The organism is Cellulomonas sp. P5_C5 (assembly GCF_054049655.1).
The window spans coordinates 1-85357 of the sequence record NZ_JBFULY010000016.1 but is presented as its reverse complement, the minus strand read 5'-3'; the positions used below and the strand labels follow the sequence as shown (position 1 = coordinate 85357).

At 69.5% G+C, this 85357-nt stretch carries 76 protein-coding genes and 1 pseudogene; 43 read left to right on the top strand and 34 right to left on the bottom strand.

The features are described 5' to 3' along the window. Positions 1-640: 640 nt before the first annotated feature. A complete protein-coding gene (locus ACXJKF_RS14195; protein WP_456788354.1) occupies positions 641-1051 on the bottom strand; it encodes a hypothetical protein in 411 nt (136 codons plus the stop codon). Then, positions 1048-1737 (bottom strand): hypothetical protein, encoded by a 690-nt coding sequence (locus ACXJKF_RS14190; RefSeq protein ID WP_456788353.1) that lies wholly within the window; start codon positions 1735-1737, stop codon positions 1048-1050. Before ACXJKF_RS14190 ends, ACXJKF_RS14195 begins: the two co-directional genes overlap by 4 nt. Before the next feature lie 380 nt (positions 1738-2117). On the opposite strand from ACXJKF_RS14190, the gene ACXJKF_RS14185 reads away from it, so the two are divergent. Further along, on the top strand, positions 2118-2660 hold the full coding sequence (locus ACXJKF_RS14185; protein WP_456788352.1) for a hypothetical protein: 543 nt from the start codon (positions 2118-2120) through the stop codon (positions 2658-2660). 270 nt (positions 2661-2930) lie between these two features. On the opposite strand, the gene ACXJKF_RS14180 is transcribed toward ACXJKF_RS14185, so the two are convergent. Genes ACXJKF_RS14180 through ACXJKF_RS14165 form a run of 4 tightly spaced genes read right to left on the bottom strand, consistent with a single transcriptional unit; the run spans position 2931 to position 7594 of the window. Continuing rightward, positions 2931-3308: a hypothetical protein gene (locus ACXJKF_RS14180; RefSeq protein WP_456788351.1), complete on the bottom strand. Its 378-nt coding sequence runs from the start codon at positions 3306-3308 to the stop codon at positions 2931-2933. Continuing rightward, a complete protein-coding gene (locus ACXJKF_RS14175; protein WP_456788350.1) occupies positions 3308-5281 on the bottom strand; it encodes an AAA family ATPase in 1974 nt (657 codons plus the stop codon). The genes ACXJKF_RS14180 and ACXJKF_RS14175 overlap by 1 nt, the downstream gene beginning before the upstream one ends. After that, entirely contained in the window at positions 5278-5535 is a 258-nt protein-coding gene (locus ACXJKF_RS14170) for a hypothetical protein (protein ID WP_456788349.1), read from the bottom strand. The genes ACXJKF_RS14175 and ACXJKF_RS14170 overlap by 4 nt, the downstream gene beginning before the upstream one ends. A 4-nt stretch (positions 5536-5539) precedes the next feature. After that, positions 5540-7594, bottom strand: coding sequence for a DEAD/DEAH box helicase family protein (locus ACXJKF_RS14165; RefSeq protein WP_456788348.1), 2055 nt, complete (start codon positions 7592-7594; stop codon positions 5540-5542). A gap of 442 nt (positions 7595-8036) precedes the next feature. On the opposite strand from ACXJKF_RS14165, the gene ACXJKF_RS14160 reads away from it, so the two are divergent. The 7 genes from ACXJKF_RS14160 (at position 8037) to ACXJKF_RS14130 (ending at position 17022) form a co-directional block, all read left to right on the top strand. After that, positions 8037-8840, top strand: a complete 804-nt coding sequence (locus tag ACXJKF_RS14160; protein ID WP_456788347.1) for a ParB/RepB/Spo0J family partition protein — start codon at positions 8037-8039, stop codon at positions 8838-8840. Then, the gene (locus ACXJKF_RS14155) at positions 8837-9703 is read left to right on the top strand and encodes a hypothetical protein (RefSeq protein WP_456788346.1); all 867 of its coding nucleotides are present in this window, start codon (positions 8837-8839) and stop codon (positions 9701-9703) included. Before ACXJKF_RS14160 ends, ACXJKF_RS14155 begins: the two co-directional genes overlap by 4 nt. A 5-nt stretch (positions 9704-9708) precedes the next feature. Continuing rightward, positions 9709-11073, top strand: coding sequence for a DNA methyltransferase (locus ACXJKF_RS14150; RefSeq protein WP_456788345.1), 1365 nt, complete (start codon positions 9709-9711; stop codon positions 11071-11073). Further along, positions 11024-11614, top strand: a complete 591-nt coding sequence (locus ACXJKF_RS14145; protein ID WP_456788344.1) for a hypothetical protein — start codon at positions 11024-11026, stop codon at positions 11612-11614. Before ACXJKF_RS14150 ends, ACXJKF_RS14145 begins: the two co-directional genes overlap by 50 nt. Positions 11615-12063: 449 nt before the next feature. After that, positions 12064-12642 carry a sigma-70 family RNA polymerase sigma factor gene (locus ACXJKF_RS14140; RefSeq protein WP_456788343.1) on the top strand — a complete coding sequence of 193 codons (579 nt, stop codon included), beginning with the start codon at positions 12064-12066 and terminating at the stop codon, positions 12640-12642. Further along, positions 12639-14474 carry an ATP-binding protein gene (locus ACXJKF_RS14135; protein WP_456788342.1) on the top strand — a complete coding sequence of 612 codons (1836 nt, stop codon included), beginning with the start codon at positions 12639-12641 and terminating at the stop codon, positions 14472-14474. The genes ACXJKF_RS14140 and ACXJKF_RS14135 overlap by 4 nt, the downstream gene beginning before the upstream one ends. A 238-nt stretch (positions 14475-14712) precedes the next feature. Beyond that, positions 14713-17022, top strand: coding sequence for a COG1470 family protein (locus tag ACXJKF_RS14130; RefSeq protein ID WP_456788341.1), 2310 nt, complete (start codon positions 14713-14715; stop codon positions 17020-17022). A 207-nt stretch (positions 17023-17229) separates the two neighbouring features. On the opposite strand, the gene ACXJKF_RS14125 is transcribed toward ACXJKF_RS14130, so the two are convergent. The 6 genes from ACXJKF_RS14125 to ACXJKF_RS14100 form a co-directional block, all read right to left on the bottom strand. Beyond that, positions 17230-17871, bottom strand: coding sequence for a DUF4279 domain-containing protein (locus tag ACXJKF_RS14125; RefSeq protein ID WP_456788340.1), 642 nt, complete (start codon positions 17869-17871; stop codon positions 17230-17232). A gap of 430 nt (positions 17872-18301) precedes the next feature. After that, a complete protein-coding gene (locus ACXJKF_RS14120; protein WP_456788339.1) occupies positions 18302-18799 on the bottom strand; it encodes a hypothetical protein in 498 nt (165 codons plus the stop codon). 1309 nt (positions 18800-20108) lie between these two features. Then, on the bottom strand, positions 20109-20774 hold the full coding sequence (locus ACXJKF_RS14115) for a hypothetical protein (protein WP_456788338.1): 666 nt from the start codon (positions 20772-20774) through the stop codon (positions 20109-20111). Positions 20775-20903: 129 nt separating this feature from the next. Next, positions 20904-21794, bottom strand: coding sequence for a hypothetical protein (locus ACXJKF_RS14110; RefSeq protein ID WP_456788337.1), 891 nt, complete (start codon positions 21792-21794; stop codon positions 20904-20906). 226 nt (positions 21795-22020) lie between these two features. Continuing rightward, the gene (locus tag ACXJKF_RS14105; protein WP_456788336.1) at positions 22021-22341 is read right to left on the bottom strand and encodes a hypothetical protein; all 321 of its coding nucleotides are present in this window, start codon (positions 22339-22341) and stop codon (positions 22021-22023) included. A 147-nt stretch (positions 22342-22488) separates the two neighbouring features. Further along, a complete protein-coding gene (locus tag ACXJKF_RS14100; protein WP_456788335.1) occupies positions 22489-22767 on the bottom strand; it encodes a hypothetical protein in 279 nt (92 codons plus the stop codon). A gap of 139 nt (positions 22768-22906) precedes the next feature. Between ACXJKF_RS14100 and ACXJKF_RS14095 the strand changes: the two genes are divergently transcribed. The 3 genes from ACXJKF_RS14095 (at position 22907) to ACXJKF_RS14085 (ending at position 24916) form a co-directional block, all read left to right on the top strand. Beyond that, positions 22907-23482, top strand: a complete 576-nt coding sequence (locus tag ACXJKF_RS14095; protein WP_456788334.1) for a hypothetical protein — start codon at positions 22907-22909, stop codon at positions 23480-23482. Between the two features lie 11 nt (positions 23483-23493). Continuing rightward, positions 23494-24015: a uracil-DNA glycosylase family protein gene (locus ACXJKF_RS14090; RefSeq protein WP_456788333.1), complete on the top strand. Its 522-nt coding sequence runs from the start codon at positions 23494-23496 to the stop codon at positions 24013-24015. 178 nt (positions 24016-24193) lie between these two features. After that, complete coding sequence (locus ACXJKF_RS14085; RefSeq protein ID WP_456788332.1) at positions 24194-24916, top strand: hypothetical protein; 723 nt, start codon at positions 24194-24196, stop codon at positions 24914-24916. 21 nt (positions 24917-24937) lie between these two features. Here ACXJKF_RS14085 and ACXJKF_RS14080 read toward each other — a convergent pair whose 3' ends face one another. Then, positions 24938-26056 carry a GTPase gene (locus tag ACXJKF_RS14080; protein ID WP_456788331.1) on the bottom strand — a complete coding sequence of 373 codons (1119 nt, stop codon included), beginning with the start codon at positions 26054-26056 and terminating at the stop codon, positions 24938-24940. Positions 26057-26622: 566 nt separating this feature from the next. On the opposite strand from ACXJKF_RS14080, the gene ACXJKF_RS14075 reads away from it, so the two are divergent. The 4 genes from ACXJKF_RS14075 (at position 26623) to ACXJKF_RS14060 (ending at position 31978) form a co-directional block, all read left to right on the top strand. Then, on the top strand, positions 26623-26757 hold the full coding sequence (locus ACXJKF_RS14075; protein ID WP_456788330.1) for a hypothetical protein: 135 nt from the start codon (positions 26623-26625) through the stop codon (positions 26755-26757). Beyond that, positions 26750-27241 carry a hypothetical protein gene (locus ACXJKF_RS14070; protein ID WP_456788329.1) on the top strand — a complete coding sequence of 164 codons (492 nt, stop codon included), beginning with the start codon at positions 26750-26752 and terminating at the stop codon, positions 27239-27241. Before ACXJKF_RS14075 ends, ACXJKF_RS14070 begins: the two co-directional genes overlap by 8 nt. 209 nt (positions 27242-27450) lie before the next feature. Further along, entirely contained in the window at positions 27451-30597 is a 3147-nt protein-coding gene (locus tag ACXJKF_RS14065; protein WP_456788328.1) for a CHAT domain-containing protein, read from the top strand. A gap of 217 nt (positions 30598-30814) precedes the next feature. Beyond that, positions 30815-31978: a class I SAM-dependent methyltransferase gene (locus ACXJKF_RS14060; protein ID WP_456788327.1), complete on the top strand. Its 1164-nt coding sequence runs from the start codon at positions 30815-30817 to the stop codon at positions 31976-31978. Here the strand turns inward: ACXJKF_RS14060 and ACXJKF_RS14055 are convergent. Further along, a complete protein-coding gene (locus tag ACXJKF_RS14055; protein WP_456788326.1) occupies positions 31960-32406 on the bottom strand; it encodes a hypothetical protein in 447 nt (148 codons plus the stop codon). The two genes, ACXJKF_RS14060 and ACXJKF_RS14055, sit on opposite strands and share 19 nt — an antisense overlap. Positions 32407-32518: 112 nt before the next feature. Here ACXJKF_RS14055 and ACXJKF_RS14050 point away from each other — a divergent pair, with 112 nt between their 5' ends. Genes ACXJKF_RS14050 through ACXJKF_RS14040 form a run of 3 tightly spaced genes read left to right on the top strand, consistent with a single transcriptional unit; the run spans position 32519 to position 36807 of the window. Continuing rightward, positions 32519-33904, top strand: coding sequence for a magnesium chelatase (locus tag ACXJKF_RS14050; protein WP_456788325.1), 1386 nt, complete (start codon positions 32519-32521; stop codon positions 33902-33904). Then, positions 33897-35870, top strand: coding sequence for a vWA domain-containing protein (locus ACXJKF_RS14045; protein ID WP_456788324.1), 1974 nt, complete (start codon positions 33897-33899; stop codon positions 35868-35870). The genes ACXJKF_RS14050 and ACXJKF_RS14045 overlap by 8 nt, the downstream gene beginning before the upstream one ends. A gap of 40 nt (positions 35871-35910) precedes the next feature. Continuing rightward, entirely contained in the window at positions 35911-36807 is an 897-nt protein-coding gene (locus ACXJKF_RS14040; protein WP_456788323.1) for an SDR family oxidoreductase, read from the top strand. A gap of 9 nt (positions 36808-36816) precedes the next feature. Here the strand turns inward: ACXJKF_RS14040 and ACXJKF_RS14035 are convergent, their stop codons facing one another. The 4 genes from ACXJKF_RS14035 to ACXJKF_RS14020 form a co-directional block, all read right to left on the bottom strand. Then, complete coding sequence (locus ACXJKF_RS14035) at positions 36817-37578, bottom strand: SCO1664 family protein (protein ID WP_456788322.1); 762 nt, start codon at positions 37576-37578, stop codon at positions 36817-36819. Continuing rightward, the gene (locus ACXJKF_RS14030; protein WP_456788321.1) at positions 37575-38114 is read right to left on the bottom strand and encodes a DUF3090 domain-containing protein; all 540 of its coding nucleotides are present in this window, start codon (positions 38112-38114) and stop codon (positions 37575-37577) included. Before ACXJKF_RS14030 ends, ACXJKF_RS14035 begins: the two co-directional genes overlap by 4 nt. A 10-nt stretch (positions 38115-38124) precedes the next feature. Then, complete coding sequence (locus ACXJKF_RS14025) at positions 38125-38808, bottom strand: histidine phosphatase family protein (RefSeq protein WP_456788320.1); 684 nt, start codon at positions 38806-38808, stop codon at positions 38125-38127. 124 nt (positions 38809-38932) lie between these two features. Then, on the bottom strand, positions 38933-39397 hold the full coding sequence (locus ACXJKF_RS14020; protein ID WP_456788319.1) for a phage tail protein: 465 nt from the start codon (positions 39395-39397) through the stop codon (positions 38933-38935). 71 nt (positions 39398-39468) lie between these two features. Between ACXJKF_RS14020 and ACXJKF_RS14015 the strand changes: the two genes are divergently transcribed. Then, the gene (locus tag ACXJKF_RS14015; RefSeq protein WP_456788318.1) at positions 39469-40119 is read left to right on the top strand and encodes a DNA alkylation repair protein; all 651 of its coding nucleotides are present in this window, start codon (positions 39469-39471) and stop codon (positions 40117-40119) included. A gap of 3 nt (positions 40120-40122) precedes the next feature. Here the strand turns inward: ACXJKF_RS14015 and ACXJKF_RS14010 are convergent, their stop codons facing one another. The 5 genes from ACXJKF_RS14010 to ACXJKF_RS13990 form a co-directional block, all read right to left on the bottom strand. Beyond that, complete coding sequence (locus ACXJKF_RS14010) at positions 40123-41766, bottom strand: phospholipase D family protein (RefSeq protein ID WP_456788317.1); 1644 nt, start codon at positions 41764-41766, stop codon at positions 40123-40125. Positions 41767-41797: 31 nt separating this feature from the next. Then, positions 41798-42697 (bottom strand): carbohydrate ABC transporter permease, encoded by a 900-nt coding sequence (locus ACXJKF_RS14005; protein ID WP_456788316.1) that lies wholly within the window; start codon positions 42695-42697, stop codon positions 41798-41800. Then, complete coding sequence (locus ACXJKF_RS14000; protein ID WP_456788315.1) at positions 42697-43623, bottom strand: carbohydrate ABC transporter permease; 927 nt, start codon at positions 43621-43623, stop codon at positions 42697-42699. The genes ACXJKF_RS14005 and ACXJKF_RS14000 overlap by 1 nt, the downstream gene beginning before the upstream one ends. A gap of 29 nt (positions 43624-43652) precedes the next feature. Further along, on the bottom strand, positions 43653-44918 hold the full coding sequence (locus tag ACXJKF_RS13995) for an ABC transporter substrate-binding protein (RefSeq protein WP_456788314.1): 1266 nt from the start codon (positions 44916-44918) through the stop codon (positions 43653-43655). An 84-nt stretch (positions 44919-45002) separates the two neighbouring features. After that, a complete protein-coding gene (locus ACXJKF_RS13990; protein ID WP_456788313.1) occupies positions 45003-46649 on the bottom strand; it encodes a glycoside hydrolase family 13 protein in 1647 nt (548 codons plus the stop codon). Positions 46650-46724: 75 nt separating this feature from the next. Between ACXJKF_RS13990 and ACXJKF_RS13985 the strand changes: the two genes are divergently transcribed. Both ACXJKF_RS13985 and ACXJKF_RS13980 read left to right on the top strand, forming a co-directional pair. Continuing rightward, the gene (locus ACXJKF_RS13985; RefSeq protein ID WP_456788312.1) at positions 46725-47939 is read left to right on the top strand and encodes an ROK family transcriptional regulator; all 1215 of its coding nucleotides are present in this window, start codon (positions 46725-46727) and stop codon (positions 47937-47939) included. A gap of 109 nt (positions 47940-48048) precedes the next feature. Further along, the gene (locus ACXJKF_RS13980) at positions 48049-49086 is read left to right on the top strand and encodes a hypothetical protein (RefSeq protein ID WP_456788311.1); all 1038 of its coding nucleotides are present in this window, start codon (positions 48049-48051) and stop codon (positions 49084-49086) included. A gap of 6 nt (positions 49087-49092) precedes the next feature. Here ACXJKF_RS13980 and recD read toward each other — a convergent pair whose 3' ends face one another. The 3 genes from recD to recC are packed head-to-tail and all read right to left on the bottom strand — an operon-like array spanning position 49093 to position 57367. Then, positions 49093-50766 carry an exodeoxyribonuclease V subunit alpha gene (gene recD, locus ACXJKF_RS13975; protein ID WP_456788310.1) on the bottom strand — a complete coding sequence of 558 codons (1674 nt, stop codon included), beginning with the start codon at positions 50764-50766 and terminating at the stop codon, positions 49093-49095. Continuing rightward, the gene (locus ACXJKF_RS13970) at positions 50763-54044 is read right to left on the bottom strand and encodes a UvrD-helicase domain-containing protein (RefSeq protein WP_456788309.1); all 3282 of its coding nucleotides are present in this window, start codon (positions 54042-54044) and stop codon (positions 50763-50765) included. The genes recD and ACXJKF_RS13970 overlap by 4 nt, the downstream gene beginning before the upstream one ends. Further along, entirely contained in the window at positions 54041-57367 is a 3327-nt protein-coding gene (gene recC, locus ACXJKF_RS13965; protein WP_456788308.1) for an exodeoxyribonuclease V subunit gamma, read from the bottom strand. Before recC ends, ACXJKF_RS13970 begins: the two co-directional genes overlap by 4 nt. Positions 57368-57537: 170 nt before the next feature. Between recC and ACXJKF_RS13960 the strand changes: the two genes are divergently transcribed. From ACXJKF_RS13960 to ACXJKF_RS13940, 5 genes are all read left to right on the top strand, one after another. Then, the gene (locus tag ACXJKF_RS13960) at positions 57538-58170 is read left to right on the top strand and encodes a histidine phosphatase family protein (protein WP_456788307.1); all 633 of its coding nucleotides are present in this window, start codon (positions 57538-57540) and stop codon (positions 58168-58170) included. Positions 58171-58245: 75 nt separating this feature from the next. After that, on the top strand, positions 58246-58863 hold the full coding sequence (locus ACXJKF_RS13955; protein ID WP_456788306.1) for a DUF6318 family protein: 618 nt from the start codon (positions 58246-58248) through the stop codon (positions 58861-58863). Positions 58864-59300: 437 nt separating this feature from the next. Beyond that, entirely contained in the window at positions 59301-59744 is a 444-nt protein-coding gene (locus ACXJKF_RS13950; protein ID WP_456788305.1) for a hypothetical protein, read from the top strand. A gap of 171 nt (positions 59745-59915) precedes the next feature. After that, positions 59916-60164: a ribbon-helix-helix protein, CopG family gene (locus ACXJKF_RS13945; protein ID WP_456788304.1), complete on the top strand. Its 249-nt coding sequence runs from the start codon at positions 59916-59918 to the stop codon at positions 60162-60164. Continuing rightward, positions 60161-60502 carry a type II toxin-antitoxin system PemK/MazF family toxin gene (locus ACXJKF_RS13940; RefSeq protein WP_456788303.1) on the top strand — a complete coding sequence of 114 codons (342 nt, stop codon included), beginning with the start codon at positions 60161-60163 and terminating at the stop codon, positions 60500-60502. Before ACXJKF_RS13945 ends, ACXJKF_RS13940 begins: the two co-directional genes overlap by 4 nt. Positions 60503-60581: 79 nt before the next feature. Here the strand turns inward: ACXJKF_RS13940 and ACXJKF_RS13935 are convergent, their stop codons facing one another. The 5 genes from ACXJKF_RS13935 to ACXJKF_RS13915 form a co-directional block, all read right to left on the bottom strand. Beyond that, the gene (locus tag ACXJKF_RS13935) at positions 60582-61127 is read right to left on the bottom strand and encodes a hypothetical protein (protein WP_456788302.1); all 546 of its coding nucleotides are present in this window, start codon (positions 61125-61127) and stop codon (positions 60582-60584) included. Between the two features lie 93 nt (positions 61128-61220). Beyond that, the gene (locus tag ACXJKF_RS13930; RefSeq protein ID WP_456788301.1) at positions 61221-61748 is read right to left on the bottom strand and encodes an AAA family ATPase; all 528 of its coding nucleotides are present in this window, start codon (positions 61746-61748) and stop codon (positions 61221-61223) included. A gap of 109 nt (positions 61749-61857) precedes the next feature. Further along, the gene (locus ACXJKF_RS13925) at positions 61858-63039 is read right to left on the bottom strand and encodes an acetyl-CoA C-acetyltransferase (RefSeq protein WP_456788300.1); all 1182 of its coding nucleotides are present in this window, start codon (positions 63037-63039) and stop codon (positions 61858-61860) included. Then, a complete protein-coding gene (locus ACXJKF_RS13920) occupies positions 63036-63698 on the bottom strand; it encodes a 3-oxoacid CoA-transferase subunit B (protein WP_456788299.1) in 663 nt (220 codons plus the stop codon). The genes ACXJKF_RS13925 and ACXJKF_RS13920 overlap by 4 nt, the downstream gene beginning before the upstream one ends. Continuing rightward, positions 63695-64459, bottom strand: a complete 765-nt coding sequence (locus ACXJKF_RS13915) for a CoA transferase subunit A (RefSeq protein ID WP_456788298.1) — start codon at positions 64457-64459, stop codon at positions 63695-63697. The genes ACXJKF_RS13920 and ACXJKF_RS13915 overlap by 4 nt, the downstream gene beginning before the upstream one ends. A 145-nt stretch (positions 64460-64604) precedes the next feature. Between ACXJKF_RS13915 and pdhA the strand changes: the two genes are divergently transcribed. From pdhA to ACXJKF_RS13890, 5 genes are all read left to right on the top strand, one after another. Further along, the gene (gene pdhA, locus ACXJKF_RS13910) at positions 64605-65726 is read left to right on the top strand and encodes a pyruvate dehydrogenase (acetyl-transferring) E1 component subunit alpha (protein WP_456788297.1); all 1122 of its coding nucleotides are present in this window, start codon (positions 64605-64607) and stop codon (positions 65724-65726) included. Further along, complete coding sequence (locus tag ACXJKF_RS13905) at positions 65726-66733, top strand: alpha-ketoacid dehydrogenase subunit beta (RefSeq protein WP_456788296.1); 1008 nt, start codon at positions 65726-65728, stop codon at positions 66731-66733. Before pdhA ends, ACXJKF_RS13905 begins: the two co-directional genes overlap by 1 nt. Continuing rightward, the gene (locus tag ACXJKF_RS13900; protein ID WP_456788295.1) at positions 66730-68190 is read left to right on the top strand and encodes a dihydrolipoamide acetyltransferase family protein; all 1461 of its coding nucleotides are present in this window, start codon (positions 66730-66732) and stop codon (positions 68188-68190) included. The genes ACXJKF_RS13905 and ACXJKF_RS13900 overlap by 4 nt, the downstream gene beginning before the upstream one ends. A gap of 180 nt (positions 68191-68370) precedes the next feature. Further along, positions 68371-69861 (top strand): RICIN domain-containing protein, encoded by a 1491-nt coding sequence (locus ACXJKF_RS13895; protein ID WP_456788294.1) that lies wholly within the window; start codon positions 68371-68373, stop codon positions 69859-69861. Further along, positions 69858-71282: an RICIN domain-containing protein gene (locus tag ACXJKF_RS13890; protein ID WP_456788293.1), complete on the top strand. Its 1425-nt coding sequence runs from the start codon at positions 69858-69860 to the stop codon at positions 71280-71282. Before ACXJKF_RS13895 ends, ACXJKF_RS13890 begins: the two co-directional genes overlap by 4 nt. A 20-nt stretch (positions 71283-71302) precedes the next feature. On the opposite strand, the gene ACXJKF_RS13885 is transcribed toward ACXJKF_RS13890, so the two are convergent. Further along, positions 71303-71683: a DoxX family protein gene (locus ACXJKF_RS13885; RefSeq protein WP_456788292.1), complete on the bottom strand. Its 381-nt coding sequence runs from the start codon at positions 71681-71683 to the stop codon at positions 71303-71305. Positions 71684-71773: 90 nt separating this feature from the next. Between ACXJKF_RS13885 and ACXJKF_RS13880 the strand changes: the two genes are divergently transcribed. Next, on the top strand, positions 71774-72160 hold the full coding sequence (locus ACXJKF_RS13880) for a winged helix-turn-helix transcriptional regulator (protein WP_456788291.1): 387 nt from the start codon (positions 71774-71776) through the stop codon (positions 72158-72160). A 117-nt stretch (positions 72161-72277) separates the two neighbouring features. On the opposite strand, the gene ACXJKF_RS13875 is transcribed toward ACXJKF_RS13880, so the two are convergent. Next, entirely contained in the window at positions 72278-72892 is a 615-nt protein-coding gene (locus tag ACXJKF_RS13875; protein ID WP_456788290.1) for an SACE_7040 family transcriptional regulator, read from the bottom strand. A 125-nt stretch (positions 72893-73017) separates the two neighbouring features. Between ACXJKF_RS13875 and ACXJKF_RS13870 the strand changes: the two genes are divergently transcribed. From ACXJKF_RS13870 to ACXJKF_RS13835, 8 genes and pseudogenes are all read left to right on the top strand, one after another. After that, positions 73018-74616, top strand: a complete 1599-nt coding sequence (locus tag ACXJKF_RS13870) for a carboxyl transferase domain-containing protein (protein WP_456788289.1) — start codon at positions 73018-73020, stop codon at positions 74614-74616. Positions 74617-74621: 5 nt separating this feature from the next. Beyond that, positions 74622-76571 carry an ATP-binding protein gene (locus ACXJKF_RS13865; RefSeq protein ID WP_456788288.1) on the top strand — a complete coding sequence of 650 codons (1950 nt, stop codon included), beginning with the start codon at positions 74622-74624 and terminating at the stop codon, positions 76569-76571. Next, complete coding sequence (locus tag ACXJKF_RS13860) at positions 76568-77743, top strand: acyl-CoA dehydrogenase family protein (RefSeq protein ID WP_456788287.1); 1176 nt, start codon at positions 76568-76570, stop codon at positions 77741-77743. The genes ACXJKF_RS13865 and ACXJKF_RS13860 overlap by 4 nt, the downstream gene beginning before the upstream one ends. Beyond that, positions 77740-78216, top strand: a complete 477-nt coding sequence (locus ACXJKF_RS13855) for a MaoC family dehydratase (RefSeq protein ID WP_456788286.1) — start codon at positions 77740-77742, stop codon at positions 78214-78216. The genes ACXJKF_RS13860 and ACXJKF_RS13855 overlap by 4 nt, the downstream gene beginning before the upstream one ends. An 11-nt stretch (positions 78217-78227) precedes the next feature. Continuing rightward, positions 78228-79025, top strand: a complete 798-nt coding sequence (locus ACXJKF_RS13850) for an HpcH/HpaI aldolase/citrate lyase family protein (RefSeq protein WP_456788355.1) — start codon at positions 78228-78230, stop codon at positions 79023-79025. A 58-nt stretch (positions 79026-79083) separates the two neighbouring features. Further along, the gene (locus ACXJKF_RS13845; RefSeq protein WP_456788284.1) at positions 79084-79584 is read left to right on the top strand and encodes a winged helix-turn-helix domain-containing protein; all 501 of its coding nucleotides are present in this window, start codon (positions 79084-79086) and stop codon (positions 79582-79584) included. Beyond that, positions 79581-80261 (top strand): annotated as a pseudogene (locus tag ACXJKF_RS13840) (M23 family metallopeptidase); the annotation flags it as partial. The gene ACXJKF_RS13845 and the pseudogene ACXJKF_RS13840, both read left to right, overlap by 4 nt. A 169-nt stretch (positions 80262-80430) precedes the next feature. Then, positions 80431-80970 (top strand): putative glycolipid-binding domain-containing protein, encoded by a 540-nt coding sequence (locus ACXJKF_RS13835; protein ID WP_456788283.1) that lies wholly within the window; start codon positions 80431-80433, stop codon positions 80968-80970. Here the strand turns inward: ACXJKF_RS13835 and ACXJKF_RS13830 are convergent. Then, positions 80967-81782 carry a DeoR/GlpR family DNA-binding transcription regulator gene (locus tag ACXJKF_RS13830; RefSeq protein WP_456788282.1) on the bottom strand — a complete coding sequence of 272 codons (816 nt, stop codon included), beginning with the start codon at positions 81780-81782 and terminating at the stop codon, positions 80967-80969. The two genes, ACXJKF_RS13835 and ACXJKF_RS13830, sit on opposite strands and share 4 nt — an antisense overlap. 295 nt (positions 81783-82077) lie before the next feature. On the opposite strand from ACXJKF_RS13830, the gene ACXJKF_RS13825 reads away from it, so the two are divergent. The 3 genes from ACXJKF_RS13825 to ACXJKF_RS13815 all read left to right on the top strand — a co-directional run bounded on the left by ACXJKF_RS13825 (position 82078) and on the right by ACXJKF_RS13815 (position 85301). Then, entirely contained in the window at positions 82078-83376 is a 1299-nt protein-coding gene (locus ACXJKF_RS13825; protein ID WP_456788281.1) for an ABC transporter substrate-binding protein, read from the top strand. Positions 83377-83452: 76 nt separating this feature from the next. Continuing rightward, positions 83453-84415 carry a carbohydrate ABC transporter permease gene (locus ACXJKF_RS13820; protein ID WP_456788280.1) on the top strand — a complete coding sequence of 321 codons (963 nt, stop codon included), beginning with the start codon at positions 83453-83455 and terminating at the stop codon, positions 84413-84415. A gap of 1 nt (position 84416) precedes the next feature. Next, a complete protein-coding gene (locus ACXJKF_RS13815; protein WP_456788279.1) occupies positions 84417-85301 on the top strand; it encodes a carbohydrate ABC transporter permease in 885 nt (294 codons plus the stop codon). Positions 85302-85357: the final 56 nt, after the last annotated feature.

The following is an 85357-nucleotide window of genomic DNA, read 5'->3' as shown; positions in this document are numbered from 1 at the left end:
CAGGTCGGCCGGCCGCCGCCAACGGGCGCGAACGAGGGGGTCGCCGACGCGGTAGCCCAGCGGGAGCTCAACCCAGAGGATCCCACCGTCGAGGGGCCGGTCGACGGACGAGGCAGGCCACGTGCCGTATGCGCTGCGGAGCTCGACGGTGCCGGTCAGAGTTCCAGAGTGCCCGAGGTCGAACGTCTGCGACGGTGCGAGAAGTTGGCGGACCTCGTTGCGGTCATGTGTTTCGGTGCGGGCCCAGACGGCGGGTGCGGTCCACCCCTGAATGCGCTGGTCAGCGGCCTCTTGTCCCATGGGCCGAGTGTGACAGGACGCGGCCGCGGAGCGGCCGAAAACCGAGCTCCCAGTCCGCTCGGCTCGTCGATCAGCGAGTGCCCCCGAGTGTCGATTGGCATGGGTCAAACATCCGATGCAGGACCCGGTGTTGTCCGAGGCGGCGGCGGGGGCTTTGGCCCCGCGGCCAGCGACCCGAGAGTCTAGGGGTAGTCGCGGCGGACCTTCCGGAACGTCAAACGCCTTGAAACCGGAATCACCCCGAAACGTCGGCTCAGGAATCGATCCGCAGACGATCGATGGTGTTTGGAGGCCCAAGTGAGCCGACTCGCCAGGTCCGGTACCGGGGTCGTAACCGAGGCTAGGGCCGGTACGGCGTTACATCGGGCCGGTGCTCTGCCGGCCTGCAGCCGGTGCGGGCCGCCCAGAGCTGCAGACGGGCGCGCGCGTTGCCCAGGATCTGGTGCCACTCGGCTGGGCCCATCGGACTGCCGCCCGGGTCGAACGACGCCTGGTGAGCGGTGTGAAGCGCAGAGAGTTCTTCGATCAGCGCGCCGTGTTGAGCCCAACATGGAGGGACGTCGCGATGATCGAGGCCGTAGCGGAGCACGAGCCACCCCACCCACTCCGTGAGGGCGGCATGGGCCGCCGCAAAGTCCTCGTGGTCGAGACGAGACCAATCGAGAGGGCGCGGCCGCCTCCCCAGAACGAGCTCGACGAGTTCGTCCCCGTCGAGTTCGTCGCCACCGGCAAGGAAGCCGTCACCGGTCACGCGATCCACGTCCGGGACCCGGCGCGGTGGACCTGGGCATAATCACTCGTGAGTACTGGCCACCCGGGACTTCGGGGCCGCAGCGCGATCTGGCGGCGCTCCAGGGCTGCCCGCAATGCGGTCGTCGCGTCCGTTGCGACCGGGCCAGCCGCCCGGTCAGGTTGGGTGATGGCGGCGACGCTTGAGAGACCACTGCGAATCTCGATCGTCGCCTGCTCCAGCAGCTCAAGGAACGGCATCACGTCCGACCGACTGGCGAACCGCCACGGGTAGGGCTGGTCCTCGGACGGATCGCGGATCGCGACGGCGCGGGATCGGACGGCTGCATCCGCCGCCTGGGTGAGTGCTGCCGTGGCGACCGCCGTGGCACGCGTGTAACCGCATAGAGATGGTGCGGCCTCTCGGGCCTCGACCGGGTGCCGGGCGAGTGGGAGGAGGACGGATCGCACGGCCGTGCCGATCTCGCGGGCTTGGCCGACCACGGCGTCATTGCCAGCGGTAAGCGACCCGAGCACCGTCCGATGCCTAATCACGGCAGACGCCAAGGTGTCGCCGTGCTGCTCCAGCACGACCGCGATCAGCATGGCTGGCACGGTCAGTTCGCCACGGTGGACTCGGTCCGCCGCGCGCAACGCGGTGGCGGTGGCGCGGCTCGTCTGCGCGAGCACGCGGGTGACGGCGAGCAAGTTGCCAATGGCGCCGTGGCTGGACGACCTGGTGCCGCCCCCTTCGGAAGCTCCGCGCCGCGACGCCTGGGTCGAGAGAGCTAAGACTGCGGCGGCCTACCGCGAGCGATACGGGATCACGGACGAGCGATCCGCGCTCGGCCCCGAGATGCCGTCCGACCTCCAGCGGACTGCGGCCCGGTTGCTCGCCGAGGGCGCGTTGCTCGAGGTGCGGGCGGCCGTCCACAGGCCGGTTGCTCGAGTTCGTCGTCCACAGGTTTCAGGGGCTCTGGTGAACGAGTGTCGGATCCCGGCGAGACGGTGACGTCGTGGCCAAAAGGATGGGTAGCGAGCTCGGCCGCTGGGTTCGCGCGTTGGTCGGACCAGGAGCCGCTCTCGCGATGCTCGCAGGGCTGTCTGTGAGAGGTGGCGCGTCGCTGGCAGTCGCGCCGGACCTGCACGCTGCGGCCGTCCGGGTGTGGCAGGCGGTCGCTGTGCTGATCGGGTTGTGGCTCGCGTCGTGCGTGTGGAGGACTGGCCGACGGCCCGTGCTCGACCGGCACGCAGCTCGCCACCTGCAGGATCTCCGCGACCGTGCCGATGCCGCTGGATGGAGCCTGGTGTGCGTCGTGGAGTTGCGTGAGAGCTCGCCGGCCGGCCAGCGCGTCATCGCCATCGATGTGCGCACTGGCGTCGCTGACGATATCTGGCTCTCCGAGGTTTGCCTCCTCGTTGGCAGCTACGCGCTCGTCCACCGGCACGGCGCCGGCCTGGACCTGGTCGACAACCTCGATCCCAGCGAGCTGCTGGCAGCCCGACGCGACGAGGCCGTGCGCGCTCGTCGGCTCGACCGGGTGTGGGGCGTCTCAATGCGTCGCCGGCAGCGCCGTCAGAGCCGCGCCGCCCGCGCGCTCGTGCGAGCGACCGAAGATCTACTTCGGTGACTCATACCCCGGCCTGCGGCACGACGGTCGAGCGCCCAACGTGCGACGCCACTCGCACCTGAGTGCGCAGCAGGCGGAGATCACGCATGAGCAGCCAGGATCTCGCCCGACATGCCAAACGGGGCTGCGCTCCTGGGATCGCAGCCCGGGCTGGGTGAGCCCCAGGCGGCCGAAGCTGACTTGGTGGCGCCATCCTCGGTCTCGCCAATTCGTGCCGAATCAGTGTCTGGCGATCGGACCTCAGAGGTGAAGGTGCGTGACGTCAGCTGCCTACTCGCCCTCGCCTTCGTCGCTAAGCAGGTCGGCGAGTGTCTCGTTGCCGTCGAGGCGCCGAGCCATGTCCCGCACACCAACGTCCGCCAGCTTCTCGGCCGTCGCGAACGGTCGGTCGGAATCCCCGATCCCCAAGATCTGGAACAGGTCCCGCAGGCTCGTCCCACTCTCGACCGCCTCGGCGTGGTACTTCGTCGTGTAGCCCCCTGCGGGGGCGTCATCCGGATCGAGTCCGGCGCCGATCGCGTAGGCGATGGCGAATCGGTAGGCGTCCTGCTGGCTGCCGCCGAAGTGGTCGGCAGCGATCGTGACGATGGAGTCATTCGCTTCCGGCGTGAGACCAATCTGCTTCTTGTCGTCCTTGTCGTTGGCCATCATTGCGTCCTCTCGATGGTGGCTTCCTCAGGATCGTTGTTCGGCCGGCGGATGCGGTAGGCCTGGCCGATACGGCTGCCCATGATCGTTCGAGCATGGTCCTCGGTGAGCTCTCCGGACTGCACAAGAAGGATTGCCTGGCTGCCGAGCTCTGGCACCCACGAGTTGAGTACGTTCTCGCGGTGCTGGAGGTCAAGGCGTGCAAGCGGACTATCGAGCACGACCGGGCCTCCTCGCACGGCCGCACGCTTGAGAGCGCCGATGAGAGAAAGCGCGATGAGCTGTCGGCCACCTTCGCTTGTCTTCATCGACGGCCCGCGCTTGCCCACAAGGTCGACGCGGTAGTCGCGACCGATAGTGATGCCCTCGTAACCCTCGGGGTTGTGAATTAGCTTCATGAACATGGCCGTGGCGGTCGACTCCACCTCGGCACGCGTTCGCTCCTGGTACCGGTCAATTGTCCGGGTGACGAGGTCCGACGCGTATTCGAAGAAGTACGCCTCGGCCGCAAGCGCTGGCTGCCCGCCTCCTAGTCTCGCAAGGACACCTGCCAACTTGTTCTGTTCGGCTTTGATCTTGTTCTCTTCGTCGATTTGCCTTAGCAGCCGCTTGCCGTACGACTCGACCGCCCGCTCGAGCCGATCATGCTCGTTGCCCAGCTGCCGGATCGCCGCCGCATCGTTGTCCTTGAGGCGGTCCTTGATGGTACTCAGGCGTCGACTGCGGTCGTACTGCGTGGCGACCACCCTGTTTAGCTGTGACTGCTTGTCGCGGTAAGAGTCGATCGTCTGCGTGTCGATCAGGCTTTGGATCCGTCGCTCAAGGTTCAAGTCCGGGCCGTCGCCGGCGGCGTTCCGGAGATCGTTCAATTCGGTTTCGGCGAYGGTCAGGTCCTGCCGAGTGGACGCATCCGCCGGCGGGAGTTCCTGGTGACAGCGCGGGCAGTTGCCGCCCTTGATCTGCTTCTGGAGCAGGTCGACTCGGTCGCGCGCGGCCTGGATGTCGGCCTGCTTCAACTGCGCGGCGTCGTTTTTTGCTTGGACGGCACGCAATGCGCCGGTGAGCCTAGAGCTCGCGGGAGCCAGCCAGCCACGTACTAGCAGGCCCCGCATCTCCTCCCGTAGCGCCGTCTCCTCGGCCTCGCCGCCCTTGATCTGGGCTTCAAGCCCCTCCATCTCACGGGCGTCTGCCTTGAGGTCATCGACTGCGGCAATCCGCTCCCGGACGTCCTCAAGAGAGACTTGCGCCTTGCGAAGGGAAGTCGCGATCTCTGATCGATCCTTCTCCAGGCTTTCTTGGCGGGACTTGAGCTCCCGGAGTTGCCGCTTAGCTGTCTCGGCCTCCTGTCGGTTCTTCATGGCCTTGGTTTGGCGTGTCATAACGTCATTGCGCATGACCTCGACATCCCGCGACGCCAGTTGCAGAGCCGGGATGCCAAGCACGCTGTCGATGCTGTTCCGCAGCAGGTCACGCTCGCGGTCGGAGTTGAGGCGGTCATAGAAGTCGCGCAGGAGCTCGCCGTCGAAGAGGAAGAACTCGGAGATCTGGGGGTGCAGTAGCCGGCCGACTTCAGCTTCGATCGACGCCTGTTGCACGACGTCAGCGCCGATCCGTAGATCCGCCGTTACCCGAGGGGCGACGCCGCCGTCGAAGGTGGCCGTCCGCGTCAGGTGGTAGTGCTKACCGTTAGCGCTGAAATCCATCCCGACTTGCATGATGGTCTCGCGCTCAGCGCGCGCCGGGCGGTTCATGTAGTCGGCCAGGCCGCGAGCCGACTCTGCCGCGGACCGGCCTGCTTCGGGGGCACCGTAGAGACACCACCGCAGGGCACGGAACAGGCTGGTCTTGCCGAGAGTGTTCTCGCCGTGGATCACCACCACCGGGGAATCCGGCTCGGTGGTCAGGCTCAGGTCGTTGACCTCCCGATAGGGCCCGAAGTTTTTTAGGCTGAGACTTTCGAAGCGCAGCGTCATTCCYTCAACTCCAGCCGGGCAAGGATCTGCTCGCTGACGTGGACCTGTAGCTCACGCAGGTCCCGCTTGAACTTCGAGCGGTCGTCATCGAACTGATAGCGCCATGCGAGGCGCACGATTTCGTCGTAGTCCTCCGGCTCAAACGAGTCGATCGCCAGCGCGAACCGCTTCCGATCTGCGCTGGCCGCCACCTCTCGGAGCGCCGCGAGTGCACCTTGTCGACCGTGGCCGGTGTTGTCGGGTCCGACATCCATGCGGTCAGTCTCCTCCTTCTTCTTCGTCGTCAAGTAGATCTGGCAGTTCGACCGGATCTTGACTTAGCGAGACGATCACCTTCAGGCGCTCACGCGCAGCGGGGTTCCGCGCCAGGCGGACGAACTCCAACGCCCGCAGAGCCTCGCTCTTCGTCAAGGCACCGCCTGTCGTGTCGACCAGCATCAGGTCGTGCACCTCGGCACTCACTTTGCCGGTGGTTGCAGCGCGTCGGAGCACCCGCCCACGTCGTTGGATGTACTCACGCTCAACCGTCGAGCTGGCGAGGATCAGGGCGTGGTCGGTGACCGGAATATCGATGCCTTCGTCTAGGCAGCGGATTGCCACGACGATTCCGCCGTGGTCGGCAAGGCTGCGGATCACCGTGTCGCGGTCGCTGGGCATGCCGGAGTAGAAGGCGAGTGTAGGAAGACCAGCGTCCAGGCAGCCGTGGATGACGTCATGGAGCTGGGTTTTGTCGTCGCAATAGACGAGCCACCGGTCGCCTGCCTGATACTCGGTCTTCAGAATTTCGACCGCCGTTGGAACCTTGATTCGCGCCTGCTTGAGGACGTGTGCGCGCTTGATTAGCAGCATCCGAAGCTGGCCGTCCGGATCGCCTAGCGCCTCGCCTTGGCCCATCAATTGGCCGATCCGCTTAGTGAGTCGGTCGTACTCTGCCAGCTCATCGTCGTCCAGCGTGACTTCATGGAGCCGGTAGTCGTAGGGCACCAATAGGCCGAGCATCAGGGCTTCGGCAAGGCCGATGACGGGTGAAAGCACGTCGCCGAAGAATTCGATCAGCCGGTCCRTGCCCTCGCCGTCGAACTGGCGGCGGAAGGTCGCGCTCAGACCTAAGGTCGCGCCGCGGGCCGTCCGCTCCAGAGCGGGCAGGACCTTTCTACTGCCAGCGCGGTGCATCTCGTCCGCGACAACCAACAGATGGCTACCGGACTTCAAGCGACGTTGAAAGTCGTCAGAGGCGAACGTCGCGTAAGTCGCCACGACAACGCGACGCAGCTCGGCCGAGTTGCCGGGAGCCGAGTAAATTGGCAGGAGCTGCATCCAGTCGCTCTTGTTGCTGCCAGCGCCAGCAGGAAGGATCTGCACGTTGCCCAGTTCGGCCTCTATCTCACGAATCCACTGAGCGTGCAGATCACGTCCAGGCACCAGGATGACCGCGGCGCCGCCGTCGTTTGTCCAAAGCTTGACTCCCTCGATGGCCGTGAGGGTTTTTCCCGCGCCTGTCGCAAAGTTGACGATGCCGTGGTGGTCGTGAGCCTTCCAGTCGTCGAGGACGAGGCGCTGGTGCTCCATGAGTGGCCGGCCGACGACCTGGTTGAGCTTGCGCCCTTGGTGAAGGCGGACCTCGTCGATCGCGTGATCGAGATCGTCATCGGCAATGGCCAGGAGCTGTTCGCGGGTGACCTCGTCGAGCCGCGCAATGAGTACGCCAGGTTCCCTACCACGCCATATCTCCTGGAAGCTGTCGGTGTGCTCCCGCGTGCGCAATAGCTCTTGCTCGTTGCGCCAGCTGCATGAGACATCGAACGACTCGTGGTTGTAGCCCCACGCACGCCAGGTCTCGTTGGCGCTGCCTCTGAAAGAGACGCGCCTGCCCTCTACGTCCTCGAAGATACCTAGCTTGTCGTGAAAAAGACCGCTGGGTTTGTCGGCGAACGCTATGCGTACGTCGATAATGTCATTGGCGATGAGGGTGGCCAACAGCTTGGTCGCTGGCACGGCTGCCGGGTTGCTGAGTAGGCGCTCAAGGTCCTCGCGGACGGTCTGTTGGGCACGGCGGCCGAGATCGTCCGCCTCCTTCATGGTGTCGAAGTCGTCGGGAGTTAGCGCCGGCGAACAGACCAGTCGCATTCGCCCTCCGCGGCGGGCGAAGTCGGTGAACGCGAGGCCGACGACGTGGTACAGGGTGCTTGAGAAGTAGCCGACCGCACGGTCGTAGCGGATCGCCTCCTGGAGGCAGGGCACATAGAAGTCATCGATCAGGGCGTCGCGCCCGGACCGATAGCTGGTCTGCAGACCCAAGTCCTGCAATACCACTTCAACTGCCTCCCTCGTGCCGTTGGCGAGCCTAGAGGCGGCGTCGCGCCGAGTCGTGGAGCGCCGTCGGGTCAGCGTGTTGATCGGCCGTGGGCGGCGGGCTGGCCCGTGTCAGGCGCTCATGCGAGCTTGGGATGGAGTCCGTGGTGATGGAGCTAGTCTGCTCCACGCACCTTGTGGACTTCGAGCGGCACGGCTTCGTGAGGCGCATAGGGTGCCTAGACGGCCGGCGCCAGCGCCTCCGCTGGCACTGTCAGACCCTGCGTCTACCGTCAGCTGAGTTGCGATGAGGGTCCTCTCCAAGCGTCGTGGCGACCCGCCGGAAGCGTGCGTTGGCTGGTCCCGAAACTCTGAGAGAATCACGCGTGTGTAAGTCGAAGGGTGGGCGTCCGTGGTAGCGGCGAGCAAGGCGGCGACGCCTGCAGAGACGACGACTAGGCCGGTGCAGGACCACCACGCGTTCCCGGTTCGGTACGTGCCCGTCGACCGGATCCGCCCCGAGGACGGCCTCGGCCGCAAACGCGATCGCGAAGGCCACCGCGAACTCCAGCGGTCCATCCAGCAGTTCGGGGTGTTGACGCCGATCACCGTCCGGCCCGCTCCCGACAGCACCGGCGACTACCTGCTCATCAAGGGGCAGGGCCGGACGCTCGCTTGCCGCCTGCTTGGCGTCACCACGATCCCGGCGATCGTCGTGGACGACACCTACGCGGACACCGAGAAGGTGCAGCAGTTCTTGGTCGAGAACGTAGCCCGGCTGAAGATGCGCCCGGTCGACCGCGCGCTCCTCATCCAGCGAGCTCGGCAGGAGGGTGAGGAGACCTCGGCCATTGCTCGCCGATTTGGTCTGTCCCCATCTACCGTGCGCCGACTGCTGGCGCAGCTCGACGGCGCGACAACACACGAGGTCGAGGCGTTGCGGGCGGGAGAAGTCAGTCTCGCCATGCATGCGGTTATCGCACGGCACGTCGGCTCGCCGGAGCGTCCGGCCGTGTTGGAGATCATCTCCGGTCTGTCCATCAGAACCAAGGAGCTCGAGGCGCTCTTCGTCGCGCTCAACTGGCAAGAGCTGGAGGCGCTCGGCGCCAAGAGGCTCGGCGAACGCGTCGCGTTGCTCAACTGGGCCTGCAAAGCGCTGGTCGCACTACCCAACGGCACGTTGAAGGACCGGCTTCGCCAGCTTGCGCTCAGCTTCCCTACCGCGCTGACGAAGAGCGGAACGACGTACGCGGTGGTCGCGCAGTGAAGCTCATCGAAGTCGCCCCTAGAGACTTGAAGCTCAGTCCTGAGCTGGTGCGCTCCGGCAGCGCAAAGTCCTTTGAAGACCGCCTACGTTCGTCCGTCGACGAGATCGGACTGGCGGAGCCACTGAAGGTGGCAGCCGATCCCGACGGCGGTTATCTGGTGATCGACGGCGCCCTTCGCCTCCGCGCTGTTCAGGCGATCCGCGAGAAGGACTCGACCCGCTTCGAGACGATTGCGGCGTACCTGCTCGACTACGACCTCCGCTATGAGATCCGCTTCCAGTCGGACATCTACCAAGACCTGCTTCCCAGTCAGCTAGCGACCCTGGTGGAGCACCTGCACAAGTCCGAGAACGTGCTGAAGGTCGACATCGCCCGCTACATCGGCGTCTCACCCGCCACGCTCCGGAACTACACCGGACTCTGGCGTCTCATGGAGCGCGGCGGACTATCTGCACGCATCGTCGAGCTGATGGACGTCGGCGTGTTCCCGTCCTCGAACCCGTACGCCTGGCTTCGACTCACTGACGAGGGCCTGGAGCGGGCGCTCCGGGAGAAGTTCGCTAAGGGGGAGAGCCCCGACCTCTGGATAGCCGGTGTGGCGGATGCTGCTCGTCTCGGCGGCGTCGAGCGCTACCCGCTCAAGTTCATTGAGATGGTGACCGAGGCTCTCCCTGCTGAATGCTTCAACGCCGGTGAGKATGTTCGCGCGATCAAGCGTGATTTGGGGCTCCGGCGTGCCGCGGGTCAGGTGACGCAGGAGAAGTACAAGGAGGCGCGCAATCACCTGTCGCGCGTGTCGAAGGAGTCGAACGAGCCGGTGCTCGTCGCTGCCGCGAAGTCGTTCGAGGCGTACCTATCGTGACCGCGATGACTGACTGGTCTGATGACGCATACTTCGACTCTCCACAGCGCGAGTCGATCGACGGTGGAACGACGTCGGCTGGAACTCTTTGGCACGGTATTGGCTCGCGTTGGGGTCACTCGATGCACACCATGTGCTCGTACCACGGGATGTTTCCCGCGAAGGTCGCTCACCAGTTCATCCAGCAGTACTCCGAGCCTGGCGATGTCGTCCTCGACCCTTTCAGCGGACGTGGGACCACGCCCTTACAGGCGCGCGTCGAGGGGCGCAAGGCCATCGCCAACGATCTGAGTCCGCTGGCCTACGTGCTGTCGCGTGCCAAGACCGAGCCGCCGACATGGGACGAGGCAAATGGCTTCGTTGACGAGATGGAGCGGGCGTTCAAGGCGACGAGGCCCCCAACCGAACTCGACGTGTCGCCGGACATCCGAATGCTGTATCACGACAAAACGCTTGCCCAGCTCTGCTTCATTCGGGAGCAGCTGCTCGCCAAGGAGATAACGACCTGGAGCCGGACTGAGTTCATGGTCGCCGGGTCGCTCGCCGGCATCATGCACGGCGGCTGGCGACGAGATGGCACGAGCCAGTACCTGAGTATCAGCATGCCGAACACGTTCAGCATGTCGCCGACGTACGTCGAGAAATTCATCCGAGAGAATGGCCTGCAGAAGCTCGACCAGGATGTCTTCGAACGACTTCGGGAAAAGCTCGCGAGGCTATATCTCGACGACGACTACGGATCGGCGGGCGTCGCGCACCACTCGGATGCTGCCGCACTGCTGTCCGGCTCCAAGCTTGCCGAGGGGTCGGTCGACCTCGTTGTGACGTCGCCGCCGTATCTACAGGTGGTGAACTACGCCCAGTCCAACTGGATCCGTCTGTGGCTCCTCGGGATCGACGAGGTGGGTCGCGAGCAGGGTGAGGGCCGCAAGAAGCTCAACGCTGTGCTTGATCACGGGCACACCTACGCCTCGTACTGCGATTTCATGCGCCGCACAGCTCTGGGCGTGCAGCGGGTCCTGAAAAAGGACGGCGTTGCCGTCCTGGTTATCGGCGACGTAAAGGACCCTGGTAAGGAAGACGCGCTGCCCCTTGYGCGGCAAATGTGGGACGAAATCAGGGATCAGACKGGTCTCCGTTTGATTGACATCGTCGAGGACGACCTTCCCGCGAATAGCAAGGTCAGCCGTATCTGGGGCGAGACCAAGGGGCAAGCAACGAACCGTGACTGCGCCCTGGTACTTGCGCATGCCGACGGCGATCCGAACCTCGATCGAGCCGAGGTGGATTGGGACGAACCGTGGAAGGACGGCGGTCCGGATGCTGCACACGAGCGTCTACGTTCCGCCCGCCCTCCTTCGGAGTGGTGAGCCGACGGGCGAGGATCGGGAGCGCACGCTCGTCGCGGTTCTCTTGAACCCACCCGCGACGACCGCTGGCACCCGAAGCCGCAACGCGGTCGCACGAGCCGCGAACGTGCTCGGCTACGACTGCGCGGTGATGGCGAACCTCTGCACTGTCGCAACTCCGTCCGTTGTGGAGCTCAACAGACAGGGACGTCACGGGTGGGATCTGGCCCGTGATCAGATGGAGGCCACGTTGGACGGCGCCGATGCGATGCTCGCGGGCTGGGGCGTCGCTGGTTTGAGTGGGGATGCCGGGCGGTGGATGCGCGCGCAGGTGGCGTGGTTGTCCGATCGTGCTCTTGAGAGAGGGATCTCCAAAATCTGGATGGTCGGCGGCGAGCCGCGGCACCCTTCCCGCTGGCATYAGTACGTGTCCGACAAGTACGGGCGAACGGCTGGTGGAACCTTCGAGGAGCGCATCGCGCAGGTACTTGTCGCAGTACCCGTCGTCGTCTCGACGATGGAGTTGAGCGGCAACTCTCCGTTCGTTCGTCCTCTGCATTGAGATGAAGTCGCGCCCGTCGTCCCACGGAAGGAGACGGCAGGTGGGCAAGGCAATGCAACGCTTGGTAGCAGTCGTGATCGAGGCGATTCCGGGGCGCCTTAGCTGACCCGCGCGGAGGAGCCGCCGGCGTGAGTTGGCGAGGAGCTTCTCATGGAGAGGGTTGCCCAGGGTAAGCGCGAGTTCGGTGACCCCAAGCGCCACGCATCGACGGTCTGGCATCGTCGCAGGCCGGTTGCTCCCGTCACCCGATCGGCTGACGTCGAACACTGTCGGCTGACGTCGAACACTGTCAGCTGACATCTCAGGCCTTCCGTGGCACTCTCTAGTCGGAGACCAGGAGGTCCTCTCACAACGTGGTCGCGACAGACTGCGAAGAGTGACGGACTCAGATGGCCCGTACCCCCATGGCGGGGTTCGACCTCCCTCCGCGCACCCCCGGGTGCACGAACATGGAGGTCGAGTTGGCCATTGTGAATTTGTCCGTCACCAATGTTGGTGTGACCGCCGAGAACGAGAGGCTCGTCCGCCGCGCCACCTTCGCTGCGAAACCGGAGCGCCAGGACGTCGCCGACGTCGAGCAGGCCGTCCGCGAGGAACTCCTCCGGCGGCTGCCTACCTATCGGCCCGGGACAGGCATCCCGCTGGACGGCTTCCTCTGGCCGTACCTGTTGGGTGCGGCCCAGCACGTCGTCCGTGACCACCCGAACGTCCGCAGCAAGCACGGCCAGCGGTACGCCATGGCAATGGGCACCTCGCCTGACGACCTCGACCCCAACGGTCGCCTGACCGTCGCCGCCCACGACCTCGAATTCGATCCCCGTGCAGGAGCGGCAGTCCGCAAGTTCGTAGCCACCCTGCCGTCGACGACACGCCGGGTCATTTGGCTGCACTACTACGAGGGCCACACCTTCGCTGAGGTTGCGGCTGTGCTCGGCATCAGCCGCCAGTCCGTCCATGTCCACCACCGGCGTGCCCTCGCGGCCGGTCTGTCCGGACTCGCCTGCCTTCACAAGGAGGTGGCTGCATGACCGACGCCCCTCTCACGCCGTCCCAATTCGACCTCTACTTCAAGGAGCCCACCGTGACCGCGACCACTCCCGCCGTGCCGGACCCCGACCTCGTCGCTCAGCGCAGCTTCGTCGAGAATCTCCTGCAGAACGGGCACGACTTCGGCATCGCCMACACCTCCGCGTTCGTCCGGGGGATGCGCGATCTCGGGTACAAGAGCACGGCGACCGCTCTCGACGAGCAGATCGACAACGCCGACCAGGCGGGTGCCCGCAACATCCACGTGTTCTGGGACACGAGCGGCAAGAAGCCAGAGTGGCTCGCTGTCGCCGACGACGGCCATGGGATGGAGCCCGACATGATCCGTCTCTCCATGGCGTGGGGAGGGACGCACCGGGAGGACGACCGCAACGGGTTCGGCCGGTACGGCTACGGCCTCCCGAGCTCAGCGGTCAGCCTCGGCCGGAGCTTCTCGGTGTACTCCAAGCCGGCGGGCACGACGGAGTTCCACGGCGTGACGTTGGACCTCGATGAGATGAGCGAGGGCAAGTACAACGACGGCCACCGCATCGTCATCCCGGGTGCGCGGCCGGCGAAGCTGCCCGCCTCGCTCACTGCTCGGCTCAAGGAACTCGCGTTCGAGCCCAACACCATCGTCTTCATGGAGAAGCTTGACCGGCTGAGCTGGACGACGGCTCTCGGTCTTCAGCAGAACCTCACGCCGCATTTCGGGGTTACCTATCGCGACTACCTCCGGACGCTCAACATCCACGTCGACGGCCGGCAGATCAAGCCGATCGACCCGTTGTTCCTAACCCCTGGTGCGATGTACTACGACGACGACGACCAGCGTGCCGAGGCACTTCCGGAGGCGCGCTTCACGGTGCAGAATTCCAAGGGTGAGGATTGCGCGGTCGTCATTCGGTATTCGTATATGCCCCCGAGGTTCGGTCAGCTGGACAAGAGCAAGGAGCGCGGAAAGAATAACGCGCGGTTCCGTGTGCGCGCCGACAATAACGGCATCATCGTAAAGCGGAACCACAGGCAGATCGATGTCGTGAACTACAAGCACAGCTTCATCTACTTCAACAACGACGATCGGTATGTCGGCGTCGAGCTCGACTTCCCGCCGACGCTGGACGAGGAATTCTCGATCACCACCTCCAAGCAGCAGGTCGTCCTCAGTGACCGGATGTGGCAGATCCTCAAGGACCAGGGGCTCATCGAGGCTGTGAAGCAGATGCGCAGTCGATACGACACCGACAAGCGGACCCTGAAGGGCCCTGAGGACGAGGGCGGCGGGCAGAAGCCCGCCGAGAAGGCCATGGCGGAGTCGGAGAAGTTCTCCAAGACGCCCGTCGCCGACCGGGAGCGCCTTGTGCAGCTCGGTGAGAGGAACTTGGAGGAGCAGGCCGAGAAGGTCGCCGAGGAGACTGGGCGCCCCGCCATCGAGGTGGTCAAGGAGCTTAKGGCTCAGACGGAAGGGCGCCCCTACGCGGTGCGGGAGGAGCACCTCCCCGGCGCGCCCTTCTATCGCGCCGACCAGCTGGGTGGTTCGCGGGTCATCTACCTGAACACTGCTCACAAGTTCTACACGCGGCTCTACAAGGGTCAGGACGCGACCCCGCGACTGCGCGCGGCGATCGAAGTCCTGCTGTTCGTTGTCGGAATGTGCGAGATCGAAAGCACTGACGATCGGGCGCGGTTCTACGTCTCGGAGCGCGCCGAGTGGTCGACGCGGTTGGAGACCGCGCTCGACATCCTTGACACCTACCTGTCCGAGGCCGATGCCGGCGACTCGACGTTCCGCCCGGAGGAGCAGTCCGACGACGGTGAGTCCAGCGCCGCGTGAGCTCGCAACGGCAGGGGCGCCACTGACGTGCGGAGCCCCTGCCCGCCTGCACGAGAGCGGCTTCCGATGTCGCTGCATTCTGAAGTTTGGTCGAGGCACGTCGGCGGTCAGCGTGGCGCCCGGACATTTGCATGTCGCAAGCCAAGGCAGCGACGCCGATGCTCGCGGGATCACAAGATCACTCACATCCAAACGATGGTGACGGCCATCCGTTGCACGATCGGAAAGGAACCCTCCAGTGGTCAGTGACCTGGACATGCTCAAGGCGGCCCTCGAGGCCAAGACCAGCGGCGACTTTGTCGCGTTGGAAGACATGCTGGCCGGCCGGGGTGCCTACAGGTGGCGCCCGGTTGGCGATATGGAGGACAACTTCGGCGCGATCAACGCTGCGTCCGACAGTCGGCTCTCGCTCAACGAGCGAATCACCAACATGATCGACGCAGTGCTGGAGAAGGAGGCGCGTCTGAGGTACGGCACCGACATCTCGGCGATGGCGGGTGCCATGAGCAGTCCGGCGGAGGCGGCGACCGCGCTTCTCGGCGTGCCTGCCGGTGGGGTGGGCGAGTTGTCTATCCCCGACCGGCAGAAGCTGGCCGAGGACATCGCCATCGACTTCGTGGAGTCGGGCGTGCCGGAGCGTCCGACCGCGAGAATGCGCGACCGAGGTATCGGCCAGACGCCGTCGCGACTTCCCGAGACGATCCTCTCCATCCACCGGGGCAACAAGCGCGACAAGCCTTTCCTCATGGGCATGTACGGCTGGGGCGGGTCGAACGCGCTGGGCTTCGCCGAGGGCGGCACTGTGATCGTGTCTCGGCGCCACCCTGAGTTGCTCGATGGTGAGGCGGACGGCGTCGCGGTCACGATCGTCAAGAAGGTCTACACGGCGGACATGCGAACCCCGGCGTACTTCTTCGCTGTGGATGCCGACAACAACGTGCTGTCTCTCGACGTGGCTGCTGCAGACAATGTCGAGCTCTCCTTCGGAACGCAGATCACACACATCGAGTACGACCTGGGGATTAAGGGCCCTCTGCTCAACCAATACAAGTACTACAACGCGGCTCTCTACGAGCCAGTAGTGCCGTATTACCTCGGGTCGAACCGCGACATCGACAAGACGCCGGGTCGGCGCACCATGGTTGGCGTCGGTGGTGCCCTGAAGTCGCGCACCGCCGGGGACGACAGCGCCCAGGGATCGAAGGTCGCATACCAGAACCGCGCMACCATCGACCTCGGCGATGACGGCGAGATCAAGGTGCACATCTGGGTCATCGACAAGGAGGGCGTTAAGCCGAGCGCCAACACAGCCTCCGCGTTCGTGGACGCTGACAGCGCAATCGTCGTGACGCTCAACGGTCAGCGACAGGACTCCGGCAAGGCTGAGTGGATCAAGCGGATGTGCAAGTACCCGCACCTGTACTCCCGCGTGATTATCGAGGTCGAGGCGGACTTCCTGAGCCAGGACGCCAAGATTCGAGCCTTCGCCTCCACCCGGGAGCGGCTGCGCGGAGCCATGCATGAGCGCATCTTCAAGGAGCTCGCTGATCTGCTCATCAAGGACGAGAACCTCCAGGCCCTCCAGGACAAGCTCCGCGAGGACTCTCTGAAGGACACCGCCAGCAAGGCCAGCGAGAAGGATCTGAAGAAGCTGGCCAAGATCATCGGCAAGCTCGGTGGGCGCACTGCGGAGGTCGACGTCGAAATCGAGGTCGAGGCTGACGGAGAGAAGAGCAAGGCGGGCGGTGAGGGCAAGTTCCGCGACACCGACGACAGTTCGTTCCCCGAGGTTCCGACCAAGCTGGAGTTCGCCCCGCACACCCTGGTAGTGACGCAGGGCGGCACCAAGAAGCGGCTCATGGTCAACATCGACGCCAAGAACGGCTACCTGCCCGACCACGACGCGGACCTCACAATCACAGTCGAGGGCCCTGCGGGCGAGACGAAGGACGTCTACCCGTCGACCCGTGCGCAGCTCATGGGAGGCTCCGCGCAGTGGCTCGTTGCTGCTAGCGAGGACGCCGAGCTGGGCGACTACAAGCTGACGGTGCGGCTGAAGGTTCCCGGCGACGAGTTGGTCGACATGGTCGAGCTCTCGGTGATCGCTCCGCGCGAGCCTGAGGGCGGCTCTGGGCGCGCCGGGCACAAGACGACCAAAAAGACGATCAAGCAGGTGGTCCCGGTCGGTCCCGAGGTGTCATGGGTGGGCAAGGACCAATGGGACTCGCACGAATTCGATGCCMGCTCTGTAGGTCGAGTGGACGAGACGGGAAAGGGCGTCGACATATTCCTTAACCTGGACTTCGACAAGCTCCAAGACGTGCTGAGCAACCGGACTTACACGGCGGCCGTCCAGGAGACTCGCAAGTCTGCATACATGATCCCCGTGGCGCTCGGTCTGTTCCGCATTCACCAGATCGAGGAGAAGTCTGAGCTCGACGAGGACCTGGTCAAGCAGCTAAGCATGATCGTGGCTGATTCGGTCTTGGTCGCAACCGACACCGAGGGCATCCTCGGCGAGGGGTTGGAGGACGACGAAGAGGAATGACCGCCATGAACCTCGATGGCTCCTGGGCGACGTCCGACACTCAGGAGCTCGTTCGAGTTTCACGGGGCGCTCGGGCTGCGGCGCCATCGCCCCCCGGATTATTCCGCGTCGGACCAAGCGCGGACGGTCCGCTCACCTGCGAACACGATTGAGACGTCGCACCCGTGGAGCGCCTCTTCGCGCAAGACAGGTCCCATTGACTGTTAGTTAGGATTTGCTGCGCCGCAGCTCCGCCGCCTTGTTCCTGAGCTGGGGTGGATTCTCGAGCCAACGCTCCTCGTCGAAATAGAAGAGGTTGGCCCGGCACTGCCTGTTGCCGGGACCGCCATCCGGTCGGGCATGCAACAGACGGATACCGGCGTACACCGTCTGGTACCCACAATGGCGACACGGGCCAGCCGGAGTCACGAGCGTGGCGGCAGAAATAGGGCTGGTGCCATCGTCATCTGGCTCGGATGGGTACAGATCTATCCACAGGTCGCCAGGGAGCGCGAGCAGACGGGTCATCGTTAGGCGATCGAGCTGCGCGGCGTGCTCGGTCGCGTGCGATCCGAGGTAGCAGAACCAGTTGGCCCAGTAGCCGGCGTCCACAAGGTCCCACAGGCGGGAAGCGACCGGGTCGWGCTGGTCAAACAGGATACCCAACTGCACCGAGAGCTCGACGTCGTCCTGCGGCTCGACGGCGCTGCTCAGAAACCACAGGGACTCGTCATAGGTCGCCTCGGACTGCGTGCTGATTGGAGAGCCAGCCTCTCTTGAGAGTGTCGGGACTAGCCCGAGTAGGTCGGTAACGTGCGCCGAGGTCCTGCCGTCCGTCCCGGCGATCCGGAATGTCGCCTGCGTCCTCATGCTCTGAGTGTGCCAGCGGGCACGTTCTGGATGACAGGCGCGACAGGAGCGGCGCTACGCCGCAGGGGCGCGCGATGAGCCCCTCGCAACGTGGACGCTCAGGTCACGCGATCGACCGCTTCGTCACGTGGGCTCTTCGGTCGACGACGGGCATTCCGGGATCGCGTGCCTTTCGGTTGACCACGTCAGCGAATCGGCTCAACACATGCCGGACGCGTCGAATGCGCGGCGACGAACCTGCAGATCGGGCATTCGCCGTCGTCCGCCGAGGTTCCTCCAATCCGCCTCTGAGTCAGGGTTCCTCGAACTGAGGACTGACTGCGACGACGAGCGACGGTGKAGTGGTCCTTCGGATACATTTACTCCGATTGATAGCGGGCCCGGATAGGCGACGGTCATGACGGCCGGCCCGTTGAGCGATATCAGTTTGCTAAATGCTGAGGGCGGCATACACCGCATCCGCCTGCTTTCCCTCGTACGAAGCCATTGCCTGGAAATGATTGCTGGGCTTGAGCCCAAGCGCCTCGTTCACAAGCGCGTACGGAATGTGGACGAGCGCGTAGTCGTCGACCGAGTATGCGTACTCGTAGATCCCCTTCTCGGGGTGGCTGTGCCAGAGCGCAGCGGCAAATCGAGCGTTCTTGAACTGGAAGCCGATCGTTCCGGTCGCCCAGATTCCGCCTCCACCTGTGAACAGAACCAGATCGCCCTCAGTGACACGCTGATACTTCTTTAGGTTATGGCGATAGGTACCCCAGAATCGAGCTTGATCGCCGTGTCGGCGCTCAATCTGGATCCGTTCGTCGGGCGCGAGCGCGTCATAGAGATCTTGCCGGCTCTGCCAGAGGACAGGCTTGAGCAGCGATAGCCCAGCGTTCAACTGGCCGTCACCCTTGCCCTGGGACGGATGTACAAGGACTGCAGCCACGGCCGCCTGCTTCCTGATCTGTCTACCTGTCCGCATCGTCGCATGTCGAGTGCTCCGTCGACACGTGGACGCACGCGAAACTGTGAAGACTGCATATCGGACTGTCCTCCGCCCGAGCGGTCGCGGTCAGGCGTTTGCATGCGCCACGCGGGTCGCGCGCGTGCGGACCAAGCGCCTGAGTGTCGAACGTCGCGACCGACGACGATGCATCCGGCTTGAGCGCCCAGAGCGCCCGTGGCTTCAAGTCGAGGCGCAGGAGAGCGGCGTTTCGGCGGTTTCGCGTTAGCCAAGCGGTCCGCTTTGGCAGTCCTTGCAGGCGCTGGTCGAGACTAATCGTGAAGGCGGGTCGGCATGGATCGCGTTGCCATTGCAGACGGACTGCCATGCGTCTGCCGTGCTCACGACACCCCAGTCAGAGAAGTCGTCGTCATCCTTGTGAGCGCAACCGCCGTCGAGGTGGGCCTTGCGGCTCGGAGCTATGAGGACTTGAACTGACACCGTACGCCGACCCGGGCTCCTCGGTGCACACAGGCCGCATGTCTCCATCGCCATCTCGTGAATGCAGAGCTCTGTCGACGTCATGCTCAAGTATTGCTCCCGCGCGAGCGGAAATCTGGTCCTCCTGCCGAGGTGCGATCACGAGGGTGGCTTTCAGCAGGAGTTCCGACTCCTGTGCCGAGGGCGCTGCGGACACGGTCCGCTCCCTTCGCCCGGCGAGCAGTCCATGCTTTTTGCGTCGAACCTAAATGGACGTTCTGCGATCTCCGGGGTCGAGTGGTGCGAGAAGACGTGTGAGCGAGCCACCGAAATCGCCGTGCACCTCCTCGGTGGCAGAGTCTGGGCGTCGCGCGCTACGCTCCGCCGCATGCCATACGCGCCGCCTGACGCCTGGCTGGAGGTCGGTCCCAGCGGTCTGCGGCGCGGACACCTGAGGCCGGATTGTGAGCGGATCCGATTGGATTCCACGGTGACCGGACCGATGCTGCCGGGGTTGGTAAACACAGGCCGGGTCACGACGTGGTGCCGGTGCGCCAAGGGCAGCGGGCGGCACTCCGACAACGCCTCTCGTCCGCGCGGCGAGGTTTCGGGCGGGCTTCCGACGCTTGGGCGCCGCTAGGCGGACCGCCGTCGTGACCGGTGGCCTCGTCGGTGTGCAGATGCGCGTTCCCGCGGCGGCAGCGGCCCCGTTGACCATGGCAACGGATCGTCCCGAATCGCGTCTGGACCAACGGATCGACGCATGCAGGCCTGCAGATCAGCCGGTCGCCCATGTCCGCCGCCACCGTGTTGGAAGCTCGAGGGGTGGGGCTCAAAGGCCAGAATCACTGCTTAGGTAGATCGGATGGGATACGGGATACCGTGCTCGCGTCGTCCGGGATTCGAACGCGTCGGCCGGCATTACCCGAACTGTTCGCCGAGGGCCGCCGAGGTGGGCGGCGTGTTCAGCGACCAGCTGATCCATCAGGCGCTTTCGGATCGGATCGATGACCTCGTCGAGTTCGCGCTCGAGTGCGCCGACGAGGCCGAGGAAGGCGTGCACGTGCTCCGGCGGCATCGGGCTATGGATACTGGGCCCGATGACATCGAGGACCTCTTGTGTCTCGGCGTCGAGGACGGCGACCGCGTACGTAACCGACAAGTCGGATTGCGAGTGCGCGATGGTGCGGTTGCGAAACATCGCCACAAGCTCATGCGTCGCGACGAACGCGCGAGGGATTTCGACGAGTGCGGTCACCGGCCGGCGGACCTTTGAGGGAAAGAACGTGCGGCAATATGCCATCGTCGCGTTAGCCACCAATGCGCGCTCGGCATCCCGAAGCGGCGAGTCCGGATCCCGCATGCTCCGCAGCGCCAGCTCGAGCGAGTCGCGGGCCTCCACCAGGTCGGCCGCGTGGCTGGACAACTCCACGAACAGGCGGGCGTCATCCGAGTCGTTCAACATCATGAGCTCAAATCGCCGCTCGTCAGAGTTCACCGCTCGAGTATGGCGGGCGCCGGCGAGCTCACGTTGCGCGCGCCAGGGGCTGAGTAGGTCGAACCCCAGGCCGCCGAGCGGAGCAGCCGCGCGCGGGCAACGACGGCGTGGTCCGACGCCCAGCTGCGTTCAGGGACGCAGGTCGAACCTGACCGCGTCGAGCAGGGCAGCAAGCTCGGGTTCGCCCGCGGCCGGAATCGGCTGGAGCGCCCTTGATGCGCCGGTCTGCACGATCAAACGCGAGGTCAGGCATTCGTTGAAGACCTCAACCGATTCGGCGCGCTGCCACCGCACGCCCTCAAGGGCCGTCCGGTCGCAATGGCCCGCCAGAATCGCCTCGGCGCGGACGGTGCCGTAGACATCTGGTGGGGTCGCGCGTACGGCGACGATCTGGGCAGACGTGAGGGCGGGGGCGACAGCGAACGCCTCCCTGAGTGTGACGATCAGGTGTCCGCACACAAGGGTCGTGTAGAGATGGGCTCGCTCGGCCTTGGTCAACTTCTTCAGGCTGAGGTTGCCCGCCTGGGTGGTCGTCGGCATCCGGTCGGGCACGTCGGCTTCCCGCGGCACGATCACCACCAGCGACACCTGAGTGCCCGTGATGCCGACGGCGGCGGCGGCGGCATCGTTGTCGCTGAAGGCCGCTGCGAGAACGTCGAGGGTGACGTCGGGGTCGCAGGCCTCGAGTAGTTGCCACACTGCGTCTGCCGCACGCTGCGCTTGCACCCGGTGCGTCGTCTGTGTGGCGGTGGCGGCGAGGAACTCCTTCTCGGCGTCTAGTTGGGCCTCGGCAAGTGCGTCCTTGCGCTTCTGCCCGAACGGGCGAGTCGCGCCCTTGGCGAGTTGCTCGTGCCGCTCGAAGATCGGTCCTGCGTCAATCGGCGGAGGCATAGGAATGAAGGGGCGCGTTGCGAGCGGGAAGCCTTCGCGGTGGATGTTCGAGATCGCGATGATCTGCTGATGGAGCGCGTGTGCGGTCGCCTCCTTGTCCGAGGCGCGGGCGGCGCGGGCTGCAGCCAACTGCTGGTTGGCCGAAGCGGTTCCGGTTCGCCGACGAGCGCCRCCACCCCCGACCCGAAGGGACTTGTAATAACCGACRGGGCCAGCACCCGTGGAAACGCCGAGACCACCAGCGCCCATGTGTACGCGGGCCACGCGAGGTCCCATCGAAGTGCGAACACCGCGGCTCGAGACACCAACTCGCAGGCCAGGCATCAGCTTGACTGAGAAGCCCACCGGGATCGACCTACCGCGCGGCGTTCTGCTCTACGAGCTGCTTGAGCCAGAGGTGGGCCCCGAGGAATGTGCCGTTGGATTTGTGCTTGAACACGATCGTCCACGGGTCGAAGCCGACGCTGAGGCCGGTCGGAACAATGAGCTCGTTGCCGTCGATCGCTACGGTCAGGATTCCGCTGACAAAGCGGGTGGCCTTCTCGAAGTGGACCGCGCTGAGGCGTGACTGCTCGAACCGGACTTCGGGCTGAGGGTTGTCTCGGTGCTCGATGATCACTTCTTCACCATCGATGACCAATGCGCAGTCGTCGCGTCCCTCGTACCGCGTGGCCATGCTTTAGCTCCTCGTCTCGGCTCCTCTACAAGGTAGCGACTGCCGAGTGCGGTGCGCTAGGAAAGGGCTGCGGGAACAGACCGACGCGCGTCGTCACTCTCGTGGCAGCGGGGTGACAGAACTTGGACAAGTAGGTGTCACTGTCAACTATCCGCGCAGCAGACCCTCGTCGCCGTCCTGCTGACTGCGGAAGAGCTCGACGTCCTCGAGATCGCCGTCGCCGAATGCTTCGACTGGTTCAACCACCTGCACGGCGAGATCGTCCTGATCCCACCCGCCGAGCAAAAGGACACCTACTGCCGTTCTCAGCACCGTGGGCGGGCGATTGGCGCCGCCTCGGGCGTTTGATAGCGAACCTGCTTGCCTCGAGGCGCCCAGCAGCGCCGGGATCACTTCGGGCGGCCCCCAGCTTCGATTTCCCGCCACGTCCTGCTCTCTGCGTTCACGCGCCGGCGATCAGGACGCACCTAGGTGCGTCCTGATGGGCATCGAGGCGCTTGTCCGGCAGACGCACGGCCGGGGCATTGAGCGACCTAGCGCCTGGTGCACCTCGTACCCTGAGCCCGTGGCGTGGACCAGCGACGAAGCGGCCGGCGGCGCGACGGCTCCCCGTCGGGCGACGCCACCGGGCAGGACAGCGGAACTCCTTGCGGCTCTGGCCGAGTACCGGATCGCCAGGCGCCGCTTGCTGGAGCTGATCGGGTTGGCAACGAGCAACCGGGATCCTGTGCCGGAGCTGGCCGAGCACCTGGTGGCCGAAATCCTGGGCGGTGTGCTCGCGGACTCTCGGGTGCAGGCGGGCTGGGACGTCGTGACATCCGAAGGTGCTGTGCAGGTGCGTACCCTGTCGAACTCTGGCTCGGACCGGTGGGTCAACGAGCACGTCGTCCAGTCGATGGCCACGGTGGACCGCTACGCGCTGGTGATCGTCGAAGACTTGGCGATCTCTGCCGTGCTGGTGTTTCCGGCGGACCTGAGTCGCGTGGGAGCCCATCTCGGCAAGCGGCACGGCAACCAGACCGCCACGCTGCAGTTGACGCGACTGGACTACACACGGCTCATGGACGACCGCCCCGGCGCCGCAGCGGCCGGGGTGCAGATCTGGACGCCCGCCGACCTCGAGAGCGGCGAGCGCCGGTGATAGGTCACCAGGTGCAGGTCACCGCGGACGGGGCGCGGACGCTCACGCTGGCTGACTTGTGGCCAGAACCGTGCACGGCCGTGATTGTCGGTGTGAACCCGGCGCCGCGGAGCGTTGAGGCGGGTCACTACTACCAGGGCTCCGACGTTCGAAGGGCGCTGTCACGGCTGCGGACCGCCGGGTTGCTGCCACCCGACAGCGGTGGATTCGCCGACGACGAGGCGATGGCGGCGGGCATCGGCTTCACCGACGTCGTCAAGCGCCCCACGCGTCGGTCCACCGAGCTCAGTCCGCGGGAGCTGGCTGACGGCCGTGCGCGCCTGCGCGTCGATCTCGAGGCACGCCGGGTCCCGCTGGTGGTGTGCGTGTTCAAGCCGGCGGTCGAGGCGCTTCTGGGGCACGCTGGCCCACCGGGCTTTCAAGCCGTTGCGGTCGCCGGGTCCCGGGTCTTCCGGATGCCGGGACCCTACGCGCCGTCGGCTGATGCTCAGCTCGCGATGCAGGAGCTCGCTGCCCACCTGGCTGGCCGCTGATGATCGGCGATGGTGGTCCGTTGGCGCCGAAACCGCGGGACCTCCAGATACATGGACTCGGTCGCAGCCGCAGCTCGGGGCACGCTCGAATACTTCGGGCTCGGAGCGGATGCGCCGGCAAGTGACGTGACCGAGGTTCTCGTCAATGCTGGGCACGAACGATCGCTACGGTCGTGGCGTGGACTTCACTGCGCTGCTCATCGCACTTCTGTCGACCGCGCTCGCAATCTTCAGCCTTCGAGAGGCGAGACGGACTGCCGCGAGGCAGAGCGATTCCGACCTCGAACTTGAAAAGTTGCGGCATCAGTTTGACCGTGACGACCGTGCGCTCGCGCGCACACTCGAACTCGAGGACCGGMTCGAGGCACACCGCGAACCCTTGATCGAGGTCGTCGAGGAGTTGAGGCGCCGGATCTCGAACATCCGAGAGGGAGCATTCCTTGCGACCTATCTCGAGAGCGACGAGACCGGGCGGCACGACCTGGCGCTGTTAGGAACGGAGTACCGATTCGGCGCCTACTGGGCGACGGTCGCAGGCCTCCGGGCTGGACTCAGTGCTTGGGAGCTCGATAGGTACCAGTCGACGGCCGACGTCACCCGAGCGCTCGTCGATGTGGAACGAGCGTTCTCCGACGACGGTAATCCAGAGCTCATGGTGTGGCGCGAAGAGCAGCGTGCGATCGGCGAGCTACTGCTCGGCGCGGACGCGCGGCACCCAATCGGATTTGCTGAGTTTGCGGCGCGCTATGAGACCGATCTTGGACGTTGGTTCGCCTCGATTCGCTCAGACTTGGAGCGGGCGGACGTCGCCGATGGTGCCCGGCTACCTGAGCTCGACGGTCGACTAGCAGCTCTGCAGCTGGTCCTCGTGGGCCACAGACCGGTGGAACCCAACGTCTAGAGCGCTGGACAACGTCCGAGTTCAGGAGTCAGTGGGCGCCGCGGGTCGCTGAGTGCTTCCGCCAGCTCCGGCGCCCTTCTTGACGTTGTCGGTAAAGGTTGCCGCCAGGTCTGCCACCTGCTGGGCATCGTTCAGATCGAGTTTGCCCGTGAACACTCGCTCGGTCGTGATGCGCCAGCTCTCGCCGACAACGCCAGTGATTGTGGCTGCGACGGCCGCCGATACAACGGAGCCAACTCCGGGCACGAGCTTGATCAAACTCGCGGCTGCGAGTTTCCCGCCAGTCGCGGCCGTCGCCGTTGCTGCGCCGACGAGTTTCACTGCCTGCGCCTTCGGGACTCCGTAAACCGAAGCGATCTTGGCCATCATCGCGGCCTGCGCGGGGACGAGCACGGCCGCGTCCGCGAGCGGAATTGGCGTCGCCCCCACACCGCCCGCGAAGGCGACAGCACCAGCGATCCACGAGCGCGCGTACCTAGCCTTGATAGAAAGGTCGATCTTCTGCGCTGCCGCAAGGGCGATGCGTTGCGCCTCCGGAACGACCCGATAGGTCACCGTGAGCAGGTCCTCCAGACCGAAGCGGGCGACGCCGTTGAACGCGTCGTCCACGGCAGCGGTAACTATCGGGCGACCGCCGACGATGGGGAGGTCCATCTTCTCGATCRCATCACTCAGTGCAACCGCCGCGGGATCGACTGTGCCGTCTCGCACGTTCACCTTCGTCAAAACGAGCACGACGGGTATCCCTCTCGCCGCGACCTCCCGGATGACCTTCTGCTGGCCCTGCTCGAGGCGGTCGGTCTTGYTGTTTACGCAGTACCAAGCGACGTGGATCAGCGCACCTACGTCGCCACGCCGGTTGCGCTTGATGCGCCGCCGGAGGTCCCGCACGGGTGACTTGTCGCCGAGCTCCAGTCCGGCGCCGTCATAGATCGCGATCGTCCCTGCCTCGTTGGTGAACAACTCGGTCTCGGTGGTCACTGGTTCGCCCACACCTGTCACGGCAAAGGGCGCTCCAAAAATCGCGTTGAGCAGAGTCGACTTGCCTGCGCCGGTCGCGCCGTACAAGGCGATGTTGACCCTCTGCTCGACAGCCTCGTCCTCGATTGCTGTGGCAAGGTCGCCGTCGTCGGTTGTCATGTGCCCATCATTGCCTGGTGGTGCCTCCGCGAAGCGGAAGCCGCTCGACCCGTGGGAGCTGAAGGCGGAACTCGAGTCGAGCCCGAGGGAGGGAGACATCCACGGCCGTCGCCTAACCCATGCTCCCTCAACCTGGAGCGATCAGGTTGGTATCAGCCGTTTGCGGCCGCCAGGTGGCCGTTCGGTAGGTGCCGTGGTCGTGTTGACCATGTCAACGGATCGGCCCGAGTCGGGTCCGAATCGACGGATCCGCGATCGCGGACCCGCAGATCAGACGTTCGCCATCGTCCGCCGGGTCTCATCGAATCGCTTTCGATTCCCGCCACCTTCAATTCCCGCATCTCGTGAGGCTGCGGATTGCTGTTCACGTGTTGTCAGCCCGGTGAGTGTGGGCAGTCAGGGCATGCTCCGGGCAGGGGCTGCTTTCTGCGCGTCCGAACTGGGACATCCTGAGMGTTGCTGGCGAGCGAGCTACCCCCCGAGCTCGCACGCTGCGCCACCCCTTTCGAGAGGTACCAAACCCGACCATGATGTGAGCAGGAACGCGGCGCGGCGAAGGGGGAGCCATGGCCGGCGAGACGCACGAGGGCGACCAGGAGAAGGCGCCCGAGCCGGGGCCCGCTGACCGGCCGGCGTTCCTGCGCAGTATCAGCATCCGCGGCCCGCACAAGGCGCCGGACCCCGAGCCGGACGATGAGTGACCAGGGCGAGGTGTACGCCGCGTTCATCGCCAGGAATGTTGCGACGGAGCGGGAGCGACGGACCGCTCTGGAGAGTAGGGCGACCACCGTCACGTCGACGTCGGCCGCGCTCGTCGCGCTGGTCGCGACGGTCAGCGGGTGGCTTGCCGGGAGTGGGCGGGTCTATGCGGCTGGGACCGTCACGGCCGTTGTGGTCGCTCTGGCGTTGTTCGTCGCGTCGGCATTCCTCGCGCTGGTGTGCGGGCAGCTCCGGGCGTACCAGGTGCCAGACCCGGAGTTCTTGAAGGAGTTCCTCTCCACCCGGTGGACCGACACGGAGATCACCGCACGGAACAACGCTGCGTGGCTGGATCTCGACACCCTCACGACTCTGCGCGACGGCAATGCGATCAAGTCCATGGCACTGGACTGGTCATTGCGCACGCAGCTGCTGGCCCTCGTGGCTCTCGCTGTCGCCGTGGCCTGGGAAGTGGCTTCGTCCTGAGCGAGGTTGCGCCGGACGCCTGACGATGAGGAGTCGCGATGTCGATGCCCGAGCCGCAGAGCGATAACGAGGTCGTCCGGATCACGAGCGTGCTCGGGGACTGGCGAACCGCCCTGGGCGACCGACGTGACGCCGAACGAGCCTCGCAGGTCGAGGCCGACGCTCGCCGGCTCGAGTCACTTCTCGACGGAAGTCGGGGCGCTCGCCCGGTGGCCAGAGTCGCTGGTCCGGCGCTCTACGAGCTTGGCTGGTGGCACCATGTCCGCAGCCGCCGGGTGGACGGGAGTCGTGACGAGGAGGAGTTCGTCGCCGCTCTCGTGAAGTTCACCGACGTACGGATCTTGTCCGATGACACGATGCCGATCTCGGCGCTGCCCGACGAGGTGGCAGCCTGCGCGCGCGGCGAGCTGGCGGACGGCACCTGGCAGATGGACGCGTGGCTCGGCGTCGAGTCGGCGCGTCTGGGGCTGGCGGTGGAGCGGCACGACCGTGTCGACGAGCTCCGCGAGCTCGTCTCGGTCGAGCGTCGGAGGCTGGGGGCGTCACCGGCGGCCGGTGACGAGCGGAGCGGGCTGGTCGTGTCCCTCGCGTTGGCCCTGCGCAAGCTGGGCGTTCGGACGGCGGACGCCGCCGCTCTGGGCGAGGCCGCGGAGCTGCTCGAAGAAGCACTGCGCGAACGACACGAGCCGGTGCACGAGGGAGCGCTCCGCTCCAATCTCGCGAACGTCCTGCGGGACACGTTCGACGTGACCGGCGACCCCGCGCTTCCGGCGGAGGCGTGGCGGTCGGCGTGCCTCGGCCTGGAGCTGGCGGGCGACTCGGACAACCGGTTCGCTGCGGCGATCGCGGTGGCGCTCACGGGACTGCAGCTGTTCCACGTCTCGGAGGACCGCGAGGTTCTCGATTCGGCGATCGAGAAGGCGACCGCGGCGCTCGACGGGTCCAGTCCCGGAGCGGCGGGCGTCGGAACCCTGGCGACGACGCTCGCGCAGCTGCTCCAGTGGAAGTACCAGCAGGCAGGTCGTCCGACCGACCTCGACCGGAGGGTCGCGCTCGGTCGTTCGGCCGTCGAGTCGGCCCGCGGCGCCAAGGAGAGCGTGTACGCCCACGCCGCTCTGGCGGAGACGCTGGTCGACCGGTACTGGGCCTTTGACGATCCCGCGGATCTCGACGAGGCCGTGGTGAGCCAGGAGCGCGCCGTTGCCCTCCTGGATGCCGACGATCCCGCCCAGCACGAGGTGCGTGCGAACTTCGCCGGTCTGCTCCGCACTGTGGGTGAGGCTCGGTCGTCGAGACCCGATCTTGACCGGGCGGTCGACGAGGTCAGGGCAGCGCTCACGTTCTGCGCGCCTGACGATCCGGGCAGACCACGAACGCTCGAGATCGCCGCGACGACACTTGAGGTGCGGTACCGCCTGTTTCACGACCGCCCTGACCTTGACGAGGCGATTGCTGCTGCCCGCGACGCCGCACGGGCGACGGGCTCGGCGGACCCTGAGCTCGCGCGACGGTACGGGCACCTCCTGGTCGTCCTCGAGCACCGATTCCGTCTGGAGCCGCACCCGGACCTGGTTGCGCTCGACGAGCTCGTCGTGGTGGGCCAGTCAGCCGTCGACGCGTGCCAGGCGACCGCGACCGAGTACGTCGGCCACGCCGTGTCAGCCGCCCGGTTCTACGAGCTGCGCTTCGACCTGGTCGGGGACGGCGACGACGCTCGCCGTGCGTGGAGGCTCTACGACGAGGCGGGTGCCCATCCGCTGGGGCGGGCCGCGGTGCGCTACGACGCCGCCGTCGCGGGGGCTCGCCTCGCGGAGCGCCTTGGCGATGCCGATGCGGCGTACGCGGGCTACCGACGAGCGTCTCGGCTCCTTGCAGACCTGGCCTGGCGTGGGGTCACGCTTCCGCGGCGCGTGCAGGCACTGGAGGGGCACGGCTGGGTCGTCGCGGCAGCTGCTGAGCTGGCCCTCGAAGCAGGGCGCGTCGAGGACGCGCTCGATGTGCTCGAGGAGAACCGGGAGCAGATCTGGCAGCAGGACTCCGAGCTCGCGGCCGACCTGTCGGCACTGCGCGAGGCCGACCCAGGGCTCGCCGCCGAGGTCGAGGCCGCGCGTGACCGGCTGACCGCTGTCGAGCGCGCTCCGGAAGGGCAGGCGGGCGCGCTCGACGCGCGGGGTGCTCCCCGACGCGCAGCAGTCGCCGAGTGGGAGGGGCTGTTGTCTCGGGCGCGCGCGCTGCCGGGCCTGCAGAATCTCCTTCGGCGTCCGGAGGTTGCCGACCTCCGGCGAGCGGTCGGGAGCCGGACGGTCGTCCTCGTGGTACCTGGTCGGCGCCACGGGTTCGCGATCGTGCTTCAGGGCGAGTCGCTGCGCGCGATCCGCCTCCCGCGAGCGACGCGGGCCGCGGCGGAGGAGATCGCCACGGGTGCACGCGAGGCGCTGGCTCGGCTGGTCGACGATCCGGCGGACCTCGAGCAGGTCGGGGTGGAGGTCCGTCGAGTGCTGGAGTGGTGCTGGGTGTCCGTCGTGGCGCCCGTGCTCAGGGCGCTCGATTGGATAGACGAGCCGGGTCCCGCGGACGAGCTCGCTGCTCGACGAGTGTGGTGGTGCCCGACCGGCGCCCTCGTGTCGATGCCGCTGCACGCTGCTCAGAGCAGCGGCGAGGGGACGGCCGGGGTGGTCAGCGCGCTCGACCGCTGCGTCTCGTCGTTCACGGGCAGTCTGCGCGGGCTTGCCGACGCCGTTCGCCGTGGTGCCGACCTCGGTCCGGTCTCGCAGGTCTCGCTCGTCGGGTCGGCGGACGGTCTCGCCGACTACCCCCTCGCGCACGTCCGGGACGAGCTCGACGCCGTCGCGTCCCAGGTGCCGGCGCCTGAGCGCCACGACGACCCGTCCCCGACCGTCGCGGAGGTGCTCGACCTGATCGCGCGGTCGTCGGCCCTGCACCTCGCGTGCCACGCGCGCAACCAGGACGGCTCGGTTCCGGCCGCCCTCCTGCTGCGTGACGGTGCCGTCGAGCTGCCGATGCTCGGGGCCTACCGACCCAGGGACGCCGCGTGGGCCTTCATCTCCGCCTGCGGGACCGCGGAGACCGAGCTGGGGGTCGCCGACGAGCACCTGACGTTGGCGGCGGGCTTCCAGGCGGCCGGCTACCCGTACGTGGTCGGGACCCTCTGGAGCATCGTCGACCAGGTGGCTGCCGAGGTCGCACGCGAGGTCTACCGGCAGATCCGTCGCCCGGACGGGCTCGACCTCGCCCGATCGGCCGCAGCGATCAACACCGTCACCGGTCGCCTGCGGTCGGACTTCGCAGAGTTCGCCTTCCTCTGGGCCGCTCACGTGCACTACGGCCCGGACTAGCGCGTCGGGCGTCGGGCGCAACGACCAGCGGTCGTGAAGGCGGCCGCAGCCGTCCGCGTGTACTCGCCGAAGCTGCTTCGACTCACGCCACCCACACAAGGACATGCCTCTGACGTGAGCGCAGTCGGGTCAAGCGCGCTTCGCGATGCATTGGTGCGGAAGCCCCGGTTCCGGCTGCACACAACCCTGTGGCTCACCTGCGGTTAGCCTCGGTGGCGTGGATGCGGCGGCGGGGCATGACGACACCGACGTGCTCGCCGACCTCCGGCGCCACCCCGACCTCGAGGCGCCGAACCTGCACGCGGTCGACGCAAGCGACCGGCTGGTCCTCGACGAGGCCGCGGACGATCTGGCGGGAGCCACGGGCGGCTCCGTCGTCGTGATCGGCGACCATCACGGGGCGCTGACGCTCGGTGCGATCGCGCGGCACGGGCTGTCCGGGGTCCGGACGCACGAGGACCGGCTGCTCGGCGAGCGGGCGCTTCACGCGAACGCCGAGAGGCTCGGGCTCGACGGGTTCACGAGTCACGGGCTGACGCCGGAGCTTGTCGCGGGTGCGCGCGTGGTGCTGCTGCAGCTGCCGCGGTCACTCGACGCGCTCGATGAGATCGCGGGTCTGATCGCCGAGAACGCGGACCCGGAGGTGGTTGTCTACGCGGGTGGCCGGGTCAAGCACATGACGCCGGCGATGAACGAGGTCCTCGGGCGCTATTTCGCCACCGTGCGGGCGCACCTGGCCAGGCAGAAGTCACGCGTGCTCCTGGCGTCAGGTCCGAAGTCAGAGCGCCCATCGAAGCGCTGGCCCGAGCGCACGGAGCACCCGGACCTCGGCATCACGGTGTGCGCGCACGGTGGCGCGTTCGCCGGGGCGGGGATCGACATCGGCACGCGCGCACTGCTGCAGCACCTCGACGCGATCCCGACGGACATCACGTCGGCGGTCGATCTCGGCTGTGGCACGGGGGTCCTGGCCGTCGTGCTCGCGCGAGCGAACGAGGGGCTGACCGTCACGGCGACCGACGAGTCCGCCGCCGCGGTGGCGTCGGCMCGAAAGACCGTCGAGGCGAACGGTCTGCACGACAGGGTCGTCGTCCTGCGCGCCGACGGTGCCGAGACGGTTCCCGATGCGAGCGTCGATCTCGTGCTGCTCAATCCGCCGTTCCATGTCGGCGCAGCGGTTCACGACGGGGTGGCCAGGACGCTGTTCGCGGAGGCCGCGCGAATCCTCAGACCCGGTGGCGAGCTGTCGGCGGTGTGGAACTCGCACCTGCGCTATCGGCCGGCACTGGAGCGTGTTGTCGGGCCGACCAGGCAGGTCAGCCGTGACCCGAAGTTCACCGTCACGGTCTCCACTCGACCGGCTCAGGTGCCGCCGATCTGACCCCTCGGTTCGGCCTCGTCGATGAGCGACGTCAGGACCTCCGCGACGAGCGAGTCCGCCATCGCCGCGATGCGGGGGAGCTGCGACTTCTGCATCTTGCGCGGCTGGTGCTGGAGGATCTGGAGAGCCCGGTCGACCTGGTCGGCCCGCTGCTTCCAGCCTGTGGCCTGGACGGAGGCGACGGACTCGACCTCCTGAGACTCGGAGCTCAGGACGATCGACGCTTGCTCCCGCACCGACTCCATCGCCCGAGCGATCTTGGCCTCAGGTGTTCGCGCGCGCTGGACCTCGGCGACCTTCTTGCCCATGGCCTCGAGGCGCTTCTGGATCTCGGGGTTGTTCGCGACGATCACACTGACCTGTGTCGCGAGCTTCTTGGCCAACGGCCACGCAACCGCCAGGGCGATCCCAGTCTTCTTCTTTGCCATCACTGATCCCCTCTGCTGGACCGACCATGCCCCGGCGGCCCTCCATCGGCAACCGTTCACCCGTCGGCGAACTCGGGATGCATCCGGCGAACCCGGACGTACGCTCGGCCGAATGATGCGTCCCACTGCCGCAACCGTCGGCGAGCTCCGCGCTTCCGGCCACGTGCTGACGTCGGTCCGGGAAGAGATCCGCGCCAACCTCCTCACGGCGCTCCGAGAAGGCCGTGACCCGTGGCCGGGCCTCCACGGGTTCGAGGACACGGTCGTCCCGCAGCTCGAGCGTGCGCTGATCGCGGGGCACGACATCGTGCTTCTCGGCGAGCGGGGTCAKGGCAAGACCCGGCTTCTGCGCACGCTCCAAGGTCTGCTCGACGAGTGGTCGCCGGTGATCGACGGGTCCGAGATCGGGGAGCACCCGTTCGAGCCCATCACGGTGGCCAGCAAGCGGCGGGCAGCGGACGAAGGCGACGACCTCCCGATCACCTGGCGGCATCGCGACGAGCGGTACGTCGAGAAGCTCGCGACGCCGGACACGAGCGTCGCGGACCTCATCGGCGACGTGGACCCGATGAAGGTCGCGGCGGGGCGTGCGCTGGGTGACCCGGAGACGATCCACTTCGGGCTCGTGCCGCGGGGGCACCGGGGGATCGTCGCCATCAACGAGCTGCCCGACCTGGCCGAGCGGATCCAGGTCGCGATGCTCAACGTGATGGAGGAGCGGGACATCCAGATCCGCGGGTACGTGCTGCGGCTGCCGCTGGACGTGCTCGTGGTGGCGACGGCGAACCCGGAGGACTACACCAACCGCGGGCGGATCATCACGCCGCTGAAGGACCGGTTCGGGGCGGAGATCCGGACGCACTACCCGACGGAGCTGGCCGACGAGGTCGCGGTCATCCGGCAGGAGGCCGCGCTCCAGGCGGAGGTGCCGGACCACCTCGTCGAGATCCTGGCCCGCTTCACCAGGGCGCTGCGGGAGTCCAGCGCGGTCGACCAGCGCAGCGGGGTGAGCGCGCGGTTCGCCATCGCGGGTGCGGAGACGATCGCTGCGTCGGCCCTGCACCGTGCGGCACGGCAGGGCGAACAGCACGCCGTGGCTCGGCCCGTCGACCTGGAGACCGCTGTCGACGTGCTCGCGGGGAAGATCGAGTTCGAGTCGGGGGAGGAGGGGCGTGAGGACGAGATCCTTGACCACCTGCTGCGCACCGCCACGGCGGAGACGGTGCGCGCGCATCTCCGCGGCATCGACTTCGGCCTCCTGGTGAGTGCGATCCAGGGTGGTGCCATGGTGACCACCGGCGAGCAGGTCACGGCACGCGACGTCCTGACCGGCCTGCCGTCGCTGGGGGAGTCCGAGCTCTACGACGAGATCTGCGCCCGGCTCGGTGCCACCGACGACGGCGAGCGCGCCGCCGCGATCGAGCTCGCGCTGGAGGGTCTGTACCTGTCCCGGCAGATCGGCAAGGAGTCCGGGGGCGGCGAGACGATCTATGGCTAGGGCCAACCGGCGCCTCAAGAAGTACACGCCGTACGTCGACGGGCCGGACCCGCTCGCGCCGCCGGTCGACCTGGCGGAGGCGCTGGACGCGATCGGCGAGGACGTCATGGCCGGCTCCTCGCCCGAGCGGGCGATGCGCGAGTTTTTGCGACGCGGTGGTCGGGATCGAGCCGGGCTGGACGAGCTGGCCCGGCGGGTCGCCGAGAAGCGCAGGGAGCTGACCCAGCGGAACAACCTCGACGGCACGCTCCAGCAGGTCAAGGAGCTGCTCGACCGGGCCGTCCTGGCCGAGCGGAAGCAGCTGGCGCGCGACGTCGACATGGACGAGGGCGACCGCGCGCTCGCGCAGCTGCAGCTCGACAACCTGCCGTCGTCGCCCGCGGCGGCGGTCAACGAGCTCACCGGGTACGACTGGCGCAGCGGCGAGGCGCGTCGCGAGTTCGAGAAGATCAAGGACCTGCTGGGCCGGGAGGCCCTCGACCAGCGCTTCGCCGGCATGAAGGAGGCGCTGGAGAACGCGAGCGACGCCGACCGGGCGGCGCTGAACGCGATGCTGGCCGACCTCAACGGGCTGCTCGAGGCGCGCAAGAACCAGAGCGACACCCAGGAGCAGTTCGACGACTTCATGGCGAAGCACGGGGACTACTTCCCGGAGCAGCCCCGCACTCTCGACGAGCTGCTGAACGCCCTGGCCCAGCGGGCGGCCGCTGCACAGCGGATGCGCAACTCGATGACGCAGGAGCAGCGCGACGAGCTCGACGCGCTCGCGCAGCAGGCGTTCGGCTCGTCGGATCTCATGGACGCTCTCGGCCAGCTCGACGACAACCTCCGGTCGCTGCGGCCCGGTGAGGACTGGGGAGGCTCGGCGCGGCTGGACGGCGAGAACGGGCTCGGGCTCGGCGACGGCACCGGCGTCTTCCAGGACCTCGCCGACCTCGACGCGCTCGCGGAGCAGCTCGCGCAGTCCTACGAGGGCTCCCAGCTGGACGACGTCGACCTCGACAAGCTCGCGCGCCAGCTCGGGCAGGACGCCGTGGTCGACGCCCGCACCCTGCAGCGACTGGAGAAGGCCCTCAACGAGGGCACGATCCGCCGTGGCTCGGACGGTCGGCTCACGCTGACGCCGAAGGCCATGCGCCAGCTGGGGAAGTCCGTCCTCAAGGCCGTCGCCGACACGATGTCCGGCCGCACCGGCGGCCACGAGCTCCGCCGCTCGGGTGCGGCCGGCGAGCCGTCGGGGTCGACCCGGCAGTGGGCGTTCGGGGACACCGAGCCGTGGGACGTCAGCCGGACCATCACGAACGCGCTGGCCCGGGGCTCGCGGACGATCCAGGTGGACGACGTCGAGATCCAGGAGACCGAGGCGCGGACGCAGGCCTGCGTCGCGCTGCTCGTGGACACCTCGTTCTCCATGGCGATGGAGGGGCGCTGGGTGCCCATGAAGCGCACCGCGCTGGCCCTCCACACCCTGGTCACCACCCGGTTCCGCGGGGACGACCTGCAGCTGATCGGCTTCGGGCGCGACGCGAGGGTCATGCAGATCGAGCAGCTGGTCGGGCTCGACGAGAAGTGGGAGAAGGGCACCAACCTGCACCACGCGCTCCTGCTGGCCAACCGGCACTTCCGCAAGCACCCGAACGCCCAGCCGGTGCTCCTGATCGTCACCGACGGCGAGCCGACGTCGCATCTCGAGTCCGACGGTGAGGTCTTCTTCGACTACCCGCCGCACCCGGTCACGATCGCCCTGGCGGTGCGCGAGCTCGACGGCTCGACGCGGCTGGGCGCGCGCACGACGTTCTTCCGTCTCGGCGACGACCCCGGTCTCGCGCGCTTCGTCGACGCCATGGCCAGGCGGGCGGGCGGCACGGTCGTCACGCCCGAGTCCGACGACCTGGGCGCCGCTGTCATCGGGTCGTATCTGAACGCGCGCCGTAACGGCGGCTGGGGTCGCGACGAGGAGTGGTGAGCGACCGATATCGTTATCGAACCTTCTGGAGGAGATGACGATGTCGCCTGACCAGCTCACGTTCGACAACCCCGTCGAGCGCCACTCCCACATCAAGCCGCACGCGTCGTGGCAGCCGCTGCCGGGCCTCGACGCGGAGCTCGACCCGAAGGCAGACCACGGCGAGACCACCTACCGCGGCACCGGTCGGCTGCCCGGCCGCAAGGCGCTGATCACCGGGGGCGACTCGGGGATCGGCGCGGCGGTGGCCATCGCGTTCGCGCGGGAGGGTGCCGACGTGGCGCTGAGCTACCTGCCGGAGGAGCAGGTGGACGCGGAGGCCATCGCGGAGCACGTGCGCGCGGCCGGCCGCACGGCGGTGCTGCTGCCGGGGGACATCCGGGACCGGGAGTTCTGCCGAACTCTGGTCGCCGACGCGGTGGAAGGGCTCGGTGGGCTGGACATCCTGGTGAACAACGCGGCGCACCAGGTGTACCACCAGACGTTCGACGAGCTGGACGAGGCGGACCTGGACCGCACGATCCAGACGAACCTGTACGCGATGTTCTGGATCACGCGGGACGCGCTGCCGCACCTCGGGCCGGGGTCGACCATCATCAACAGCACGTCGGTCCAGGGGTACAACCCGTCGCCGATGATCATCAACTACGCGTCGACCAAGTTCGGGATCATCGGGTTCACCAAGGCGCTCGCCGCCGACCTGGCGCCCCGCGGGATCCGCGTGAACGCCGTCGCGCCCGGGCCGGTGTGGACGCCGTTGCAGGTCTCGGACGGGCAGCCGACGGAGAAGCTGAACGGCTTCGGGGAGTCGTCGTGGCTCGGCCGGACCAGCCAGCCGGTGGAGCAGGCGCCCGCCTACGTCTTCCTCGCGTCGCCGGAGTCGAGCTTCGTGGTGGGCGAGGTCATCAACGTCAACGGCGGGGCGAACGTGCCCTGACCGGTCGGCTCAGAAGAAGGGCCACGGGAACGCCGGCATGTCGCCCGACGGACCGGGGAAGGTGCGCCGCTGGAGCAGTCGGTCGCAGCGGGTGGTGAGCGCCGCCACCTCTGAACGGTCGAGCAGCTCGGACAGTCGTCGACCGAGGTCGGCGTCCAACGCTGAGAGCACCCGTTCCACACCGTCGATCTCCGCCACGTCCAGCGTCTCGCCCCGCCACCCCCACAGGACCGTCCGCAGCTTGTGCTCGACGTGGAAGCTGACGCCGTGGTCGACGCCGTAGCGGTGGCCGGCCTGCGTCGGGAGGACGTGGCCGCCCTTGCGGTCGGCGTTGTTCACGACGACGTCGAACACGGCCATCCGGCGCAGCGCGGGGGAGTCCTCGTGGATCAGGGTGAGGGGCTGGTCGTCCTCGTCGACACCCTGGAAGACCGCGCGCCAGCCCTTCGGCGGGACGGACCGCGCCGGGACGATGTCGACGGGGTCCTGCGAGGCGTCGGGCTGCTGCCAGAGCTGCACCATCCCCGGACCCAGCGGGCCGTCGCGCAGGCAGGTCTCCGGCACGACGTCCCACCCGAACGCCTCCGAGACGAGGTACGCCGCGACCTCCCGGTTCGCCAGCGTGCCGTCGGGGAAGTCCCACAGGGGCCGCTCCCCGGCGACGGGCTTGTAGACGACGCTGACGCCGTCGATCGTGGCGAGGAAGGTCGCGTTCGAGGCGACGGTGATGCGCCCGACGACCTCGAGCTCCCCGCTGACGAGGTCGGTCACGTCGTGGGAGCGCCGCACACGTGGCCGTCGTCAAAGGGCTCGCCGCAGGTCGGGCACAGGGGTCGGCCCGCGCGGACGACCTGTCGGGTGCGGTCGACGAACGCCCGCGCGGTCCCGACCGGCATCCGGACCAGGAGCACCTCGCTCGGCTCGACTGCCTCGTCGTCGCTCTCGTCGTCGCTCTCGTCCAGCCGGAACGCCTCGACGACCACCTGGGCGGTCGACGGGTCCCACGCGAGGCGCAGCAGCCCGGCGCGGAACTGCTCCTCGACGGGCTGGTCCAGGGGTCCGTCGTCGACGAGCTCGGCGGGCGTGGCAGCGGGAACGCTGAACCTGTTCGTCTCGTCGGCCATCAGCGCGTCCAGGATCTCGTCGATCTTGTCGGCGAGCAGGGCGGACTGCTGCTTCTCCAGGGCGACGCTCGCGCTCCGGGCGCCGTCGCGCACCTGGAGGTAGAAGGTCCGCGAACCGGGGGGACCGACGGTGCCGACGACGACACGGTCGGGCCAGTCGAACTGGTGAACAAGAGCCGTCACGTCGCCCACCTTACGATTCGTGACCGGCGCCGCCGCCCACCTGCGCGTCGCCGGCCGGACCGGCGGCGCGCAGCCAGGAGAGGTCACCGGCGTCGGTGTTGGTCGCCACGACCTCGGGCCGGGCGCTCCCGTACCGGACGATCGAGACCGATCCGGGGTTGACGCTGATGCGCTGGAAGAGGTCGAGGTGCATGCCGAGGGCGTCGGCGAGGACGGACTTGACGATGTCCCCGTGCGTCACGGCGACCCAGGCCGCGCCGGCGCCGTGCTCGGCCTCGATCGCTGCGTCGTGCCGACGGATCGCCGCGACGGACCGGTCCTGCATGGCGGCCATCGACTCGCCCCCGGGGAAGGTGACCTCGGAGGGTTGCGTCTGGACCACCGACCACAGCGGGTCCTTGGCGAGCTCGCGGAGGGGCCGACCCTGCCACTGCCCGTAGTCGCACTCGGTGATGCCGGGTTCGATCAGGGTCGTGAGTGCGTGCGGCTCCGCGATGGACCGCGCCGTCTGCCGGCAGCGCGCCAGCGGGCTCGACACCACCGCGACGAGCGGCACGACGGCGATCCGTTCCGCCGCCCGCGCGGCCTGGCTGCGCCCGACGTCGTCCAGGTCGACCCCGGCGGTCCGCCCGCTCAGGATCCCCGCGACGTTCGCCGTGCTCCGACCGTGCCGGACGAGGAGGACTGTGGCCATCCCTGGAGCCTAGGCAGCACGCGCGCGGGGCCGCGCACCGAACCGGACTCTTGACGCGGCTCGGACACCGGGTCATTGGGTGGGGGTACCCGGTGCGCTGGCGCCGGTGCTGGAATGACGCGGCTCAGTGCTCGCCCTTGATCACGAAGAACGAGCCGCGGATCGTGCCGGCGAGCTTCGACTTCTGCCGGGCGAACTTGAAGCGGTCCGCGAGCTCCTCGGGGACGTCCATGCCGTCGGACAGCTTGAACCCGACCGCACGCTTCGACCCCTCCGCCAGGCCGTACAGCACGTTGATCGACAGCCCGGACTCGTAGAACACGTAGGCCCACCGAGTCCCGTCGACGACGAACTGCGTCGCCTCGAGCGGGCGGGACGCGATCACGAGGTCGCGCTCGTCCTTCAGGATGCCGTGCACCCAGTCGACGGTCTCCGTCGCCTCGCTCGCCGGGTCGACCGTGAAGACGTGGTCGAACTTGTTCGTGAAGTAGCGCGCCTCGTTGGCCCGCAGACCGGCGAGCGCCTCGGCCACCGGCGAGGACTCCAGCCCGACGGTGGACACCTCGACGAAGTTGACGGTGTACGACACGTGAAACCCTCCCGACGGTGATCTGACACGGGGAGACTATCCGCGGACGGTCCCCGACGGACGGAGACGGCATGCAGGCATCCGACGTGATGGCGATGCTGCAGGAGCACGCGTCGGCCGATGCCCGCGCGCTGCTGGGGCCGCGGTACGGGATCCACGTCGACGCGGCCCTCGGGGTGTCGATGGCGGACATGAAGCGCGTCGCTCGTGGTCTCGGACGCGACCACGATCTGGCGGCGGACCTGTGGGCGACCGGCGTCTACGAGGCGCGGGTCGTGGCGGGGCTCGTCGACGACCCGGCGGTGGTGACGGTCGCGCAGATGGACGCCTGGTGCGCGGACTTCGACAGCTGGGCGATCTGCGACACCGTGTGCTTCACGCTCTTCGACCGCGCACCGGATGCGTGGAGCCGGCTCGGGCCCTGGGCCGCCGACGACGCGCTGTTCGTACGGCGGGCGTCGTTCGCCCTGCTGTGGAGCCTCGCGCTGCATGACGACGTCGCCGCGGACGACGACTTCCGCGCGGGACTCGGGCTCGTCGAGAAGCACGCAGGGGACGAGCGTCCGCTGGTGGGCAAGTCGATCTCGATGGCGTTGCGAGCGGTGAGCAGGCGGAACGCGGACCTGCGGGCGGCCGTGCTGGCGGCGGCGGAGCGGATGAACGCCTCCGACAGCCTGCCGGCCCGACGCGTGGGTCGGACGGCCCTGCGCGACGTCGGCTAGCAGTCAGTGCTGCCCACGCACCTTCAGCCAGGCTGGTCGCCCGTCGGGGTCGACGATCGCGTGGTACGTCGGCGCGGCGAGCAGACGCTGCCAGAGCGGCATCCGCGCCACGGTGTGGGCGCGCAGCCGGCCGGGCGGGCGCGGGCCGGAGCGTCCGCCCTCGTGCCACGCGTCGAGGGCGGCCGCGCTCGCGCGCACGGCCTCGATCGCGTCGCCCGGGTCGATCAGGCCCTCGTCGTCGTCGCGGTCGAGGTGCTCGCGCAGGAGCTCGAGCCGGAGCTCGCGTGCGAAGCGTCGCGCACCGTCGCCGAGGCCTGCGGGGTCGCGGGGCTCCCGTCCGTCCAGGTGCTGGTCGAGGATCGCGGCGGTGAGCTCGGAGTCGTGCGTCCAGGACCGCCGGTTGAGGTTGTCGCTGCCCACGGTGGCCCAGACGTCGTCGATCACGCAGACCTTGGCGTGCACGTAGACGGGGTGGCCGGCGTGGTTCTCGACGTCGAGGACCTGGACGCGGTCGCCCCCGGCGGCGCGCACGATCTGCAGGGCCTGCGCGTGCCCGAGCCGCACCGGCGGGAGGCCGAGCCGGTCGTCCTGGTCCGGGTACCTCGGGACGACGGCGACGAGGTGGAGCCCGGGCTCACGACGCAGTGCTGCGGCGAAGACCTGCGCGACGTCGGCCGACCACAGGTACTGGTCCTCGACGTAGACGAGCCGCCGGGCCCGCCGCAGCGCCTTGGCGTACCCGCGGGCGGCGCTGCGCTCGCCGGCGGGTGCGAACGGGTACCCGGGACGGCGCTGGGGGTACGTGCGCAGGAGCTGGACCGAGCAGGTGCCGGCCGTCGGCGGGTCGGGTGCCGGCGGCGGGAGCCGGCTGGGCTGGCGGTCCTCCCGACGCACCACGTCGGGCACCGTCTGCCACGGCAGCCTCGACAGTGCGGCGGGATCCTCCCAGCGCTCCCGGAACGCGTCCTCGACGTCGCGGACGGCGGGGCCGCGGATCTCGACGTGGACGTCGTGCCACGGCGGGCGCTGCCCGTACTGGTGGGCGAACGGGAGCGCCTGCGGATCGCCGTGGTGGTCGGCGTCGTCGCGCCGGCCGTGCGCCAGGTCGATCCCGCCGAGCAGGGCGACGTCGTCGGTCGGCCGCCCGGCGTGGCGGATGACCACGAACTTCTGGTGGTGGCTGCCGACCGTCCGCACCCGCTGGTCGAGCAGCACCTCGCCGCCGACGTCGTTGACCCGCTCGGCAAGAGTGCGGTTCTCCTTGTTGGAGAACCGCAGCCGGTCCAGGTGCGAGCGCCACATGAGCCCCTTGACCAGCGCGCCCCGCAGTACGGCGGCCGACAGTGCCTCCCGGACGGTCGCCCCACCGTCCGTCAGCTGCTGGTCGGGGTCTCCGCGCCAGTCGCTGAACAGCACCAGGTCGCCTGGGCCCGCGTGCTCCAGCGCCTCGGCGAGCACGGCGAAGTACGTGGAGCCGTGCACGAGCGGTCGCACCGCGTTGCCCTCGGTCCACGGCCGGATCCGCGTCGCGTCGTTGCCGCGCTGCTCCGCCGTGAGGAACCAGCCGAGCTCGGTCTGCCCGCCGGCGATGGCCGGCAGGCGAACCCCGGACCGGGGACCGCGTCGCCCGTGCGACAGGAGCTGCACGGGTCCAAACTCGCACAGGTGGCGAGGGGCGCTACTTGATCGCCCCCTGGGTCACCCMGGACATCACCCAGCGCTGGGTGAACAGGTACACGATGATCGCGGGCGTCATGGCCATGAGGTACGACGCGAACGCGACGTTGTAGTTGCTGCTGAACTGGGTCTGGAAGATGTTCTGCAGCACGGGGAGGGTCTGCAGCGTGGAGTCGGCGGTGATGAGCGACGGCATCATGAAGTCGTTCCACGAGGCGAGGAACGCGAAGATCGCGACGGTCGCGCTCATCGGGGCCATCATCGGGAAGACGATGCGCCGGAACACCACCCAGGTCGTGGCGCCGTCGAGCCGGGCGCTCTCCTCGAGCTCCTCGGGAAGGCCCCGGATGAAGGCGGTGAACAGCAGGACGCTGAACGACAGCTGGAACATCACGTGCAGGAGCGCGACGCCGACGGGGTTGGCGAGGCCGACCATCCCGGTGAGCTTGACCTGGGAGAGGGCCAGCACGGGGAACGGCAGGAACATCGCGGCGAGCAGGTAGAAGAACGACCAGCGGAAGAACTTGTGGTCCCAGTTGCGGGCGATGGCGTAGGCCGCGAAGGCCGCGAGCAGGACCGTGCCGACGACGGTGACCGCGGTGACGAACACGGAGATGGCGAACGCGCGGGGGAAGTCGGTGAGCTCCCACGCCTGGACGAACCMGTCGACGCTGATCGGGTTCGGCAGGGAGAACACCTGCCCGTCGACGGACTGCTCGGTGGTCTTGAAGGCCATCGTGACGGTCGCGTAGAGCGGCACGATGACGGCGAGCGTGCACAGGACGAGGACGACGGTGGTGCCCCAGCTCGGGCGGTCCTCGCCGCCCTTGCCGAGGAAGCGCCGGCGAGTACGGATCGGGACCTGGGCGGGGGTCGTGGTGACCAGGGTCTGGGCAGTCATCAGAACGCGCTCCTTCCGCGGTTGAGGCGTAGCTGGATCACGGCGAGGACGACGGCGATGAGGAAGAAGATCGTCGCGTTGGCCATCTGGTAGGCGTAGTCGCCGCCGGTGAACCCGGAGAAGATCGTCATGGCGACGCTGCGGGTCGCGGTGCCGGGACCGCCGTTGGTCAGGCCGACGATGATGTCGTACGCGTTGAGGAAGTTCTTGAAGCCGATGACCAGGTTGATCACGACGTAGCCCGCCACGAGCGGCAGCGTGATGGAGACCAGGCGTCGCATCGGGGACGCCCCGTCCATCGACGCCGCCTCGTAGACCTCGGCCGGGATCGACAGGATCCCCGCGATGTAGATGAGCAGGGCGCTGGGGATCGCCTGCCAGGCCGTGACGATGACGATCGTGACCCAGGCCAGGTCCGGGTTGGCCAGCAGGCTCTGCTCGAGCGCCGAGATGCCGACCGCCTGCCCGAGCTGCGGGAGCGAGTTGGAGAACAGGAAGTTGAAGACGTACGCGATGACGATGCCCGAGATGACCATGGGCAGCACGAACGCGGCGCGCAGCGCGATCTTCCCGCGGATCTTGGCGGTCAGGCCGACGGCGAGGAGGAAGGCGAGGAGGTTGACCAGCAGGACCGTGACGAGCGCGAACCCGATGGTGAACAGGTACGAGCTGCGGATCGCGGGGTCCGAGAACAGCGCCACGTAGTTGGTCAGGCCGATGAACTGGAACTCCCCGAACCCGACCGAGTCGGTGAAGCTGAACGTGATGCCCATGATCGCCGGCAGGGTGATGCAGAGCGTGAAGAGGACGAGCGTGGGCAGCAGGAACAGGTAGAACGTCCGGTTGACCCGGGGGCGCCTGGCTCTGATCGGCGTCGGTGCCGCGACGTCGCGGCTCCTCGGCCGGGTGGCAGCTGCTGTGGCCATGAGAGGTCTCCGTTCGCAGGGTGAGGTCGTCAGGAACGGAAGGCCAGGCGCCGCCAGTCGGCGTCGAGGGTCCGCAGGATGGGCTCCGGGTCGGCCCCGGAGGCGAGCGACTGCGTGTAGTTCTGCAGCGGGATCGACTGGGGGACCAGCTGTGACGCACCCAGGTAGAAGGCGGCGTCGTCGTAGTACTCCTTCAGCTCCACCAGCGTGTCGTTGGTGACCGGGGCCGCGTCCTTGGTCACGCCGAAGCCCAGCGCCTGGGCGTTGTAGGCGTCGATGACCTCGGGCTGCATGAGGAACGCGAGGAACTCGCGCGCGGCTTCCTGCTTCCGGGAGCCCTCGGGGATCCACAGGGCGAGGTCGATGTTGACCCGCACCTTGCGGTCGGCCGGGTCGTCCGTCATCGGCAGGGGGAACGCACCGACGTCGAGGTCCGGGTTCGACTTCGCGATCTCGCCGATCGCCCACGGACCCTGCAGGTACATGGCCGCCTCGCCGTTCGCGAACGCGACGTTCCCGTCCCCGTAGCCGCGGCTCGCCGCGTTCTCCTGCGAGTACGGGACGAGCTCCTGCATCTGCTGCACCGGAGCGAGGAACTGCTTCTCGAAGGACACCGGCGAGTCGGGTCCGACGTTGGTGCCCTGCCGCTTGAGCTGGTTGAAGAACTTCGTCGTGTCGACGGTGCCGCCGACCGAGTAGTCGAAGGAACCCTGCGCGATCGTCCACGGGTCCTTGAACGTGCTGTACAGCGGGGTGACGCCCGCGGCCGCGAGCGTCTCGCACACCGCGATGAGCTCGTCCCAGGTGGTCGGGACCGTCAGGCCGTGGTCCGCGAAGATCTGCCGGTTGTAGAGCACGGCCGCCGCCATGAGCGAGTACGGGATGACGCTGGTGCGGTCCGGGTAGGTGGCCGTGACGTCGATGAGCGGCTTGAGCTCGTCGAGGATCCGGTCGGCCTCGGGCATGTCCCCGAGGTCGCTCAGCGCTCCCCGTTCCACATAGCGGGAGACCTCGAAGTTGTAGTTGAGGCAGCCGATGTCGGGTGGGGACTCCCGCACGAAGGTCCCGGCCAGGTTGGACGCGGCGTCGTGGCGGACCCGGACACGGGACTGCGTCTGGTGGAACTGGTCGATGAGCTCGTCGAAGTAGCCGATCACCTCGGGCTTCGACTGGTAGAAGACGATCTCGGTGGCTCCGGAGCCGCCTGGGCTGCGGGCGCACGACGCGAGAGCGAGGCTCGCGCCCGCGACCCCGATGCCACGCAGGAAGTCGCGTCGGCCCAGCTGTGCCGACATGAGGGGGGACATTGAGGGGGTACTGGACGTCATGCCTTCGCCTCCGTTGGTCGAAGTCACCGGGCGGCAGGGTTGCCGCCTGCGTCAGTCGTGCGGGTCGACCTGCTGCAGCCAGACGGTGGTCTCCGCCGGCACCTCGCGCCCCACTACCGGAGCGCTGGACATGATCACGGAGCCGGCCGGCATCGGCGCCGGCGAGCTCCCGAAGTTGGTGACGGACGTCCAGCCGCCGGGCCGCCGGAAGGCGACGACCGTCGGATGCGTGGGCGTGAGCCACTCCAGGGTCTCCCCGGTGAGAAGACGTCGCCTCTCGGCGAGCGCCCGTCGGTAGAAGCTCAGGGTCGACGTCTCGTCGGACTCCTGCCGCGCGACGGCGAAGCGAGCGAAGTCGGCGGGGACCGGCAGGTGCGCCAGCTCGTCGCCGAAGCCGAGCGTCGGGCCGTCCGCCGACCACGGCAGCGGCACGCGGCAGCCGTCCCGGCCCTTCTGCTCGCCGCCGGAACGCAGGTACGTCGGGTCCTGCAGGGCCTCCGCAGGCAGGTCCGCCACCTCGGGCAGGCCCAGCTCCTCACCCTGGTAGAGGTAGGCGGACCCGGGGAGGGCCAGGGTGAGCAGGGTCGCGGCGCGCGCGCGACGACGACCGCGCTCGTCGTCCGCCTGCGGCTCGGCTCCGTCGTGGCGGAGCCACGCGACCAGGTCGGCGCCCTCCGGCAGCGCGTACCGGGTGGCGTGCCGCACCACGTCGTGGTTGGACAGCACCCACGTGGACGACGCGCCCGACTCGTGGGCGAGCTCGAGGTTCTTGTCGATGATCGTCGTGAACGCCGTCGCGTCCCACCCCGCCTCGAGGAGGTCGAAGTTGAACGCCTGGCCGAGCCCTTCGGGGGAGGCGTAGCGGGAGCGCCGGTGCGCGGGCACCCACGCCTCGGCGACGGCGGTGCGCGGCGGGTCGTACTGGTTGAACAGCCGGCGCCACTCGCGGTAGATGTCGTGCACCTCGTCGCGGTCCTCGAGCGGGTGAGCACCACCCCAGATGTCCGCCTCCAGGTCTGCCTGGCTGGCGAGGGGCTCGGTGAGGTCCTTGGCCAGCGCGTGCGCGACATCGATGCGGAACCCGTCGACGCCCCGGTCTGCCCAGAACTTCAGGGTCGTGAGGAACTCCTGGCGCACCTCGTCGTCGGCCCAGTTGAGGTCGGGCTGCTCGGGGGCGAACAGGTGCAGGTACCACTCGCCGTCGCCGACGGGCTCCCAGGCCGGGCCGCCGAACGTGGAGGTCCAGTCGCTCGGCGGGAGCTCGCCGCCCGCACCGCGGCCCGGCCGGAAGATGTAGCGCTCGCGGGCACGCGAKCCCGGGTCGKAGGCGAGCGCCTCCTGGAACCAGACGTGCCGGTTGGAGGTGTGGTTGGGGACGATGTCGACGATGAGCCGGATGCCCGCGCGGTGCAGGGCTGCGCGCAGCTCGTCGAACTGCTCGAGCGTCCCGATCCGGGGATCGACGTCCCTGTAGTCGTCGACGTCGTAGCCGCCGTCGGCCAGGGCCGAGGGGTAGAACGGGCTCAGCCAGACGGCGTCGACCCCGAGCTCGCGCAGGTAGGGCACCTTGCCCGTGATGCCGGGCAGATCCCCGATGCCGTCGCCGTTCGAGTCGGCGAAACTGCGGGGGTACACCTGGTAGACGACGGCCTGCCGCCACCAGGCCGCGTCGAGCGTGGTCGCCAGCTCAGCAGTCACTCGTTTCCCCGATTTGATGTAGGTCCTAAATTTAAGTCGCGGCACTAGAGTGACGGTGTCGACGGAGGAGGTCAAGTGGTGGTGCGGGTCCCGGTGTCGTCGCGGCATCTGCGTGAGGCCAGCGCGCGCCTCGTCCTCGACCATCTCTGGGACGCCGAGGAGGTCACCGGGTCAGCGCTCATCGACGCAACCGGGCTCTCGCGGGCGACCRTGCACGGCGTCTGCGACGAGCTCATCGACCAGGGCTGGGTCACCGAGCTCGAGAGCCTGCGGGCCGCGGACCAGCGCAACGGCCGGCCCGCCCGTCGCTACGCGTTCGACGCCCGCGCCGGCGTCGTCGTGGGTGTCGACGCAGGTCAGCACCGGATCAGCGCGACCGTCGCGGACCTGCGCGGGGCCACGCTCTCCCGCACGGTGCTGCCCGTCACGCCGCAGGACGGCACCACGTCGCGTCGGCTCGCGCTGATCGAGGAGGGCACCCTGGGCGCCCTGGCCGATGCGGGCGCGGACCTGCGCAGCGTGCTGGCCGTGGCGGTCGGGGTGCCCGCCCCCGTCGACCGGGACGGTCGCACCGTCTTCCAGGACAACCCGTTCTGGGAGCTGATGAACCCCGACATCGCCCTGCACCTGCGCGATCGGCACGGCTGGACCACCCTGACCGACAACGACGCGAACCTGGCCGCCGTCGCCGAGGCCTGGCAGGGACACGGCCGCGACGCTCGGTGCCACGTCACGCTGCTCGCCGGTGAACGGTTCGGTGCCGGCGTCGTCGACGACGGCCGCCTCCTGCGCGGAGCGCACGGCGGGGTGGGGGAGATGCGCTACCTGGACTTCGTCGAGGGGGTCGGCTCAGCGGACGGGATCGGGGCCCTCGTGCGTGACGACGCCCGCGCGCAGCTGGCCCGCCTCGACGGGCGGACCGGCTCGTCCCTGCAGGAGCTCGACCCCACGACGCTGGACGCCGCGAACGTCTTCGCCGCGGCCCTGGGCGAGGACCCGCTCGCCGTCAGCGTCGTCGAGCACGTGGCGGCGCGCCTGGCGCGGATCGTCGCGACGTTCGCGAGCATCTACGACCCGGAGCGCGTCATCATCGCCGGCGCCGTCGCCGAGTCCTGCGAGCCCTTGCTGGAGCTGGTGCGGCACGAGCTCGACCGCTACGTCGACCCGCCGGGCATCGAGGTCCTCGCGTCCGCGCTCGGTCGCGACATCGTGACCGCCGGCGCCGTCAAGCGGGCCCTCGACCACGTGCGCGAGCACGCCCTCGACCTCGTGCCCGCCGAGCTGCGCTGAGAGACCCGACCCGAGCCGCGTCACGATTGCGACACGGGTGTATCGACGCCCACCCCTTCGGGTCCTGACTTCATCGGCAGGTTCATCCGAGTCGCAGGGGAGCACGACGATGTTCAAGGCACAGGCTGACAACTACTTCGGCGCCGCGGCGAGCCCACCCAAGGTTCCACCCGATCCACCACCGCGGTCCGACCGGGACACCGGCGGCGGTACGAAGGCGCCGATGTTCATGGGGCTGGCGTCCTGGCAGGCGGAGCCGGAGGTGCGGCGTCGTGAGCTGCTGCTGCAGATCGAGGCGCTCCAGAGCACGATGCGGGCCGAGGTCGTCGCCATGCTCCGCAAGGACCTCCGGGACGTCGACGCGATGCTGCTCGGACGCGGCAACCCAGAGCGCCACTGGACCGCGCAGGGCCTGCGCGACTGGCTCACGGGCGCCCGGATCGGCGCGGTCTGGCAGACGTTGCACGGCGTCGAGCGAGCGCTGGTCATGTTCCGGTCTGCCAAGGACCTCAAGGGCAGCCTCGACGGGATCGTCACGGACGCCAAGAAGTACCTGCCGACGCACGACCAGTCGGTCAGCCAGGCGCTGCGATGGACACGGGTCGCGCCGAAGGACCTCGACGAGTTCCGCAGCGGGGTGCGGGACCTGCTCGAGAGGTCGCACCACGCGTCCGACGAGTTCCACGAGACCGCGCGCCGCCTGCGCAACGGGATGCTCGGGATCACGCTCCTGACCGTGGCGTCCGTCCTGGCGCTGCTCGCCGTGCAGTGGGTGATGCCGAGCATCTGGTTGATCCCGGCGCCGACAGGCTTCACCGGGTCGCCCTGGGTGCTGCTCGCGTTCGTCATGGTGGCGGGCTCCCTCGGAGCCTTCATCACCGCGGTGCCCACGACGATCCGCGCGCGATCGGGCGGGCTCCCGTACCGTCTGCCGATCCAGCAGGGTCTGCTCAAGCTGGCGATCGGCCCGCTGCTCGCGGTCGTCGGGGTGATGTTCGTCGCCGGCGGTCTCGTCGCCGCCACGAAGGCCGAGGGTGTGCCGCAGCTGCTCGCGCTCGCGGTCCTGTTCGGCTCTGCTCAGCAGGCGCTCACGGCGTTCGCCGACAAGAGCGCGGGAGACCTGCTGGCGTCGAAGAACTCGGAGTAGGCCACCTCAGCGCGGTTCGCGCAGCCCGCTGGCACGGCGGGCAGGTCGGTCGACGGCGGCGCGGACGGCCTCCTCCGTGCCGATGACGCGCACGTGCTCGCGGGCGCGGGTGACCGCCGTGTACAGCAGCTCTCGGGTGAGCAGCGGAGACGTGGCCGGAGGCAGCAGGAGCGTGACGCGGGCGAACTGGCTGCCCTGACCTCGGTGGACGGTCATCGCGTGCACGGGGTGGACGGCGGGCAGGCGGTACGCGCGGACGAGGCGCGGGGCGTCGGGTTCACCGAACGCGACGATCACACCGCCGAGCCCGTCGGAGATGACGACGCCCGTGTCGCCGTTGAACAGGCCTCCGGCGCGGTCGTTCTCGGTGACGAGGAGCGGTCGGCCCAGGGGCCACGCGCCCGGGCCTGCGCCGACCCACGCCTCCGCGGCGGCCGCCCAGTGGGCCAGGCCGAACGGGCCCTCGCGGTGGGCGACCAGCAGGCGGTGGGCGCCCAGGGCCCGCAGTGCGGCGGGCGCGTCACCGGCCCGGGCGGCCTCCGCGAGGGCGTGGCCGCTGGACTCGATGTCGGCCTTGAGCCCGGCGACGTCCTGCGCGGACACACGATCGTCTGCCGGCTCCACCAACGACCGGTGCTCGTCGCCGGAGCGCAGGAGCCCGAGCGTCGCGTCGGCGTCACCGAGCCGGATCGCCTCGGCGAGCGCGGCCAGCGACGGGCCGTACCGGTGCGCGTGGGTGAGACGGACCACGCCACGGGGGAGTGCGGCGACGAGGTCGCCGAGGACCGCACCGGCGTCGACGCTGGCCAGCTGGTCCGGGTCGCCGACGAGCACCAGCCGCGCGGTCGGGCGGAGGGCCTCGACCAGGCGCGCCATCAGGGACAGAGACACCATCGAGGACTCGTCGACGATGACGACGTCGTGCGGGAGCCGGCGCAGGCGGTCGTGGCGGAAGCGGGTGGTCGTGCCGGGACGCCAGCCGAGCAGGCGGTGGACGGTGGTGGCGTGCAGGGGACCGACGCCTTCGAGCCCGGCGACCTCCGCACCGACCGACTCCTGCAGGCGTGCGGCAGCCTTGCCGGTCGGGGCGGCGAGCGCGACGCGCAGACCGGGGCCGGCGGCGGCCTGGAGCGCGGCGACGAGGCGCGCGACCGCCGTCGTCTTGCCGGTGCCCGGGCCGCCCGTCAGCACGGTCAGGTGCGAGGTCGCGGCCGTGCGGAGCGCCTCGCGCTGGGCGTCGTCGGTGGCCGACGGGTACAGGCGGTCGATCGCCGACGACAACGCGACCGGGTCGGCGGGGGCCGGTCGGGCGAGGCGCTCGTGCATCGCCGACCGGACCGTCTGCTCGTCGCGCCAGTAGCGGTCGAGGTACACGCGGCCGTCGACCCAGCGCAACGGCCGGTCCGCGGGTCCGCCCGGGCCGTCGGCGACGATCGGACTGCGGCGGATCGCGTCGTGCCAGGCCGGGTCCGCATCGAGGACGACGCAGACGGACCCGCTCCGCAGAGCCTGGACCGCGAGCGCGGCGGCGAGCAGGACGCGTTCGTCGTCCTCGCCGCCGATCGCGCCGAGACGCCGGGCGACGTGCACATCGGCCGAGGTCAGCTCCTCGACGCCCGCGAGCAGACCGGTCACGCGCCAGGGGATGCTCGCGGCGTACGGGTCGTCGGTGGTCGTCATGAGCCCGCCAGCAGGTCGGAGAGGGCGACGACGAGCGCGGCCGGCGGGCGCCAGGAGACCACGCCGAACGGCACGCCGTCGGTCGTCGGGGTGGCCGGTCCGGCCATCCCGCGCAGGAACAGGTAGAGGCCGCCGCCGAGGTGCGAGGCCGGGTCGTAAGCCGGGAGGCGCCAGCGCAGGTAGCGGTGCAGCGCCGCGGAGTACAGGAGGAGCTGCAACGGGTAGTGGGCATCCATCATCGCGGCGAGCGTGGACGACGGTCGGTAGTGCCAGAGGGTGAGGGGCTCGTCGAACGTGCCGAGCCGGTTGGTCTTGTAGTCGACGACGAGATACCGGTGACCGCCCGGCACGTCGGCGGGCACGCGCAGGACCGCGTCGATGGAGCCCGTGAGGTAGCCGCGCAGTCGGGCGCCGGCGAGCCCGTCGAGGCGGTCGGCGTAAGGCGCGAACGGGTCGTCGGCGGGGAGGTGGGTGCGCAGCAGGCCGGCCACGTCGCGGATGGTCCTCGCGGCTCGGCGGGGGTCGGAGTCGCCACCCGCGAGCGGCAGCTCGAAGTCGAGCTCCGCCAGACGGTCCCGCGACCCGACCGCCGCCAGGGACACGTTGCCGGCCAGGGGACCGAGCGGGGTGTGGAGCGACGGGAGCAGAGCCGACGCGGTCGTCTCCGGGTCGGCCGTCAGCTCGGCGCAGCGCGCGGCCACCTCGGCAGCCAGGTCCGGCGCGCCCGTGTCCACGAGCTCCAGCACGCGGTGGACGAACGTGCCGAACACGGTGCCGGACGGCAGGTCCGCCATCGGCGACGGGACATCGCGGCCGAGGCCGTCGTCGGAGTCGGCGGCCACCGGGACACCTGTCAGCCCGTCGGGCTCGTCCTGCACCCCCGGCGACTCCGGCTCGGTCCCGACGCGCCCCGTGTCGTGCGCGGCCGCCGTCAGAGCCGAGTACGAGGTCCGGCGCCACGCCACGTCCGGCAGACGGTGGAGCGTCGCGGCGCGCAGGTCCGCGGCCGTCGGCGCGGGTGGGGCCCACGGGCTGACCGCCGACGCCGACGTCACCACCTCGACGGCGAGCGCGTCGGTCGCACGGGCCTGCAACGTGCTCGTCGTCGCCGCGTCCGTGGTCGACCTCACCAGCTCGGCGGGGTTGCCGTCGGCGTCGCGGGCGCTGAGCAGCAGCCGGGTGAGGGCACCGCGTGCTGAGTTGGCCGACGGCGCCCACCAGGCGACGACCTGGCTGGTGGCCCGCGTGAGCGCGACGTACGCGAGGCGCAGACCCTCACCGTCGTCCGCAGCAGCACCGGCTGCTCGTGCCTCGTCGTATCCCGGGCTGCCCTTGCCGCCGACGTGCAGCAGTCGCAGGTCGTCCCGGTCGTACCCGACGGTCGCAGGGCTGGGCGGCGTGTACTTGTCCCACAGGAAGGGCACGAGCACGACGGGGAACTGCAGCCCCTTGCTCGCGTGCACGGTGATGACCTGCACGGCTGCGGTGTCGGTCTCCAGACGTCGGCTGCGCTCCTCGGCGTAGTCCTGACCGGCCTCGTCGACGCGGGCACGCAGCCACTCGAGCAGCGCGGCGGCGCCGAGCCCGTCGTCCGTCGCGGCCGCGTGCAGCGCCTCGCCGATGTGCCGGACGTCGGTCAGGCGGCGCTCGCCGTCCGGCAGCCGCACCAGCCGTTCACGCAGGCCGGCCGCGGCGGTGGCTTCGAGCAGGGACGCGACTCCGTGGTCGTCGAGCACGCGCGACCACGTGCGGAGCAGGTCGGCGAGCTGGTCGCGACGTTCGTCGGAGGCCTCCGCGAGCCCGGCCGGGGTCYAGCCGACGAACGGCGTGAGCGCGGCCGCGGACACGAAGCCGCTGACCCCAGGGCGCGCGAGCGCCGAGAGCAGCACCAGCCAGTCGCGGGCCGACGGCGTCGCGAACACGCTGGACAGCATCGAGATGACGGCGGGCACACCGACGGACGCGAGGGCGCGCTGGACCGCCACGGCATCACGGTTGACCCGGGTGAGCACCGCGATGTCGCCCGGCTCGACGGGGCGCCAGCCGCCCTCGTCGGCAAGCTGATCCTCGGCCAGGGTGCGCAGGACCTGCGCCGCGACGTCCGCGTAGACGAACTGGCGGACCTTGCCGACGGGCGGGTTGGCCGCGCCGTCCGCCGCACCCAGCGCCGTGCGGGTGACCTGCCGGACGCGCACCGCCGGTCCGCCGCGCAGGCGACGCCCGGAGCGTGCCGCCTCGATCGGGTGGACGACGATCCGGGGGTCGCCCAGCGCGGTCCCGGACAGGATCGGGGCGAGCCCGTCGAGCACCGCCGGGTCGGCGCGCCAGTTGCGGTGCAGCGTCTGGGTCGAGGCGACGGCACGGGCCCGCAGGTACGTGGCGACGTCGGCGCCGCGGAACCGGTAGACCGCCTGCTTCGGGTCGCCGATGAGGACGAGCGTCCGGTGGTCGTGGAACGCGGTCTTCAGGATGTCCCACTGGACGGGGTCGGTGTCCTGGAACTCGTCGACCATCACGATGCGGTACCGCGAGCGGACCCGTTCTGCGGCGGCGGCGCCCGTCTCCGGGTCGGTCAGCGCGTCGCGCAGCAGCACCAGCAGGTCGTCGTAGTCGAGCACCCGCAGGGCACGCTTGCGGCGGACCAGCTCGCGACGAGCGGCCGTCGCCAGCCCGTAGGAGTCACGGGCCCGCTCCGACGGCGCATCCGCGGGCTCGAGCGTCGCCGCGGCGTCGCTGATCGCCTCGTGCGCGATCGTGCGCGCGTCCTGCACGGACAGCGTCGGTTCCGGCGTGAACGCGTACTTGCGCAGATAGAGGTCGTCGACCACCTCCGCCTCGAGCGACGCGATGTCCGGGACCAGCCGCGCGTCGGGCTCGACGTCCCCGAGGGTGCCGAGCGACGTGAGCATCTGCTGGCAGAAGCCGTGCGTGGTGGTGATCGTCGCGGCGTCGAACTCCGCCAGCGCGACCGCGAGACGCTGCGCCCGGGCCACCCGGTCGGTGCTGGCGAGGAGGGTGATGACAGGATCCGTCGAGGCCGTGCCGTTCCGGAGGGCACGCTCCACCTCGACCAGGCGCTCGCKGACGCGTTCGCGCAGCTCGGACGTGGCCAGCCGACCGAACGTGACGAGCATGAGCTCGGGCAGGCGGGCGACGCCCTCGGCGACGTACCGGGCGGTCAGCGACGCGATCGTCGTCGTCTTGCCCGTGCCGGCGCTTGCCTCCAGGACGACCGTGCCCTCCGGCAGAGGGCCGCACACGTCGAACGGCGTGATCATCCGACCTCCTCGTGCGCGACGAGGTCGGACCAGAGGGCCATCGACAGGGCTCCGAAGCGGGTGGACTCGGGGCCGGTGGCCTTCTCGAGGATGAGGCGGTCGAACGTGACCGGGTCCCCGAACACGAGCAGGTGGTAGTCGTCGACCGCCTCGAAGCCGCCCCGCCCCGCGGCGGCGTCCTCGGCGGTCCCGAGCTCCGCGCGGGCGCTGCCGAGCGCGTCGGCCTCGTCGCCGCCGCCCGTGCGTGGGTGGGCGTACGCGAGGCTCGTCGCCAGCGGCAGGGGGAGCGCACCGCACATCGCCTCGTCGTGGATCGTGACCAGTCGTCGCAGGGCAGCCCTCGGGTCCTCGGGGGCGGTGAGCCGGGCGACCCGCGACGAGCGGACCTGGCCGCGACCGATGGTCACCGCCTCGAAGGTCCGCTCCGGGAAGGCGGACGCCAGCGCGAGCAGCTGGACCCAGGCGCGCAGGCGGTGCTTCGCCCCGAGACGGGAGAACACCGTGCGGACCAGGACGTCGCCGCGCACGCCGTTGACCGTGCCGGTGAGCACGCGTCCGTCGTCCAGCGGGATCGTGACGTCGATGCTCGTGTCCGGCTCCACCAGGTATCGCGCCGACGCGGCGAGCAGCGGCTCGACCTGCGTGCGGACCTGCTGGAGCGTGGCGCCGCCGAGCGTGGCCGGTGGCATGTGGCCGCGGCGTCGCTCGGCCGCGGCGGCGTCGTCGAGGTCGATGCCGTCGAGCGCGGCGCGGAGCAGCCGGTCGCCCACCGCCCAGCGGTCGAGGCCGCCGAGCTCGAGGGGGAGCCGGTCGTCCAGCTGCGGCTCGTCGCCCGGCAGGGTGGCGCCCAGCCGGGTCCGGACGAACGCGCGGACGGGGTGCTCCAGGGTGGACGCGAGATCCTCGAGGTCCAGGTGGTCGGACTCCGGAGGCTCGATCGGCCGGGCCTCGCCGGGCGGGGTCCGGTGACGTCGCGTGAGCGCCGCGGCGAGATCGAGCACGTCGAAGCTGAACGGCTCGCTGCGTCCGAGCCGTCCCGGCACGAAGTTGCGCTCGTCGACCGTCTGGAGCGGGTGATGGACGACCAGGTCCCGCGCGGACGCTCCGTCGGGAAAGGTGACCGCGTTGTCGACGGCGTCGAGCAGCTCGCCGACCGGGACCGCGGGCGGTCGCGCCGCGCCGGTGCGCTCGTCGGCGCCCGAGTACACGACGACCAGGTGCTGCTGGGCGCTGGTCACCGCGTCGAGGAACAGCTGACGGTCCTCCTGGCGCGCGTCGCGCTCACCGACCAGCGGGTCCCGCGCCAGGACGTCGTCCCCGTCGCGCCCGGACCCGCGGGGGAACGCGCCGTCATCCATCCCGAGCAGGGCGACCACTCGGTGCGGCACGGCGCGCATGGGCGCGAGCGAGCACACGGTCAGCGCACCGGTGCGGAAGTTGGCCCGCGTCGGGCGGCCCGCCAGGTGCGGTTCGAGCAGCGCGACGACGTCGGCGAGGCGCAGCGTGGTGCTCGTGGCGGTCCGCACCGCGTCGATGGCCCGGGTTGCCTCCGCCTGCTGCCAGCGGTCCGTGGGTGCCACGTCGGTGAGCAGCCGGATCGCGCGGTCGAGCGAGCCGAACCACTCGCCCGCGGGCCGTGCCCCGTCGAGCTCGCCGAGCGTCACGGTGAGCCGGTCGACGAACTCCGCCAGCCGTCCCACCAGGTCGACGTCGCTCGACCCGACGTCGTCGACGGGCAGGACCGTGCCGACGAAGCGCTGGTCCTCCTCGGCCATCGCCACCCCGAGCAGCAACCGGTCCAGCGCTGTGGCCCACGTGCCCTGGGGGAGCGACCCCATGCCGTAGCGGCTGCGCCGCGACACGTCCTCGCCCCAGCGCACCCCCGACTCCAGCGCCCACGCGCGCACGCGGTCGAGCTCCTCGTCGTCGAAGCCGAACCGGCGGCGCACCGGCGCCTGACCCGCGAGGTCGACCACGGCGGACGCCCCGACGCGCGAGTCCGCGAGCTCCAGCAGGGTCGCGACGACGGCGAGCACCGGGTTGGCGTTCCGCGGTGCGCGGTCGGCGATCCGGACCCGCAGCGTGCGGCCCGGGTGCTCCGGCGCTCCCTCGTCGGCGCCCGCTGCCGGGCCGAACGCGGCCTCGACCAGCGGGGCGAACGCCTCGACGTCCGGGCACATCACGATGATGTCCCGCGGCTCCAGGGTGTCGTCGTCGGCGAGCAGGCCGACGACCACCTCCCGGAGCACCTCGACCTGGCGGGACCGGCCGTGGCACGCGTGGACCTGGACGGACCGGTCGGCGTCGGCCGCCTCGTGCGTCGGACCCTCCGGACGGTCGTCGGCGATGCGGTCCTGGAGGGCGCCGAGCACCGTGCGGGGGCGGGGCGGGACCTCGAGGGCGGTCACGTCGKGGTCGAGCTGCAGGACCCGACCCGCGAGCTCGGTCGAATCGCCCGCCATCGAGGCGAGCAGCGGGTGCCTCGCGTGTGTCGGTGCGTCGGTCCGGCGCGTGGGTCCGTGCGCGGTCAGCCGGCGCCAGAGCGCGAGCGACGGCTGCGGCAGCCACAGGTGGACCTCACGGTGCTGCGCGAGCGCGTCGAGCACCTGCAGGTGGCCGTCGGGGAGCGCGGTGGCGCCGAAGACCGAGAGCCGTGCCGGCAGGTCGACCGTCGACGGGTCTGCCCGGAGCCGGTCCAGTGCCTCGTCGAGCCGCTCCGCCGGGGACGGCTCGCCGATGCTCTCCCGGACCTCCCGCCACAGGTGCGGCTGCCAGCGGAGATCCTCCGGGAGAGGTGTGCCGAGACCGTCCTCGTCCCGACCGCGCGCCCACGCGCGGAGCATCACCGGGCGCTGCACGTCGTACGTCCCGAACAGGCGGGCCACCCGGTGCGCCAGCCGGAACCGGCGGCCGCGTCGCACCTCGTCCTGGTCGTCACCGAGATACCGGCTCACCGTGCGGAGCCAGTCCGCGCCGAGATGGGCGTCGACTGCTCCCAGCACGTGCCAGGGCAGCTGGTCGGCACCCCACGGGTCCTCGTCCGTCGTCGTCGCCAGCGCATCGCTCACCAGGCGGTGCGGCGACCGGAACAGCACGTTCGCGCAGATGCCGTCCGCATCCTGCGCCGCGCCCAGCCGGTGGGAGAGCCGCTGCGCGACCCAGCGCTCGACGCCGCGCGTGGGGACCGCGATGACGTCGGGMGTGAACGGGTCAGGAGGGGCTGCGGCGAGGACCTCAGCGAGCGCCCCGACCAGGACGTCCGTGCGTTCCGCGACGTGGACGCGCAGACCCGAGGGGGTCTGTGTCGACGCGTCGGGGCTCACGCTCGGCACTGTAGTCACGCGGCGCTGAGCGTCGTCCCGGTTGTGCACAGGGCCGTCCGCGTCAGACGCCGAAGCGGTGTCCGGCAACGAGGCCCCCTCGGTGACGTGCGACTGCTTGCAGGTCTACCACGCCCGGCTCCGGCACGACCGTGGCGTGCTTGACTCGCGCGGTGAACGAGATCCTCGTCGTGACCCACCCGGAAGCGACCCACCACGTGGACGGCCGGGTGGGCGGCTGGTTCGACTCGGAGCTGACCGCACGAGGTCGTGACCATGCGCACCTGATCGCGACCGCCCTGGCCGAGCAGGTGCGGCCCGGCGCGCAGCTCTACAGCTCCGACCTGCGCCGGACCGCCCAGACGGCGTCGATCATCGCCGACCACCTGCGGCTCGCCCCCCGGTTCCTCCCGGAGCTGCGGGAGAAGTCGTACGGCGACGGCGACGGTCAGCCGGACGCGTGGTTCCGCGAGCGGTTCATCCCTCCGCCGCCGACGGGGGAACGGCTGGACCACGACGAAGGGCTGGCCGGCGCGGAGACCAAGGCCGGGTGGGCGCGACGGGTCTACACCGGGATGGACACGATCCTGGCCGACGCGTGCAGGCAGAAGATCATCGTCACCCACGGCGGGTCAGCCACCTTCGTCATCGCCCGCTGGATCGGCATGCCGCTCGACTCCCTCAGCCGCGTGAGCTTCCCGGTCGCGCCCGGCAGCATCACGCGACTGGTCGAGGACGACTACTTCCACAACCGCGCCGTCGCGCTCCTGAACGACACGAGCCACCTCCGCCAGGCGAGCGCGTAGAAACTGTCGTCCCGGCTGTCCACAGATCTGGCCGACCCCGGTCCGTGCTCGTCCGGTTTCGGTAGGTTTCCCGCCATGCACTCAGGGGGCCTCACTCACACAGTTCCGATCGCGAAGGCCGTCGTCCTAGCGGCGACGTTCCTGACGTGCTTGACGGCGTGCGAAGGGTCGAATCCGAGTCCGACGACGACCCCGTCGTTGGCGAGCGAGGCCGGCACAGAGTCGCCCGGGCCGACGTCCACGCCAAGCATCGAGCCTGCCCCTGAACGTCCATCCTCCATGGACTCGCCCAGCGCGGAAGGGGCTGCTGCTGCTGCGACCTACTTCTTGGAGCTGTACGAGTACAGCTACGGCAGCCTCGACCCGACGGCGTTCGAAGCCATGTCGGCTTCCGAGTGCGTGTTCTGCCAAAGCGTCGTCGACGACGTCGCACGGCTTGCTGCCTTCAACTACAGCTCAACGGGCGGTGCCTACTCCGTCGTCAACGCGTTCGGTACCGAGATCAGCCCAGAGCAGTGGTACTCGGCAGCGGTACAGCTGGATCAGGCGCCATCGGCCGAGATCGATCCGGTCGGCAAAGTCCTCTCGGAKGATCCAGGTGGGCACTTCCAGATGGTGTTCGCTCTCGACTGGGCTGAGGGATGGCTGGTGCGCGAGGTCGACGTGACGCCGTTGCCGGCGGCGACGCCATGAGATGGTCCGCGTCGACCTTGGTTGCGGCGTTCATCCGGCTGGCGATCGCAGCAGGACCAGCCATGGCAGGTGGCTCGGTCGACTCGCACGGCGAGGTTACGCCTGGATCGTCGGCGATCGACATCATCGGCAACCGGATCGAGGCTGCCCAGCAATCCCACGCAGTCTCGACTGGTGGGCGAGTTCTGCGCGAGGAAGCGCACGGACTGATCTGCAAAGGAGCAACGGGTGGACTCGCGACGCCGCTGAATGGCAGCTGCTCAGAAGCGGACGGCTTCACGCTCGAGATCGATTGTGGCGGGGATGTTCCCATCCCACCGCTCTTCGCTCGCGAGCGAGCGTCTGCCACCGAGCCGTGGTCCGACTGGACGCCGGTGAACTTCGGCGGCTGTCCTGCGGACGTCCTCCCGATCCTGACTGCAGAGGACTTCCGTCGCTTGCCGTTGGCGCCGCCGGTCCTGCACCTGCAGCCCGACCGTGGGTGGGTGCTGGTCAACAAGGAGACGATCGTGACCACCGAGCGCACCGAGCAGACGTTCCGCACGGAGCTCCTGGGCCACGGCATCGACGTCATCGCCACCCCCGACACGTTCACCTACGACTTCGGTGACGACTCCGACACCCTGGTGACCCGCAGCGAGGGCCACCCGTGGCCCGACCACGACACGTTCCACTTCTACGAAGACGTCGGCACCGTGCAGATCACGCTGACCACCGCCTGGAAGGGTCGGTACCGGGTCGACGGCACCACCCAGTGGCGCGACGTCGTCGGCACGGCGGAGACGTCGGTCACCAGCGCACCGTTCTCCGTCGAGGAACGCCGTTCCCACCTCGTCTCCAGCCTCTGCACCGACATCCCGAAGCCCGACGACTGCGACTGAGCAGCCGCTGGCGCCCATCGACTCCGGCGGATGCAGATCGACTGTCTCCACAGTGCGACAACATCGTCGCGCTCTGGCGACGTCGAGGCCGCACTCGCATCGTCCTGAAAGGTCCTCGAAATGCGCAACCATCTGTCGGAAGCGAGGTTATACCGAGTTATACTCCGGCCCATGAAGACCGCGATCTCGATTCCTGACGAGACCTTCGAGCGGGTCTCCCGGCGCGCGCACGACCTAGGGATGAGTCGGTCCGAGTTCTTCACGCAGGCCGCGGCGCGCTACCTCGACGAGCTCGATGCCGAGTCGGTGACCCGTCAGCTCGATCTTGCGCTGGACGCTCTCGGCGCCGGCGACGACTCGGCGTCGGTGGCGGTGGCTGCGGGGCGGCGTGTGCTGGACGACGGATCGGACGACTGGTGATCGACCGAGGCGGAATTTACTGGGCAGATCTCGGCGCGCCGCTCGGGTCGCGCGCGGCCAAGCGCCGACCGGTCATCGTGGTCTCCGCCGACACCTACAACGCCAGCCAACTGGGAACGGTCGTCGCTCTGGTCATCACCTCCAACACGGATTTCGCAGCGATGCCTGGGAACGTCTTCCTTCCGGCCGCTGGAACAGGGCTTCCGCGGGACGCGGTCGTGAACGTCACCGCGGCGGTCACCCTCAACAAGACCGATCTTGCGGAGCGGGCAGGGTCAGCGCCTCTCGCGCTGATGCGGGAGGTCGATCGCGGCCTGCGGCGCTCGCTCGACCTCTGACGGTGTTCACCGGATCGGAGATCTCGAACCTTCGGGCGGCAGGTGCGCACTGCACGAGTCGCCTTCTGGCGGGGTGACGTCACACCCGCGGATCCGCGGGCCTCTCCTCGACGACGACGTCGCGGTCGGTGCTGTTCACGGTCGGGTCGGTGGTCCTCTGCTCGGCGACGGCGTCGCGGTCCGTGCTGTTCACGGTCGGGTCGGTGGTCCTCTGCTCGACGACGACGTCGTGGTCGGTGCTGGTCGTGGCGGGGGCGGTGGTCTGCTCCTCGGTGACGACGTCCGGGTCGATGCGGTCTGCGGCGCTCAGGCGGTCGTCCAGCTCAGACCGTGCCCCGCTGGCCTCGGTGCTGCGGGCCTGGGCTTCGGCCTGGAGCGCTGCGGCGTCGGCCGCTCGGGCGTCGGCCTCCGCCTGGGCGAGCCGGGCCTGGGCGTCCAGTCGGGCGGCTTCGGCCTCCCGGCGCTGGACCTCGACCTCGTCGGCGGCGGCCTTCTCGCGGATCTCCTGCGCGCGTGCGCGTTCGGCGTCGGCGCGGCGGGTTCCGCTGCGTCGGGACATTGCGACGGCGGCGATGATCAGCACGACGACGACGGCGACGATGATCCAGATGGTCTGCGTGTCCATGGCACTTCCTCCTCGGAGCTCGACCCCCGCGACTGATTGGACAGTGGTCCGGGAGGTGTCGCAACCGGGGGAGCGACCGAGCGGGGATGGTGGCTACGCACCGATCCCGCAGCGGCGCAGGATCTCGTCGACAACCTGGTGGACGGGTGCCGTGGCGTCGATCCCGACGCCGTCCTGGGGGACATCGCCCTTGGACTGGTGCCATTGCACGATGAGCGTGCGATCCGTGGGCTTCCCGCCGCCCCACTCGGAGTCCGGTCGCTCGTCGAGCCGCCGGTGCAAGGTGGCGAGGTCGACCTCGAGGACGAAGACGCCGTCGAACAGGTCGATGAACGTCGGGAAGTTCCGTGAGCCGCCGCAGAAGAACGTGGCCTCGTGGGAGTGGTCTGCGACCAGGGCGCGGACCCTGGCGACGTCCCAGAGGTGGTTCTCGTGCCCGTCGGCGAGCGTCGGTGCACCGGTCCGGGGATCGCCCCGGTAGGCGAGCTCTCGGTCTCCGTGGACGACGTGGTGGCCGCGGCGCTGGAGCTCCTCGGCGACGGTCGTCTTGCCGGTCCCGGACAACCCTTCGACCAGATAGTTCCGAGTGCCCATCGGCCCGAACGCCTCCTCGTCAGTCACGTGCGTGACTGCGGGTCTAGCACGTCGGGGGTCCCGCCTGAGCCTGAATATCCGCACCGCTCGACCGCCCGGGGGTGCAGCATGACCGACTGACGCAGTCAGGCGAAGGTCAGTCCCGCCAGATCAGCAGCGCCTCGCCCTGCCCACCTCCGCCGCACAGGGCGACGGCCGCGCGTCCGTGCCCGCGTCGCGTCAGCTCCATCGCGGCATGCCCTGCGAGCCGCGCCCCCGACGCACCGATCGGGTGCCCGAGCGCGATCGCGCCGCCGTGGAGGTTCGTCTGCTCCAGCGGGTACGCCAGGTCGGCCAGGGACTGCACGACGACGGAGCCGAACGCCTCGTTGATCTCGAGGAAGTCGACGGTCGACAGGTCCCAGCCGGCGCGGTCGAGGGCGGCGGTGATGGCGGCGGAGGGTTGGGAGTGCAGGGAGTTGTCGGGTCCGGCCACCTGCCCGGACGACCCGACGCAGGCGAGCCAGGTCCAACCGTGCGCCTCGGCGACCTCGCGCGCGGCGACGACGACGGCGGCGGCTCCGTCGGTGAGCGGGGACGCGTTGCCGGCGGTGATGGTGCCGTCGGCGGAGAACGCCGGTCGCAGGGCGGCGAGGGACTCCAGCGTCGTGTCGGGTCGGAGGCCTTCGTCGGTCGCGACCACGACGGGCGAGCCGCGTCGCTGCGGCACCTCTACCGGCACGATCTCGGCGGCGAACACGCCGGAGGACGCGGCCTCGGACGCGCGTCGGTGGCTCTCCACGGCCACCGTGTCCTGGGCCTCCCGGGCGATCGAGAGCGACTTGTTGCCGCGCTCGGTGGACGAGCCCATCGACTCGCGGTCGAACGCGTCGGTCAGCCCGTCGAACGCCAGAGAGTCGACGGCCTGGATGTCCCCGTAGGTCCAGCCGCGCCGAGACCCCGGCAGCAGGTGCGGCGCCTGGCTCATCGACTCCTGGCCGCCGGCGACGACGACGGAGGCCTCGCCCAGCCGGATCGTGCGGGCGGCGTCGATGATCGCGGTCAGCCCGCTGAGGCAGACCTTGTTGACCGTCATGGCGGGCACGGTCCACGGGAGCCCTGCGGCGACGGCCGCCTGGCGTGCGGGGTTCTGGCCGGCGCCAGCTTGGACGACCTGGCCCATGAGGACCTGGTCGACGAGCGAGTCGGGGACGCCGGCACGGTCGAGTGCACCCCGGATCGCGACGGCACCGAGGGCAGCGGCGGACAGCGACGACAAGCCGCCGTTCAGACGCGCCATCGGCGTCCGCGCGAAGGACAGGATCACGACCTCGCTCATGACAGCACCATCTCCCGAACGTCGTGACCGATCAGCAGGGTCACCTCGGACGTGGCCGCGACGACGGCGTCGACCGACACCCCCGGCGCGCACTCCCGGAGCACGAGGCCGTCCACATCGACGTCCAGTACGGCGAGATCGGTGATGATCCGGTCGACCACGCCGATCCCGGTCAGCGGCAGCGTGCACGCGGGCAGGATCTTCGCGGATCCGTCGCGGGCGACGTGCTCCATGAGGACGACGATCCGACGCGCACCGTGCACGAGGTCCATCGCCCCGCCCATGCCCTTGACCATCTTCCCGGGGATCATCCAGTTGGCGATGTCGCCGGACGACGACACCTGCATCGCCCCGAGGATCGCGACGTCGACCTTGCCGCCGCGGATCATCGAGAAGCTGACGGCGGAGTCGAAGTACGACGCCCCAGGGGCGATCGTGATCGTCTCCTTGCCGGCGTTGATGAGATCGGGATCGACGTCGTCGGGAAGCGGGTACGGGCCCACGCCGAGCACCCCGTTCTCCGACTGCAGCACCACCTCGACGCCGGGCGGGACGAATCCGGGCACCAGCGTCGGCAGCCCGATCCCGAGGTTCACGTACGCCCCGTCGGTGAGCTCCAGGGCGGCGCGCGCCGCCATCTGCTCACGCGTGAGGCTCATGAGACCGTCCTCCGTTCGATGCGCTTGTCGGTGACCTCGTCGGGTGAAAGTGCGACCACGCGGTCCACGAAGATGCCCGGCAGATGGATGGAGTCGGGGTCCAGCGCGCCGACCGGGACGAGCTCCTCGACCTCCGCGATCGTCACGGCGCCGGCGGCCGCGCACAGCGGGTTGAAGTTCCGCGCGGACGCGTGGAACACGAGGTTCCCGTGCCGGTCCCCCCGCGCGGCGCGCACCAGCGCGTAGTCGGCGGTGATGGCCTCCTCGCGGACGAACTCGTGGGACGCGCCCCGCACGGTGAACGTCTCGACGGGTTTCGGGGGCGACGACACGAGCACCGAGCCGTCGGGGGAGTACCGCCACGGCAGCCCTCCGGAGGCCACCAGCGTGCCCACGCCGGTGCGCGTGTAGAACGCGGCGATCCCGCTCCCACCTGCACGAAGACGCTCGGCGAGAGTGCCCTGCGGGGTCAGCTCCACCTCGAGCTCCCCGGCCAGGTACTGCCGCGCGAACTCCTTGTTCTCGCCCACGTACGACGCGACGATGCGCCGGATGCGACCGGCCTGGAGGAGCAGGCCGAGCCCCCAGTCGTCCACGCCGCAGTTGTTGCTGACGACCTCCAGGTCCTGGACACCGGAGTCGAGCAGAGCGTGGATCAGCACGCTCGGGATACCGCACAAGCCGAATCCACCGACCGCGAGGGTCGCCCCGTCGGGGATGTCGGCTACCGCCTCGACGGCGGACTGGACGACCTTGTCCATTACTGCCTCCTGTCGACGACGACATTGTGTGCAGCCGTGTCGGCACTCGCGCTAGTCCAACATGTGGACCTACTCTGACGGGACATCAGGCAATGGGGCCTAGCTTCACAAGAGCGACGGTTCCGCCACCACAACGGAGCGAAACATGTTGCGTGCAGATGTGTCACCCGGCCGTGCCCTGCCCACCCATCAGCAGGCGGAAGCGCTGCAGCTGGTGACCCCCGACGGCGTCCGTCGCGAGGACCCGGTCTATGACCCGTGGATCGCCGACGTCGACGACGAGCAGCTGCTGTCGCTGTACGAGGACATGGTCGTCGTGCGCCGCTTCGACACCGAGGCGGTCGCGCTCCAGCGGCAGGGCCAGCTCGGGCTGTGGCCGCCGCTCCTGGGCCAGGAGGCCGCGCAGATCGGCTCCGCCCGCGCGCTGCGCAGCGACGACTTCGTGTTCAGCAGCTACCGCGAGAACGGCGTGGCGTACTGCCGCGGCGCGCAGCCGACCGACCTGATGCGTGTCTGGCGGGGGACCGCCCTCGCCGGGTGGGACCCCCGGGCGATCGGCATGGCGACGCCGCAGGTGATGATCGGCTCGCAGACCCTGCACGCCACCGGGTACGCGCTCGGGTGCGTCAAGGACGGCGTCGACTCCGTGGCCGTCGCGTACTTCGGCGACGGCGCCACCAGCAAGGGCGACGTGCACGAGGCGATGGTCTTCGCCGCGTCCTTCGCTGCGCCGGTGATCTTCTTCTGCCAGAACAACCAGTGGGCGATCTCCGAGCCGGTCGGCCTGCAGGCGCAGCGCCCGATCGCGGACCGCGCGGCCGGCTACGGCATCCCCGGGATCCGGGTCGACGGCAACGACGTCCTCGCGGTCCTGGCCGCGATGCGGGTGGCCCTCGACCGGGCGCGACGCGGCGACGGACCCACGTTCATCGAGGCCGTGACGTACCGGATGGGCCCGCACACGACGTCCGACGACCCCACCCGCTACGTCGACCCGTCGGACAAGGCGGAGTGGGCGGCCAAGGACCCGATCGGGCGGGTCGAGCGGCTGCTGAGGGCCCGGGGGGCGTTGTCCGACGAGCGCGCCGCGGCCATCGCGGCGAAGGCCGACACGTTCGCCACGCAGATGCGGGAAGGCTGCTACGGCCTGCCGACCCCCGAGCCGCTGAGCCTCTTCGAGGACGTCTTCGTCGAGCCGACACCGGAGCTGGAACGGCAGCGCAGCCAGTACGCCGCATACCTCGCGATGTTCGACGAGGAGGCGTGATGGCCACGATGACATTGGCCGCGGCCCTGAACTCCGGCCTGCGGCACGCGCTCGACGACGACCCCACCGTGGTCCTGCTCGGTGAGGACATCGGGACGCTCGGGGGAGTGTTCCGGGTGACCGACGGGCTGCAGCGCGACTTCGGCACCGACCGCGTCATGGACACGCCGCTGGCCGAGGCCGGGATCATGGGCGTCGCCGTCGGGCTCGCCTACCGCGGGTACCGACCGGTCGTCGAGATCCAGTTCGACGGGTTCGTGTACCCGGCGGTCGACCAGCTGGTCACGCAAGTCGCGCGGATCCACTACCGGACCGCGGGTGCGGTCCGGATGCCGATCACCGTCCGCATCCCGTACGGCGGCGGCATCGGGGCGGTCGAGCACCACTCGGAGTCGCCCGAGGCGTACTTCGCCCACACGCCCGGCCTGCGCGTGGTCACCTGCGCCAGCCCGCAGGACGCCCACACGATGATCCGGCAGGCGATCGCCTGCGACGACCCCGTCGTGTTCTTCGAGCCGAAACGCCGGTACTGGACCAAGGGCGAGGTCGACGAGTCCATGCACGGTGTGCCGCTGCTCGACCGGGCCCGCGTCGTCGTCGAGGGCACCGACGTCACGCTCGCCACCTACGGCCCGCTCGTCGTCACCGCGCGCGACGCCGCGCTCGCCGCGCAGGACGACKGGCTCTCGGTCGAGGTCGTGGACCTGCGGTCGCTGTCCCCGGTCGACCTCGACACGCTCGAGGTGTCCGTGCGCAAGACCGGTCGGCTCGTCGTCTCGCACGAGGCGCAGGCCAGCGGTGGCCTGGGCGCGGAGATCGTCGCGAGCATCACCGACCGCTGCTTCGACGTCCTCAAGGCCGCGCCCGCGCGCGTGACCGGCTTCGACACCCCGTACCCGGCGGCCAAGGTCGAGGAGCACTTCCTGCCCAACCTCGACCGGATGCTCGACGCGGTCGACCGGGTGATGGGCAGACAGCACTCCCTGACCGGATGGAGGGCGTCATGACCACGATCAAGACCGTGACGCTGCCGGACCTCGGCGAAGGGCTGACCGAGTCCGACCTGGTCGAGTGGGTCGTGGCGGTCGGCGACACCGTCGAGCTCAACCAGGTGGTCGCCGAGGTGGAGACCGCGAAGGCGCTGGTGCAGCTGCCGTCGCCGTACGCCGGGGTCGTCGCCGAGCTGCTCGTCGAGCCCGGGGTGACGGTGCCCGTCGGGACCGCGCTGCTGACGATCGCGGTGGAGGCCCCGGCGACGGCAGCCGGTGCGGACGTCGCGCCGAGCGGCACGACGGGCACCTCGTCGACGAGCGTCAGCGCCGAGCGGGCCGCACCTGCCGCGCCGGCGGACGAGCCCGAGGCTGAGCGGGTCGCCCCGGCGGCGACCGCCGCACCCGAGCGGACCGCGGTGCTCGTCGGGTACGGGCCTCTGGTCGAGGGGTCGTCACGACCGCGGCGCAGGTCGAAGTCGGCGGACTGGGCCGCGGCGCACACCGTCGCCGACGACGTCGGGCTCGCGCTCGCGGGCGGTCGGATCGGGCCGAGGGTGCTGCCGCCGGTCCGCAAGCTCGCGCACGACCTGGGGGTCGACCTGAACAAGATGGTCGGCTCCGGCAAGGACGGGATGATCACGCGCGACGACGTCCTGCGCGCGGTGTCGGGCGTGGATGTGTCGCCGTCCGCGCGACGTCCGGACGCCGTGTCCGCTGCGCACCGGCCCGGTCTCGCGCGAGCGGTGCAGGAGGCCCCGGCCGAGGCCGACGCGCGCGAGGTGCGGACGCCGATCGCCGGTGTCCGCAAGCAGACCGCCGCCGCGATGGTGGCGAGCGCGTTCACGGCTCCGCACGCGTCGACGTCGCTGACCGTCGACGTCACGCCGACGCTGGAGCTGCTGGAGGCGTTCTCGGCCGATCGCGCCCTGGAGGGTCACCGCATCTCTATCCTCACGCTCGTCGCCAAGGCGGTGACGATCGCCGTCGGCCGCAACCCGGCCGTGAACGCGCACTGGGACGAGGCCGCGGGGGAGATCGTCCAGTACGGGTACGTGAACCTGGGCATCGCGGCGGCGACCCCGCGCGGTCTGCTGGTGCCGTGCGTCAAGGACGCCGACCGGCTGCGGCTGCCGGACCTGGCCGACGCGATCGGTCACCTGACGCAGGACGCCCGTGCGGGCACGACGACACCGGCGGACCTGGCCGGCGGGACGATCACGATCACCAACATCGGGGTGTTCGGCGTCGACACGGGCACGCCGATCCTGGTGCCCGGCCAGGCGGCGATCCTGGCCATGGGCGCGATCCGGCGTCAGCCGTGGGAGCTCGGCGACCAGATCGCGCTGCGGAGCGTGATGACGCTGAGCGTCTCGTTCGACCACCGGCTGGTCGACGGGGCTGAGGCGGCACGGTTCCTCGCGGACGTCGGCCGGGTCCTGGCGCGCCCCGGCACCGTGCTCGCCATGGTCTAGCGGCGGTACTTGATCGATTCTGATCGATCAAGTACTGATGCGTTTCACAGTGGCGATCGATCTTGACCGGGTCGCGGGCGGATGTGACGGTAGCCGACGTCCTGACATGTCGATGACGTGCAGGAAAGCAGGCTCACCCGACTCCGACACGTGCAGCGTCGCACAGACAAGGTCGACACCATGAGCGTGAATGCCTCCAGCGCGCCCGCCCGGCGCACCCTCCGCCGCCGCGTGGTCAGCGTGCTGTGCGCCCTGGCGCTGCTGCCGTTCGCCGCCGTGGCCACCTCGTCGCCGGCCACCGCTGCGACGTCGCAGTTCCGCGGCATGAACTGGGCGGTGACCGGCGACAACTTCAGCACCGGACCGCTGGTCATCGACGGGCTGAGCAGCTCCGACAGCTACGCACAGGTGCAGGCGACTGCGAACGCCGTGTTCGACGACATGCAGTCCACCCTCGGCATCAACACCGTGCGGCTGCCGATCAACACCCACACCGTCGGGACCGCGTGGTGGAGCAGCTACCGCGGGGTGATCGACGCGGCCACCGCCCGGGGCTGGAAAGTCATTCTCGCGTACTGGGAGGACGGTGCCGCCGCGGGCGGCCGGATCACCAACCTGACGGCGTTCCACGCGATGTGGTCCACCGTGGTCTCCCAGTACGGGTCGAACGGCCAGGTCTACCTCGAGCCGATGAACGAGCCGCACGGCTACACCTCGGCGGAGTGGCGGTCCGTCGCCGCCGACTGGCTCGCTCGCCACAGCTCGGTGCCCCCCGGGCGGGTGCTCATCGGCGGTACCGGCTACAGCCAGGACCTGCGCGACCTGTGCACGGACAGCCGCTTCGCGTCCACGCTGTTCTCGTTCCACCACTACGCCTTCTTCTACGGCTCGAACACCTACGACGGCTGGCGGAGCCACATGACGACCCGCCTCGGGAGCTGCGCGTCGCGGGCCGTCGTGACCGAGTTCGGCGCCCCGATGGACGGCGGGCTCAACTACGGGGACGCCAGCAGCACCGACAACTTCGTCCGGCACATCCGCGCGGTCACGCAGGTCATGCGGGACAACGGCATGGGCGGGACGTACTGGCCGGCCCTCGGCGGCAAGCCGGGGACGATCGGCTACGACTGGTACTCGATGTACGCGAAGACCGGCAGCGGCGCGAACGCCAACCTGACCGTCCGTAGCGCGTCCGGTGCGAACCGCCTGCGCTGGGCGTGGGGCGACGCGGTCGACCCGGACGCCGGGAACGGGGCCGGCGGATCAGCCGTGCGGATCGTGAACCGAGCCTCGGGCAAGTGCGTCGACGTGGTGGGCGGCTCGACCGCGAACGGCGCGGAGATCATCCAGTACACGTGCGGCAGCGCGGCGAACCAGCAGTGGCGGMTGACCGACCGCGGGAACGGCTACGTGAACGTCGTGGCGGTGCACTCCGGCAAGTGCCTGGACGTGACCAGCGCCTCCACGGCCGACGGTGCGGCGGTCATCCAGTACACCTGCGGGAGCGGCACCAACCAGCAGTGGCAGGTCCGCACGGTCGGCAGCTCGTTCCAGCTCGTGGCGCGGCACTCGGGCAAGTGCCTCGACGTGCCGTCCTCCTCCACGGCCAACGGCACGCGCCTCAAGCAGTACACCTGCAACAGCGGCACCAACCAGCTGTGGTCGCCATGAGGGCCGCCCGCCCGCTGGCCGCCCTGCTCGGCGCCCTGCTCACGGTGGGGCTGGTCGCCTCGGCTGCGGTCGCGGCGACGGTCACGATCACCAACGGGACCCAGTTCCGGGACACCGGCGGTGCCCCGGTCCACGCGCACGGCGGCGGCGTGCTCAAGGTCGGCTCGTACTACTACTGGTTCGGGGAGGACCGGAACGCCGACGACAGCTTCCGGTACGTGTCGGTGTACCGCTCGACCGACCTGGCCACCTGGGAGTTCCGCAACCACGTGCTGACCGAGGCGGCCGCGCCCGAGCTGGACTCCGGCAACATCGAGCGGCCCAAGGTCATCTACAACGCGGCGACCGGCCGGTTCGTCATGTGGATGCACAAGGAGCAGGCCGGCAACTACTCGGAGGCCAGGGTGGCCGTCGCGTCGTCGGCCACCGTCKACGGGGCCTACACGTACCACGGGAGCTTCCGTCCGCTCGGGCACATGTCACGCGACCTCACCCTGTTCAACGACAACGGCACCGCGTACCTGGTCTCCGCGGCCCGGGAGAACTACGACCTGCACATCTACCGGCTGACGTCAGACTTCCTCGGGATCGAGAGCCTCGTCGGCAACCCGTGGCCGGGCGGGCACCGGGAGGCGCCTGCGCTCTTCAAGCGCGGCAGCGTGTACTTCATGCTCACGTCGGGTGCCACGGGCTGGAGCCCGAACCAGGCGAAGTACGCCACGGCCACGAGCCTGGCCGGCCCGTGGTCGGGCTTCACCAACGTCGGGGACGGCACGACCTTCGGCTCCCAGCCGACCTACGTCCTGCCCGTCCAGGGCACGAGCACCACCAGCTACCTGTACCTCGGGGACCGGTGGGCGGGTGYGTGGGGCGGTGCCGTGCAGGACTCGCAGTACGTGTGGCTGCCGATCGGGTTCCCGTCGAGCACCTCGATGTCGCTCGCCTTCAGCCCGCAGATCACCGTGGACACGGCGACCGGCGTCGTCGCGGGCGTCGCGAGCACCCACTACCGGCTGACCAACCGCAACAGCGGCAAGGTGGCGGACGTCGCCAGCAGCTCCGGGGCGGACAGCGCGAACGTCCTGCAGTGGTCGTGGACCGGCGGGCTCAACCAGCAGTGGCGCTTCGAGGACGGCGGCGGCGGCTACGTCCGGATCGTCAACCGCAACAGCGCCAAGTGCCTCGACGTCGTGGGCGGCTCGACCGCGGACCGCGCCGACGTGGTGCAGTACACCTGCAACGGCGGAGCCAACCAGCAGTGGCTGTGGCAGTCCGAGAGCGGCGGCTACTCCACCCTGCGGGCCCGGCACAGCGGCAAGTGCCTCGAGGTCCTCTCCCGCTCCACCGCCGACGGCGGCGACATCATCCAGTTCACCTGCAACGGAGGCACGAACCAGCAGTGGTCCCGGTCGACGACCTGACCGCGACGTCGGAGCGAGCCTCAGTCCAGCCAGGTCGTCGCCAGCCAGACCAGGACGCCCGCCGCCACGAGCAACCCCACGTTGAGGCCGATGGGCCCGCGCTCGCCCCGCGACAGGTGCAGCACCGTCGCTCCGACCTGCAGGAGCACGAACCCGACCGCGGCGGCGAGCGCGAGCCACGGCGCGACGCCGACGAGCGGAGGCAGCACCAGCGCGACCGCGCCCAGCACCTCCAGGACGCCGATGGTGCGCACGAGCCCGAGGGGCAGGTCGTCGACCCACGCCATCATCGGGCGCAGCTGGTCCCGCGACTGGAGGACCTTCTTCCCGCCCGAGTAGAGGTAGAAGACTGCGAGCAGGGAAGCCAGGACCCAGTAGGCGACGATCACGATGCGCTCCATCAGTAACGATTGGTAAGTAACCGCATCGTCGGTCATCCTGGGGTGCCCTACAAAAGGCACACCGGTGTGCGTTGCTGACACGGAGCTCCCATGACGCAGTACGAGCGTGCCTGCCTCATCCGCGGCGACGCGGGTCGCACCATCCGCGCGATCCTTGACCGGATCGGCGACAAGTGGACCCTGCTGATCGTGACCACGCTCGACGGGCCGGCCCTCCGCTTCTCCGAGCTCCAGGCGCGCATCCCCGGCATCTCGCAGCGCATGCTGTCGCTGACGCTGCGCCGCCTGGAGCGCGACGGCCTCGTCCTGCGGACGGTGTTCGCGGAGGTGCCGCCCCGGGTGGAGTACGAGCTCACGGCGGTCGGCCGCACGCTGATCGAACCGGCCGTCGCCCTGGCCGCGTGGGCCGTCGAGCACAACCCGTCGATCGAGCGCAGCCAGGCGAGCTACGACCAGCGCCACCCGTCCGCCGACTGACGACCTCGTGCACGGCGGCCGTCGCTGCACTGCTCGTCGTGACGCGACCACGCCGCGCCGGGTACGGGACGGGGTGGGTGACCGCCCAGGCCGCGCCGGCGCAGACGAGCGCGGCCGTCAGGGCTTGGTCACGGTCAGGGCCGCCAGGGCCATCTCCTCCAGCAGCGCTCGGGTGCGGGTCGGGGTCACCGCGCGGACGCTGTGCGGGGTCGAGTTGAGCAGACCGAACGTCGCCTGGGCGCGCAGGCGGAGCTCGGCACGGTCGGTCGTCGGGCTGAGCCGGGCGAGGACGTCGACCCACAGGTCGATGTAGCGACGCTGCAGGTCACGGACCGACTCGCGGTCCTGCGGGGACAGGGCGGCCAGGTCGCGGTCCTGCACGCGGATGACGTCGGGGTCGCGCAGGGCGAAGTCGACGTGGAACCGCACGAGCGCCGAGAGGGCGGACGCGTCGTCGTCGGCGGAGGCGACCACCGCGCGGCCGCCCGCGAGCAGCCCCTCGCTCACCCCGACGAGCAACGCCGCCAGCACGGCCTGCTTGCTGGGGAAGTGGCGGTAGACCGCGGGCCCGCTGACACCGACCGACGAGCCCAGGTCCTCGATCGAGACGCCGTCGAAGCCGCGGCCGGCGAACAGCTGAGCGGCCGACGAGAGCAGCGCGTCACGGCGCTCGGCCTTGGCGCGCACGCGGGCGGTGAGCGGTGCCGGTGCGGCGTCGAGCTGGTCGGGCATCGGCTCCTGCTCTCGTCGACGGGCGGGTTGTCGTGGACAACGACGTGATCGCAGACTAGCCTCATTTCAGTTAGCGATCGCTAACTCAGTTCGTCTCTCCCACCACCCCCGCGGAGACAGCGTCGATGGAGATGCTCAGCACGGCAGCCGACCCTGCCGGGACCACGTTCGCAGCGAACGACGCGTCCCAGCGCGCCCTCGTCGCGGAGCTGCGCGACCGGCTCCGGACCGCGGCGCAGGGTGGACCGCAGCGCTCGCGCGACCGGCACGTCGCCCGCGGCAAGCTGCTCCCGCGCGAGCGGATCGACGTGCTCCTCGACGAGGGCAGCCCGTTCCTGGAGGTCGCTCCGCTGGCCGCCGACGGCCTCTACGACGGCGACGCGCCCGGCGCGGGAGTCATCGCGGGGATCGGGCTCGTGCACGGCCGGCACGTCATGGTCCTGTCCAACGACGCGACCGTGAAGGGCGGCACCTACTACCCGCTCACGGTCAAGAAGCACCTGCGGGCGCAGGAGATCGCGCTCGAGAACCGGCTGCCCTGCCTCTACCTCGTCGACTCCGGCGGCGCGTTCCTGCCGAAGCAGGACGAGGTGTTCCCGGACCGCGACCACTTCGGCCGGATCTTCTACAACCAGGCGCGGATGTCCGCGGAGGGGATCCCGCAGGTCGCGTGCGTGATGGGCTCGTGCACCGCGGGCGGTGCGTACGTGCCGGCGATGAGCGACGAGACCGTGATCGTGCGCGGCCAGGGCACGATCTTCCTGGCCGGCCCGCCGCTGGTGAAGGCGGCGACCGGTGAGGTGGTGACCGCGGAGGACCTCGGCGGTGGGGAGCTGCACTCGCGGACCTCGGGCGTCACCGACCACCTGGCGGAGAACGACGCGCACGCGCTGCAGATCGTGCGGGACATCGTCGCGACCCTGCCCGTCCCCACCCACCGGGCATGGACCACCGAGCCGAGCCGACCCCCCAAGGTCGACGAGGGCGAGCTCTACGGCGTGGTGCCCACCGACCTGCAGACCGCGTACGACGTGCGCGAGGTCATCGCGCGGCTGGTCGACGGCTCCGAGCTGCACGAGTTCAAGCGCGAGTACGGCACCACGCTGGTGACCGGGTTCGCGCGCCTGCACGGGCACCCCGTCGGGATCGTCGCCAACAACGGCGTGCTGTTCAGCGAGTCCGCGCTCAAGGGTGCCCACTTCATCGAGCTGTGCGACCAGCGCGGCATCCCGCTGGTGTTCCTGCAGAACGTGAACGGCTTCATGGTCGGCAAGGACTACGAGGCCGGCGGCATCGCGAAGCACGGCGCCAAGATGGTCACCGCCGTCGCGACGACGCGCGTGCCCAAGCTGACCGTCGTCATCGGCGGCTCGTTCGGCGCCGGCAACTACTCCATGTGCGGGCGGGCCTACTCCCCGCGGTTCCTGTGGATGTGGCCCGCGAGCCGGATCTCCGTCATGGGCGGACCGCAGGCGTCGGCCGTGCTGGCGACCATCCGGCGTGAGCAGCTCGGTGACGAGTGGTCCGCCGAGGACGAGGAGGCCTTCAAGGCGCCGCTGCGCGAGCAGTACGAGACGCAGGGCAGCCCGTACTACTCGACCGCGCGGCTGTGGGACGACGGGATCATCGACCCCGCCGACACGCGCCGCGTGCTCGGGATGGCCCTCGACGTCTGCCGACGCGTCCCGCTGACGGAGCCCCGCTTCGGGCTCTTCCGGATGTGAGCGCGATGTTCCGGACCGTGCTCGTGGCCAACCGGGGAGAGATCGCCTGCCGGGTCATCGCGACCCTCCAGCGGCTCGGGATCCGCGCCGTCGCCGTCTACACCGACGCGGACCGGGACGCCCTGCACGTCGAGCGCGCCGACCGTGCGGTCAGGATCGACAACTACCTGTCCATCGAGTCCGTCGTGGCCGCGGCACAGGGCGCCGACGCGATCCACCCCGGCTACGGGTTCCTCTCCGAGAACGCGGACCTCGCGCGGGCGTGCGAGGCGGCGGGCATCGTGTTCGTGGGCCCCGGCGTCAAGGCGCTGGAGGTCATGGGCGACAAGATCCGTGCCAAGGCGCACGTCAGCGCCGCGGGCGTGCCGGTGATCCCGGGCTCGTCGACGGTCGACGCCGCGGCCGCCGGCCGCGTCGGGTACCCGCTGCTGGTCAAGCCGTCGGCGGGTGGGGGCGGGAAGGGCATGACGGTCGTCGAGCGGGCGCAGGACCTGGCCGACGCCCTCGTCGGCGCCCGCCGGGTCGCCGCGGCGGCGTTCGGCGACGACACGCTCCTGCTCGAGCGGCTGGTCAGGAGCCCGCGGCACATCGAGGTGCAGCTGCTGGCCGACGAGCACGGCGCGGTGATCCACCTCGGCGAGCGCGAGTGCTCGCTGCAGCGTCGGCACCAGAAGGTCATCGAGGAGGCGCCGTCGCCGCTGCTCGACGAGCCGACCCGCGCGCGCATCGGCGCAGCCGCCTGCGACGTCGCGCGCAGCGTCGGCTACGTCGGCGCGGGGACCGTCGAGTTCCTGGTGTCCGACGAGGCGCCGACGGACTTCTTCTTCATGGAGATGAACACGCGGCTGCAGGTGGAGCACCCCGTCACCGAGCTGGTCACCGGGCTGGACCTGGTCGAGTGGCAGCTGCGGGTCGCCGCGGGGGAGCCGCTGACCGTGAGGCAGGACGATGTCGTCCTGACGGGTCACGCGGTCGAGGCGCGCGTCTACGCGGAGGACCCCTCGCGCGACTTCCTGCCGTCCGCCGGCACCGTGCACGTGCTCGACGAGCCGACCGGCGACGGGATCCGCGTCGACAGCGCGCTGCGGGAGGGCCTGGAGATCGGGTCGGCGTACGACCCGATGCTGGCGAAGGTGATCGCGTGGGGGCTGGACCGCGCGACGGCGATCGCGCGGCTGGACGCGGCCCTGTCCCGCACGACCGTTCTCGGCGTCCGGACCAACGTGTCCTACCTGCGAGAGATCCTCGCGGACMCCGACGTGCGTGCGGGGCGGCTCGACACGGGGTTGCTCGGGCGACTGCGCGACAATCAGAAGACTTCGTCCTCCCAGACAGGACAAGGTCTTCTGGATGACCGGGCCGACGCGGTGCATCTCGTCGCGGCGGCGCTGTGGCGGCACCAGGTCTCCGCGGGCGCGTGGGCGACCGACGGCTGGCGGCTCGGCGCACCCCGACCGACCCGGTACGAGGACGTCGCCGTGCTCGGCGACACGGTGACCGTCGGTGACGGCGACCCGGTCCCGGCGCGGCTCGTGCGCCGCGGACCGGACGCCGCCGACCTCGAGCTCGACGGTGTCGTCCACCCGCTGCGGCTGGTGTCGAACGGGTCGACGACCTGGGTCGGCGACCAGGGTTCCGCGTACGAGCTCCGGTTCCGCACCCGCGTCGAACGCCTCGCCGACGAGCTCGCCGCGCTCACCCGCGGCACGCGGCCCGTCGACCCGCAGGTCCGTTCCCCCATGCCCGGCACGGTCGTCTCGGTGGAGGTGGGGACCGGCGACAGCGTGGTCGCCGGCCAGGTCCTCCTCACCATCGAGGCGATGAAGATGGAGCACCGGGTCGTCGCGCCCAGCGACGGCATCGTCACCCTCACGGTCCGACCGACCGACCAGGTGGCACTCGACCACGTGGTGGCCACCATCACCGGCCACCCCGACGAAGGGACCCCGGCATGACCTACGACCTCACCCCCGAGCAGCAGAAGCTCCGCGACGAGGTGCGCGACTTCGCCGACACCGTCGTGGCTCCCGCCGCGTACGAGTACGACACGAAGCGTGAGCTGCCGTACGAGATCCTCGCCCAGATGGGGGAGATGGGGCTGTTCGGTCTGCCGTTCCCGGTCGAGTACGGCGGGCAGGGCCGCGACTACGTCGACCTGTGCCTGGCGGTCGAGCAGCTGGCGCGGGTCGACCAGTCGATCGCCGTGACGCTGGAGGCCGGGGTCGGGCTCGGGGCGATGCCGGTGTGGCGCAGCGGCACCGAGGCGCAGAAGCAGGAGTGGATCCCGATGCTCGCGCGGGGCGAGGCGCTCGCCGGGTTCGGGCTGACGGAGGCCGATGCGGGGTCGGACGCCGCAGGGACCAAGACCACCGCACGGCTCGACGGCGGCGAGTGGGTCATCGACGGGACCAAGCAGTTCATCACCAACTCCGGCTCGAAGATCACCAGGCTGGTGACCATCACCGCGGTGACGGKGGAGAGCGTCCGCGCCGACGGGTCGGTCAAGAAGGAGCTCACCGCGATCCTGGTCCCCAGCGGCACCCCCGGGTTCACCGTCCTGCCCGCCTACGACAAGGTCGGCTGGCACACCTCCGACACCCACCCGCTGCGGTTCGAGGACGTCCGGGTGCCGGCGGAGAACCTGCTCGGGGACCGCGGGCGCGGGTTCGCCCAGTTCATCCAGACGCTCGACGAGGGCCGCGTCGCGTTCGCCGCGCTCTGCACAGGAGCCGCCCAGGGCTGCCTGGAGGAGGCGATGCGCTACGCGAAGAGCCRCAACGTGTTCGGCCACCCGATCGCCGACAACCAGCACATCGCGTTCACGATCGCCCGCATGGAGGCCCGCGTGCACGCCGCCCGCCTCGCCTGGCTCGACGCCGCCCACCGGCTCGTCGCGGGCCAGCCGTTCAAGCTCGAGGCCAGCCTGGCCAAGCTCATCGGCAGCGAGGCGGCGATGGACAACGCGCGCGACGCGACGCAGATCTTCGGCGGGTACGGGGTCATGAACGAGAACCCCGTCGCACGGCACTACCGCGACTCGAAGATCCTGGAGATCGGCGAAGGGACGACGCAGGTGCAGCTGATGGTGATCGCGCGCGAGCTGGGCTTCAGCGGGGCCCCGCGATGACGAGGGAGGTCGAGCAGCGCGGGCTGTACTACGAGGAGCTCGAGCCGGACGTGCGCTACGTGCACCGGCCGGGGCGCACCATGACCGAGGCGGACAACGTCCTGTTCTCGACGCTCACCATGAACCCGCAGGCCCTGCACCTGGACGCCGCGTGGTCGGCCGAGCAGCCGTTCGGGCAGCGGCTGGTGAACTCGATGATGACGCTGGCCGTCCTCGTCGGGAGCTCCGTCGCGCAGCTCACGCAGGGCACGATCGTCGCGAACCTCGGGTTCACCGACGTCCGGTTCCCGCACCCGCTGTTCCACGGGGACACGCTCTACTCGTCGACGACCGTGCTGGACAAGCGGCTGTCGTCGTCGAGGCCCGGGCAGGGTGTCGTCACGCTCGAGCACACCGGACGCAACCAGGACGACGTCGTCGTGGCCGTCGCCACGCGCACCGTGCTGTTCCGGTGCCGGGACGCCGCCCCGTGAGCAGCCTCGCGATGGGGCCGGCGCTCCTGTTCTGCCCCGCCGACCGGCCCGAGCGCTACCAGAAGGCGGCCGACCGGGCGGACGCGGTCATCCTCGACCTGGAGGACGCCGTCACGCCCGACGCGAAGGCCGCCGCGCGGCACCTCCTGTCCACCGTCCCCCTGGACCCCGCGCGCACTATCGTGCGGGTCAACCCCGTCCCCGACCTCGGCGACGACCTGGTGGCGCTCGCGCAGACCCCGTACCGGACCGTGATGCTGGCCAAGACCGGGTCCGCCGAGGACGTCCGCGCGCTCGCGGGCTACGACGTCGTCGCCCTCGTGGAGACCGCCGCCGGCGTCGTGCACGCTGCGCAGATCGCCGCCGAGCCGAACGTCGTGGCGCTGATGTGGGGCGCCGAGGACCTGGTCGCGTCGCTGGGTGGCACGTCCAGCCGAGGTCCCTCCGGGGGGTACCGCGACGTCGCGGTGCACGCCCGGTCCGTCGTCCTCCTGGCGGCGGGTGCGCACGGCAAGGCTGCGATCGACGCCGTGTACCTGGACATCGGCGACGTCGACGGGCTGTCCGCCGAGGCGACGGACGCCGCGGCCAGCGGGTTCGCGGCGACCGCGTGCATCCACCCGTCGCAGGTGGACGTCGTCCGCGCCGCCTACCGGCCGACGGACGCGGAGGTCGAGTGGGCGCGCGGCGTGCTCGCTGCGGCGGTGGGACAGCACGGCGCGTTCCGGTGGGACGGGAAGCTGGTGGACGGGCCGGTGCTGAAGCACGCGGACGAGGTCCTGCGACGGTCGGGGGTACGGCCCGGCTAGTCCGAACTCCCGCCGGTCGACGGATGTCGAGAATCCGTAATTCCGTTATCATCGACGAATGGCCACCGACAGCCGCCTCGCCGCGCTCGAGCAGCGCGTCGCCGACCTGGAGAACCTGATCCAGCGGCCCGTGGAACGCGCGGCGGTGCCGGATCCGGAGGTCTTCTGGGCCCTCGCCGGGCTCCAGGAACGGGTGGGGGAGCCAGGCGCGGTCCTGCTCACCGGCGCCGTGACGCTCCCGGACGGCCGGGTCGCGCGCTGGCAGGAGGCTGCCGGGACCGACGAGCTGCTCGGCGGCGACTGGTCCGACCAGGCCGATGCGTTCGCCGCGCTCGGTCACCCCGTGCGGCTGCGGCTGCTCGGCAGGGTGCTGTCCGGTGTCGGCACCGCCAACGACCTGCTGGACACCGAGGGTGTGGGAACGAGCGGGCAGGTGTACCACCACCTGCGCCAGCTGGTCGCGGCCGGCTGGCTGCGGGCGGTCGGCGGCGGACGGTACGAGGTGCCGGTCGCCCGCGTCGTCCCCCTGCTCGTCCTCATGACGGGAGCGAGACGATGAAGCGCACGATCGCGACACTGCAGACCTGGTGGGTGCGACTGCTCGTCCTGGCGGTCGTCGCCACCCTGGTCCTCGACATCCCGCTCGTGAGGGGCCTGGCGCTCATGGTGGCTCCGCTGCTGCTGCTCATGGTGCGGCCACCGCGCTCGCAGCACCCGCCCGTGGACCTGTCGCCGCCAGTACGTGGTCGGTGGGTGGCGCTGAACAGCCCCGGGTCGGCGGTGCCGAGCCACGGGGTCAGGGCGTACGGGCAGGCGTACGCGGTCGACCTGCTGCAGCCCTCCCCGGGCGCCCCGACGACGATCGGCTGGTCCTTCCGCACTCGCGCGCCGGAGTCCTACCCGTCCTTCGGCGAGCCGGTCCTCGCGATGGCGGCGGGAACCGTGGTCGCGGCGACCGACCGGCAGCGGGACCACCGCAGCCGAGACACCTGGCCCTCGCTCGTGTGGTTGATGACGATCGAAGGGCTGGTCCGGGAGGTCGTCGGGGTGTCGCGCATCCTGGGCAACCACGTGATCGTCGAGCACGACGACGGCACCGTCGCCGCCTACGCCCACCTGCGCCAGGGCTCGGCGGACGTCGTCGTGGGCGACCGCGTGGTCACCGGGCAGCGGCTCGCGGCGGTCGGGAACACCGGCAACACCTCCGAGCCGCACCTGCACGTGCAGGTCATGGACCGCCGACGGCCGACGGCCGCCGCGGGGATCCCGATGCGGTGGCCCGGGCTCGTCGTCGACCCGGCGGAGGTCGACGAGCGGTGGGCCACCGGGGCGCCCCGGGCGACCGCCCTGCACGGGTTCCCCGGCAACGGCCAGGTGTTCGACGCCGCCTGCGAGGAGAGACCGGATGCTTCCCCCGTTCGCCGCCTGGCGGTTCGTCGACGCGGTCGACGGGTTCGAGGTGGTCTACCTCGGCCCGGGCCGGATCCGCGGGCACACGTCCGCGGTCGAGGACGGCCGCGCGCACGCCGTGTCCTACGAGATCGCCCTCGACGGGTGGGTCACGCGGGAGGTCCGCGTCCGCTCCGACACCGTGGACGGGCCGCGGACCACCGTCCTGCTCTCGGACGGCGCCGGCAGCTGGACCGTCGACGGCGTCCTGGCGCCGCACCTGGACGGGCTGGTCGACGTCGACCTCGAGGCGTCGGCCTGCACCAACACGTTGCCGGTGCACCGTCTGGCGCTGCCCGTCGGTGAGGTCGTCGTCGCGTCCGCGGTCTACGTGCAGGCGGCCGACCTCGTCGTGCGCCGCCTCGACCAGACCTACCGCCGCCTGGACGAGCACCGTTTCGCGTACACGTCGGAGGCCGGCTTCCAGGCCGTCCTGACGTACGACGACACCGCGCTGATCCTCGACTACCCGGGCATCGCGGTGCGGTTCGCCTAGGACGCCGCGGGGAGCAGCACCTCGACGCCTGCCGCCTCGAGCGCGGCGGCCAGGTCCGGTGGCGGGGCCGAGTCCGTCACCAGGTAGTCCGCCCGGCCCAGCTCGGCGATCTGCGCGAACAGGCGGCGGCCGAACTTGGTCGCGTCGGCGAGGACGGCGACCTTGGTGGAGCGGTCCATCATCTCGCTCATCATCGCGGCCTCGCCGAGGTTGCTCGTCGAGTAGCCGGCGTCGGCGCTGACGGCACCGACGCCGATGAGGGCCAGGTCGCAGCGGATGTCCCGGTCGGAGCCGTTCTCGGTCGGGAACGCGACGGCGCCGATGGTGCCCTGCGCGCTGAGCCGGACGACGCCACCGAACACGTAGAGGTCGCGGAACGCGAGCGGGTTGATCTCCGTCGGCATGCGCAGCGAGTTCGTCGCGACGGTGAGGTCCCGATGCTCGGACAGGTGCCGGGCGACGGCGAGCGTCGTGGTGCCCGCGTTGATCATGAGTGACGCGCCGTCCCGCACGAGGCCCGCCGCGAGAGCCCCGATCTGGTCCTTGGCGGACGTCTGGATGCGGAGCCGGACGTCCACGCCCGTGTCGGGCCGCGGCACGGCCTGCGGGCTGATCGCGCCGCCGTGCGTGCGGATGAGGACGCCGTCGGCGTCGAGGGCGTCGAGGTCGCGGCGGATGGTGTCGGGGGAGACGTCGAACCGCTCGGCGAGGATCGCGACGGTCACCTGCCCGTGCTCGGCCACGTAGGCCGCCAGGTCGGCCTTGCGCCCGGCGGGAAGGCGGCGTGCGGTGCCGTCAGTGGTCGCAGACATGGGAGTACTGAACCACATCGCTGCGGGTTTGTGCGAGAAGTTGCACGCATCCGACCAGAGTGCGGACGTATCGGTGCTGACTCCCGGGAACCCGACGAATCAGGTCATTCGCCCAGTTCAGACGCCTGCGAGGGTGATCTCGCAGGCCGGGAGCGCAGGGCTGGGTGGCTCTGAGGCGAGGTCACGGGTTCGTTGCAGACGGCAAGCACCGCTTGACGATGCAGAAGGGCGGGTCTACTTTGGCGGAAACACGCAAAAGTGCGCACACAGTCGCACGAAGCGGCAGGATCTGAGGATGGGGAGAGTCATGGGCAAGGGCGCTCACGTTGGACGCTTCATTGCACTCACCGGTGTCGCATCGCTCGCACTGGCGGCGTGCTCAGGTGGGGGGAACTCCGACAGCGGAGGGACGGGCGGGGAGGGCGGCGACGTCACCCTCGAGTTCTCGCAGTGGTGGGAGCCCGAGCTCCCCGACGGTGCGTTCCGCGCGCTGATGGACCAGTTCGAGGAGGAGAACCCCGGCATCACGGTGGACCTGCTCTCGGGCCCCTACGCCTCGACGAAGGAGCAGGTCGTCGCCGGCGCCGCCGCCGGGACCATGTCCGACGTCGTCGGCCTCGACGGCGCCTGGGTCAGCGACTTCGCCGACCAGGGTGCGATCACCGACCTGTCCGCGGTCATGACCGACGCGGGCTACGACGAGTCGCAGCTGGCCAGCCAGGTCAAGGTCGACGACAAGACGTACATGATCCCCGTCGTGAATTTCGTCTACCCGATGTTCACCAACGACGACCTGCTCGCCGGAGCGGGGGTCACCGCGCCGCCCGCCACGCGCACCGAGTTCGCGGACGCGGCCGCCAAGATCACCACGGACAACACCTACGGCTGGATCCTCCCGCTGTCGCTCGAGGCCCCCAACGGCATCCAGAACGACGTCATGTCCTGGGTCTGGGCGTCCGGCGGCTCGATGCTCGACGCCGGCCAGCCCGCGCTGACCGACAACGAGGACGTCACCAGCGCCACGGACTACATCCAGGCGATGTGGGACGACGGCGTCATCGCGCCCGGCTCCTTCACCATGAAGGAACAGGACAAGGTCGAGGAGTTCAGCAACGGCCGGGTCGGCATGATGATCGACTCCCTGGCCCACGTGAACCTCATCCGTGAGTCCAACCCGGACCTGAAGTTCAGCATCTCGGCGATCCCGGCCGAGGACGGGTACACCGGCGAGCGCGGCATCCCCTACGCCTCGTGGGGCATCGGCATCGCCGAGAACTCCGAGCACAAGGAGGAGGCGTTCAAGCTCGTCGAGTTCCTGATGAGCGAGGACGTCAACAGCGAGCTCTCGTCGATCGCCAACGCCTTCCCGGGCAACACGACCTCCGTCCCCGACTTCGTCGAGGAGGACGAGCTGTTCGGCACYGCGTTCGAGATCTACCAGTCCGGGTTCCCGGCGAACGAGTTCACCGGCCTGCCCGTCGCCGAGCAGCTCATGCGGGACTTCGGTGAGGAGTTCCAGAAGGCGCTCGACGGTCAGCAGTCGATGCAGGACGCGCTCGCCGCGGCCCAGACCAAGTGGGAAGAGGAGTTCTAGGCCACCAGCCCGGAACCCGGGCCGCGCCGGAGGCACGACCGGCGCGGCCCGACCCCCAGGAGAGAGTCGCGAGCCCATGTCACAGACCACCACGCCCGCGGAGGCGCGGGCCGTCCCGTCCACGCCGCCGCCCGGCGCAGACTCCGCCCGGACCCGCACGATCGGCCGGATCAAGCGGACGCTGACGCCCTACGGATTCCTCAGCCCGACCGGTGTGCTGCTGATCATCCTGATGATCACGCCGATCATCATGGTCGTCAGCTACTCGCTGCTGGACCGGGTCATCACCAACAAGAACCCCGCGTTCGTGGGCTTCGACAACTACGTCGAGGTGCTGACCGACCCGGTGTTCTTCACCGCGGTGCGCAACACGCTGGTGTTCACCATCTCGTCGGTGATCGTGCACTTCGCGATCGGCCTGGCGTTCGCCCTGATGCTCAACTCGCCGCTGCTGAAGGACCGCACCAAGGCGTTCTTCCGGGTGCTGTACATCCTGCCGTGGCTGTTCACGGTCGCGATCGTCGCGGTGCTGTGGCGCCTGCTGCTCAGCCCGAACGGCGTCGTGAACTACCTGCTCGGGTCCGCCGGGATCACCGACGGCGCGACGGAGTGGCTGGCCAACCCGTCAACGGCGCTGGCCGCGGTCACGTTCATCAACATCTGGTCCGGCTACCCGTTCTTCATGATCTCGCTGCTGGCCGGCCTGCAGGGCATCCCGAAGGACCTCTACGAGGCCGCCCGGGTCGACGGCGCCGGCGTCGTCGCCCAGTTCCGCAACGTCACGCTCCCGCAGCTGCGGCCGATCATCATCTCGATGGCGCTCCTGGACTTCATCTGGACCACGCAGCAGTTCGCGCTGATCTGGATGACCACGGGCGGCGGGCCGATCAACTCCACCGAGGTCCTGTCGACCTTCACGTACAAGCTCGCGTTCACCGAGTACGAGTTCTCGGTCGCCTCCGCCTCCGCCGTTCTCGTGCTCCTCATGTCGATGGTCCTCGCGTTCTTCTACGTGCGGCACCAGAAGGCGAGGGACTGAGATGACCACGCTGGCCACCCGCCCCMTGACGTCCGAGTCACCGGCGCTGCGCACACCACCCAAGAAGACCGGTCAGCGGGCCGCGCTCGTCGTCGCGCTGATCCTCGGTGCCTGCTTCGCTGCGCTGCCCGTGGTGTGGATGCTGTCGAGCTCGTTCAAGACCAACCCGGAGATCTTCGAGTTTCCGCCGCGCCTCATCACGCCGGGCTTCTCGTTCGACGCGTACACGACGATCCTCACCGACCCGACCAAGTTGCGGTTCTTCTTCAACAGCTACGTCATCGCCCTGTCCGTGACCGCGCTGTCGCTGGTCGTGGCGGTGCACGCGGCGTACGCGTTCAGCCGGTACGAGTTCTGGGGCAAGAAGACGATCAACGTCGTCGTCGTCTCGGTCCAGGCCGTGCCGCCGATCACGCTCCTGATCCCGTACTTCGGGCTGGTCGTCGCGCTCAAGCTCTACAACACCTACCAGGGCCTGATCCTCACCTACATGGTGTTCACGCTGCCCTACGCGATCATCATGATGACCGGGTATTTCAATACCCTGCCCAAAGAGCTGGACGAGGCCGTCAAGGTGGATGGCGCCGGTCCGTTGACCGCATTGTGGCGCATTCTCATGCCCATCTCGGTGCCGGGCCTCGTCTCCGTCGGCGTGTACACGTTCATGATCTGCTGGAACGAGTTCCTGTTCGCGTTGACGCTGACCAGGACCGAGGACATGCGCACGGTGCCCATCGGCATCCAGCTCCTCATGGGCCAGCACTCGTACGAATGGAACGAGATGATGGCGATGAGCATTCTCGGGTGCATTCCTGTTCTCGTTCTCTTCCTCTTCTTCCAGCGCTACTTCATCGGGGGGATGACCGCCGGCKCCGTGAAGATCTAGACCCCCCACGTCAGAAACACCCACACAGGAAAGTTGACACACACCATGTTGATGAA

Excerpts from the sequence above, each read along its gene's own strand:
- ACXJKF_RS14185 (WP_456788352.1), top strand. The coding sequence starts at position 2,118 with ATGCTCGCAGGGCTGTCTGTGAGAGGTGGCGCGTCGCTGGCAGTCGCG.
- ACXJKF_RS14180 (WP_456788351.1), bottom strand. The coding sequence starts at position 3,308 with ATGGCCAACGACAAGGACGACAAGAAGCAGATTGGTCTCACGCCGGAA.
- ACXJKF_RS14140 (WP_456788343.1), top strand. The coding sequence starts at position 12,064 with ATGGAGGTCGAGTTGGCCATTGTGAATTTGTCCGTCACCAATGTTGGT.
- ACXJKF_RS14105 (WP_456788336.1), bottom strand. The coding sequence starts at position 22,341 with ATGGCCACGCGGTACGAGGGACGCGACGACTGCGCATTGGTCATCGAT.
- ACXJKF_RS14075 (WP_456788330.1), top strand. The coding sequence starts at position 26,623 with ATGGCCGGCGAGACGCACGAGGGCGACCAGGAGAAGGCGCCCGAGCCG.
- ACXJKF_RS14070 (WP_456788329.1), top strand. The coding sequence starts at position 26,750 with ATGAGTGACCAGGGCGAGGTGTACGCCGCGTTCATCGCCAGGAATGTT.
- ACXJKF_RS14055 (WP_456788326.1), bottom strand. The coding sequence starts at position 32,406 with ATGGCAAAGAAGAAGACTGGGATCGCCCTGGCGGTTGCGTGGCCGTTG.
- ACXJKF_RS14045 (WP_456788324.1), top strand. The coding sequence starts at position 33,897 with ATGGCTAGGGCCAACCGGCGCCTCAAGAAGTACACGCCGTACGTCGAC.
- ACXJKF_RS14040 (WP_456788323.1), top strand. The coding sequence starts at position 35,911 with ATGTCGCCTGACCAGCTCACGTTCGACAACCCCGTCGAGCGCCACTCC.
- ACXJKF_RS14025 (WP_456788320.1), bottom strand. The coding sequence starts at position 38,808 with ATGGCCACAGTCCTCCTCGTCCGGCACGGTCGGAGCACGGCGAACGTC.
- ACXJKF_RS14015 (WP_456788318.1), top strand. The coding sequence starts at position 39,469 with ATGCAGGCATCCGACGTGATGGCGATGCTGCAGGAGCACGCGTCGGCC.
- ACXJKF_RS14000 (WP_456788315.1), bottom strand. The coding sequence starts at position 43,623 with ATGGCCACAGCAGCTGCCACCCGGCCGAGGAGCCGCGACGTCGCGGCA.
- ACXJKF_RS13995 (WP_456788314.1), bottom strand. The coding sequence starts at position 44,918 with ATGTCGGCACAGCTGGGCCGACGCGACTTCCTGCGTGGCATCGGGGTC.
- ACXJKF_RS13980 (WP_456788311.1), top strand. The coding sequence starts at position 48,049 with ATGTTCAAGGCACAGGCTGACAACTACTTCGGCGCCGCGGCGAGCCCA.
- recD (WP_456788310.1), bottom strand. The coding sequence starts at position 50,766 with ATGACGACCACCGACGACCCGTACGCCGCGAGCATCCCCTGGCGCGTG.
- ACXJKF_RS13945 (WP_456788304.1), top strand. The coding sequence starts at position 59,916 with ATGAAGACCGCGATCTCGATTCCTGACGAGACCTTCGAGCGGGTCTCC.
- ACXJKF_RS13935 (WP_456788302.1), bottom strand. The coding sequence starts at position 61,127 with ATGGACACGCAGACCATCTGGATCATCGTCGCCGTCGTCGTCGTGCTG.
- ACXJKF_RS13925 (WP_456788300.1), bottom strand. The coding sequence starts at position 63,039 with ATGAGCGAGGTCGTGATCCTGTCCTTCGCGCGGACGCCGATGGCGCGT.
- ACXJKF_RS13920 (WP_456788299.1), bottom strand. The coding sequence starts at position 63,698 with ATGAGCCTCACGCGTGAGCAGATGGCGGCGCGCGCCGCCCTGGAGCTC.
- ACXJKF_RS13915 (WP_456788298.1), bottom strand. The coding sequence starts at position 64,459 with ATGGACAAGGTCGTCCAGTCCGCCGTCGAGGCGGTAGCCGACATCCCC.
- pdhA (WP_456788297.1), top strand. The coding sequence starts at position 64,605 with ATGTTGCGTGCAGATGTGTCACCCGGCCGTGCCCTGCCCACCCATCAG.
- ACXJKF_RS13900 (WP_456788295.1), top strand. The coding sequence starts at position 66,730 with ATGACCACGATCAAGACCGTGACGCTGCCGGACCTCGGCGAAGGGCTG.
- ACXJKF_RS13885 (WP_456788292.1), bottom strand. The coding sequence starts at position 71,683 with ATGGAGCGCATCGTGATCGTCGCCTACTGGGTCCTGGCTTCCCTGCTC.
- ACXJKF_RS13880 (WP_456788291.1), top strand. The coding sequence starts at position 71,774 with ATGACGCAGTACGAGCGTGCCTGCCTCATCCGCGGCGACGCGGGTCGC.
- ACXJKF_RS13875 (WP_456788290.1), bottom strand. The coding sequence starts at position 72,892 with ATGCCCGACCAGCTCGACGCCGCACCGGCACCGCTCACCGCCCGCGTG.
- ACXJKF_RS13870 (WP_456788289.1), top strand. The coding sequence starts at position 73,018 with ATGGAGATGCTCAGCACGGCAGCCGACCCTGCCGGGACCACGTTCGCA.
- ACXJKF_RS13855 (WP_456788286.1), top strand. The coding sequence starts at position 77,740 with ATGACGAGGGAGGTCGAGCAGCGCGGGCTGTACTACGAGGAGCTCGAG.
- ACXJKF_RS13850 (WP_456788355.1), top strand. The coding sequence starts at position 78,228 with ATGGGGCCGGCGCTCCTGTTCTGCCCCGCCGACCGGCCCGAGCGCTAC.
- ACXJKF_RS13845 (WP_456788284.1), top strand. The coding sequence starts at position 79,084 with ATGGCCACCGACAGCCGCCTCGCCGCGCTCGAGCAGCGCGTCGCCGAC.
- ACXJKF_RS13835 (WP_456788283.1), top strand. The coding sequence starts at position 80,431 with ATGCTTCCCCCGTTCGCCGCCTGGCGGTTCGTCGACGCGGTCGACGGG.
- ACXJKF_RS13830 (WP_456788282.1), bottom strand. The coding sequence starts at position 81,782 with ATGTCTGCGACCACTGACGGCACCGCACGCCGCCTTCCCGCCGGGCGC.
- ACXJKF_RS13820 (WP_456788280.1), top strand. The coding sequence starts at position 83,453 with ATGTCACAGACCACCACGCCCGCGGAGGCGCGGGCCGTCCCGTCCACG.